100 protein-coding genes, 4 pseudogenes and 2 riboswitches (2 of these 106 only partly in view) are annotated in these 114736 nt (G+C 66.1%); of the genes and pseudogenes, 42 read left to right on the top strand and 62 right to left on the bottom strand.

From position 1 onward, the window contains the following. Nucleotides 1-531, top strand: the final stretch of a protein-coding gene (locus FLL57_RS01560) for a PLP-dependent aminotransferase family protein (RefSeq protein WP_234713398.1). Its footprint begins 807 nt before the window's first position; 531 of the gene's 1338 nt are visible here — the last part of the coding sequence; its start codon lies off the left edge, out of view; it ends in the stop codon at nt 529-531. A 25-nt stretch (nt 532-556) separates the two neighbouring features. Here FLL57_RS01560 and FLL57_RS01555 read toward each other — a convergent pair whose 3' ends face one another. Then, entirely contained in the window at nt 557-1129 is a 573-nt protein-coding gene (locus FLL57_RS01555; protein WP_047309532.1) for a hypothetical protein, read from the bottom strand. A gap of 114 nt (nt 1130-1243) precedes the next feature. After that, the gene (gene acuI / locus FLL57_RS01550; RefSeq protein ID WP_047309533.1) at nt 1244-2230 is read right to left on the bottom strand and encodes an acrylyl-CoA reductase (NADPH); all 987 of its coding nucleotides are present in this window, start codon (nt 2228-2230) and stop codon (nt 1244-1246) included. A 353-nt stretch (nt 2231-2583) separates the two neighbouring features. Here acuI and nadA point away from each other — a divergent pair, with 353 nt between their 5' ends. The 3 genes from nadA (at nt 2584) to nadC (ending at nt 6297) form a co-directional block, all read left to right on the top strand. Further along, nucleotides 2584-3696, top strand: coding sequence for a quinolinate synthase NadA (nadA, locus tag FLL57_RS01545; RefSeq protein WP_047309534.1), 1113 nt, complete (start codon nt 2584-2586; stop codon nt 3694-3696). A gap of 93 nt (nt 3697-3789) precedes the next feature. Beyond that, the gene (locus tag FLL57_RS01540) at nt 3790-5406 is read left to right on the top strand and encodes an L-aspartate oxidase (protein ID WP_047309535.1); all 1617 of its coding nucleotides are present in this window, start codon (nt 3790-3792) and stop codon (nt 5404-5406) included. A gap of 15 nt (nt 5407-5421) precedes the next feature. Then, complete coding sequence (gene nadC / locus FLL57_RS01535; RefSeq protein ID WP_142881949.1) at nt 5422-6297, top strand: carboxylating nicotinate-nucleotide diphosphorylase; 876 nt, start codon at nt 5422-5424, stop codon at nt 6295-6297. Between the two features lie 186 nt (nt 6298-6483). Here nadC and FLL57_RS01530 read toward each other — a convergent pair whose 3' ends face one another. Together FLL57_RS01530 and ppdK are read right to left on the bottom strand one after the other, a co-directional pair. Next, entirely contained in the window at nt 6484-7929 is a 1446-nt protein-coding gene (locus FLL57_RS01530; RefSeq protein ID WP_142881948.1) for a cell wall hydrolase, read from the bottom strand. Between the two features lie 319 nt (nt 7930-8248). Further along, nucleotides 8249-11050, bottom strand: coding sequence for a pyruvate, phosphate dikinase (gene ppdK / locus FLL57_RS01525; RefSeq protein WP_234713382.1), 2802 nt, complete (start codon nt 11048-11050; stop codon nt 8249-8251). On the opposite strand from ppdK, the gene FLL57_RS23465 reads away from it, so the two are divergent. Continuing rightward, entirely contained in the window at nt 11031-11357 is a 327-nt protein-coding gene (locus FLL57_RS23465) for a hypothetical protein (protein ID WP_235677190.1), read from the top strand. The genes ppdK and FLL57_RS23465 overlap by 20 nt on opposite strands. A gap of 45 nt (nt 11358-11402) precedes the next feature. On the opposite strand, the gene FLL57_RS01520 is transcribed toward FLL57_RS23465, so the two are convergent. Next, on the bottom strand, nt 11403-11558 hold the full coding sequence (locus FLL57_RS01520; protein WP_013500996.1) for a DUF3096 domain-containing protein: 156 nt from the start codon (nt 11556-11558) through the stop codon (nt 11403-11405). 525 nt (nt 11559-12083) lie between these two features. On the opposite strand from FLL57_RS01520, the gene FLL57_RS01515 reads away from it, so the two are divergent. Then, the gene (locus tag FLL57_RS01515; protein ID WP_142881947.1) at nt 12084-13361 is read left to right on the top strand and encodes an MgtC/SapB family protein; all 1278 of its coding nucleotides are present in this window, start codon (nt 12084-12086) and stop codon (nt 13359-13361) included. Nucleotides 13362-13374: 13 nt separating this feature from the next. On the opposite strand, the gene FLL57_RS01510 is transcribed toward FLL57_RS01515, so the two are convergent. The 8 genes from FLL57_RS01510 to FLL57_RS01475 all read right to left on the bottom strand — a co-directional run bounded on the left by FLL57_RS01510 (nt 13375) and on the right by FLL57_RS01475 (nt 21551). Beyond that, nucleotides 13375-14475, bottom strand: coding sequence for a hypothetical protein (locus FLL57_RS01510; protein ID WP_047309321.1), 1101 nt, complete (start codon nt 14473-14475; stop codon nt 13375-13377). A 341-nt stretch (nt 14476-14816) separates the two neighbouring features. After that, the gene (gene glyS / locus FLL57_RS01505) at nt 14817-17258 is read right to left on the bottom strand and encodes a glycine--tRNA ligase subunit beta (protein WP_047309320.1); all 2442 of its coding nucleotides are present in this window, start codon (nt 17256-17258) and stop codon (nt 14817-14819) included. Between the two features lie 125 nt (nt 17259-17383). After that, entirely contained in the window at nt 17384-17812 is a 429-nt protein-coding gene (locus tag FLL57_RS01500) for an endonuclease domain-containing protein (protein ID WP_142881946.1), read from the bottom strand. A gap of 108 nt (nt 17813-17920) precedes the next feature. Next, nucleotides 17921-18883: a glycine--tRNA ligase subunit alpha gene (locus FLL57_RS01495; RefSeq protein WP_142881945.1), complete on the bottom strand. Its 963-nt coding sequence runs from the start codon at nt 18881-18883 to the stop codon at nt 17921-17923. A gap of 196 nt (nt 18884-19079) precedes the next feature. Continuing rightward, nucleotides 19080-19268: a DUF4234 domain-containing protein gene (locus FLL57_RS01490; RefSeq protein WP_013500990.1), complete on the bottom strand. Its 189-nt coding sequence runs from the start codon at nt 19266-19268 to the stop codon at nt 19080-19082. A gap of 117 nt (nt 19269-19385) precedes the next feature. Continuing rightward, nucleotides 19386-20288: a S49 family peptidase gene (locus tag FLL57_RS01485; RefSeq protein ID WP_142881944.1), complete on the bottom strand. Its 903-nt coding sequence runs from the start codon at nt 20286-20288 to the stop codon at nt 19386-19388. Between the two features lie 263 nt (nt 20289-20551). Continuing rightward, complete coding sequence (locus FLL57_RS01480; protein ID WP_013500987.1) at nt 20552-21331, bottom strand: tRNA1(Val) (adenine(37)-N6)-methyltransferase; 780 nt, start codon at nt 21329-21331, stop codon at nt 20552-20554. Continuing rightward, nucleotides 21324-21551 carry a DUF2007 domain-containing protein gene (locus FLL57_RS01475; protein WP_013500986.1) on the bottom strand — a complete coding sequence of 76 codons (228 nt, stop codon included), beginning with the start codon at nt 21549-21551 and terminating at the stop codon, nt 21324-21326. The genes FLL57_RS01480 and FLL57_RS01475 overlap by 8 nt, the downstream gene beginning before the upstream one ends. Nucleotides 21552-21758: 207 nt before the next feature. Between FLL57_RS01475 and FLL57_RS01470 the strand changes: the two genes are divergently transcribed. Further along, on the top strand, nt 21759-22769 hold the full coding sequence (locus tag FLL57_RS01470) for a polyprenyl synthetase family protein (RefSeq protein ID WP_047307221.1): 1011 nt from the start codon (nt 21759-21761) through the stop codon (nt 22767-22769). A gap of 140 nt (nt 22770-22909) precedes the next feature. Here FLL57_RS01470 and FLL57_RS01465 read toward each other — a convergent pair whose 3' ends face one another. The 3 genes from FLL57_RS01465 to FLL57_RS01455 all read right to left on the bottom strand — a co-directional run bounded on the left by FLL57_RS01465 (nt 22910) and on the right by FLL57_RS01455 (nt 27658). Beyond that, nucleotides 22910-23809, bottom strand: a complete 900-nt coding sequence (locus FLL57_RS01465; RefSeq protein WP_142881943.1) for a 4-(cytidine 5'-diphospho)-2-C-methyl-D-erythritol kinase — start codon at nt 23807-23809, stop codon at nt 22910-22912. A 116-nt stretch (nt 23810-23925) separates the two neighbouring features. Then, on the bottom strand, nt 23926-25707 hold the full coding sequence (locus tag FLL57_RS01460; protein WP_142881942.1) for a tetratricopeptide repeat protein: 1782 nt from the start codon (nt 25705-25707) through the stop codon (nt 23926-23928). 292 nt (nt 25708-25999) lie between these two features. Then, nucleotides 26000-27658: an electron transfer flavoprotein-ubiquinone oxidoreductase gene (locus FLL57_RS01455; protein WP_047309707.1), complete on the bottom strand. Its 1659-nt coding sequence runs from the start codon at nt 27656-27658 to the stop codon at nt 26000-26002. A 202-nt stretch (nt 27659-27860) separates the two neighbouring features. On the opposite strand from FLL57_RS01455, the gene FLL57_RS01450 reads away from it, so the two are divergent. From FLL57_RS01450 to FLL57_RS01445, 3 genes and pseudogenes are all read left to right on the top strand, one after another. Further along, nucleotides 27861-28688, top strand: coding sequence for a uracil-DNA glycosylase (locus FLL57_RS01450; RefSeq protein ID WP_013500981.1), 828 nt, complete (start codon nt 27861-27863; stop codon nt 28686-28688). 455 nt (nt 28689-29143) lie between these two features. Continuing rightward, nucleotides 29144-29713 (top strand): annotated as a pseudogene (locus FLL57_RS23660) (TonB-dependent receptor plug domain-containing protein); the annotation flags it as partial. Between the two features lie 157 nt (nt 29714-29870). After that, on the top strand, nt 29871-31388 hold the full coding sequence (locus FLL57_RS01445; protein WP_235677189.1) for a TonB-dependent receptor: 1518 nt from the start codon (nt 29871-29873) through the stop codon (nt 31386-31388). Nucleotides 31389-31425: 37 nt separating this feature from the next. Here the strand turns inward: FLL57_RS01445 and FLL57_RS01440 are convergent, their stop codons facing one another. The 3 genes from FLL57_RS01440 to FLL57_RS01430 form a co-directional block, all read right to left on the bottom strand. Then, a complete protein-coding gene (locus FLL57_RS01440) occupies nt 31426-32934 on the bottom strand; it encodes a glycosyltransferase family 39 protein (RefSeq protein ID WP_142881941.1) in 1509 nt (502 codons plus the stop codon). Between the two features lie 70 nt (nt 32935-33004). Next, a complete protein-coding gene (locus tag FLL57_RS01435) occupies nt 33005-33889 on the bottom strand; it encodes a ribonuclease HII (RefSeq protein ID WP_142881940.1) in 885 nt (294 codons plus the stop codon). Nucleotides 33890-33983: 94 nt separating this feature from the next. Further along, the gene (locus FLL57_RS01430; protein ID WP_142881939.1) at nt 33984-35144 is read right to left on the bottom strand and encodes a PA0069 family radical SAM protein; all 1161 of its coding nucleotides are present in this window, start codon (nt 35142-35144) and stop codon (nt 33984-33986) included. A gap of 181 nt (nt 35145-35325) precedes the next feature. Here FLL57_RS01430 and FLL57_RS01425 point away from each other — a divergent pair, with 181 nt between their 5' ends. From FLL57_RS01425 to FLL57_RS01410, 5 genes are all read left to right on the top strand, one after another. Continuing rightward, a complete protein-coding gene (locus FLL57_RS01425; protein ID WP_142881938.1) occupies nt 35326-35892 on the top strand; it encodes a glycosyltransferase in 567 nt (188 codons plus the stop codon). Nucleotides 35893-36056: 164 nt separating this feature from the next. Continuing rightward, entirely contained in the window at nt 36057-36998 is a 942-nt protein-coding gene (locus FLL57_RS01420) for a bifunctional helix-turn-helix transcriptional regulator/GNAT family N-acetyltransferase (protein WP_013500975.1), read from the top strand. Beyond that, on the top strand, nt 36998-37150 hold the full coding sequence (locus FLL57_RS23230; protein WP_185966175.1) for a hypothetical protein: 153 nt from the start codon (nt 36998-37000) through the stop codon (nt 37148-37150). The genes FLL57_RS01420 and FLL57_RS23230 overlap by 1 nt, the downstream gene beginning before the upstream one ends. Before the next feature lie 112 nt (nt 37151-37262). After that, nucleotides 37263-38039, top strand: coding sequence for an SAM-dependent methyltransferase (locus FLL57_RS01415; RefSeq protein ID WP_013500973.1), 777 nt, complete (start codon nt 37263-37265; stop codon nt 38037-38039). 53 nt (nt 38040-38092) lie between these two features. Continuing rightward, nucleotides 38093-39442 (top strand): APC family permease, encoded by a 1350-nt coding sequence (locus FLL57_RS01410; protein ID WP_142881937.1) that lies wholly within the window; start codon nt 38093-38095, stop codon nt 39440-39442. Between the two features lie 49 nt (nt 39443-39491). Here the strand turns inward: FLL57_RS01410 and FLL57_RS01405 are convergent, their stop codons facing one another. The 4 genes from FLL57_RS01405 to ypfJ all read right to left on the bottom strand — a co-directional run bounded on the left by FLL57_RS01405 (nt 39492) and on the right by ypfJ (nt 42778). Beyond that, on the bottom strand, nt 39492-40244 hold the full coding sequence (locus FLL57_RS01405) for a CoA-transferase (RefSeq protein WP_142881936.1): 753 nt from the start codon (nt 40242-40244) through the stop codon (nt 39492-39494). Continuing rightward, the gene (locus FLL57_RS01400; protein ID WP_013500970.1) at nt 40241-41059 is read right to left on the bottom strand and encodes a CoA transferase subunit A; all 819 of its coding nucleotides are present in this window, start codon (nt 41057-41059) and stop codon (nt 40241-40243) included. Before FLL57_RS01400 ends, FLL57_RS01405 begins: the two co-directional genes overlap by 4 nt. 112 nt (nt 41060-41171) lie before the next feature. Continuing rightward, the gene (gene moaB / locus FLL57_RS01395; RefSeq protein ID WP_047309718.1) at nt 41172-41720 is read right to left on the bottom strand and encodes a molybdenum cofactor biosynthesis protein B; all 549 of its coding nucleotides are present in this window, start codon (nt 41718-41720) and stop codon (nt 41172-41174) included. Nucleotides 41721-41857: 137 nt separating this feature from the next. After that, entirely contained in the window at nt 41858-42778 is a 921-nt protein-coding gene (gene ypfJ / locus FLL57_RS01390; protein WP_142881935.1) for a KPN_02809 family neutral zinc metallopeptidase, read from the bottom strand. Between the two features lie 373 nt (nt 42779-43151). Here ypfJ and FLL57_RS01385 point away from each other — a divergent pair, with 373 nt between their 5' ends. Further along, nucleotides 43152-44282, top strand: coding sequence for a site-specific DNA-methyltransferase (locus FLL57_RS01385; RefSeq protein ID WP_013500967.1), 1131 nt, complete (start codon nt 43152-43154; stop codon nt 44280-44282). A 101-nt stretch (nt 44283-44383) separates the two neighbouring features. Here the strand turns inward: FLL57_RS01385 and FLL57_RS01380 are convergent, their stop codons facing one another. The 7 genes from FLL57_RS01380 to FLL57_RS01350 all read right to left on the bottom strand — a co-directional run bounded on the left by FLL57_RS01380 (nt 44384) and on the right by FLL57_RS01350 (nt 51749). After that, on the bottom strand, nt 44384-44746 hold the full coding sequence (locus FLL57_RS01380; protein ID WP_013500966.1) for a cytochrome b5 domain-containing protein: 363 nt from the start codon (nt 44744-44746) through the stop codon (nt 44384-44386). Beyond that, nucleotides 44743-46008, bottom strand: a complete 1266-nt coding sequence (locus FLL57_RS01375; protein ID WP_142881934.1) for a ferric reductase-like transmembrane domain-containing protein — start codon at nt 46006-46008, stop codon at nt 44743-44745. The genes FLL57_RS01380 and FLL57_RS01375 overlap by 4 nt, the downstream gene beginning before the upstream one ends. Nucleotides 46009-46012: 4 nt before the next feature. Then, nucleotides 46013-46324 carry a hypothetical protein gene (locus FLL57_RS01370; RefSeq protein WP_142881933.1) on the bottom strand — a complete coding sequence of 104 codons (312 nt, stop codon included), beginning with the start codon at nt 46322-46324 and terminating at the stop codon, nt 46013-46015. Between the two features lie 155 nt (nt 46325-46479). Then, on the bottom strand, nt 46480-47133 hold the full coding sequence (locus FLL57_RS01365) for a DsbA family protein (RefSeq protein WP_142881932.1): 654 nt from the start codon (nt 47131-47133) through the stop codon (nt 46480-46482). A gap of 74 nt (nt 47134-47207) precedes the next feature. Then, nucleotides 47208-50432 (bottom strand): efflux RND transporter permease subunit, encoded by a 3225-nt coding sequence (locus FLL57_RS01360; protein WP_142881931.1) that lies wholly within the window; start codon nt 50430-50432, stop codon nt 47208-47210. Further along, nucleotides 50429-51427: an efflux RND transporter periplasmic adaptor subunit gene (locus FLL57_RS01355; RefSeq protein WP_142881930.1), complete on the bottom strand. Its 999-nt coding sequence runs from the start codon at nt 51425-51427 to the stop codon at nt 50429-50431. The genes FLL57_RS01360 and FLL57_RS01355 overlap by 4 nt, the downstream gene beginning before the upstream one ends. 1 nt (nt 51428) lies before the next feature. Further along, on the bottom strand, nt 51429-51749 hold the full coding sequence (locus FLL57_RS01350; RefSeq protein ID WP_013500960.1) for an ArsR/SmtB family transcription factor: 321 nt from the start codon (nt 51747-51749) through the stop codon (nt 51429-51431). A gap of 113 nt (nt 51750-51862) precedes the next feature. Here FLL57_RS01350 and FLL57_RS01345 point away from each other — a divergent pair, with 113 nt between their 5' ends. Further along, nucleotides 51863-52066: a YgaP family membrane protein gene (locus FLL57_RS01345; protein WP_142881929.1), complete on the top strand. Its 204-nt coding sequence runs from the start codon at nt 51863-51865 to the stop codon at nt 52064-52066. 216 nt (nt 52067-52282) lie between these two features. Here FLL57_RS01345 and FLL57_RS01340 read toward each other — a convergent pair whose 3' ends face one another. The 3 genes and pseudogenes from FLL57_RS01340 to FLL57_RS01330 form a co-directional block, all read right to left on the bottom strand. After that, the gene (locus tag FLL57_RS01340; protein WP_013500958.1) at nt 52283-52675 is read right to left on the bottom strand and encodes a NifB/NifX family molybdenum-iron cluster-binding protein; all 393 of its coding nucleotides are present in this window, start codon (nt 52673-52675) and stop codon (nt 52283-52285) included. Between the two features lie 174 nt (nt 52676-52849). Continuing rightward, nucleotides 52850-53383 carry a ubiquinol-cytochrome c reductase iron-sulfur subunit gene (gene petA / locus FLL57_RS01335; RefSeq protein ID WP_013500957.1) on the bottom strand — a complete coding sequence of 178 codons (534 nt, stop codon included), beginning with the start codon at nt 53381-53383 and terminating at the stop codon, nt 52850-52852. Nucleotides 53384-53475: 92 nt separating this feature from the next. Continuing rightward, a pseudogene (locus tag FLL57_RS01330) lies at nt 53476-54060 on the bottom strand (PadR family transcriptional regulator); the annotation flags it as partial. 299 nt (nt 54061-54359) lie between these two features. Between FLL57_RS01330 and FLL57_RS01325 the strand changes: the two are divergent. Together FLL57_RS01325 and ccoG are read left to right on the top strand one after the other, a co-directional pair. Further along, nucleotides 54360-54560 carry a hypothetical protein gene (locus FLL57_RS01325; RefSeq protein WP_013500955.1) on the top strand — a complete coding sequence of 67 codons (201 nt, stop codon included), beginning with the start codon at nt 54360-54362 and terminating at the stop codon, nt 54558-54560. A gap of 118 nt (nt 54561-54678) precedes the next feature. After that, a complete protein-coding gene (gene ccoG / locus FLL57_RS01320) occupies nt 54679-56121 on the top strand; it encodes a cytochrome c oxidase accessory protein CcoG (protein WP_142881928.1) in 1443 nt (480 codons plus the stop codon). Nucleotides 56122-56141: 20 nt separating this feature from the next. On the opposite strand, the gene FLL57_RS01315 is transcribed toward ccoG, so the two are convergent. Beyond that, on the bottom strand, nt 56142-56906 hold the full coding sequence (locus tag FLL57_RS01315) for a sulfite exporter TauE/SafE family protein (protein ID WP_013500953.1): 765 nt from the start codon (nt 56904-56906) through the stop codon (nt 56142-56144). Nucleotides 56907-57146: 240 nt separating this feature from the next. Between FLL57_RS01315 and FLL57_RS01310 the strand changes: the two genes are divergently transcribed. Continuing rightward, nucleotides 57147-57440 (top strand): hypothetical protein, encoded by a 294-nt coding sequence (locus tag FLL57_RS01310; RefSeq protein WP_142881927.1) that lies wholly within the window; start codon nt 57147-57149, stop codon nt 57438-57440. A gap of 3 nt (nt 57441-57443) precedes the next feature. Here FLL57_RS01310 and FLL57_RS01305 read toward each other — a convergent pair whose 3' ends face one another. The 5 genes from FLL57_RS01305 to FLL57_RS01285 all read right to left on the bottom strand — a co-directional run bounded on the left by FLL57_RS01305 (nt 57444) and on the right by FLL57_RS01285 (nt 61173). After that, complete coding sequence (locus tag FLL57_RS01305; RefSeq protein ID WP_142881926.1) at nt 57444-58631, bottom strand: cytochrome P450; 1188 nt, start codon at nt 58629-58631, stop codon at nt 57444-57446. Between the two features lie 215 nt (nt 58632-58846). Next, the gene (locus tag FLL57_RS01300; RefSeq protein WP_142881925.1) at nt 58847-59704 is read right to left on the bottom strand and encodes a class III extradiol dioxygenase family protein; all 858 of its coding nucleotides are present in this window, start codon (nt 59702-59704) and stop codon (nt 58847-58849) included. Nucleotides 59705-59716: 12 nt separating this feature from the next. Further along, nucleotides 59717-60091 (bottom strand): protocatechuate 4,5-dioxygenase subunit alpha, encoded by a 375-nt coding sequence (locus FLL57_RS01295; protein WP_013500949.1) that lies wholly within the window; start codon nt 60089-60091, stop codon nt 59717-59719. Between the two features lie 137 nt (nt 60092-60228). Beyond that, nucleotides 60229-60888, bottom strand: a complete 660-nt coding sequence (locus FLL57_RS01290) for an NUDIX hydrolase (RefSeq protein ID WP_142884143.1) — start codon at nt 60886-60888, stop codon at nt 60229-60231. A gap of 78 nt (nt 60889-60966) precedes the next feature. Then, a complete protein-coding gene (locus FLL57_RS01285; protein ID WP_013500947.1) occupies nt 60967-61173 on the bottom strand; it encodes a hypothetical protein in 207 nt (68 codons plus the stop codon). 244 nt (nt 61174-61417) lie between these two features. Between FLL57_RS01285 and FLL57_RS01280 the strand changes: the two genes are divergently transcribed. Beyond that, nucleotides 61418-63052 (top strand): class I adenylate-forming enzyme family protein, encoded by a 1635-nt coding sequence (locus FLL57_RS01280; protein ID WP_142881924.1) that lies wholly within the window; start codon nt 61418-61420, stop codon nt 63050-63052. A gap of 253 nt (nt 63053-63305) precedes the next feature. On the opposite strand, the gene modD is transcribed toward FLL57_RS01280, so the two are convergent. Then, the gene (modD, locus tag FLL57_RS01275) at nt 63306-64148 is read right to left on the bottom strand and encodes a ModD protein (RefSeq protein ID WP_013500944.1); all 843 of its coding nucleotides are present in this window, start codon (nt 64146-64148) and stop codon (nt 63306-63308) included. Between the two features lie 246 nt (nt 64149-64394). On the opposite strand from modD, the gene FLL57_RS01270 reads away from it, so the two are divergent. After that, nucleotides 64395-64985, top strand: coding sequence for a DUF2478 domain-containing protein (locus FLL57_RS01270; RefSeq protein WP_142881923.1), 591 nt, complete (start codon nt 64395-64397; stop codon nt 64983-64985). Between the two features lie 11 nt (nt 64986-64996). Beyond that, complete coding sequence (locus FLL57_RS01265) at nt 64997-65392, top strand: ArsC/Spx/MgsR family protein (protein ID WP_013500942.1); 396 nt, start codon at nt 64997-64999, stop codon at nt 65390-65392. Between the two features lie 7 nt (nt 65393-65399). Here the strand turns inward: FLL57_RS01265 and FLL57_RS01260 are convergent, their stop codons facing one another. Continuing rightward, nucleotides 65400-66014: an SAM-dependent methyltransferase gene (locus tag FLL57_RS01260; RefSeq protein ID WP_142881922.1), complete on the bottom strand. Its 615-nt coding sequence runs from the start codon at nt 66012-66014 to the stop codon at nt 65400-65402. Between the two features lie 194 nt (nt 66015-66208). Between FLL57_RS01260 and FLL57_RS01255 the strand changes: the two genes are divergently transcribed. Further along, nucleotides 66209-67336, top strand: coding sequence for an NAD(P)/FAD-dependent oxidoreductase (locus FLL57_RS01255; protein WP_142881921.1), 1128 nt, complete (start codon nt 66209-66211; stop codon nt 67334-67336). Nucleotides 67337-67389: 53 nt separating this feature from the next. After that, the gene (locus FLL57_RS01250) at nt 67390-67764 is read left to right on the top strand and encodes a rhodanese-like domain-containing protein (protein WP_013500939.1); all 375 of its coding nucleotides are present in this window, start codon (nt 67390-67392) and stop codon (nt 67762-67764) included. Nucleotides 67765-67777: 13 nt separating this feature from the next. Here FLL57_RS01250 and FLL57_RS01245 read toward each other — a convergent pair whose 3' ends face one another. Continuing rightward, nucleotides 67778-68206 carry an ArsR/SmtB family transcription factor gene (locus tag FLL57_RS01245; protein ID WP_013500938.1) on the bottom strand — a complete coding sequence of 143 codons (429 nt, stop codon included), beginning with the start codon at nt 68204-68206 and terminating at the stop codon, nt 67778-67780. A gap of 230 nt (nt 68207-68436) precedes the next feature. Between FLL57_RS01245 and FLL57_RS01240 the strand changes: the two genes are divergently transcribed. Further along, entirely contained in the window at nt 68437-69306 is an 870-nt protein-coding gene (locus FLL57_RS01240; RefSeq protein ID WP_013500937.1) for an alpha/beta fold hydrolase, read from the top strand. A gap of 119 nt (nt 69307-69425) precedes the next feature. Here FLL57_RS01240 and FLL57_RS01235 read toward each other — a convergent pair whose 3' ends face one another. The 7 genes from FLL57_RS01235 to FLL57_RS01205 all read right to left on the bottom strand — a co-directional run bounded on the left by FLL57_RS01235 (nt 69426) and on the right by FLL57_RS01205 (nt 77126). Beyond that, nucleotides 69426-70127 carry an ABC transporter ATP-binding protein gene (locus FLL57_RS01235; protein ID WP_013500936.1) on the bottom strand — a complete coding sequence of 234 codons (702 nt, stop codon included), beginning with the start codon at nt 70125-70127 and terminating at the stop codon, nt 69426-69428. Then, on the bottom strand, nt 70120-70854 hold the full coding sequence (locus FLL57_RS01230) for an ABC transporter ATP-binding protein (RefSeq protein WP_013500935.1): 735 nt from the start codon (nt 70852-70854) through the stop codon (nt 70120-70122). Before FLL57_RS01230 ends, FLL57_RS01235 begins: the two co-directional genes overlap by 8 nt. After that, nucleotides 70841-71896 (bottom strand): branched-chain amino acid ABC transporter permease, encoded by a 1056-nt coding sequence (locus tag FLL57_RS01225; RefSeq protein WP_041807089.1) that lies wholly within the window; start codon nt 71894-71896, stop codon nt 70841-70843. Before FLL57_RS01225 ends, FLL57_RS01230 begins: the two co-directional genes overlap by 14 nt. Before the next feature lie 253 nt (nt 71897-72149). Further along, nucleotides 72150-73373, bottom strand: coding sequence for a substrate-binding protein (locus FLL57_RS01220; protein ID WP_013500933.1), 1224 nt, complete (start codon nt 73371-73373; stop codon nt 72150-72152). Nucleotides 73374-73377: 4 nt separating this feature from the next. Continuing rightward, complete coding sequence (locus FLL57_RS01215) at nt 73378-74235, bottom strand: branched-chain amino acid ABC transporter permease (protein WP_047308458.1); 858 nt, start codon at nt 74233-74235, stop codon at nt 73378-73380. 35 nt (nt 74236-74270) lie between these two features. Beyond that, complete coding sequence (locus tag FLL57_RS01210; RefSeq protein WP_142881920.1) at nt 74271-75785, bottom strand: amidase; 1515 nt, start codon at nt 75783-75785, stop codon at nt 74271-74273. Between the two features lie 156 nt (nt 75786-75941). Next, a complete protein-coding gene (locus tag FLL57_RS01205; RefSeq protein ID WP_142881919.1) occupies nt 75942-77126 on the bottom strand; it encodes a substrate-binding domain-containing protein in 1185 nt (394 codons plus the stop codon). 158 nt (nt 77127-77284) lie between these two features. On the opposite strand from FLL57_RS01205, the gene FLL57_RS01200 reads away from it, so the two are divergent. Further along, the gene (locus tag FLL57_RS01200) at nt 77285-77728 is read left to right on the top strand and encodes a MarR family winged helix-turn-helix transcriptional regulator (protein WP_013500929.1); all 444 of its coding nucleotides are present in this window, start codon (nt 77285-77287) and stop codon (nt 77726-77728) included. Between the two features lie 164 nt (nt 77729-77892). Further along, nucleotides 77893-79038 (top strand): acyl-CoA dehydrogenase family protein, encoded by a 1146-nt coding sequence (locus tag FLL57_RS01195; RefSeq protein ID WP_142881918.1) that lies wholly within the window; start codon nt 77893-77895, stop codon nt 79036-79038. 65 nt (nt 79039-79103) lie between these two features. On the opposite strand, the gene FLL57_RS01190 is transcribed toward FLL57_RS01195, so the two are convergent. Both FLL57_RS01190 and FLL57_RS01185 read right to left on the bottom strand, forming a co-directional pair. After that, complete coding sequence (locus tag FLL57_RS01190; protein ID WP_013500927.1) at nt 79104-79439, bottom strand: cysteine-rich small domain-containing protein; 336 nt, start codon at nt 79437-79439, stop codon at nt 79104-79106. 191 nt (nt 79440-79630) lie between these two features. After that, nucleotides 79631-79830: riboswitch (cobalamin riboswitch) on the bottom strand. Nucleotides 79831-79883: 53 nt separating this feature from the next. Then, the gene (locus tag FLL57_RS01185; RefSeq protein ID WP_047308464.1) at nt 79884-80453 is read right to left on the bottom strand and encodes a histidine phosphatase family protein; all 570 of its coding nucleotides are present in this window, start codon (nt 80451-80453) and stop codon (nt 79884-79886) included. Nucleotides 80454-80628: 175 nt separating this feature from the next. Between FLL57_RS01185 and FLL57_RS01180 the strand changes: the two genes are divergently transcribed. Further along, entirely contained in the window at nt 80629-81360 is a 732-nt protein-coding gene (locus FLL57_RS01180; protein ID WP_013500925.1) for a Crp/Fnr family transcriptional regulator, read from the top strand. Between the two features lie 69 nt (nt 81361-81429). Here the strand turns inward: FLL57_RS01180 and FLL57_RS01175 are convergent, their stop codons facing one another. Continuing rightward, on the bottom strand, nt 81430-82173 hold the full coding sequence (locus tag FLL57_RS01175) for a Crp/Fnr family transcriptional regulator (RefSeq protein WP_142881917.1): 744 nt from the start codon (nt 82171-82173) through the stop codon (nt 81430-81432). Between the two features lie 263 nt (nt 82174-82436). Between FLL57_RS01175 and FLL57_RS01170 the strand changes: the two genes are divergently transcribed. Continuing rightward, entirely contained in the window at nt 82437-84974 is a 2538-nt protein-coding gene (locus FLL57_RS01170; protein WP_142881916.1) for an HWE histidine kinase domain-containing protein, read from the top strand. A gap of 14 nt (nt 84975-84988) precedes the next feature. Here the strand turns inward: FLL57_RS01170 and FLL57_RS01165 are convergent, their stop codons facing one another. The 7 genes from FLL57_RS01165 to FLL57_RS01135 form a co-directional block, all read right to left on the bottom strand. Beyond that, nucleotides 84989-85702: an ABC transporter ATP-binding protein gene (locus FLL57_RS01165; RefSeq protein ID WP_142881915.1), complete on the bottom strand. Its 714-nt coding sequence runs from the start codon at nt 85700-85702 to the stop codon at nt 84989-84991. After that, nucleotides 85683-86447, bottom strand: coding sequence for an ABC transporter ATP-binding protein (locus FLL57_RS01160; RefSeq protein ID WP_142881914.1), 765 nt, complete (start codon nt 86445-86447; stop codon nt 85683-85685). Before FLL57_RS01160 ends, FLL57_RS01165 begins: the two co-directional genes overlap by 20 nt. Then, nucleotides 86444-87442 carry a branched-chain amino acid ABC transporter permease gene (locus FLL57_RS01155; protein WP_142881913.1) on the bottom strand — a complete coding sequence of 333 codons (999 nt, stop codon included), beginning with the start codon at nt 87440-87442 and terminating at the stop codon, nt 86444-86446. Before FLL57_RS01155 ends, FLL57_RS01160 begins: the two co-directional genes overlap by 4 nt. A gap of 1 nt (nt 87443) precedes the next feature. Then, on the bottom strand, nt 87444-88310 hold the full coding sequence (locus FLL57_RS01150) for a branched-chain amino acid ABC transporter permease (protein ID WP_013500919.1): 867 nt from the start codon (nt 88308-88310) through the stop codon (nt 87444-87446). 379 nt (nt 88311-88689) lie between these two features. Then, on the bottom strand, nt 88690-89865 hold the full coding sequence (locus tag FLL57_RS01145) for an ABC transporter substrate-binding protein (protein ID WP_013500918.1): 1176 nt from the start codon (nt 89863-89865) through the stop codon (nt 88690-88692). 48 nt (nt 89866-89913) lie between these two features. Further along, nucleotides 89914-91374 (bottom strand): glutamine synthetase family protein, encoded by a 1461-nt coding sequence (locus FLL57_RS01140; protein ID WP_142881912.1) that lies wholly within the window; start codon nt 91372-91374, stop codon nt 89914-89916. After that, on the bottom strand, nt 91371-92729 hold the full coding sequence (locus FLL57_RS01135) for an aromatic ring-hydroxylating dioxygenase subunit alpha (RefSeq protein ID WP_142881911.1): 1359 nt from the start codon (nt 92727-92729) through the stop codon (nt 91371-91373). Before FLL57_RS01135 ends, FLL57_RS01140 begins: the two co-directional genes overlap by 4 nt. A 361-nt stretch (nt 92730-93090) precedes the next feature. On the opposite strand from FLL57_RS01135, the gene FLL57_RS01130 reads away from it, so the two are divergent. After that, nucleotides 93091-93885, top strand: coding sequence for an IclR family transcriptional regulator (locus tag FLL57_RS01130; protein WP_142881910.1), 795 nt, complete (start codon nt 93091-93093; stop codon nt 93883-93885). Nucleotides 93886-93909: 24 nt separating this feature from the next. Here the strand turns inward: FLL57_RS01130 and FLL57_RS01125 are convergent, their stop codons facing one another. After that, the gene (locus FLL57_RS01125) at nt 93910-96297 is read right to left on the bottom strand and encodes a hybrid sensor histidine kinase/response regulator (protein WP_142881909.1); all 2388 of its coding nucleotides are present in this window, start codon (nt 96295-96297) and stop codon (nt 93910-93912) included. A gap of 221 nt (nt 96298-96518) precedes the next feature. Continuing rightward, a riboswitch (guanidine-I (ykkC/yxkD leader) is annotated at nt 96519-96623 on the top strand. A 75-nt stretch (nt 96624-96698) separates the two neighbouring features. Here FLL57_RS01125 and FLL57_RS01120 point away from each other — a divergent pair. From FLL57_RS01120 to uca, 6 genes are read left to right on the top strand one after another with little or no spacing between them, the layout of a single operon-like run. Continuing rightward, nucleotides 96699-97769 carry a putative urea ABC transporter substrate-binding protein gene (locus FLL57_RS01120; RefSeq protein ID WP_047307424.1) on the top strand — a complete coding sequence of 357 codons (1071 nt, stop codon included), beginning with the start codon at nt 96699-96701 and terminating at the stop codon, nt 97767-97769. Nucleotides 97770-97804: 35 nt separating this feature from the next. Beyond that, nucleotides 97805-98623, top strand: coding sequence for an ABC transporter permease (locus FLL57_RS01115; protein WP_013500912.1), 819 nt, complete (start codon nt 97805-97807; stop codon nt 98621-98623). Next, a complete protein-coding gene (locus FLL57_RS01110) occupies nt 98620-99411 on the top strand; it encodes an ABC transporter ATP-binding protein (protein WP_013500911.1) in 792 nt (263 codons plus the stop codon). The genes FLL57_RS01115 and FLL57_RS01110 overlap by 4 nt, the downstream gene beginning before the upstream one ends. Before the next feature lie 38 nt (nt 99412-99449). Then, complete coding sequence (locus tag FLL57_RS01105; RefSeq protein ID WP_142881908.1) at nt 99450-100289, top strand: urea amidolyase associated protein UAAP1; 840 nt, start codon at nt 99450-99452, stop codon at nt 100287-100289. 2 nt (nt 100290-100291) lie between these two features. After that, nucleotides 100292-100927 (top strand): urea amidolyase associated protein UAAP2, encoded by a 636-nt coding sequence (locus FLL57_RS01100; RefSeq protein WP_047307426.1) that lies wholly within the window; start codon nt 100292-100294, stop codon nt 100925-100927. Between the two features lie 2 nt (nt 100928-100929). Beyond that, nucleotides 100930-104478 (top strand): urea carboxylase, encoded by a 3549-nt coding sequence (gene uca / locus FLL57_RS01095; RefSeq protein WP_142881907.1) that lies wholly within the window; start codon nt 100930-100932, stop codon nt 104476-104478. 347 nt (nt 104479-104825) lie between these two features. On the opposite strand, the gene FLL57_RS01090 is transcribed toward uca, so the two are convergent. After that, complete coding sequence (locus tag FLL57_RS01090) at nt 104826-105404, bottom strand: helix-turn-helix domain-containing protein (protein ID WP_047307447.1); 579 nt, start codon at nt 105402-105404, stop codon at nt 104826-104828. Between the two features lie 263 nt (nt 105405-105667). Here FLL57_RS01090 and FLL57_RS01085 point away from each other — a divergent pair. The 5 genes and pseudogenes from FLL57_RS01085 to FLL57_RS01065 all read left to right on the top strand — a co-directional run bounded on the left by FLL57_RS01085 (nt 105668) and on the right by FLL57_RS01065 (nt 113762). Further along, nucleotides 105668-106299: pseudogene (locus FLL57_RS01085) on the top strand (response regulator transcription factor). Between the two features lie 87 nt (nt 106300-106386). Continuing rightward, entirely contained in the window at nt 106387-106773 is a 387-nt protein-coding gene (locus FLL57_RS01080; protein ID WP_047307448.1) for a response regulator transcription factor, read from the top strand. A 34-nt stretch (nt 106774-106807) separates the two neighbouring features. Further along, the gene (locus FLL57_RS01075) at nt 106808-111901 is read left to right on the top strand and encodes a trifunctional serine/threonine-protein kinase/ATP-binding protein/sensor histidine kinase (protein ID WP_142881906.1); all 5094 of its coding nucleotides are present in this window, start codon (nt 106808-106810) and stop codon (nt 111899-111901) included. A 66-nt stretch (nt 111902-111967) separates the two neighbouring features. Then, entirely contained in the window at nt 111968-112726 is a 759-nt protein-coding gene (locus FLL57_RS01070) for an alpha/beta fold hydrolase (RefSeq protein WP_235677188.1), read from the top strand. A 193-nt stretch (nt 112727-112919) separates the two neighbouring features. Next, nucleotides 112920-113762 carry an alpha/beta fold hydrolase gene (locus FLL57_RS01065; RefSeq protein ID WP_047307430.1) on the top strand — a complete coding sequence of 281 codons (843 nt, stop codon included), beginning with the start codon at nt 112920-112922 and terminating at the stop codon, nt 113760-113762. Between the two features lie 72 nt (nt 113763-113834). On the opposite strand, the pseudogene FLL57_RS01060 reads toward FLL57_RS01065, so the two are convergent. Then, nucleotides 113835-114736: pseudogene (locus FLL57_RS01060) on the bottom strand (alginate export family protein); its annotated part runs 128 nt beyond the window's last position; the annotation flags it as partial.

Here is a 114736-nt window from a genome sequence, read left to right as displayed (position 1 = left end):
ACGCCGCCACTGGCGATGCTGCTGCCGCACCGCTGCACACTGGTCACGAGCTTCTCGAAGTCGGTCGCCGCCGGCCTGCGCTTCGGATTAGTTGCAGGGGCCGGCCCGGTTGCGCGTGCCGTTGCGGCCGAGCCGCAGACGACACTGTGGCCATTGGCGCCCTTGATGGCGGAGATCGCCTGCCGATGGATGGAAGACGGGACCGCCCTGCGCCGCGCCAAATGGCAGCGCGACGAGGTGGGTGTTCGTCACCGGCTCGCTCGCCGTGTACTGCCCAATGGTCGGGTCGGCAATCCGCCGCCGTCGCCGCACGCGTGGCTCGCCGTGCCGCCGGAGATGGCAGACCCGGTGGCCGCATGCCGAGCGGTCGGGATTGATGTCGTCTCGGCGGCGACCTTCGCAGTCACCCGCGCGGCGCCGCGTCGAATCCGGATCAGCCTGACGGCAGCGAAGACGCGCGCCGAACTCGGCCGCGCGTTGGACCGGCTCGCAGCCATCGGAATTTCATGGCCAACGGATTTTGAAACGTGATGCGGACGGCGTGCCGCAATTCAGCTCAGTCCGTGGAGCGGCGCAGCTCGGGCGCGGCCTCGACCTTGGGCGGATCGAGCCGGGCCGACTCGACGCGCGGTGTCGGTACGCTGGCGGTGACTTCGGCGCGCTGCTGGGTGCCGGGCGGGTGCAACGACCGCGGCCGGCTTTGCGAACTCTGCGAGTGCGAGATCGCGCGCGCGAGCTGGATCCGGCCCTGATGGCGGAAGTCGCAATACGCAAAGCCCATCCCCGACACCGAACCGCGGAAGCTGCGCTCGCTGGTCTTGGTCAGGTTGAAGCAGGGCTCGAACGGGATGCCCTTGATCGACGCGCAGATCGACTCGCCGCGAACCTGGAGCGTATTGCCCGGCAGGCGCATGAAGCGGTTGGGTCCGGACCCCGAAAACTGCACCGCACCGGCGGCGCCGCCATCGTCGAACACGCGGCCGGCGCCGCGGGTTCCATCGAAGCAGGTAAAGGCGAACACCTTGTTGGCGACGAATTTGCGCGCCTCGTCCGCGTTCATCGAACCGGCCATCGCCGGAAGGACCGTCGCGCCTGAGATCACAGCGCCGACAACGAAACGCGCAAACATGCCTGTACTCCTACTGGGAGCGGGTTAAACTCGCTTAACCCGTTCCTTACCATACAAACTGCGGCGAGAATGGCGCAGCTTGGTTGGTAAAGTCTGAACGAACTAACCGATCCCCTACGTAATTTTCACCACGATCCGGCCGCGGACTTGGCCAGCCAGCACCTTGGCGCCGGCCTCGATGACTTGGTCGAGGCTGATTTCCTGCGTGATTTCCGCGAGTTTCGCCGGTTCGAGGTCGGTTGCGAGCCGTTCCCAGGCGCGCTTGCGGTCCGGCAGCGGGCACATCACCGAGTCGATGCCGTAAAGACACACTCCGCGCAAAATGAATGGGGCGACCGAGCTGGGCAGATCCATGCCGGCAGCGAGGCCGCAGGCTGCAATCGCGCCGCGGTACTTGGTCATCGACAGCAGATTGGCCAGCGTGGTCGAGCCGACGCTGTCGATGCCGCCGGCCCAGCGCTCCTTCGCCAGCGGCTTGGCCGGACCGGACAATTCGTTGCGGTCGATGATTTCGGCGGCGCCGAGCTGGCGCAGATAGGCCTCTTCGGACGCCCGGCCGGTCGAGGCGATGACCTGATAGCCGAGCTTGGAGAGCAGCGCGATCGCCACCGAGCCGACGCCGCCCGCCGCGCCGGTGACGACCACCGGGCCATCCTTCGGCGTCAGGCCGTGCTTCTCCAGCGCCAGCACGCTCAGCATCGCGGTGTAGCCGGCGGTGCCGATCGCCATCGCGTCACGCGCGCTCAGGTTTTCCGGCAGGCGTACCAGCCAGTCGCCCTTGACGCGGGCTTTCTCCGCATAGGCGCCGAGATGGGTCTCACCCATGCCCCAGCCGTTGCACACCACCTTGTCGCCGGGCTTCCAGTCCGGATGCGAGGACTCGGTCACGGTGCCGGCGAAATCGATGCCGGCGATCATCGGAAAGCGGCGAACCACCGGCGCCTTGCCGGTGAGCGCGAGGCCGTCCTTGTAGTTGAGCGTCGACCATTCCACCGACACGGTGACGTCGCCGTCCATCAGCTCGGCCTCGTCGAACTGCGTCAGCGCCGAAACTGTGCCTTTGTCCGCCTTGTCGATGCGGATCGCCTTGAACGTCGCCATGTCGCGCCCCCCTTGATTTGTGCTTGTCGGTGCCGACGTGAGTTAGAGAAAGGAGCAGCCGGCTGTAAAGCTCAGGTTGCGCCGCAGCGATGCAATTGCGTGACTCTGGTGTGACGATTTAGCCCTTTCGACCTCTAGCGGAACCCAGGGCCGCGTGTTATATTAGATTTGCTCTTATTGAGGATAAGTCGCTTCCTCATAGGTCCTTGAATGTCGGGCGATGGGACGCCCCGAAGGCTCAAGGAAGCGGTCAAACGCAGCGGTTGTAAATTGCCGGCCCATTGTGGCCGGATTTCTCAAACCCAGTATATGCTCAAACTGAGTATATATGGCATGGGTACAAGGAGGCGTCGATGCCGCTTGCTGAACTCTACGGTCCGGAGAATTTCGGCCTGCCGCCGCATGCGCGTCAAGCTTCGCTTCCGCGCGCCCCGCTGAGCGCGACCGAGCGAGCGAGCGCGCTGCCGATGCCGTCGCTGGAATGGACGCCCGAGGTCGAGGCGGCCACCGCTCACCTCTACGAGAAGGTGCAGAACGTCATTCCGCCGGTCGAGTGGCCGTTCATGGCGCCCTACATCAAGGCGATCAACGAGCTGAAGCGCGAACGCGACGCCGTGATCCTGGCGCACAACTATCAGACGCCGGAAATCTTCCACTGCGTCTCCGACATCGTCGGCGATTCGCTGCAGCTCGCGATCGAGGCCACCAAGGTCAGGGCCTCGACCATCGTGCAGTGCGGCGTTCACTTTATGGCGGAAACCTCGAAGATCCTGAATCCGCAGAAGCGCGTGCTGATCCCTGATTCACGCGCCGGCTGTTCGCTGGCCTCTTCCATCACCGGCGCGGATGTCCGTCTGCTGCGTGAGAAATTCCCCGGCGTTCCGGTCGTGGCTTACGTCAACACGTCGGCAGACGTGAAAGCGGAAGTGGATATTTGCTGCACCTCTTCGAACGCCGTGCGGGTAGTCGAGAGCCTCGGCGTCGACCGCGTGATCATGGTGCCGGATCAATATCTGGCGAAGTACGTCGCGTCGCAGACCAAGGTGAAGATCATCGCCTGGAAGGGCGCCTGCGAAGTGCACGAGCGCTTCACCGGCGACGAGCTGCGCGTCTATCGCGAGGCCGATCCGAGCGTGAAGATCATCGCGCATCCGGAATGCCCGCCGGACGTCCTGGCGGAGGCCGACTTCACCGGCTCGACCGCGCACATGATCGACTGGGTCAAGACCAGGCACCCAAAGCGCGTGGTGATGATCACCGAATGCTCGATGGCCGACAACGTCCAGGCCGAGCTGCGCGACGTCGAGATGGTGCGGCCGTGCAATCTGTGCCCGCACATGAAGCGGATCACGCTGGCGAAGATCCTCGACAGCCTCGTGTACCTGCGCGAAGAAGTCACGGTCGATCCCGCCATCGTCGCGCCGGCCCGGCGCTCGGTGGAGCGGATGATCAACCTGAACAACTGAGCCTGAAGGCTCACGACGGATGGCGGCGTCCGTGCCGCCATCGCTGTGCATCGAAGGCGTTCGCGGACAGTCGCGTGAGAGTTGGATCGCCGCATGAACAGCACGCCCGAGTTCGCACATCTTGGCGTCCATGGTGACGTCGTCATCGTCGGCGGCGGTCTCGCCGGGCTGTTCTGCGCGCTGAAGCTGGCGCCGCGTCCGGTGACGGTGATCAGCGCCGCGCCGCTCGGCGAAGGCGCCTCCACCGCCTGGGCGCAGGGCGGCATTGCGGCCGCGGTCGGCGAAGGCGACAGCGCCGAATCGCACGCAGCCGACACCATCGCGGTCGGCGCCGGCCTGGTCGACGAGGCGGTGGCGCATCGCCTCGCCGGCGAAGCGGCGGCACGCATCCACGATCTGCTCAGCTACGGTGTGCCGTTCGACCGCGACCTCGAAGGACGGCTGGCGGTCGCGCGCGAGGCGGCGCATTCGGCGCGGCGCATCGTCCACGTCCGCGGCGACATGGCGGGCCAGGCGATTATCAGCGCGCTGACCGATGCCGTCCGCAAGACGCCGTCGATCAAGGTGATCGAAGGCTGGTTCGCCGACGGGCTGCTGATGCACGACGATGCGGTCGCCGGATTGCGGCTGCGCAAGGTCGGCCACGCCGCCGGAGCGCCGATGCACATTGCGACGCGCGCCGTGGTGCTCGCCACCGGCGGCATCGGCCATCTCTATGCAGTCACCACCAATCCGGTCGAGGCCCGCGGTGTCGGTCTGGCGATCGCAGCCCGTGCCGGCGCGCGGATCGCCGATCCGGAATTCGTCCAGTTTCATCCGACCGCCATCATGGTCGGCCGCGACCCGGCGCCGCTCGCCACCGAGGCGCTGCGCGGCGAAGGCGCGATCCTGGTCAACGGACAGGGCGACCGCTTCATGCTGGCGGCGCATCCGCTCGCCGAGCTGGCGCCGCGCGATATCGTCGCCCGCGGCGTGTTCGCCGAAGTCGCCTCCGGACGCGGCGCCTATCTCGACGCCACCAAGGCGCTCGGCAAACACTTCGCCGAACATTTTCCGACCGTGTACGAGAGCTGCATCTCCGCCGGTATCGATCCGGCATCGCGGCCGATCCCGATCGCGCCGGCGGCCCACTACCATATGGGCGGCATCGCGGTGGACATGCACGGCCGCAGCTCGCTGCACGGGCTGTGGGCGGCGGGCGAAGTATCCTGCACCGGCGCGCATGGCGCCAACCGGCTCGCCTCCAATTCGCTGCTCGAAGCCGTCGTCTACGCGGCGCGGATCGCCGAAGACATCGCCGGCACCGAACTCACCGCCACCAAGTCGCGGCTCGACGTGCCGGAGGGGCGCAGCACGCCGATCGATCCGGCGCAGGAGCTACGGCTGCGGCAGGCGATGGCCGGCAAGGTCGGCGTGATCCGCGACCGCGAGGGATTGACCGAGGCGGTGCGGATTTTCGCGGCGCTGGAGGCCGAAACTTCATCGACCACCCTCGCCAATATGGCCACGGCGGCGCTGCTGGTCGCTACCGCAGCATTGGCTCGCACCGAGAGCCGCGGCGCGCATTATCGCGCCGACTATCCGGCCGAGAACCCGGCGCAGGCCAGGCGCACCACGACTTCGCTGGCGCAGGCCCGCGAGCGCGCCGCCGCGCTGGGCGCCGGCGTCGCGCACGACAGCCGCACGCCGGCACAATCCGCCCTCGCCTGATCAGGATCGTTCTTCATGTCGCCGACTGCCTTGCTGCATCCCGATGCATTCCTGTCGCCATTGGCGATCACCGACGCGGTGCGCCGCGCGCTCGACGAGGATCTCGGCCGCGCCGGTGACGTCACCTCGGTCGCGACGATCCCGGAAGCGACAAAGGCCCACGCCATCCTGGTGGCGCGCCAGGGCGGCGTGATCGCCGGCTTGCCGCTCGCGGTCGAGACCTTCCGCCAGCTCTCGGCGGATGTCGCGATCACCGCGCATGTGCGCGACGGCGACACGGTCGCGGCGGGCATTCAGGTGCTGACGATCTCTGGGCCGGCGCGCGCCGTGCTGACCGGTGAACGCACCGCGCTGAACTTCGTCGGACGGCTGTCGGGCATCGCGACGCTGACGGCGGACTACGTCCGGCACACCGCCGGCAGCAAGATGCGGATCTGCTGCACCCGCAAGACCACGCCCGGCCTGCGCGCGCTGGAGAAATACGCGGTGCGCTGCGGCGGCGGCTTCAACCACCGCTTCGGCCTCGACGACGCCATCCTGATCAAGGACAACCATATCGCGGTCGCCGGCGGCATCCGCCCGGTGCTGGAAGCGGCGCGATCCAAGATCGGTCATCTGGTCAAGATCGAGATCGAGGTCGACACCCTCGATCAGCTCCGCGAGGTGCTGGATACCGGCCTCGCCGACGTCGTGCTGCTCGACAATATGGATCTCGACACGCTGAAGCAGGCGGTGGCAATGAGTGCCGGCCGCGTCGTGCTCGAAGCCTCCGGCGGCGTCACCCGCGAGTCGATCAGCCGCATCGCCGCCACCGGCGTCGACTACGCCTCCTCCGGAGCACTGACTCACTCCGCCCCGAACTTCGACGTCGCGCTGGATATCGACGCGTAGGCAGACGGTTAGCCGAGACGCTTTCGGCTAAAGCCAGACAGCGACTATCTGAAGGCGCTGCGCCCAAAGCGCCGCCTTCCAACCGCGAGATTCCGGGTTCGCGCTACGCGCGCCCCGGAATGACTGCTTGGGACATGTGGAAGATACCACCGACCGCGGGGTCGATGCCCGTACTCTACGACGCGCTTAGTTGCCCTTCGCCTGAATCTCCGCCGAGCTCCTGGCGGCTTCGGCGAGTTGGGCGGTGATCGAGGCGGTTTCGGCGGCGGTGCCCCAGCTCGGAGCGTCGCGGCCGTCGCCCCAGGCGCGCGGGCGATAGAAGGTATGCACGCCGGTCTTGTACATCTTCTTCATCTCGTGGACCCAGGACGGCCGCACCCAATAGGCGTGGTAATGAGTCGACTTGCCGACCTCGGGCAGCCACAGCTTGCCGTCGAGCATCGCCCGGGCGATCTTGCGGGCGCGGTCCCACATCTCCGGTTCACGCACAACGTCGGCGACGTTGTCGCAGGCGAAGGTGAACTGGCATGCGTAGCGGCGGTGCTTGTTCTGATAGACGACACCGCAGACGTTGGTCGGATAGAAACCGGAGAACGCGCGGTTGAGCACCACCTGCGCCACCGCGATCTGGCCGCGCACCTTTTCGCCGCGGGATTCGAAATACACCGCCTCCGCCAGGCACTTCTCGTGTCTGGCACGCTGCTTCGAATCGATGGCCAGACCGAGCCGTTCGGCCGGCGTCTTGACGTGATGGTCGGCGTTGACCTGGCCCTTGCCGGCGATGGTCTCGCCCGAGGCGGACGGATCGAGCGCAGCGGTCGATGGCAGCGGCGATTTCATCTCGGGGTCGGCGGCGTTCGGCGACACGATGATCGGCTCCTCGCCGGGCTGCCACCGCTCCAGCGTCTCCTCCATGCCGCCGAGCGATCCGGTGCCGAAGAACAGGCTGGCGGTCTTGAACGCGAACGGATCGCGCGGCGCCGCGGTATCGGCGCCGGGCGCCGGGTGCTGCTCGTCCGGCGACAGCGAACCGTCGTATTGCGACAACGGCTCAGATTGCAGCGCTTCGGCGAGTTCAGGATCGAGCGCCGGCGAGGCGTCGGTCGCCGTGAGCGCCGCGGCGGCGTCGGCAGGCGCAGGATCGGCGGAGACCGGCCCGGAGATCTCGGCGCCGGCGCGGTCCGGGGTCTGCGACGCGGCATCGTCGGGCGCGGGTGCGACTTCGAGGGTCTGGGCTTGCTCGGGCCGCGCGAGCGCCAGGCGATCGCCTTTCAGCGTGCGGTCGACCTTCGGATAGTCCGAAGCCTGGAAGCGCGGCGGCGCCTGGAGCAGCGGATTGCGGCTCGGCGCGAGGCCGCCGCTGCGGCCTTCGATGCTGACCAGGCGCGCGGCGCCGAGCTGCGGCATCCAGGTTCCCATCGGGCGGCCGAACGAGAACGTCGCGACCTGCACCGAGCCCAGCGAGGACGCGAACATCCGCTTCTGCCAACGCTCGGTGGCGCCGGTCTGCCGCACCAGCAGCGAGGCGATATCCTGGTGTCCGATTTCGTTGGGCAGCGCCGCGAAGACACAAACCCCGAGGCCGAAGGACGCAATCCGCGCGCCCTTCGACCGGTTACGCATGACTGACATCGATACGCTCACGCAACGCTTACTGGCGACCAAGTCCGAGGGTTTCGGACAAGTTGATCGTTTGCGTTGTTATCCGATTAAAGTTGCCCGTGCGTTAATGGCCGATGCACGCGCGCAACACGCAACGCCGAGCTGTTAGTTCACGGAACCGGCTGCGAATGTGGTGAATCAGCGCTTCACGGCGGTGGTTAAGAATGCGTTGCGGGACGTCGTTAACAGGACGCTGCGCACAAGCCGCGCCGCTGGTTACCAGCGCAAAATACAAATGGCCGGGACGAGGCCCGGCCATTCGAAATCCGATCAGTCTTGCGAGGCGCGATTACGCCTGGCTGGCGATCGCCTTGCCGAGCGCGGCCTGCGCGGCGGCGAGCCGCGCGATCGGCACGCGGTACGGCGAGCACGACACGTAGTTGAGGCCGACTTCGTGGCAGAACGCCACCGAGGCCGGATCGCCGCCGTGTTCGCCGCAGATGCCGACCTTGAGATCGCGGCGGGTCTTGCGGCCGCGCTCGACGCCGATCCGGACCAATTCGCCGACGCCGTCGCGGTCGACCGAGACGAACGGATCGACCGAAAAGATGCCCTTCTCGATATAGGTGCCGAGGAAGCTGGCGGCGTCGTCGCGGCTGATGCCGAAGGTCGTCTGGGTCAGATCGTTGGTGCCGAACGAGAAGAATTCGGCGCCCTCGGCGATGTCGCCGGCCATCAGGCAGGCGCGCGGCAGTTCGATCATGGTGCCGACCTGATACTTCAGGCTGCTGCCGGTCTCGCGGTTCACCGCATGCGCGGTGGCGTCGATCCGGGCCTTGACCAGTTCGAACTCGGCGCGGGTCGCGATCAGCGGCACCATCACTTCGAGACCGACCTGTTCGCCGGTACGCTTCTCGGCCTCGACAGCGGCCTCGAAGATGGCGCGGGCCTGCATCTCGGCGATCTCCGGATAGGCGATCGCCAGACGGCAGCCGCGGAAGCCGAGCATCGGGTTGAACTCGGCCAGCTCGCGGGCGCGATCGGCCAGCCGGCGCGGATCGGCGTTCATCGCCCGCGCCACTTCCTCGATCTCGGCGTGGCTGTGCGGCAGGAACTCGTGCAGCGGCGGGTCGAGCAGCCGCACCGTCACCGGCAGGCCCTTCATGATCTCGAACAGCTCGACGAAGTCGGCGCGCTGCATCGGCAAAAGCTTGGCGAGCGCGGCGCGGCGCGACTGCTCGTCTTCGGCCAGGATCATCTCGCGCACGGTGCGGATGCGGGTCTCTTCGAAGAACATGTGCTCGGTGCGGCACAGGCCGATGCCTTCGGCGCCGAACTTGATGGCGGTGCGGGCGTCGACCGGGGTGTCGGCGTTGACGCGGACCTTGAGCTTGCGGACCTCGTCGGCCCAGCCCATCAGCGTGTTGAAATCGCCCGACAGCTCCGGCTCGATCATCGGCATCTTGCCGGCCAGCACCTGGCCGGTGCCGCCGTCGATCGTGATGATGTCGCCGGCCTTGAAGGTGCGGTTGCCGATCATCATCGTGCCGCGGCCGTAATCGACGCGGATCGCGCCGCAGCCCGACACGCAGGGCTTGCCCATGCCGCGCGCCACCACGGCAGCGTGCGAGGTCATGCCGCCGCGGGTGGTGAGGATGCCTTCCGAGGCGTGCATGCCGTGAATGTCTTCGGGGCTGGTCTCGATCCGGACCAGGATCACCTTGCGGCCGTCGGCATGCAGCTTGGCGGCCTCGTCCGACGAGAACACGATCTCGCCGGAGGCGGCGCCGGGCGACGCCGGCAGGCCGGTGGCGATGACGTCACGCTTGGCGTTGGGGTCGATGGTCGGGTGCAGAAGCTGGTCGAGCGAGCCCGGCTCGATCCGGGTGACCGCGTCCTGGCGGTTGATCAGCCCCTCGTTGGCGAGCTCGACCGCGATCCGCAGCGCCGCCTTGGCGGTGCGCTTGCCGCCGCGGGTCTGCAGCATCCACAGCTTGCCCTGCTCGATCGTGAATTCCATGTCCTGCATGTCGCGGTAGTGCTTTTCCAGCAGGGTGTAGATCCGCGTCAGCTCGTTGAAGGCGTCGGGCATCGCCATTTCCATCGACGGCTTGTCGGAACCAGATTCGATGCGGGCGTATTCGGTGATGTCCTGCGGGGTGCGGATGCCGGCGACGACGTCCTCGCCTTGCGCGTTGATCAGGAACTCGCCGTACAGCCGGCTTTCGCCGGTCGACGGGTTGCGGGTGAAGGCCACGCCGGTCGCCGAGGTCTCACCCATGTTGCCGAACACCATCGCCTGGACGTTGACGGCGGTGCCCCAGGATTCCGGAATGTCGTGCAGGCGGCGATAAGTCACCGCGCGGGCGTTCATCCACGACGAGAACACCGCGCCGATCGCGCCCCAGAGCTGGTCGTTCGGATCCTGCGGGAAGTCCGCGCCGGTCTCGCGCGCCACCGCGTCCTTGTACTGGCCGACCAGATCGACCCAGTCGTCGGCATCGAGATCGGTGTCGAGCGTGAAGCCCTTGGCGTCCTTGTAGGCGTCGAGGATTTCCTCGAAGTGATGATGCTCGAAGCCGAGCACCACGTCGGAATACATCGTGATGAAGCGGCGATAGCTGTCGTAGGCGAAGCGACGATCACCGGATTTCGCCGCCACGGCCTCGACGGTCTCGTCGTTGAGGCCGAGATTGAGCACGGTGTCCATCATGCCCGGCATCGAGGCGCGGGCGCCGGAGCGCACCGAGACCAGCAGCGGGTTCTGAGGATCGCCGAACTTCTTGCCGGTGAGCTTGCCGACATACTCCAGCGCGCGTTCGACCTGCGACTGCAGTTCCTTCGGGTAGGTCTTGCCGTTGGCGTAGAAGTAGGTGCAGACCGAGGTCGGAATGGTGAAGCCGGGCGGCACCGGCAGGCCGAGATTGGCCATCTCGGCGAGGTTGGCGCCCTTGCCGCCGAGCAGGTCGCGCATGTTGGCGCGGCCTTCGGCCTTGCCGTCGCCGAAGGTGTAGACCCACTTGCCGGCCTTCGGCGCAGCGACGGCTTTCGCGGCCGGCTTCTTGGCGGGCTTGGCCGCGGGCTTCGAGGCAGGTTTGCTGACCGGCTTGGCCGACGCCTTGGTCACTGTCTTGGCGGCGGGCTTCGTCACCGTTTTGGCCTTGGCGGCAGATTTCGCCGGAGCCTTCGCCGCGGACTTTGCCGGAGCCTTCGCCGGAGCCTTGGCAACGGACTTGGCGGCCGATTTGCCAGCAGGCTTCGAGGCCGGCTTGCTAACAGCCTTCTTGGCCGCCTTCGGCGGGCTCTTGGCCACCGCTTTCCGGGCACTCGACGCTGCGGCGCCCTTTCCGCGCGCAGCACCAGAAGACTTGGATTTCGGGGCGGTCTTCTTCTTCGAAGCGGCTTTGGCCATGGCTTTCAACGGTCCGCGAGAGAGGAACAGAAAACGGGCGCTTTAGACCACGTTTTGGCGGTCGCAAGCAAGGCGGCGGAACCCGTGACGACTAAAGATGCAGGAAGCGCAGCGCGCCGAGACCGATCAGTCCGACACAGATCAGGTAGATCGCAACGATGAAATTGAGCAGCCGCGGCATCACCAGAATCAGGATACCGGCGATCAGCGCAACGATGGCTGGAATGTGGGCAGTGGTGATGGTCATGGCAGACGGTCTCCGGCTGAGGGAAATCGGGATCGAATCGCAGAGGGATTGGTAGCGGACAAGGACGGCGAACGATACCGGCGACCGATGACGCCGATCCCCCTGCGTGGGTTCCGGGAGGTGACCATTCCGGGGCGCTGCGACATTGTCGTCCCGGAACATCAGCGGCGGCCGGGCATTGCCCTACCAGACCGACGAGGCCCATGCGCTGGCGACTTTCTCGGCGGATATCGGAGGATCGTTCGAGTGGACGTCGCAGTCGCTTGAACGTGGGTCCGGACGCGACCGACGCGACCGGATCGGAGAGCCCCGTCCCGTCCCCCGCCGGGCGGGGCTCTTCTTCGTCGGCCAGGCCATCTCGCTCGGTCACTTCCCTCCACTTGTGACAGAACACGGCAGCGTACGGTTCTGATTCTATCGGTGCCGGAAATGCTCTAAAGTTCCGTCCTCCGGCCGGTTCGCGCGCCGGTGCGGCGTCTCACCCGCCGAAATCATCCGCACAGCAAACGGCCCTGGCCGATCCCGATGATCGCAACGCCCTCCCTTCACAGCCTGGCGCTGCTGCTGCTGCTGAGTTTCTTTCTCGGCTTTGCGTTCGAGGATTTCTTCGAACAGCGCAAATCGGCGCGTCCTGGCGGCGTCCGAACTTTTCCACTGCTGTCTGTCGGCGGCGGCGTGCTGTACTGGCTGGATCCGACCCGTCTGGTCGCTTTCACCGGCGGCCTCGTGGTGCTCGGTATCTGGCTGTCGATCTTCTACACTGTGCATTTGCGCGAACGCGACGATCAGGGCGAACGCAACGCCGGGCTGGTGGTGCTGCTGCTCAACATCCACGCTTACCTGCTCGGCGCGGTCACACTGGCGCTGCCGCATTGGGTCGCGGTCGGCATGACGGTGACCGCGGTGATGCTGCTGACAGGGCGCGACTGGCTGCACCGGCTGGTGCACAAGGTCGACACCCGCGAAATCACCACCGCGGCGCAATTCCTGATCCTCAGCGGCGTCGTGCTGCCGCTGCTGCCGGCCGAGCCGGTCACTTCGCTGACCAGCATCACGCCCCGGCAGGTGTGGCTGGCGCTGACGCTGGTGTCGGCGCTGTCCTATGCCAGTTATCTGGCACAGCGCTATTGGCGGCGCGCCGCGCAGGGGCTGTGGATGGCTGGCCTCGGCGGGCTGTATTCCTCGACCGCCACCACCGTGGTGCTGGCGCGGCAGGCCGCCGTCAGCGAGGCGTTCCGCCGTCAGGCGGTGGCCGGCATCACGCTGGCCACCGGCATCATGTATCTGCGTATCCTGGTGGTGATCGCGGTGTTCAACATCGCGCTGGCGCGCGAACTGGCGGCGCCGATGCTGGGGCTCGCAGCAATCGCCCTGTCGATCGCAGCGCTGCAATATATGATCATCAAGGCGCCCAGCGGCGAAGCCACCCAACCATCGGAGCGCGGCAACCCGCTCGAACTGGGCGCCGCCGCGGTATTCGCAGGATTGTTCGTCGCGATCTCGCTGGCCTCGACCTGGGTCAAGACCGAATTCGGCACCCAGGGCATCTATTGGCTGGCGGCGATCGTCGGGTTCTCCGACATCGACCCGTTCGTGCTCAACCTGGCGCAGGGCGGCACCGCCGGGATCGGCGAACATGCGGTGGCAATCGCGGTGCTGATCGCGGCATCGTCCAACAATGTCTTGAAGGCGGCCTATGCGATCGCGTTCGGCGGTCGCCGCACCTGGCAGAGCGCGGTCGTCCTGGTGGCGCTGGCGATCGGCGGCGCGGCGCTGGCGGCGTGGCTGGCACAGGTCGCGTGAGCGGCGGCGAGCGTCAGCCGCGCTTCAGCATCGACAGCAGCGATGTCGTCGCCTTGTAGCTCTGCACCGCGTTGTCGCGGAACGCCGGGGTCCAGTTGGTCGCGGTGCGCTCCTCGGCGCTCATCCCCGAATAGGCGTTGAGCAGGCCGAGGCTGAAATCCGCCGGGTTGCCGGAGGTCTGGCTCTGCTTCAGCGCCGTCAGGATGCTGGCGCGGTTGCGGCCGTGGAGCTCGCGCTTGGCGGCGAACACCTCTTCCTGCGAGAACAGATCGTCCTTGTTGAGCGAGATCGCCGACAGCGCGCGATTGTCGAGCACCGACAGATCCGCCTGCTGGCCGGTCTTGCGCGCCGGATCGTATACCAGCAGCTTGCCGGCGGCGGTCGCCTGCTTGGCCTGATCGTCGAGCGTGGCGCGGGCCTGCTTGGCGACGCTGCCGAAATCCTGGGTCGTGGTGGCGCTGCCGGACGGATAGCGCGCCAGATAGGCGGCGACCGGATCGTTGCTGATGCCGGCCGGGATCTTCGACGGATCGCTCTGCGTCGCCGCCAGCCCCTTGGTGATCGCGGCGCGCTCGGCCTGCCAGATCGCGGTCGCCTTCTCTTCGCTCGAGGCGCCGTCGAGATAGCTGGCGGCCGCCTTGTACACGGTGCTGTAGTCGCCGATCAGCTTTGCGGTCTGCGTCGCCGGCGACAGCGCGGCGTTGAACTGCGCGATCCGGTTGGTCGCCGCCAGCGTCTGCTCGGCCTCGGTGAATCGGCCGCCGGCATTGGAGGCGATCGCGAACAGCGCCCGGCGGTCGAGCCCCGACAGGTCGACCGTCGGCTTGCCGCTTGCGTCGTAGGGCGCGGAGACGTTCGCCGCCTTGTAGAGCTTGTCGATCGCAGCGCGGCTGTCGCTGATCACCGCGGAGTAATCCTTGGCCGACCCGCCGGCGAGCTGCGCCCGCGCCGCCGCCGACAGCGTGAGCTGGGTCGCCGCATTGTTGGCGCTAGGCAGCACATCGTCGCTGGTTGCGTTCAGAATGCCCGCCAGCGAGGTCTGCGCGCCCGCGGTCCGCGCATAGGCGGCGCCGTATTGCGCGTAATTGTTCAGGCCGTTGGTGATGCTGGTCATGGCATGGCGCCCCGCTGCCGAGGAGGACGGTTAAGGAACCGTTACCGCGAGCCAACCTGTCAGGACATGGTTAACGACCGGTTAATTGTTTCGCGATGTTGCTGATCGGTGCAGCTTTTGAGGGGGACGGAGCCTCAAGGACACGGCCTCCCCTCCGTCATTCCGGGGCGCTCCGCTTCGCCAAGAGCACCGTCATTCCGGGATGCGTGCGACAGCACGCAGACCCGGAATCTCGCAGCTATCGCAGAGGGTGACGCAGCGATGCGCTTGGCAGGTACCGTGCACGACCACATCGCGATTCCGGGCTCGCCGCTACGCGGCGCCCCGGAATGACGGTGCGGTTAGTCCTGGATCTTCGAAAAATCCGCCACCGCCCGAGTCGCGGCGCGGATTTCGTTCAGGAGCTTCAGGCGGTTTTCGCGGACGGCCTTGTCGTCGGCGTTGACCGTCACCTTATCGAAGAACGCATCGACCGCCGGACGCAGGCCCGCCATCGCGGTCATCGCCGCGGCGAAGTCTTCCTTGGCGACGGCCGCGCCGGCCTCGGCTTTGGCGCGGTCGATCGCGGCGGCCAGCGCCTTCTCCTCGTCCTGTGCATACAGCGACGCATCCGGCGCGCCGTCGAAGGCGCGGCCGTCCTTCTTCTCCTCGATGCGCAGAATGTTGGCGGCGCGTTTGGTACCGGCCAGCAGGTTCTTGCCGTCGTCGGTGGCGAGAAACGCCGCCAGCGCCTCGACGCGGCGGACGATCATCAGGATGTCGTCCTGGCCTTCGAGCGCAAAGACTGCATCGACGAGGTCGTGGCGGGCGCCCTGATCGCGGAGTTGGACTTTGAGGCGATCGGCGAAGAAGGAGAGGAGATCAAGGACAACCGGACCAACCCGGCCGTCGAACTCTTTCCATTCCCGAACCAACTCTTCTTTATACGTCTTCTGATAGTCAGCGGAATATTTCGCTTGATCCTCGATAACTGGACTCGTGCCAGTCTGCATAATATCGGAAATGACTGTTAAATGGATCATTCCGCCAATGAAATCTTTCAGATCGGCACGTTTGCCGCTTATGTTTGCATCAGCTAACCGGTCGAGTGCTGCTTCGAAGATGCCGGCACCAAGCAAATTAGCGAACAAGCTGCCTCTGAATTTCATGAGGCGCTTGGCAATTTCTCGATTGTCTTCATTCTCCTCGATGAAGCGTGAGATCTCATACGCCTCACGAAGCGATACCGAAGAACGCAGTGTATTCGCGATGCCCTTCGCCAACAGCGCTTTCATGTTGATACGAGCAAAATTCACCAGAATTAGCCTAATCACCCCCAACGCCGCCCGCCGCAGCGCATACGGGTCCTTGCTGCCCGTCGGCTTCTCGTCGATCGCCCAGAACCCGACCAGCGTGTCGAGCTTGTCGGCCAGCGCCACCGCGATGCTGACCGGATCGGTCGGCACGCGATCGGCCGGGCCCTGCGGCTTGTAGTGCTCCTCGCAGGCCGCGGCGACCGACGCGTCTTCGCCCTGGGCGAGCGCGTAGTACTTGCCCATCAGGCCCTGCAGCTCGGGGAATTCGCCGACGACTTCCGTGAGTAGATCAGCCTTACACAGCCTTGCCGCGCGCTTGGTCTTTTCGACATCGGCACCGACCAGCGGCGCGATCTCGGCGGCGAGGCGTTCGATGCGTTCGATGCGCTCGGCCTGGGTGCCGAGCTTTTCGTGGAACACGATCTGGTCGAACTTCGGCAGCCGGTCTTCCAGCTTGGTCTTCAGATCGGTCTCGTAGAAGAACTTCGCGTCCGAGAGCCGCGCGCGGATCACGCGCTCGTTGCCGGCGGTGATCGCGGCGCCGCCGTCGCTGGCTTCGATGTTCGCCGTCAGGATGAACTTGTTGGCGAGTTTGCCGGTCGCGGGATCGGCGACCACGAAGCACTTCTGGTTGGCGCGGATGGTGGCGCGGATCACTTCGTCCGGGATCGACAGGAAGTCCTTGTCGAACGAGCCCATCAACGGCACCGGCCACTCGACCAGGCCGGAGACTTCGTCGAGCAGCCCCTGATCCTCGACCAGTTCGTAGTTCTGCGCCTGCGCCAGCGTTTTCGCATCCGCCAGGATGATGTCCTTGCGGCGGGCGGAATCGAGCACGACCTTGGCGGCGAACAGCTTGGCTTCGTAGTCCTCGAAGCGTCGCACCTCGAACGCGTCGGGCGCCATGAAGCGATGACCGCGCGTGGTCTGCCCGGCCTCGATGCCGTCGACGTTGAAATGCACCACGTCGGGCTCTTCGGTGTCGATCCCGAAGGTGGCGACGATCGAATGCAGCGGCCGCACCCATTGCAGCGCACCGGGTTTGCGAGAGCGTTCGCCCCAGCGCATCGACTTCGGCCACGGGAAGGTGCGGACGATGACGGGCAGGATTTCGGCAATCACCTCGATCGCCGGCCGGCCCGGCTTCTCGATCAGCGCGACGTAGAAATCGCCCTTCTTCGGATCGCGCTGGATCTTGGCCTCGTCCAGCGAGGCGAGCCCGGTGGCCTTCAGAAAGCCCTGCACCGCGGCATCCGGCGCGCCGACCTTCGGGCCCTTGCGCTCGTCCTTCAGATCCGGCTGCCGCGCCGGAATGCCATGCACCGTCAGCGTCAGCCGCCGCGGCGTCGCAAACGCCTTGGCGCCCTCATAGACGAGCCCTTCGGCGACGAGCTTGTCGGTGACCAGCCGCTTCAGATCATCAGCAGCCTTCCCCTGCATCCGCGCCGGGATTTCTTCGGAGAACAGTTCGAGGAGGAGATCGGGCATTTAGATTTGATTCCGTGCGCGCGGCACCCCCACCCCCGACCCCTCCCCGCAAGGGGGAGGGGAGACGGCGCAGTGCCTGGGAAAACGACTGACTTCGCCATCGCGAAGCCTACAAAGAGAATTCATCAGTTCGCCTCCCGACGACGCCCGCGCGGCTTACGAGGCTTGCGTGGTCGTGGCTCCCCTCCCCCTTGCGGGGAGGGGTCGGGGGTGGGGGGCAACGCGGACTGAATCTCGGCGAGAACACCATCCAGATTGCCGAGGACGTCGTTATTCCAGAAGCGTAGCACGCGATAACCGAGCGCTTCGATGTGCCGCGTGCGCGCCGCATCGGCATCGCGCTGCTCGTCGTGCTGGCCGCCGTCGAGTTCGATCACGAGCTTGGCACCGCGGCTGGCGAAGTCGACGATGAAAGGACCAATCGCCGCCTGCCGGCGGAAGTGCGAGTTCGCCAGCACGAGGTCGTGCCGCAAGCGCTGCCACAGCAAGCGCTCGGCGTCCGTCGGATTCTGGCGCATCATCTGCGCGAAGTACCGCTGGCGATCGTCGATCATCGCTGGCGATCCAAACATTGACGTCTGCATCCGTGGACCCTCACCCCCGCCCCCTCCCCGCAAGGGGGAGGGGAGCAGAGGCGTCCTCGTTATCGTGTACCCCGCTCGCTACGCGAGCGACCCTCCCCCTCCAGGGGAGGGTGAAGAACCACCCGCTTCGGTATGCACCCAGGCTTCGCCGCAGGCTTTCGCCAGTTCGCGGACGCGGAGGATGTAGCTTTGGCGTTCGGTGACGGAGATCACGCCGCGGGCGTCGAGCAGGTTGAAGACGTGGCTGGCCTTGATGCACTGGTCGTAGGCCGGCAGCGCCATGGCGTGGGCTTCGCGTTTGTCGCTCACCCAGCCGGCATCGAGATATTTCTTGCAGGCGGCCTCGGCCATCTTGAACTGCTCGAACAGCATCTCGGTGTCGGCGACCTCGAAATTGTGCTTCGAGTATTCCTTCTCGGCCTGCAGGAACACGTCGCCGTAGGTCACCTTGTCGGCGCCGTCGCGGCCGTTGAAGTTGAGGTCGTAGACCCGGTCGATACCCTGGACGTACATCGCCAGCCGTTCGAGTCCATAAGTCAGTTCGCCGGCGACCGGCGCGCATTCGACGCCGGCGACCTGCTGGAAGTAGGTGAACTGGCTGACTTCCATGCCGTCGCACCAGCACTCCCAGCCCAGCCCCCAGGCGCCCAGCGTCGGGCTCTCCCAATCGTCCTCGACGAAGCGGATGTCGTGCAAGCCCGAGTCGACGCCGATCGCGGCCAGCGATTGCAGATACAGATCCTGGATGTTCGGCGGCGAGGGTTTGAGGATCACCTGGAACTGATAGTAGTGCTGCAGCCGGTTCGGGTTCTCGCCGTAGCGGCCATCCTTGGGCCGGCGCGACGGTTGCACGTAAGCGGCGTTCCAGTGCTTCGGACCGAGCGCCCGCAGCGTGGTGGCCGGGTGGAAGGTGCCGGCGCCGACTTCCATGTCGTAGGGCTGCAGGATGACGCAGCCGTGGTCGGCCCAGAAGCGCTGCAGCGTCAGGATCAGGCCCTGGAACGAGCGTTCCGGGCGCATGTGCGGAGGCGTCGGGTCCATGATCGGCTTTGGATTCGCAAGGGTTTTCGGAAAAGCGGCCGGACCGTATCGGCCGCGCCCCGGCAAATCAAGGCGACGAACAAGCCAAATCGCCGGTTAACGCGTCCTTAACCCAGGCTGCCGCCTCCGCGGCGCAGCGCTGCAATTCACCAGCTCATCCGTCAGCAGCCGTCGCGGGCCGGCGACAGCCGAGACCTCAACCGGGCCGATAGGCGCCGGTGACCGGATCGGGCCGCAGCGTCGGCAGCGTGGCACGATCGACATCGGCCAACACCGTCGCGCGGGCAACCTCGAGCTCCTGATTGACGCGTCCGGCCGTGCGGAAGGCCCACCGCACCATGGCGATGCCGACCAGGCTTCCAGCCAATACGAGCAGCGGCGGCATCGTCCAACCTCTCCTTGAGTCGCGTCACGCCCCTGTTGCATCTTCGCTCAGTGGGCGTTCACTCGCAACTCACGCTGACGGGACCAAATGGCGCGGCGCCGCCGCCGAAGCCATCTCTCAAAAGCCGTATTTGGCCCAGATCGCCCGGGTTTCCAGCGCCGAGATCATTGATTCGGGGAGCGCCGCGACGCCGTCGAGCGCAGCTTCGGCGCCACCGGATTTGCGCGTCAGGTTGGCGAGCAGGCCGGTCGGCGGCGAGATCAGCGGGGTGCGGACCTTGTCGCCGAATTTCTCGCGCAGCACTGCACGCAGGTCGCCGATCGAATCGGCGAGGCCGAGCGACACCGAGGTGGCGCCGGCCCAGTACTCGCCGGTGAACAATTGCGACTCCTCGCCTTTCAGCCGGGCGCCGCGGCTTTCCTTGACCAGCGCGATGAACAGCGCGTGGATCTCCTGCTGCAGCACCTTCAGCCGGGCGACCTCCTGCGGGTCTTCGGGCAGGAACGGATCGAGCTGCGCCTTGCGCTCGCCGGCGGTGTAGAGCCGGCGCTCGACGCCGATCTTCCTGATCAGCTCCTGAAACCCGAAGCCGCCGCCGACCACGCCGATCGAGCCGAGGATCGACGACGGATCGCAATAGATCTCGTCGGCCGCACAGGCGATCATGTAGCCGCCGGACGCGGCGACGTCCTCGACGAAGGCGTAGACCGGCAGCTTCTTCTCGGCGGCGAGCGCGCGGATGCGCAAATAGATCAGCCGCGACTGCACCGGCGAGCCGCCCGGCGAATTGATCGCCAGCGCCACCGCCTTGGCGTTGCGGGTGGAGAATGCGCGGTCGAGCAGCTTGGCGACACCGGCGAGCGTCAGCCCTGGACGCAGCGGCGTCACCGCGCCGATCGTGCCCGATAGCCGGACCACCGGTACGACCGGAATATCCCGGCGGAATCGCTCTGGAATCCAGTTACCGAGACCGGCGAGCCAGCCCTGCTCGCTGCGACCGCTGACCGCAGTCCCGCTCATCGCTTCATCCTATTGTCGACCATCGCGGATATCACCATCTGGTAGATGTGGAACATGTTTTGCAACGCAGGCTTCATATAGGGACGAGGCTGCAACGACGCAGCGGAGGGACCGATGAAAATTTACCTGCTGGTGTTGTTGATCGGGGCGATCTTGACGGCGGTTCACCTCACCAGTGCGCCGGCCGAACATCATAAAGAGCCGCAACCGCAGTAAGTCTTTCGAGGTGCATCTGCAGCGCAGCTTTTGCCGGGCGAGGTCGCTCAGCGTTGCGCCAGCGGCAAAATCTGCTCACCCGCCATCACCGCCCGCACCAACGGGATCGGCTCCCCCGAGGTGTCGCTGAGCATCAGACTCGGCAGCATCACCAGCGGCGCCCGGCCACCTTTGATCGCGCGCACCAGGATGCGGATCGCCGGCTTGCCGGCATTTCCGTGCACCGCCTGAAGCGCCACGCTACCGAAGCCTCGGCCGAGCGCGGCCAGCACATCGGCCAGTCCATCCGCCCGCCAGATCAGCGTCAGGGCGCCGCCCGATTTGAGCAGCCGCCGCGCCGCATGCACCCACGCCTCCAGCGTCGCCCCGGTTGCCAGATGCGCCGCCTGACGCAACGGGTCGGGCGAGCCGCGATGCCGTGCAGCATCATGAAACGGCGGGTTCATCAGCACCGTGTCGGCGGTGTCGGGCCCGAGTCCGGCCGCCGCAAACGTCTCGGCGGGGCCGGTCACGTCGAGACAGACGACTTCGGCCGCAAGCCCATTGAGGCGGGCGTTGTCTCGGGCGATCGCCACAAGGGTGGAGTCGATCTCAACCAGGACCGGAGCGATTCCGTCGACCCGGCGCGCCAGCGCCAGTCCGGCGGTACCGACCCCGGCGCCGAATTCGACCACCCGGTCGCCTGCCCTCGCCCGGGTCGAAGCCGCCAGCAGAATCGCGTCGTGACCGGCGCGATGGCCGGCGGCAGGTTGCCGCAGCCGCAGCCGGCCGCCGAGAAAGCCGTCTTCGGTGACGCTCCGGTCCGCCGCGCCGACCGTTTCAGCCATCGGACCGCAGCTCATGGGCCAGTCCCGCGTCGGTCAACAGCCTTCGCGCGGCGGGCAGATCGTCGTCGGGCACCAGTAAACGGCGCGGAATCACGCCCAAGGAGCCTTCCAGAATGCTCATGTTCTGGTCCAGCACCAGATGGTCGATACCGGCGCCGTCGAGCAGCGCCCCCACCGCCGAAAGCAGTACCGCGTCGTTGGTCCTCAACAGTTCTCGCAACCTTGCCTCTCCTGTCGTCCCTGCATTATAGCTCGCGCCGACCGTCGCGGGGGATCGATCGCCTCGTTGCAGGGTCGTTCCCGTGCTATAGAGGGAACCGCAATGAGGCGCGGATGGTCGAGCCGGCCGGCGCCTCGATGACTGGACCAAGGCGCGGATGGCGGAAGCAGCTTCGCCGAATCCGTCCCCGGAATTTGGAGACCCAGCGTGGCCGTTATCGTACCCTTCGAGGGCCCCTCGACCGCCTCGATCGACCAACTGGTCGAACTCGTTGCGGCGGACATGGAGCGCGTCAACGCCACCATCCTGTCGCGCACCGGCTCCGACGTCACCATGATTCCGGAAGTCGCCAATCATCTGATCTCGTCCGGCGGCAAGCGGCTGCGGCCGATGCTCACCTTGGCGATGGCGAACCTCACCGGCTACACCGGGGACGGCCACATCAAGCTCGCCGCCGCGGTCGAATTCATGCACACCGCGACGCTGCTGCACGACGACGTCGTCGACGAGAGCGAGATGCGCCGCGGCAAGAAGTCGGCGCGGATGCTGTGGGGCAACGAGGCCAGCGTGCTGGTCGGCGATTTCCTGCTCGGCCAGGCGTTCCGGATGATGGTCGAGGTCGGCTCGCTTCGCGCGCTCGACATCCTGTCGTCGGCCTCCGCCACCATCGCCGAGGGCGAGGTGATGCAGCTCGCCGCCGCCAAGAACACCGCCACGACCGAAGACGAATATCTGGCGGTGATCCGCGGCAAGACCGCCGAGCTGTTCGCCGCCGCCTGCGAGGTCGGCCCGGCGATCGCCAACCGGCCCAAGCCCGAACAATCCGCCTGCCGCTCGTTCGGTATGAACATCGGCATCGCCTTCCAGCTCATCGACGACGTGCTCGACTACGGCGGCAAAGCCGCCAAGCTCGGCAAGAACGTCGGCGACGATTTCCGCGAGGGCAAGATCACCCTGCCGGTGGTGCTGGCGTTCCGCCGTGGCAACGATTCCGAGCGCGAGTTCTGGATCAAGTCGCTGGAGCGCGGCGAAATTTCCGACGCCGACCTCGATCAGGCGATCAAGCTGATGACCAAGCATCGCGCGCTCGAAGACACCATCCAGCGCGCCCATCATTACGGCGCGATGGCGGTCGACGCGCTGGCGCTGTTCCCGTCCTCGCCGATGAAGACGGCGCTGGAGCAGGTGGTGGCATTCTGCCTGGCGCGCTCGCACTGAGCGAGCTCTGCTGCTTCCAGCAATAAGCACCGTCATTCCGGACGCCGCGCAGCGGCGATCCGGAATCCCGAGATGTTCTGAACTGCGAGATCCGGGTTCGCGCTGCGCGCGCCCCGGGATGACCGCCGCTGAAGCGGCCGTCAGCTCAGGCTGCCGGCATGCACCCACCAGCCGGGCTGGGCGGTGCGGAGCATAGCGGCGGCGGCGCGGGCCGATGCATCATCGGCATACAGCGCAAAGCAGGTCGCGCCCGAGCCCGACATCCGCGCGAGCTGCACGCCGGCGGTCGCCCGCAGCGCGGCCAGCACGGTGCCGACCACAGGCTCGACCTTGAGGGCCGGCGGTTCGAGATCGTTGGTTCCGGCCTCGAGTGTCGCAATCCAATCGGCGAGCGGTGCTCCGGCATCGGGCCACGCTGGTGCCGCGAGCACGTCGGTGGCACCGACCGTCAGCGAGCCCGGCTTCAGGCCGAGCGCAGCAAACACGTCCTTGGTGGCCACCGGCACCCGCGGGTTGACCATCACGGCCGGCAGCCGCGGCAGCGGCAGCGGCGAGAGCTTTTCACCGACTCCGGCCATCATGCAGGGCCGCGACGGCAGGCAGACAGGCACGTCGGCCCCGGTCAGCCGCGCCGCCTCGACCAGACGCGGATCGTCGGCCGCCAGATCGTTGGCGCGGGCGAGCAGCCGCAGCGCCGCGGCAGCATCGGCCGAGCCGCCGCCGATGCCGGCCGCGACCGGCAGGTGCTTGTCGAGGATGAAGGCTCCGGTGGTGAGGTTCGGCACCCGTTCGGAGAGCAGCCGCGCCGCCTTTAGAACCAGATTGTCGGCGCTGTCGCCGCAATCCTGTGCGCCGGGTCCGGTCGTGGCGAGGCTCAGTGCCGCGCCGGGCTGCAGTTCCAGACGATCGGCGCAATCGGCGAACGCCACGACGCTTTCGAGCTCGTGATAGCCGTCGATACGACGGCCCACCACGCGCAGAGTCAGGTTCACCTTGGCGCGGGCTTCGTCGCGCAGCGTCGTCGCAGAGCCGTCAGTCACGGAAACAGTCTCCTGGGAGCGCCCGTTCTGATCGAAACCGGACCGAAGCTCCAGCCCCCTTTTAGGCGCGTTCTCGGTCCCGGCGCAAAGGCCGGCGACACCAGCCGCGGCCGCGCTCAGCCGCCCTTGCCGTCTTCTTTCTTCTTGTCCGCGGACGCCGCCGACGCCTTGTCCTCTTCGGGCAGACCGTTGGCGAGCTTGGCCTCGATCTTCGGCAGTTCTTCCGGATCGGGCTTCAGATCCCGAGCATGGGCCCATTGAAACTTGGCTTCCAGAGTGCGGCCGACCCGCCAATAGGCATCGCCGAGGTGATCGTTGATAGTCGGATCCTCCGGCTTCAGCTCGATCGCCCGCTCCAGCGTCTTCACCGCGTTCTCGTAGTCGCCGATGCGGTAATATGCCCAGCCGAGCGAATCGACGATGTAGCCGTCGTCGGGGCGCTGATCGACCGCACGCCGGATCATGCCCATCGCATCATCGAGATTGATGCCCTGGTCGACCCAGGAATAGCCGAGATAGTTCAGCACATGCGGCTGGTCGGGCTGCATCTGCAGAGCCTTCTTCAGGTCGAGCTCGGCCTTGGCCCACTGCTTGGAGCGTTCTTCGCAGATGCCGCGGAAGTAGTAATACACCCAGGCGTTCTTTTCCGAGCCGGTGAGCGCGTCGATGCCCTTGGAATAGGTGCCGGCGCAGTCGGCGAACTTCTTGCGGCCGCGCTCGATATTGCCGAGCGCCATGATGGCCTCGAGATCCTTGCCGTCCTCGGCGATCACCGCGTGAAGGATCTTGATCGCCTCCTCGCTGCGATCGGAAGCGTCGAGGTCGGTGGCGAGCTGGATCTGGGCGTTGCGCTTCAGCGGCGACGACGCCGGCACGCGCTCGTAGACCTTGATCGCCATCTGCGGCTTCTTCACCGACTCGTAGAGATCACCGAGCGCCAGCAGGGCGAGCGCATGATTGGGCTCGAGGTAGAGCGCGAGCTGCAGATACACCAGCGCCAGGTCCTCGCCGCCACGTCGGGTCAGCGACGCGCCGATGCCGTAAAGCGCTTCGGCAGCGCCGGCCTGCGGGCTGTCGACCAGCGGCGGCAGCTTCTTGCCGGCCTTGACCTCGCGGATGCCGTCCTCGATCAGCGGATGACGCGGCAGCTTCTTGTCGAACGCCTGATAGACCGCGAGCGCCTCGGCCTCGCTCTTGTTGCGCGACAGCCAGCGCGCATAGGACTCGACCACGCGCAGCGCGGAATCGTCGAGCTTGTAGGCGCGCTCCAGCCGCTCGCCGGCGTCCTTCTGGCGGTTGGCCAGTTCCAGCATCATGCCGGAATGCAGATCCTTGAAGATCGGATACCACTCCGGACCGGCCAGCTTGTCGATGCTGCCGACCGCGCCCTTGACGTCGCCGGCGCCGTACATCGACCAGCTCGCGATCAGAGTGGCGATCAGATCGGTGATCGGGCCGCGCACCGACTGGTTCACGTTGCGCACAGCGGCGGCGTATTTTTTGGTCTTCAAATCGCGAATACCGACCACCAGCCGGGCGACCCGGTTGGATTTGTCGATCTTCAGCACGCGCTCGGCGAGCTTCACCGCCTCCTCGATGTCGCCCTCGGCGAGCGAGGAGATGAAGGCGCGATCGAGCAATTCGTTGTTCTTCGGATCAGAGCGCAGCGCGGAGCGATAGAAGGCGGCTGCGGCGGCCGCGTCACGCTCGATGCTGGCGTGGCGCGCCGCCAGATAGCTGCCTGCGGTGGTCATCGACCGCAGATCCTGGCTGGTGGGAAACTGCGCCGCGTTGTCGGCCGGATGGTCCGGGGTCTGCGCCAACGCCTGTTCCGCGATCGGCATCGCCACCAGCGCGAGGGCGACGATCATCGATCGACGGCTTCGAAGGGAAAGCATCAAGGTTGCTAGCTCCAGGAAAAGGCTCGATTGGCCCGGCCGACGAGCCGGCAGCATCGCATCGACAATGCCGCTTTTGGCGCTCAACCGCAAGGATAGGACCGACGACGCACAATGCCGCGGCCACAGACGGAGCACCGACGTGCGGACCGGACGATTGAGACGGTGGCAACATGGCAGGATCGTGGCCGCAGGCCGGAGCATCACTGCGCTCCGGCTCACGGATACGTGGTCAGGAACGCGAGATCATGAACGCGAGGTCAGATGCGTTGGCCCCGGTCAGGACGCCCGGTCACATGCCCTGATAATTCGGGCCGCCACCACCCTCCGGAGGAACCCAGGTGATGTTGCCGTTCGGGTCCTTGATGTCGCAGGTCTTGCAGTGCACGCAGTTCTGCGCGTTGATCACGAAGCGCGGGCCGGTCGGCTCTTCGACCCATTCGTACACCGCGGCCGGGCAGTAGCGCCCGGACGGGCCCGCATAGACGTCGTGCTCCGACGTCTTCTGCAACTGCATGTCGGCGACCTTGAGGTGAACCGGCTGGTCCTCCTCATGATTGGTGTTCGACAGAAACACCGAAGACAGCCGATCGAAGGTCAGCTTGCCGTCCGGCTTCGGACTCTTGTGCGGCTCGTGCGATTTCGCCGGATCGAGCGTCGAACGATCCGGCTTGCCGTGCGACAGCGTGCCGAATACCGAGAAGCCCAGCGTCGAGCACCACATCTCGAAGCCGGCCAGCACGACGCCGACCGCGGTGCCGAACTTCGACCACAGCGGCTTGACGTTGCGAACGCGGAACAGGTCCTTACCGACCACGGAGTCGCGCCAGGCGTTTTCGTAGGCCGCCACCTCGTCGTTGGCACGGCCTTCGGCCAGCGCCGCGGCGACGTGTTCGGCGGCCAGCATGCCGGAGCCGATCGCGTTGTGCACGCCCTTGATGCGCGGCACGTTGACGAAGCCCGCCGCGCAGCCGATCAGCGCGCCACCCGGGAAGGTCAGCCGCGGCACCGACTGATAGCCGCCCTCGGTGATGGCGCGCGCGCCGTAGGAGATGCGCTTGCCGCCCTCGAAGATCGGCGCCACCGACGGATGGGTCTTGAACTTCTGGAACTGCTCGAACGGCGAAAGGTAGGGATCGTCGTAGTTGAGATGCACAACGAAACCGACCGCCACCAGATTGTCGCCGTAATGATACAGGAACGAGCCGCCGCCGACGTTGTTGGTGAGCGGCCAGCCGAACGAATGCGCGATCCGCCCCTTGCGATGCTTGGACGGCTCGATCTGCCAAATCTCCTTCAGCCCGATGCCGAATTTCGGCGGATCGGAGTCCTTGTCGAGCTTGTAGTTGGCGATCAGTTGCTTGGACAGGCTACCGCGGGCGCCTTCGGCGAACAGCGTGTACTTGCCGAGCAGTTCCATGCCGCGGGTATAGGAATCCTTCGGCTGGCCGTCGCGGCCGATGCCCATGTCGCCGGTTGCGATGCCGCGCACTTCACCATTGTCGCCGTACAGCACTTCGGTGGCGGCGAAGCCGGGATAGATCTCGACGCCGAGCTCCTCGGCCTTCGGCCCGAGCCAGCGGCACAGATCGCCGAGCGAGCCGATGAAATTCTTGTGGTTGTCGAGCATCGGCGGCACCATGATATTCGGCACCTTGAGCGCTTTCGACGCTGTCATGACGTAGAAATGGTCGTCTTCGACGTGGGTCTTCAGCGGGCAGCTCTCGTCCTCGCGCCAGCTCGGCATCAGGCGGTCGAGCGCCGACACGTCGATCACCGCGCCCGACAAAATATGAGCTCCGACCTCGGAGCCCTTTTCCACGACCACCACCGACAACTCGGGGTTGATCTGCTTCAGTCTGATCGCGGCGGACAGTCCCGAGGGGCCCGCACCCACGATCACGACGTCGAATTCCATCGATTCGCGGGGCGGCAGCGTTTCGTCACTCATCGTTTTTTCTCGCAGGACTCTCGGGAACGTTTCCAGGGGTGTTCTTTCGCATTTTTAGAAGAAGAACAACCACCCAAATGTACCGGCCGGCTCATCTTTCCAGCGTTGCGGCAGCAGTTGCGAAAATTGATTTCGCATTGCGGAATGAAACAAACGAGCAGGCTGCTGTTCTGTGGCGCGCATCCGCTGTAAACCACCACGCATGATCCCCGATCCCGTGCCGAGCCTGCGTCAATTGCTCGCGTTCTACCTGGACGCAGGGGTGGATTGCGCTTTGGCCGATGCCCCGGTTAACCGGATGCTCGACGAGGCGCCCGCACCGGCAGGGCACGAAGCCACCGAGCCGAGCCGAGCCGTCAAGCCCGCCTTACAGGCGCAGCCAGCCCCTCCTCCGCCGCGGGCCACACAACCGGCGACGCCGGACGCCGCGATCGTCTCGGCGCGCGAAGCCGCCGCCACCGCGCCGACGCTGGAAGCGCTTCGCGACTTGATGCAGCAGTTCGACGGCTGCGCGCTCCGCGGGACTGCCAAGCAACTGGTGTTCGCCGACGGCAATCCGCAAGCGAAGCTGATGCTGGTCGGCGAAGCACCCGGCCGCGACGAGGACATCGAAGGGCTGCCGTTCGTCGGCCGCTCCGGCAAACTGCTCGACCTGATGCTGGCGGCGATCGGACTCGACCGCAGCAAGGTCTACATCGCCAACGTGATCCCGTGGCGGCCGCCGGGCAACCGGACGCCGACCCCGCAGGAAACTCAGATCTGCCTGCCGTTCATCAAGCGGCAAATCGAACTGGTGAACCCCGATCTCCTGGTCACGCTCGGCAACCCGTCGACCCAGGCGCTGCTCGGCACCCGCGACGGCATCATGCGGACTCGCGGTCGCTGGTTCGACTACGACACCGGCACGCGCACGATCCGCGCACTGCCGACGTTGCATCCAGCCTATCTGCTGCGCCAACCGACCTACAAGCGGCTCGCCTGGCAGGACCTGCGAGCGATCGCGACCGCACTCTCCGCAGCCTCCGCCTGAGCCGGCCCTGCCGGCGCTTTTCCTGCTCTCGGGCTTCTGCACAGCGCGACATCGGATGTCAGCACAGCATCACTCGGCGTCGCGAGATGCAGAACGCAGCGTTGCATCCAGAGCGCGACTACGTAGAAGCCATCTATTCTGCTCCTCGTCCGATTGACCTTCGGCGAGCGATCCCCCACCAAGATACCGGGGGTAAAATTATAGCAACAATCTCGCGACGAGCACGATACCCCTCGACCAAATCCGAGCCGAGGAGAGTTTTTGCCGATTCGACCTGACGCGTAGTTGCTTTTCGATCGAGATTTCAGCGCTCGCCGCTGACATCCGCTTGTGGCGGACAGACACGGACAAGCCGTGGCGGCGGCGCGGATGCAAGCGAAATAGGTGCGGCAACGTCTGCATCTATCAGACCACTCTCCAACCAAAGCGGCGTGTTCGCCGTATCAGGATTTGCGATGTCCCGTTGTCGAGCTCTCGGCAGCGCTAGCTTTGTCGTGCTCAGCGCATGGCTGGCAGCGTGCCCCACCTCTAGCCACGCCCAGACTGCTCTGCCGTCAGTTACGGTCGATGCGCCGCGCACGGTCCGCAGCAAGCCGGCTGTTGCACCTCGCCGGAGCGTCGCCCGCGCCGCAGCTCGCGCCAGGACGGCCACCGCGACACCGCAGCCTTCTGCCGAGCGGGCGGTGAGCCGCTCGGCGACGTCGGACCGGCCGGCGCCCTTCGCCGGAGGCCAGGTCGCACGCGGCAGCCGGCTGGGAATGCTCGGCAACACCGACACCTTCCGATCACCATTCGCGACGGCGAGCTACACCAACGAGGCGATCCGCAATCAGCAGGCAGCGACCGTCGCCGACGCGATGTTGCTGGATCCCTCGGTTCGGGTCACCAGTCCGGTCGGCGGCATGGTGGATTCGTTTTACATCCGCGGCCTTCCGATCGCCGAGGGAACGGCCGGCGAAGTCGCGTTCGACGGCGTCTACGGCATCGCGCCGAATTTCCGGATCTTCAACGACTATGTCGACCGGATCGAGGTGTTCAAGGGCCCCGCGGCGATGCTATCCGGCGTCTCGCCGAACGGCGGCGTCGGCGGCGTGATCAACGTCGTGCCGAAACGGGCCGAAGCCGATCTCAGCCGGATCGGCGTCGGCTATGCGTCCAAGGGCTTTGCCTACACCAATCTCGATGTCGCGCGGCGGTTCGGCGACCAGCGCGAATTCGGCCTGCGCTTCACCGGCAAGCTCGGCGGCGGCCGCGATCGATCATCAGAACGACCGGCTGCAGGTCGGGTCGCTGGCTTTCGACTATCAGGGCGAGCGCTATCGGACCTGGATCTACGCGCTGACGCAGAACGAGCACATCACCGCGCCAGTGCGTCCGTTCTTCACAACCAGCGGCGTCGCGGTGCCGCCCGCGCCGGTCGGCAGCAACAACCTGACGCAGACCTGGGAATGGTCGCGGATTCGGGAATCCTCGGCGCTGTGGAAGAGCGAGTTCGACCTCACCGATTCGGTGACGGTGTTCGGAAACATCGGCGGCTCCAAGACCAATGCCGAACGGTTCTTCGGCCTGCCGACCATCCTCAACAGCCGCGGCGACACCTCGACGACGTCGCAGTATTACAATCTCGACGTCAATCGCTTCACCTTCGACGGCGGGGTGCGGGCGAAATTCGACACCGGCTTCGTCCATCACGCAGTCACCGTGCAGGGCTCGCACTATCAGGACGAGCAGTATCGCACGTTCCCGCCGGGACAGTCGTATCTGTCGAACTTTTATACCCCTCTGGTGCAGCCGGAGCAGACCTATACGGTGCCGGCGTTCAAGCCGCGGCTGTCCGACACCCGCCTCAACGGCTATGCGATCGCCGACACGATGTCGGTGCTCGACGAGCGCGTGATGCTGACGCTCGGCGTTCGCCGCCAGCAGGTGATTGCGCACAACTACTCCACCACGACCGGAGCGCTGACGACTTCCTACGACCAGTCCGCCACCACGCCGATGGCCGGTCTGGTGATCCGCCCGATCGAGCACCTGTCGGTCTATGCCAACTACATCGAAGGGCTCAGCCGCGGCGATGTCGCACCGGTCAGTGCGTCCAACTCAGGCGAGGTTCTCGCGCCGTACCGGACCAGGCAATACGAAGCCGGCGTCAAGCTCGATCTCGGCCGCATCGGCACGACCTTCGCGCTATTCCAGATCACCAAGCCCAATGGCGAGCTGAACGCCGGGGTGTACTCGGCCGGTGGCGAGCAGCGCGTGCGCGGCGCCGAATTCACCGTGTTCGGCGAGATCGCGCCGCACCTGCGCGCGGTCGGCGGCGTGACGCTGTTCGACGCCGAAGTGACCAGAACCGCGACTGCCGCCAATCTCGGCAAGACGCCGATCGGCGTGCCGACCACACAGGTCAATCTTACCGGCGAATGGGATCTGCCAGGACTGCGAGCGATGACTTTGGTCGGAACCGTGGTCTACACCGGCCGGCAATATGTCAACAACAGCAACACGCAAGTCTTGCCGGATTGGACCCGCGTCGATCTCGGCGTGCGCTACGTCACCATGATCGAGGGCCGCAAGACGACGCTGCGCGGAACCGTGCAGAACGTCGCCGGTACCAATTACTGGGCCGGCGTGGCCTCGTTCGGCACCATGGCGCTCGGCGCGCCGCGGACCTACCTGGTGTCGCTGGACGTCGAGCTGTAAGGCGGCGGAAGGCCGGAGCCGCCGGGCGGAGGCCCGGCTACGGCGCTTTCGACCGCACGATCGCCCAGCCGATCCTGAGCAGCGGCTGGCGACCCGAGATCATTCGTTCGAACGCGCGCGGCAGTTCCGGCACGATCCCGGGGAATCGCTTGGCGATATCGTCCGGCGGCCTGCCCGCGGTGTCGGCAGCGCGCCACACGACGATCCCGCCGTTGCGCTCGAAGTCAGCGAACGTGATCCACGGCGAGCGGGACGGGGCGGCATCGAGCAACAGATGCGGTCGTGACGGCGCGAGCGCGATCAGACCGGCGAGTTGCGGATCGCCAGCGACTGCCGGTAGCGGTTTGCCGGTGCGACGCTCGAAACTGTCGGCAAAGAACCGTGCGATCTCGCTCGCCGGCAGGGCGGTCGGCACCTCGGTGCGACTGAGCCATGGCTGCACCAGAGCGGTGAAGACCACCGCGGCCGCCGGCGCCAGAATCAGCGCCACCCAGGCAGAACGTAAGAGTCGTTGCCGGTGAAGATACAGCACATCGCCGGCCAACGTCGTCACGACCAGCCCGCTGAGCAGCAACACCACGCCGGCACCGCCCACGACATGGCCGAGACCGAACACCGCAGCCGCGATACTGGCAGCGATCGGCGGCGCCAACGCGAACACGTAGACAAAATACCGCGCCAGGGGATCGACCGGCGTGCGCGTTATCATCGGCGCGTCGTGATGCTTGGGGGCGAACCGGCCGATATTGAGCACTGCCAGCAAGGCGATGCCGGCCAGCGAAACGATGAGGCCGCCGAACAGCTTAAGGCCGATCAGCGCGCGATCGCCCAGGTCAGCCGTCGTCGGCAGCGGCGGCAACGCGAACTGATTGGCGCGAAGCAGCCAGATCCCGTAGGGCAACGCCAGCACTGCGATCACCAGGGCTGCAAACACCGTATCGAGCGACATCAGAGCACGGCGGCAGCGCTCGTTGGCCAGCGCGAATGCGAGCGGCATCACGAGCAGCGCCGGCGCCGCCACGGTGGTCAGCAGCAGCAGGCCGGTTTCGATCGACAACGCAAACCACGCCGCACGGCGGTGCTGTCCGAACACCTGCCAGCCGTGCCATAGCACCAGCGCCCACAGCGGCCGGGCCAGGATCAGCGGGCCGAACTCCACCCCGGAGCTTGCGAAGGCGGTGACGGTGGAGGTCAACAGCACCGCGATGACCGCATACTGCGCTCCGACCACACAGCGCGCGAGCTGGAACAGCGCATAGAAGGTGACGATGAAGCAGAGTTGCGCCAGCACATAAACGCCGACGATGTGACCCCCGGCGGCCCGATAGGCGAGGTCGGCGAGCCAGAACGCAAGCGGGGGACCGAGATCCGTGCCGACCTGATATTCACGGCCGTAAGCCAGCACGATGGCGACGTCAGCCGGCGGGCTGGCGTAGAACAGCGTCGGCACCAGCACCCACAGCAACGACTGAGCGCCCACCACCAGCCAGAACAGCAGCAGCGGCCGAGCGCGGATCAGTTCGACGATCAGGGAGGCGAAGCGCATGTGAGGCCAGCGAAACTCGGTCCGACCGTGATAGAGCCCGGCGGCCGCACAAGCAACCGCGCGACCGCGCTCACACCGCGGCTTCGACGGCGGAAGCGGGGCCGAACAGATCTTCGATCGGCGGCAGAGCCTCGCCTTCGATCTTCCGCCAGGCCGCCGCTACAGGGGCGAAGGCGCGGCGGTGATGCACCGTCGGACCGAGCCGGGCCAGCGCATCGAGGTGATCGGGCACGCCATAGCCCTTGTGCTGCTCGAAGCCATAACCGGGGCACTGCTCGGCGAGTCGGCACATCAGTCGGTCGCGCGACACCTTGGCGATGATCGAGGCTGCGGCGATCGAGGCGATCAGGCCGTCGCCACCGATCACCGCTTCACAGTCGCATCTCGTGGCCAACCGGTCCCGACCGTCGACGAACACCTGCTTGGGCAATTCCGGCAGTGCGTGCACGGCGCGGGTCAACGCCCACAGCGAGGCGCGCAGGATGTTGTCGCGATTGATCCGCTCGGGCGACGCATAGACCACCGCCACCTGCGCGGTGGCGCAGATTTCCTCGAACAGCGCCTCGCGCTTTTCAGCCGACAGCCGCTTGGAATCGTCGAGCCCCTTGGGAACGCGCTTGGGGTCGAGCACCACGGCGGCCGCCACCACCGGACCGGCCAACGGCCCGCGCCCGGCCTCGTCGCAGCCGGCGACCGGCCAGATACCGCGCTTGATCAGCGCCCGCTCGCGCCGGAAGCTCGGCGGCGCGACAGCGATCACGCCCTTCAGTCCCTTGGCGGATGCGGGTTTGACGGCCACGGCCTTTTCACCAATCTTGGAGACGGCGGCCTTGGAAGTCGAGGCTTTCGCGCTCGCCGCGTTCCCGCCTGTCGGCTTGACGGCCTTGGCCTTGCCGCCCGATCGGCTCGCGGGCTTCGCCGGAACCTTGATCGGCTGTTTGGTATCCCGAATCATGCCCCGATGCTGCGGGCGAGGCTCAGCCGGCGCAACCGTAAATTCCGGATCGTGCCCGCTATTCGCACCCCGCGGGAACTGCGGCCCTGCTCCCTCAGAACAAACTGAGCTGCTGCCCGGCTCTTTCCGGCCTCTCGAAATGATCGGTCGTCAGCTTGGATCGGCGCTTGTTCAGCCCGAGCCTGGCACAGGCGGTCTCGAACCTCCGCCCGATCATCCAGGCGATCGGGCCGGTGCCCTTCATCCGGGTGCCCCATTGCGAGTCGTAGTCGCGGCCGCCACGCATGTCGCGGATCAGGGTGAAGACGTGACGATAGCGGTCCGGATAGTTCGCCATCAGCCATTCGCGGAACAGGTCGCGCACCTCCAGCGGCAGCCGCAGCAGCACGTAGCTCGCTTCCTTGACTCCGGCATGAGCGGCGGCGTCGAGGATGCGTTCGATCTCCATGTCGTTGAGTGCGGGGATCACCGGCGCCACCATCACGGTGGTCGGGATGCCGGCGTCAGCGAGCAGCTTCAGGGCTTCAAGCCGTTTGGCCGGCGTCGAGGCGCGCGGCTCCATGCTGCGCGCCAGCTTCGGATCGAGCGAGGTGACCGACAGCGCCACCTTGGCGAGCTGACGCTTGGCCATCCGCGCCAGGATGTCGATATCACGCACCACCAGCGCCGACTTGGTGACGATGCCGACCGGGTGCCCGGTCTTCTCCAGCACCTCGAGGATGCCGCGCATGATCTTCTGGTCCCGCTCGATCGGCTGGTAAGGGTCGGTGTTGGTGCCGATCGCGATCGTCTTCGGCTCGTAGTCGGCCGTCGCCAGTTCCTTCTCGAGCAGCGCCGGCGCGTCCGGCTTGGCGAACAGCCGCGACTCGAAATCCAGCCCCGGCGACAGGCCGAGATAGGCGTGGGTCGGCCGCGCGAAGCAGTACACGCAGCCATGCTCGCAGCCACGATACGGGTTGATCGAGCGATCGAACCCGATATCCGGCGAATCGTTGCGGGTGATGACCTTGCGAGCGGTATCCAGAGCGACCGTGGTCTTGAACGGCGGCAGATCCTCAAGGCTCTCCCAACCGTCGTCGAAGGCGGTTCGCGCCTCGGCCTCGTAGCGGCCGCTGGCGTTGGACTGCGCACCGCGACCGCGGCGCCGCTGCTGATCGACCGCCCCCTCGATGGCGGGGAAAGGGGAAGGCGCGCCCACCGGCTCGGAGGGCACCGTGACCGGCGGGCGCTTGAGGGCATTGGATGCTCTGCTCATGCGTCCAAGATAGCGAGTCGTCAGAACAAATCAAGAACAAATACCCGATACCCACCACCGGCTTGAAGTGTCGCGCACGACGTTGCCCCGATGATGGGCATTGTGCGATTCACGGCTGATTTTGCGGCAGTGAGGTGCTAAGCGTGGCGCGCATTTGTCGTCGTAGGGTCACCCGCCGGACATGTTGAGCGTGATCATTTCCACCGAAGGCGTCGAGCGGACCGCCGTCGCCACGTTGGCGTCGCTGGTGCCGGGCGCTGCTGCCGGCGTCGTCAGCGACGTCACCCTGGTCGATCGTGGCGGCAGCGACACCATCGTGCGCGTCGCCGATGTGGCCGGCTGCAATTATCTCGCTTTCGAAGGCAATCGCGCCGAAGCGCTCGCCGCCGGCGCAAGGAACGCGCGTTCGCCCTGGCTGATGTTCCTGCATGCCGGCGCGGTGCTCGATCCCGGCTGGATCGAAGAGACGACACAGTTCATCGAGGGCGTGATGGCCAGCGGCCATCCGCGCGCCGGCATCTTCCGCTATGCGCGGTCGCCCTATGCGCCGAGCGGCTGGCGCGAAAGCCTGACAGCACTGTTGCAGAGCCTCACCGGCTCCGGCGCAGACCAGGGGCTGGTGATCGCGCGCGATCATTACGACCGCCTCGGCGGCCACGTCGTCCGCGGCGCAGAAGCGATGCTGCCGCGCGACCTCGGCCGATCGTCCCGCACCCTGCTGCGCAGCCGCGTCATCCTCGCCGCCTGACCTCTGTTCGCTACCGCTGCCGTGCCGCCGCCGCGCCATAATAGTTGCTATAGGCAAATAATTTATTGACGAGAGCAACTGTTTTGGCTGTGATGGGCTCCCGAGCGCCCTGGCAAGGTCCGCCGAGGATCGTTCGCAGGGCTTCCGAGCGGAGATGAAGACCAATGGAGAAGGGTATCGTGCAGCCGCCCCCGAACCAGGGCGACGACGTTGCGCTGGTGCGGGCATTCAACCGGTTCTACACCGCGCGTCTGGGCGTACTCGAGCAACGGCTGATGGACAGCCCGTTTTCGCTGACGGAAGCGCGGATTCTGTACGAGCTGGCGCATCGCGAAGCGCCGACCGCCAAACAGATCGGCACCGAATTGAAGCTCGACCCCGGCTATCTGAGCCGGATCATTCAGGGCTTTGCCGACGACGGCCTGTTGAAGCGATCCCCCTCGCCGGCCGACCGGCGGCAGCACCTGCTGACGTTGACCGCCAAGGGCCGCGCCGCTTACGCCAAGCTCGAACGCAGCTCGCAGAACGAAGTCACCGCGATGCTGGCGGATTTGCCGCCCGCCGGGCGGACACGGCTGACCGCAGCGATGTCGACGATCCTGGGATTGCTCGAAACCGGCACCGCACCGCCGCCGATCCTGCGCAGTCCGCGCCCCGGTGATATCGGCTGGGTGGTGCAGAGCCACGGCGCGTTCTACGCGGCCGAATACGGCTTCGACGCCTCGTTCGAAGCCCTGGTGGCGGAGATCGCCGGACAGTTCCTGGCGTCGCACGATCCTGGACGCGAACGCTGCTGGATCGCCGAATATGACGGTGCCCAGGCCGGCTCGCTGTTTCTGGTGCGGGACAGCGACGATGTCGCCAAGCTGCGCCTGCTGCTGGTGACACCGCAGGCGCGCGGCCATCGGCTCGGACGCAAGCTGATCGACGAGGCGGTCGGCTTCGCGCGGCACTGCGGCTATCGCAAGGTCACGCTGTGGACGCAGAGCATCCTGACCGCGGCGCGCGGCATCTATCAGGACGCGGGCTTCCAGCGCGTCGGAGCGGAGCCGCATCGCAGCTTCGGCCAGGACCTGATCGGCGAGACCTGGGAGCTGAGCCTGTAATGTCGCCGCGGCGTTCCGCACCGCCGCGCGTCACCGCCGAGCTGATCGCCTTCCACACCAATCGAGGGAAGGCGCTGCGACGCGCCGCGGTCGCAGCCGCCTTGCGCGCGTTGCTGCGCTGGCTGCATTACGCGGTCGTCCGGCGACGCTGAAGCGCGCGGCCTCCGTCGCATCGCGGCGAGACAAACAGTCGCGCCGCCGCGTTGGATCGCGTCGCGCGGGTTGGTGTTTGCGTCGCGGGCTGACGAGCAGGAGACCGTCCTCATGCGACACGCACTGATCCGCTGCCTTGCCGCTTCCGTGATCACTTTCGGCGTCATCGCCGCCCCCGCAGCCGCCCGATCTCCCGATGTGCATTACGTGCCGACGCCGAACAATGTTGTGAATCGGATGCTGGAGCTGGTGAAGCCGAAGCCCGGCGACTACCTGATCGACCTCGGCTCCGGCGACGGCCGGATCCCGATTACCGCCGCAAAGCGCTACGGCATCAACGGTCACGGCGTCGACATCGATCCGGTGCGGATCTCCGAAGCACAGGCCAAGGCAGAGCAGGCCGGCATGACCGGCAAGGTTCAGTTCATCCGGGCCGACCTGTTCGAAACAGAAATCGGCAAAGCAGACATCGTCACGCTGTATCTGCTGGAGACGCTGAACGCCAAGCTGCGGCCCCGCCTGCTCAACGAATTGCGGCCCGGCACCCGGGTTGTGTCGCACGCTTTCAGCATGGGCGACTGGAAGCCGGAACACCACGAGCAGGTCGAAGGTCGTGACGTGTACTTCTGGATCGTGCCGGCGCGGGTGCAGGGCGAGTGGCGACTGCAGAACGGCTCCGAGGCCGAGGTGAGGCTGACACTGACCCAGAACTATCAGGAGGTCGCAGGATCCGCGACGGTCGACGGCCGTCAGACCCGGATCGAGCAGATCAAGCTCAAAGGCGCGGATCTGAGCTTCCGGCTCGGCGGACGTGACTATCAGGGCAAGGTCGAAGGCGACAACATTGTGCCGTCCGGCAAGGGCGACTGGCGTGCGGCGCGGATTTGATCCGTCCGCAGCATCCCGCGCGTGCCCTTGGCGACTGAGCGAGGAGCTTTGTCATGACCGGCCCGACCCGCCCGACCGCCGCACCACGGCCGAGCCTGTCCCTGCTCGACGGCATCGCTATGGTAGTCGGGGTGGTTGTCGGCATCGGCATCTTCAAGACACCCTCGCTGGTCGCCGCCAATGTCGGCAGCGAGGCGATGTTCATCGGACTGTGGCTGCTGGGCGGTCTGATCACGCTCGCCGGCGCCCTGGTCTATGCTGAACTGGCGATGCGGCATCCAAGCGCCGGGGGTGAATACACATTTCTCGACCGCGGCCTCGGCCGCAACGTCGCGCTACTGTTCGCGTGGGCACGGATCTCCGTGGTTCAGACCGGCGCAATCGCTGCGGTGGCTTTCGTGTTCGCCGACTACGCCCAGGCGGTGCTGCCGCTCGGACCGTATGGGATCGCGATCTACGCCGCCGCGGTGCTGGTAGCCACCACCGCGGTCAACTTGCGCGGTACCGTCTATGGCAAGATCGCGCAGAACCTGCTCAGCGGGCTGACGCTGGCGGTGATTGTGCTGATCGTGATCGCAGCGGCGGTCATGGTACCCGTGCAACTGCCGCCCGCCGCGCCGCCGGCCATGAGCAGCGATGGCCTCGGCGCAGCAGGGCTGGCGATGGTGTTCGTGCTGCTGACTTACGGCGGCTGGAACGAAGCCGCCTACATCTCGGCGGACCTGCATGACGGTCGCCGCAACATGCTGCGGCTGCTGTTGCTCGGAACCCTCGCGATCACCTCAATCTACCTGTTGACCAATCTCGCTTATCTGAGCGTGCTCGGACTCGACGCGATCCGAGCATCCGATGCGGTCGCGGCCGACGTGATGCGACTGGCGGCCGGCGACACCGGCGCTCTGTTGCTCAGCATCGCGGTGTGCATCGCCGCGCTGTCGACGCTCAATGCATCGATCTTCACCGGCGCCAGGGTGTATTTTGCGATCGGCGCTGATCTGCCGGCGCTGCGCAAGCTCGGCGCCTGGGACCACGACGGCAATCATCCACGCCGCGCCATCCTGATCCAGAGCGCGGTCGCACTGTTGCTGGTCGCGTTCGGCGCGATGCAGCGCGACGGATTTCAGGCCATTGTGGAATACACCGCCCCGGCATTCTGGCTGTTCATGCTGCTGATCGGCGTGTCGTATTTCGTGCTGCGGCGGCGCGATCCGCAGCGGCCTCTGCTGACTTGGCCGCTATACCCCGCAGTCCCGGGATTGTTCTGCGCCGCCAGTGCCTACCTGCTCTACGCCAGCCTGATGCACACCGGGCTCGGGGCGCTGGTCGGGATCGGCGTGCTCCTCGCCGGCGTACCGCTGATCGCGCTCGCCCAGCGCAACGGCGCGATGGTCCCGGCGGAATAGCGCTGCGGACCATCGCCGTGTTGATCGGCGTGTTGCAGGTGGGAGCCGCCTACGCGGCCCGATCCGCCACCAGCGTTTCGGCGAACTGCGGATAGCACTCTGCAAGCTCGTCGGTCACGCGGCCGCGCAGCAGTGCCAGCGTCTCCGCGTCGGGCTCCGGCGTGACCGGCACCTGCGTGGGCGCGTCGTAATCGAACCCGGTGGCTGCGCGGATATCCTCCGCCGAGCTGCCCCGGTGCGCGCTGCGCAAGAAGAACCGTTTGCGCGCCTTGTCGAAGTCGAACAGCGCCAGTCCGGTCAGCAGCGCGTGCGGTCCCCCCTTGCGGTAGATCCGCTCGCTGACGCCCGGCGCGCTGACGAAATCGACCTTGTCGACCAGAACCCGCGGCGAATGCTCCTCGCGAAACAGGATCACCCGCGGCACCAGATAGTACATGAATGCCGAGCCGAACGAGCCCGGCCAGCGCACGCTGCTCGCCGGATAATCGCCGGTGCCGACCAGATTGATGTTGGCCTGCCCGTCGATCTGGCCGCCGCCGAGAAAGAACGCGTCGATCCGGCCCTGCGCGGTCGCATCGAACAGCTCGAACGAGCCGTTGGTGAAGAAGTTGTGCTGCCGCGAGCCGAGCACGATCACCCGCACCGGATCGCGGCCGCGGCGCTCGTTGCGGGCGCGCAGCAGCATGGCGCCGGCGGCGGGGATCGGCGACGAGGCGCCGACCGCGACGGTGCGGACGCCGTCGAGCAGATCGGCGATGGTTGCGATCAGGATTTCGCGGGAGGTCGCGGGCGCCGTGCTCATGCCACCGCCTCGAACTTCTGAGCGAAGCCCTTCATGTAGGCCGCAAAGCCGTCCGCCGAACGCGCCATCTTGGCGTAGCGCGCGACTTCGGCCGTGTCGGTGGTGTATTCGCCGGCGAGCCCGAGCGGCCATGCGCCGTTCCGGGCTTCGGCGACAGCGCCGACATACAGCGCCGGCAACACGCCGGCAGCACTGCGCTCGTCGGCCAGCAGCGAAGTGTCGATGATACGCTCGACCGTGACCAAGGTGGTCTTCGCCGCATAGGCCATCGCAGCCAGCTCGGCCTGCCGGCCGATCCGTACGTTGCCGAAGCGATCGGCTTCCGGCGCGTGGAAGATCGCGACGTCCGGGCGAATCGCCGGCACCACCACGATCGGATCGTCGGGCGTGAACGGATTATCGATCACTTTCCAATCGCTGCGCATCTTCAGCACGTCGCTGCCGATGATGCCCCGGATCGGCATGAACGGCACGCCCTTCTGCCCGGCGACGAGACCGGCGAGAATCGCCGGGCAGGTCGCGTCTTTCATCGCGAACGCGCTGCGGCGAATGCCGTCGGCAAACCGCGGCGCGCCGCCGGCTTCGCCGAGCGTGATCGCACTGGTTTCCACGGTGCCGACCAGGCCCTCACCGATCAGCATATCGGCCTGGATGCCGCTGATCGGCACACAGACGAGGTGCAGGTTGCGCGGACGATTGGCGATGATCGCGGCGGTCGCGGCCATCGCGACGCCGCCATTGTCGGACGGCAGCGCGACCGTCATGCCGTCGCGGATTTGCGCGGCGAGCGCCTCGATCGATACGATCTGTCCCAAAGCATTCTCCCATCGTCGCTGCGCGATTGTTGCGCGTTGTGATTGGCGTCGATGGTTCCGTGGTGCGGCGCTGCTGTCAAGGTGCAGGCGCGCAGACGGTCATGAGCAAGGGTCAGCTCGTGCCGCGGCGCAAGTGCTCGTCGAGACGCGGCATGATCTCGACGAAATTGCAGGGCCGCGTGCGATAGTCGAGCTGCGCGGCGAGGATGCCGTCCCAGCCATCACGGCAGGCGCCGGGCGAGCCCGGCAGGCAGAAGATGTAGGTGGCGCCCGCGACGCCGGCAGTGGCGCGCGACTGGATCGTCGAGGTGCCGATCTTGGCCCAGCTCAGCATGTGAAAGGCGATCGAAAACCCGTCCATCCGCTTTTCGAACAGCGGCTCGATCGCTTCCGGCGTGACGTCGCGGCCGGTGAAGCCGGTGCCGCCGGTGGAGATGATCACGTCGACGCCATCGTCGGCGATCCAGCGCCGGACGATGGCGCGGATCTTCTCGACATCGTCGGTGACGATCTCACGCGCCGCCAGCCTGTGCCCGGCCCCGTTCAGCCGCTCGACCAGCGTCGCCCCCGACTTATCATCGTCGAGCGACCGCGTGTCCGACACGGTGAGCACCGCGATGTTGAGCGGGATGAATTGCTTTGGTTGCTCTTTGCTCGCCATGACCGCCCTATCGAATCGATACCTGCGTCATGGCCGGGCTGGTCCCGGCCATCTACGTCTTGATCACATCGCGAGACGTGGATTCCCGGCGCAAGGCCGGGCATGACGAATTCGGATAGTCATCGTGCGCCCGAGCCTTACAGCCGCTCCGCCGCGAAGGTGTTGCAGGCCTGGATCGTACCTTGCTGATACCCGGTCATGAACCAGCGTTTGCGCTGCTCGGCGGAGCCGTGGGTGAAGGAGTCCGGCACGACCTCCCGGCCGGCGCGGCGCTGCAGGGTGTCGTCGCCGATCGCAGCCGCCGTGGTCAGAGCCGCGTCGATGTCACCGTCTTCCAGGAAGTTCGGCCGCTTCTTCTTTTCGCGATTGACCCAGACGCCCGACAGGCAGTCGGCCTGCAACTCGACCTGCACCTGCAGGGCGTTGGACCGCGGTCCTTGACCGTACTGCCTCTGCTTCTGATTGACCTTGTCGAGGATGCCGAGCTCGTTCTGGACGTGATGACCGACCTCGTGGGCGATGATGTAGGCCGCAGTGAACTGGCAGGCCGAGCCGGAGCAGCCGCGGAAGCGGGTTTCGACCTGTTTGAAGAACGAGGTGTCGATATAGATCTGCCGGTCGGGCGGACAATAGAACGGCCCCATCGCCGCCTGCGCCATGCCGCAGCGCCCGCCGTTGGTGCGGCCGCGGAACAGCACGATCTTCGGCCCCACATACTTCTGGCCGCTCGCCTTGAAGATTTCGGTCCAGCGGTCGTCGATCTCGCCGAGCACGCCGGAAATCATGCTGCCCATTTCGTCGGTCGGCGCGCCCTGCTTGCCGGCGCGGCTGTCGGTCTGGTGCTGCTGCGTCGACTGTGACAACATCTCGGCGCCGCCGATCAGCAGCCGCGGGTCGATGCCGAGCGCCCAGCCGACGATTCCGAGCACCACGATGGTGCCAATGCCAAGCCCGCCGCCGCCCATTGGAAAACCGAATCCGCCGCCGCCCCCACCGCCACCGTCCTGGTCCCGGCGGTCATCGATATTGTCGCTGCGACGGAAATCATCGAAACGCATCAGCCTGTCCTCGGTTTGGCCGCACCGGCGATTCGGGGCCGGTCCTCGTCTGTAGCCGATCGGGAAAAATCGGCGACAATTAGCATTAACCCGCTCGGTAAATATTGCCTAGTGCATAGCCCTGACGCCGCCGAGGCGCTCATCACCCCATCCGCGCGGCGCCGGACTTGCGTCAACGCCACTGAGGCGATCGTGGCGAGATCCCTCCGTTCGATATGCCGGCAGAGAGAACTGTTCCTCGGATCGTTCGTTCCGTGGTCACCAAATTGCAATCCAATTAAGTCGATTTTTACTTTGCCGCGCCAATGTATCGCCAGTCGGTTGTTTAGTCCCGCGTCTCCGACGGCGTCACATGAGTCAGGTTAGTTGAGTCATGGTTGTGTCGCGTAGCGGGGCGTCTGCAAGGGCGCCCCGCACTCAATTTGAATACGAGCCCGAGAGCCAGATCATCGTCGGCGACTGCATCGCCGAGATGGAGAAGCTCCCGGCAAAGTCGGTCGATCTGGTGTTCGCCGATCCGCCGTACAATCTGCAGCTCAAAGGTGCGCTGAAGCGTCCCGACGAATCGGAAGTCGACGCCGTCGACGACGATTGGGACAAATTCGCGTCGTTCGCCGCCTACGACAATTTCACCCGCGCTTGGCTGCTCGCCGCGCGCCGGATCATGAAGCCGTCGGCGACGCTGTGGGTGATCGGCTCCTACCACAACATCTTCCGCGTCGGCGCGATCATGCAGGACCTCGGGTTCTGGCTGCTCAACGATATCGTCTGGCGCAAGTCCAATCCGATGCCCAATTTCCGTGGCCGTCGTTTCACCAATGCGCACGAGACCATGATCTGGGCGGCGCGCGACGAGAACGCCAAAGGCTACACCTTCAACTACGATGCGCTGAAGGCCGCCAACGAGGACGTTCAGGCCCGCTCGGACTGGCTGATTCCGCTGTGCACCGGCGAAGAGCGGCTGAAGGGCAAGGACGGCAAGAAGGTGCACCCGACGCAGAAGCCCGAACAGCTTCTGGCGCGCGTGCTGCTGAGTTCGTCGCGGCCCGGCGATCTGGTGGTCGATCCGTTCAACGGCACCGGCACGACGGGGGCCGTCGCCAAGCGTTTGCGCCGCAACTACATCGGCTTCGAACGCGACCGGACCTACGCCGAGGCGGCACGGGCGCGAATCGACGCGATCGAACCGCTGCCCGACGATACTCTGAAGCCGTTCCTCACCGCACGCGATGCGCCACGGGTGGCGTTCTCCGAACTGATCGAGCGTGGCATGATTTCGCCCGGCGCGCGCCTCGTCGATTCGAAGAAGCGGCACGGCGCGCTGGTGCGCGCCGACGGAGCGATCATGCTCGGCGACAAGGTCGGATCGATTCACCGGATCGGCGCCATGGCGCAGGGGTCCGAAGCCTGCAACGGCTGGACGTTCTGGCACGTGGAGACCAGCAAGGGGCTCCGGCTGATCGACGAGCTTCGCACCGAGATCCGCAACACGATGATCGCGTGACGAATCAGAGCCGAGGTTCTGATCGAATCAGACCCGAAGCTCTGTTTTGTCTCGAGGCGCGCTCTTGACGCGAACCGCTATCAACTTCGCTGGAAATCGCTTCAGCTTCCGCCGATGAACCGTCCGATTCGGTACTTCCGCAGCAGCGCGTCTGCTTCGGGCGAGTGCTTACGGCCCTTGGTCTTGGTGTCGTAAGCCTCGGTCGCTTCCTTGCCGCACCACGGCTCGATGATGCTCGGCCGCGACGGATGATCCGGCAGATAAGCTGCCAGGTCGTACACGCCGCCGCGAATCGCCATCCAGCAATCGTCGGGGGTGGCGTGCCGGGCAAGTTCGGCGCCCCCGATCTCGCGCTCGGCCGCGACCGCCGCTTGATCGGCCGGCGCCATCAGATTGCCGATCCAGAGCCCGGCGACCGCAATCCAGAACACGGCGGTCGAAACGTAGAACAGCTTGCGCATCATCTGAACTCGAAATTCTCGTAGTGAACATGCCGGGCGGCGACGCCGCGCGCGGCGAGCACCGATTTCAGTGCGGCGACCAGACCGGGCGGTCCGCACAGATAGCATTCGATTCCTGACAATCGGCTGGCGTCGGGGAGCAGCTTATCGAGGTCGGGCAGATCGTCGCCGGTGGCGGCGCAGTGCAGCGTCAGATTCGGCTCCGCGCTTGCGGCCGCTCGCAATTCCGGCAGGAACGCGGCGTCGGCCTCGGTCCGGTACAGATACAGCAACCGGGTCGGCTGCAACAGCGGACCTGCATTCAACACCGCCATGAACGGGGTGACGCCGATACCGCCCGCGATCCAGAGCTGCGGTCCCGCATCGCGCGGTTCGATCAGGCCGCCGAAGCCACCGATCACCCGTGCCGCCACCCCGGCTTCGATCGCCAGCATCTTGCTGGTACAATCACCGAGCGCCTTGATGGCAAGATGCAGTTCATTCCCGGCGCGAATCGCGCTGACAGTGAACGGATGAAACTCACCGCAGCCGCGGTAGCGACGGCCGTCTCCGAACTCGACCAGCACGAACTGCCCCGGAAACACGATCGCCGGTTCGCCGAGCGGCCGCAGCGCAATCTCGACCGAGCGTTCGGCAAGGGGGCGCGCCGATGTCACAAGATACGGCCGTGCCCCGAGCCCGAGATCGCCGCGGATCAGGCGCCAACCAAGGATCGCCCCGGCGACCGCGAGGATCGGCACAACCGGTTCGTCAATGCCGAGCAGGATCAGATGCACCAACCCGATCAGCACGCCGAGGCCGAGCAACGCATGCAGCCAGCGCCAGGTGCCGTAGCGGATATGCCGGACGAAGGTGGTGGCGAGCCCCACCATCAACAGAAGCAGCCCGAGCCAGCCGGACCACACCTGCCAGCTCTCGGTCGACGGCGACAGCGTCTGCCAGGCGACCTTCGGCGACGACGACCAGTTGTTGGCGGCAAGCGCCAGCGGATGCAGCAACAGCAGCACGTAGGCGGCGACGCCGGTCACGTGGTGCCAGCGATACATCCGCTCCAGCCCGCCGAGCCAGGCGGCGAGCCGCGGCTCGCGCAGCATCAGCAGCAGGCTGACCAGCAGCAATCCACAGCCGAGCCAGCCGGTGACGATTCCGGCGACGCGGAGCGGCGCGAGGCCTTCGGGAAAGGCCCAGACCGCGAACCCAACAGGCACCGCCAAGGTCAGCAGCGGAATCGACCAGCGCCGCGATGCTGAACCGGCGGTCGACACGGGCTCAATCCGCCCGAGATTTGAGATGATCACAGAAGTCGCGACCGCCTCCTGGTAAGTCGAGACCACGCTCGCGCGCCCGTTGCACCATCAGAGCGTGGTGGCCGGCACGATAAGCCTCGCAGGCGGCGTAGTCGGTAAACCCGCGGACCCGGGCCTGATGCGCGATCCGCTCCTGCGGCGACATCAGCATCCAGCCACGGGTGTTGCCTTCGTCGGCACGCCACGGCGCGGCACCCGCTGGGGCTGCGCTCAGCACTAATCCGGACAGACTGATCATCACGGCGGCATGGGCCGCCGAGCGGATGCAGAGCATGATCGTCATCCCGCTGCGCTGCGATGCCGCAGCTTAGCGCGACCGCGACGGTTGTGAAGATGATTCACGTCAAGCAGAGGGGGAGATTGGCGGGCGCCCTCCCTCCCTCCGTCATTGCGCTCGCAATGACGAGGACAGGTCAGTGTGCGAAGCTGTTACTTCTTGTCGGTCTTCTTCGCCGCCTCGCGGGCGTCCTTGATCGCCTGCTTGAACAGCGCGACGTCCAGCACGCCGGGAACCCGGAAGCGACCGATGATGAACGACGGAGTTCCCTGGAATCCGAACGCCTTGGCCTGGGCGTCGTTGCGCTTCAGGATCGCCTCGATCGCGGCGCGGTTGGCGTCGAGATCCCGGGTCGCGCGACCGACATCAACGCCGCCGCCCTCGAGCGATGCCTTCAGCGTCGCGTCGGTGAGCTTGGATGGCGCGCCGATCAGTGCCTGGTGCGCCTCCAGAAACTTGCCCTGGTACTTGGCGGCGAGCACCATCTTCGCGGCATCCACCGAGACGCCGCCGAAGATCGGCCAGTCCTTCAGCACCAGCCTGATCCGGCCGTCGTCATTGACGACCTGCATCAGGTCCGGAGCCACTTTCTTGCAGTACGAGCAGCGATAATCCGACCATTCGACGATGGTGATGTCGCCGTTGGGATTGCCGGCGACGGGAATTTCCGCATCGTACAGCACCGCGTTGGTCGACAGCACGTCCTCGGAGTCGGGAACGGCCGGCGCGCCCCAGGCTGCGGCCGCAGCCAGGCCGGGGGCGAGCGCCAGCGTCGCCGTCAGGGCCGACCGTCGCGTGATCATCATCGGTTCCAATCCTCAGGTCCGACCCCGGATCCAAGGGTCGGCTCACTTGTGCCTCGGATCGGACCGCGGCGCCATCACTTTGCCGTGGCCGGTGGCGGGCTCGGCGATTTGTCACGCAGAACGATGTAGATCGCCGGAATCACCAGCACCGTCAGCAGCGTCGACGACGCGAGGCCGAACAGCAGCGAGATCGCCAGCCCCTGGAAGATCGGGTCGAGCAGGATCGTCGCCGCACCGATCATCGCCGCCAGCGCGGTCAGCAGGATCGGCTTGAACCGCACCGCGCCGGCTTCGAGCACGACCTCGCGCAACGTCTTGCCGGCGCCGCCGGAATGGCGGATGAAATCGACCAGCAGGATCGAGTTTCGCACGATGATGCCGGCGAGCGCGATAAAGCCGATCATCGATGTGGCGGTGAACGGCGCGCCGAACAGCCAGTGACCGATCAGGATTCCGATCAGCGTCAGCGGGATCGGCGTCAGGATCACCAGCGGCAGCTTGAAGCTCTTGAACTGCGCCACCACTAGCACGTAGATGCCGAGGATCGCAGCGCCGAACGCCGCGCCCATGTCGCGGAACGTCACCCAGGTGATCTCCCACTCGCCGTCCCACAACAGCGTCGGTCTGGATTCGTCCGACGGCTGGCCGTGCAGGCTGATCGCCGGCTTCGGCAGCTTGCCCCAGTCGTGGGAGTCGATCAGCTTGGCGACGTCGAGCATGCCGTACAGCGGCGCCTCGAACTTGCCGGCGAGCTCGGCCATCACCATGTCGGCGAACCGGCCGTCGCGACGGAAGATCATCGGCGAGCCGACTTCCTTGCTGGCGTTCACCAGTTGGCCGAGTTCGACCACCGTCTTGGCGCCGGGCAGCGAATTCGCCGGGACAGGCGTCGAGGCCAGCGCCTCGTTCCATTCGAGGTCGCGCTTCGGCAGCCCGACCGTGATGGCGATCGGATTGCGGCCCTCGCCGCGATGCGAGTAGCCGATCGAGGTGCCGCCGAACAGCGCCTGGATGGTGTCGTAGACGTCCTTCTGCTCGACGCCGAAGAACTCCAGCCGGTCCTGATCGATCGACAGCCGCAGCCGGGGCCGCGGCTCGCCGATCGAATTGTCGACGTCGACGATGAAAGGCACCTGCTTGAAGATCTTCTCGACCTCGGCGGTCACCGCGCGGCGGGTGGCGGCGTCGGGGCCGTAGATCTCCGCCAGCAGCGTCGACAGCACCGGCGGACCGGGCGGCACCTCGACCACCTTGAGGCTGGCGCCTTCCGGCAGCTTCAACGCGGTCAGCCGTTCGCGCAGGTCGAGCGCAATGGCGTGGCTGGCGCGGCTGCGCTCGCCGCGCTCTTTCAGGTTCACCTGCAACTCGCCGAGTTCGGGCCGTTCGCGCAAGTAATAATGCCGCACCAGGCCGTTGAAATTGAACGGTGCCGGCGTGCCGGCGAAGGTCTGCACCGAGGTGATCTCGGGCAGGCCGCGAGCGATGTCGGCGGCGGCGAACAGCGTGCGCTCGGTATCCTCCAGCGTCGCGCCCTCGGGCAGATCGAGGATCACCGCGATCTCGCTCTTGTTGTCGAACGGCAGCAGCTTGACCGTGACCGACTTGGTGTAGAACAGCGTCATCGACAGCAGCGTCGCGATACCCACCCCGAGCAGGAAGATCCACGACGCGCGCTTGCTGGCGACGATCGGCGTGGCGAGCCGGCGATACAGCCGGCCGAGCCGGCCTTCGTCGTGGTCGCCGTGCGAAGCCACCGCGGCGCCCTGCTTCGGCGCCAGCTTCAGCATCAGCCACGGCGCCACCATCATGGCGACGAAGAACGAGAACAGCATCGCGGCCGAGGCGTTGGCGGGGATCGGCGCCATATACGGCCCCATCAGCCCCGACACGAACAGCATCGGCAGCAGCGCGGCGACCACGGTCAGGGTCGCGATCACGGTCGGATTGCCGACCTCGGCCACCGCCTCGATGGTGGCCTGCAGCCGCGGCCGTCCGTCCTTCATCCCCCAGTGCCGGGCGATGTTCTCGACCACCACGATGGCATCGTCGACCAGGATGCCGATCGAGAAGATCAGTGCGAACAGGCTGACGCGGTTGATGGTGTAGCCCATCAGGTTGGCGGCAAACAGCGTCAGCAGAATCGTCGTCGGGATCACCACAGCGGTGACGATCGCCTCGCGCCAGCCGATCGCGATCGCGATCAGCACCACGATCGAGATCGTGGCGAGGCCGAGATGGAACAGCAGCTCGTTGGCCTTCTCGTTGGCGGTCTCGCCGTAGTCGCGGGTGATGGTGACGGCGACGTCCTTGGGGATCAGCGAGCCTTGCAGCGTCGCCAGCCGCGCCTTGATGTCGTGCGACACTACCACGGCGTTGGCGCCGGCGCGCTTGGCGAGCGCCAGCGTCACCGCCGGCACGCGGTCCCATTTGCCGCTCGCGTCGCGGGCGTCGTTCCACACCCGGTGCTCGGCCATGTTCGGCCCGATGATCACCGAGGCGACGTCCTTGACGTAGACCGGACGATTGTCGCGGGTCGAGATCAGCAACAGCCCGATGTCGGGAATCCCCATCAGGGTCTGGCCTGCGGAGACGCTGCGCATCGTGCCGGCATCACGCACATTGCCGGCGAGGAACGAGCGGTTGGCGTCCTTCACCTTGGCGACGAGTTGCTGCAGCGTGACGCCGTACAGCGACAGCTTTTCCGGATCGGGCTCGACCCGGATCTGCTGCGCGCCGCCGCCGGAGATGTAGGTCAGGCCGATGCTGTCGACCTTCATCAGCTCGGAGCGCAGCTTGTCGGCGACTTCGTACAGATCCTTGTCGGTCCAGCGTGCCGCGGCTTCCGGCTTCGGCGACAGCGTCAGCACAGTGACGGCGACGTCGTTGATGCCGCGGCCGACGATCAGCGGCTCGGGAATGCCGACCGGAATGCTGCCGATATTGGCGCGGATCTTCTCGTGCACACGCAGGATCGCGTCTTCGGCCTTGGTACCGACCAGGAACCGCGTGGTGACCATCACGCGGTCGTCTTCGGTCTGGCTGTAGACGTGCTCGACGCCGTCGATGCCCTTGACGATCGCTTCCAGCGGCTTGGTCACCAGCTCGACGGCATCCGGCGCGCGCAGGCCGTCGGCGTTGATGCGGATGTCGACCATCGGCACGCTGATCTGCGGCTCCTCCTCGCGCGGGATCGCGGCGAGCGCGATCAGCCCGGCGATCAGCGACGCCAGCAGGAACAGCGGAGTCAGCGGCGACCGGATGGTGGCCTTGGTCAGATGGCCCGAAATTCCCAGATTCACGGCTGCACCAGTCTGTCGCCATTGCGCAGACCCGAGAGAATCTCGAGCCCGTCGGGCATTGCTTGGGTCGGGTGTTCGCGGCCGCGCTGCACCGGCACCGCCACAGTCTTGCCGGGCTCGCCGACATGGACGTAATCGATGCCGAACTCGGTGGAGACGAACCTGGCCGGGATCACGAACGCGTCGCGCTCGCCCCCGGAGATCCACACCCGCAGCCGATCGCCGACGAAATATTGCGGCAGCCCCTCGACGCTGGCGTCCGCCACCACACGCCCGTCCTCGATCTGCGGATACACCAGCTCGACCGTCCCGAACTTGGCGACGTGATCACCGAACTCGCTGCCGTCGACGCGGATCTTGTCGCCGGCCTTGAGGAAACGGGCGTGCCGCTCCGGCACCCGCAGCCGCAACTTGTAGTGCTGCTGCGCCACGGTGACGATCGGATCGCCCTGCAGCACCACCGAGCCGACGGTGATCATCTTCTTGAGGACGCGGCCGTCGTCGGGGGCCAGCACCTGGCCTTCCTTGAACTGCTGCTGCACCACCGACCGCTCCGCGGTCTTGGCGCGCAGATTGTTCTCGGCGACGTTGAGCGCGGTGCGGGCTTCGTCGAGCTTGGTGCGCGGCAGCGTGCCGCGCTCGACCAGACCGCTGGTGCGGTCGTAGTCGATCTGCGCCTGGCTCGCCTGGGCCTGCAGCGCCTGGATCTGGGCGTCGAGCGAATTCATCTGCAGCGTCAGCTTGTCGTCGCCGATCGTCGCGATTTCCTGGCCGGCCTTGACGCTGTCGCCCTCACGGACCTTCAGCGCCACCACGGTGCCGCCGATCCGGCTCCGCGCCGGCACCACGCTGATGCTCTCGACGGTCGCGAACACCGCCTTCTCGTCGGAGATCGTGGTCCCCGCCACCGTCAGTGTGTCGGCCGCATTCGCCACCCCGACGCCCCACAGCATCGCGGCGATCACACAGCCCGTCGTCCATCCGCCCATTCGCATGTCATGCCCTTGCAGGTTTGCGACCCGTCTTCTCCAGCGGCTGACCGGGACAGTACACCCGATACAGCGTCGTCAGGAGTTCACGCGCCGGTTCGCTGGCGATCGAATAGAAGATCGACTGGGCGTCGCGCCGCGCCGACACCAGCCCGTCTTTGCGTAGCAGCGCGAGATGCTGCGACACCGTCGAATCGCGCAGGCCGATCACCTCGGCGAGCTCGCCGACCGAGCGCTCGCCACCGATCAACTGGCAGATGATCAGCAGCCGGTGCCGGTTCGACAGCGCCTTGAGAAGCTCGCTCGCCTCGTCGGCGGCGGCCATCATGGGATCGACCTTTATTTTCATAGTTGCGTATATACGATTATTCGAATATATCGTCAATACGAATTCCGAAACGGGCCGTACGGCGGTCCGGGCAATGGAGAAAGGGGCAGTTCATGAATCTCGATCAGACCGTACTCGCGTTCGCCGGCACAGTCGTGCTCGTCAGCCTGACTCTCGGCTGGCTGGTCAGCCCGTATTGGCTGCTGCTGACGGCGTTCGCCGGCGTCAACATGATCCAGGCGTCGTTCACCGGATTCTGCCCGGCGGCGATCGTGTTCAAGAAGCTCGGCCGACCGGCCGGCAACGCGTTTTCGTAAGCGCGCGGCGCATCAAGCGCGTCATTGCCGGGCGCAGTCCCGGCAATCCATCATCAAGAAAATCGCTCCGTCACTGCGAGCGAAGTGCAGCAATCCAGCAGCGCCGAACACGGGGCCTGGATTGCCTGGACGCGGAGCCTGTGCCCGGACGGCGCGAAGCGCCGATCCGGCTGCTCCTCGCGATGACCAATCGAGAGGCGACCGCCTGAGTCTGTCTCAGGCAGCCCGGCCGCAATTGCAGTTGCAGCCGCCTTCTTCTTCCTCGTCGTCGTGATCGTGCGGCGCGGCCGGCGCCAGCGATCCGGCGAGGTAGTTCTGGATCGCGGTGACCGGATCGGTCTCCGAGGTGGTGATGGCGACGACGCCGCGCGCCGCCATCCGGCTGAGGAACCCGGGGCCGGCGCTGCCGGCGATCACCACGCTGACCTTGTCGAGCGGATGCGCGCCGTCTTCCTTGAATTCATGGATCGACATCTCCTTCGGCAGGTCGAGCCGGTCGACCTCCTGCGGCGGGCGGCACGGCGCCGCATCGAACACCAGAAAACGGCGGCTTTTGCCGGCGTGGCCGGTCACGGTGCGGAAGTTCTGGCTGGCGACTGCGATCAACATGGCTATCTCTCGTGCAGCGATGGGACAAAAGATCGACGCGGCGGCCGCGCGTCATGGCGCGGCCACGCGGGTCGGATTGCGTGGCGTAGCTGGTGGGAGGCCGAACCTTGAGCGCCGCGCCGGAGCGCGGCGCCCGAAGGGCAGAACAGCAACCGAAGCAGGCGCGAGGCCCGCTCAGGTCTCGCCGATCACGATCTTGGCGTCGCCGTCGAATTTGTACGGCACCAGCGCGAGGTTGAGCGGCGCCGGCCCGAGCCTGATGCGACCGGAAGAGTCGTATTGCGAGCCGTGGCACTGACAGAACCAGCCGTCATAGTTGCCCTGGTGCTCGGTCGGGATGCAGCCGAGGTGGGTGCAGATCGCCGATACCACCAGCCACTGCTCCTTGCCCGGCTTGACGCGTTCCGAATCCGGCTGCGGATCCCGCATGCTCCGCCAATCCGCCGTCTGCGCCGACTCGATTTCCTTCGGCGTGCGGTGATTGATGAAGATCGGCTGGCCGCGCCAGAACACCTTGATCACTTGCCCTTCGGCGACCGGAGCGAGATCGACTTCCAGCGGGAAGCCGGCCGCAACCGTGCCTGCATCGGGATTGAGTTGCGAGATGAACGGCCACACCAGGGCGGCGGTGCCGACCGTGGCCAGAGCACCTGTGGCCAAGTACAACACGTCACGTCGGTTCGGTTGTTCAGACGTCATTGCGGTCATTTTCGTCTCCTGAAGAGTGACGCGGTGCCGGATTGCTGGTTGGGCACCTGGTCGAATGCGTCGTCCAATTGGCGAGAGTCACCCCTCGCCTGCGTTTTGCGAAGCTCGCCGGCGGCGCGAGCGAGAATCGCAACAAGCTCTGCTTCGTTGTCCGGGTCTTTTGCGATCTGGCGGATCGCGACCTCGCGGAGGTTGTCGAGCGCAGCGCGCAGCAGCGGCGGCAGATCGCCGGCCTCCGGAGCGCCCTCGCCGTTCTGTTGCCGCATCATCTCGCCGAAGCTGGCGAGGCGATCGAACACCGCCTCGGCGAGCGCGCGATTGGCGGCGAGATGATCGCGCCCCTCGTCGGTGGCGACATAGAGTTTCTTGGCGCCTTCAGGCTGAGCAACGACGTGGCCGGTCTCTTCGAGATAGGTCAGGGTCGGATACACCACGCCCGGACTGGGCGCGTACCAGCCGGCGGTTTTCTCCTCGATCACCTTGATGATGTCGTAGCCGTGGCGCGGCTGCTCGGCGATCAGCGCCAGCGCGATCAGCTTGAGGTCGCCTTGCGCCAGCATCCGTCCGGCGCGCGTCATCTCCCCGCCGATGCCGCGCCCGCCCATACCGCGGCGCCCCCAGCGGCAGCCCGGCATTCCGAACCCGCATCGTCGCGGGCCATTGTCGACGCCGTCCATGACGACCTCCTGAAAGATATATCTTACGTAGTGACGACCCCGCCCCAAGTAAAGATATATCTTTGGCGCCGAGATCAGTTTTGACGTGCTGATCGAAGAACGGTGTCTAGCTACTTATCCCATTCAAGACCCGGTGGTTTTCCGATACTGACCGTTGATCCAAATCAAACTTAGAACCAGCCCAAAATATATCGTCCGCTCACATTCAAATGTTCCCCCGACATTTGAGGCCCGGATGGCGCGCCCTGCGCCCGGCTCGGGCGGAGGCCGAAAAGGCCCGGCAAGGACAGGAGAAGATCATGATCAAGGTTGCGGTTGTGCTGTGGATCATCGGCGGGGCGACCCTCGCCGGTATGATGATGGTCGCGGTGCTGGTGGTGCCGAGCCTGGCCGAACAGGCAATGCGCTGGATTCCGATCGCGGTCGGCTGCGGCTTCGTCATCGCCATGCCGATCTCGTTCCTGGTCGCCCGCAAGATCGCAAGCCCCTCGGTCCGCTGAACGATTCGGGCCGGGACGCTGGCGCGAGCGTCTCGATCCCGCCTGGCAGATCCCGCATGATTTCGCCCGGAGACGGCCTCCCCCTCTCCGGGGACGAAGCTCCAGCGAAAGCCCTCCCATGACAGATACCAATATCGAAGGGCCGCTCTATGCGGCCCGCAAGAAGGTCTATCCGCAGGCTGTTCATGGCCGATTCCGCCGGATCAAATGGGCGCTGCTGGCTATCACGCTGTCGATCTACTACTTCACGCCGTTCCTGCGCTGGAATCGCGGCCCCGGCCTGCCTGATCAGGCGGTGCTGATCGATCTGCCCGCCCGGCGGTTCTATTTCTTCTTCATCGAGCTGTGGCCGCAGGAAGTCTACTACTTCACCGGCCTGCTGATCATCGCCGCACTGGTGCTGTTCCTGATGAACGCGCTCGCCGGCCGGGTGTGGTGCGGCTATCTGTGTCCGCAGACGGTGTGGACCGATCTGTTCTACGCGGTCGAGCGGCTGGTCGAAGGCGACCGCCGCGACCGGATCGCCAAGGACAGGCACGGCCTGACCATGCGCAGGGTCGGCGAGATCGCGCTCAAGCACTTCATCTGGCTGATGATCGCATGGTGGACCGGCGGCGCCTGGGTGCTGTACTTCGCCGACGCGCCGACGCTGGTGAAGGAGCTGGTCACCTTCCAGGCGCCGATGGTCGCCTATGTCTGGATCGGCATCCTCACCTTCACCACCTACACGCTGGCCGGCTTCATGCGCGAGCAGGTGTGCATCTACATGTGCCCGTGGCCGCGCATCCAGGCGGCGCTGACCGACGAATGGGCGCTCAACGTCACCTATCGCTACGATCGCGGCGAGCCGCGGATGTCTGTGAAGAAGGCCGAGGTCATCCGTGCCCACGGCGAAATCGCCGGCGACTGCATCGATTGCCACCAATGCGTCAATGTCTGCCCGACCGGAGTCGACATCCGCCAGGGCCTGCAGCTCGGCTGCGTGCAATGCGGCCTGTGCATCGACGCCTGCAACACGGTGATGAAGCAGGTCGGCCGGCCGCCGGACCTGATCGCTTACGACACCGACCTCAACATCCAGCGCCGTCTCGACGGAAAGTCCTCGGTGTATCGGCCGGTCCGCGCCCGCACCCTGATGTATTCCGGGCTGATCGTTCTGGTCGCCGCCGTGATGGTCTATGCGCTGGCGATCCGCGGCTCACTCGATCTCAATGTGCTGCACGAACGCAATCCGCTGTTCGTGACGCTGTCCGACGGCAGCGTGCGGAACGACTACACCGTGCGGCTGCTCAACAAGCGCCCGACCGCGCGCGTGTTGCAGGTGTCGGTGAGCGGCGTGCCGGGCGCGCGGCTGCAGGCGGTCGGCCTCGATCCCGACGCCAAGGATCGCCTCGACGTCGAAGTGGGGCAGGACCAAACCCGCGAATTGCGCGTATCGGTACTGGTGCCGAGCAACGAGGTGCCGAGCAAATCGATCAACATCACGTTCGAGGTCAAAGACCCTCAGACCGGCGAGACGGCGACCTCGGTCGACCACTTCGTCCCGCCGACATCGAACTGATCGCTGCTGCGCGGGGCGGATCACACCGTCCCGCGCAGCAGATTCGAAAGGCCCTGGTAGAGCAGCGCCACCGACACCACGAACAGCAACGTATAGGCGATCCGGTAGAACAGGTCGGTCGGCGTCCGTTTCACCAGCCAGATCCCGGCCATATTGGCGGCGGCTGCGAGCGGCAGCAGCGCCAGCGAGGTGCCGAGATTGGCCGGGGTGAACTGCCCCAGCAGGAAATACGGACCGATCTTCAGCGCATTGACGATCGCAAAGAAGATCGTGGTGGTGCCGACCAGCACCAGCTTCGGCAGGAGCTGCGGCAGCATGTAGACCTGATACGGCGGGCCGCCGCCTTGCGTCATGAACGAGGTGAAGCCGGACACCGTGCCCCAGAACACGCCGGCCGCATCCGACAGCTTCACCGCCGACGCCCTTGGCCGCAGCCAGACGTTGAGCACGAACGCCAGCCCGACGCCTCCGACGATCAGCCGCACCGCATCGTCCGACACGATCGAGGCGGTCCACCAGGCGATCCCCATTCCGAGCACCGCGCCGGGCAACATCACCTTCAAACTGCGCGCGTCCCAATGGCGCCGATAGACGTAGAGCGAAATCAGATCCTGGGTGATCAGCACCGGCAGCAACAATCCGGCCGCCTCGAGCGGCGGCAGATACAGCGCCAGCAGCGGGGTCGCCGCGATGCCGACGCCGGAGAAGCCTCCTTTCGCGAGTCCGAGCAGGAACACGGCGGGGATTGCGACGGCGTAGAACCAGGGATCGAGGATGATCGACAAGTGGGCACTCTCGGGTGGCCGACGCGCCGCGCGAAGCGCGGAGCAGTCCCGCTGTATAGGTCAAAGCTCGCCCGTGCCACCCCGGTCTGTCGGCGCGCGAGCTGCGCGCAGCAGAGAAGGTCCGGCGCGGCCGGGGAAACTCTCAGTTCCTCCCGCACGGCGAGAAATCGGCTGCACGGCGCCGTTTGGAACGGCGCCACGGACGCCGCGTTGGCGCCTCAGCAAGCGAGGATCACCGCCATGCGTGGAAAGAAGTCGGCAACTCGGGCAGTCCAGGCCACGATCAAGAGACTGACCGCGCAGACCCGCACAGTATCGCGTTTGGCGGCAATCGCCAGCCACGCCATGATGGGCGCCGCGATCGGGCTTGGCTTTGCCTTCGTGGCGATGTGGTCGCCGAACTTCGGCGTCACCCCGGCGCTGCTCAGCCTCCCCGAACACAGGGTATTCGATTTTGCCCTGACATCGGCTTTCGGCTTCGCGATCGTCGCAGCGCTCACCGGCCTCGCATTGGGCGAGGCCGACGAAAGCTGAGCATCAGGCCGCGGACCGCGCCGTCGCCGACTCGACCGCGAAGTCGAGCCGCAACGGGCTGCGGAAGGTCGACGACGGCATCCAGTTGAGGTGCTGCTCGGTGCGCGTGTAGTCCGGCACCACCTTGTGGAATTCGTCGAACGCGATCCTGATCGCCATCCGGGCGATTGCCGATCCGAGGCAGGCGTGCACGCCGCCGCCGAAGCCGAGATGGCCTTTCGGCTTGCGCTTGAGATCGTAAACATCGGCATTGGGGAATTGCCGCTCGTCGCGGTTGGCCGAGCCGTAAGCCAGGCAGACGAAGTCACCGGCCTTCATGGTGACACCGTGCAGCGTCAGGTCGCTTTGCAGGCAGCGTTTGAACCGCTGCGCAGAAGTGTTGAAGCGGAGCGACTCCTCGACCGCGTCCGGCAGCAGCGCCGGATCGGCGACCACGGCACGGCGGACGTCGCCGAAATCGGCGAGGTTCAGCGCCAGCATGCTCATGAATCCGCCGAGCGACTCGATGCCGGCCATGATCAGTGTCGTGGTGGTGAGCAACACCTCGCGTTCGTCGAGCCGGTCGCCGTCGATCTCGGCCATGCTGAAATGCGAGATCAGATCGTTCTTCGGCTCGGCGCGGCGCTGCGCGATCACGCTCGATGCGTAGTCCTGCATCCAGGCGTAGGCGGCCAGATGCTCCGGCCCCTTGGCGCGGCTCACCGGATCGCTCTGCACCATCAGCACCGCCTTGTCGCGCACGGTCTGCTCGTCGCCGATCGGCAAGCCGAGCGCCGCGAACAGCACCCGCACGGTGAATTTGGACGAAAAGTCGCTGATGAAGTCGAATTGCTCGCGGCCGCGCAGTGCTTCAGCGGCGTCACGCGCGATCTCGCGCATCGGATCGGCAAGGGCTTCGAGATTGCGCTTCATGAAGGCGTGCTGCACCAGGCCACGCAGCCGATCGTGGCGCGGCGGATCGGTGGTGCCGAGCGTCGCGCCGGCGCGGTTCGGCAGCTCGGTCATCAGGTTGCCCTTCGCCGAGGAAAACACCTGCCAGTTGGTGCCGGCGCCGGCGACGTCGATATAGCGGGACAGAATCCACATCTGCGCCGCATCGCTCCAGAACACCGGATGTTCGTCGCGCAGCGTCTTGTAGAGCGGGAACGGGTCGGCATCGACGACGGGCGAATACGGATCGAAGCTGAACATCGGGCGAATCCTCGGGAGTTGCGGTGATGTTTTGTTTGTTGCGACGGCGCCATCAAGAGTAGCAGCCTCATCCTGAGGAGCCCCGGCGCAGCCGGGGCGTCTCGAAGGATGCGCCACGGGTACGGGGCGAGACCGCGACTCGCGACCTCATGGTTCGAGACGGCGCTTCGCGCCTCCTCACCATGAGGAACTTGGACACTTCACCATCGTCATCGTCACGCCGCCCGCGCCAGCTTCGGCCGGTTCTCGATCAGCATGATTCCCGACGCGGTGTTGGATATCGGCAGGTGATAATTGCGGTGCAGCTCGTGGACGTCGCCGAGAAGGGCGCCGCGCATCGCGACCCAGTTCATCACCTCGACGCCCTGGCTACCGGCGAGCTCGACCAGCTCGTGCGGGTCGATGCCGAGCAGGCTCTCGATATCCCCGGTCATCGCATCCATGCAGCGGCGATCGAACGCGGTGTTGATGAAGCCGGCGCGCTGGCCTTCGAGCTGATGCGACAGCCCGCCGGTGCCGATCACCACCACTTTCAGGTCTTCCGGATAGCTCTCGATCGCGCGGCCGATCGACTGGCCGAGCTTGAAGCAGCGCCGCAGCGACGGCAGCGGATGCTGCACGGTGTTGACCACCACCGGCACGGTCGGAATGTCGTGGGCGCGGTCACGCAGGAACAGCTCCATCGGCAGGCTGTAGGCGTGGTCGACCAGCATCTCCTGGCAGGTGACGGGGTCGAATTCGGATTCCACCAGCGTCTCGATGATGTGCCACGACAATTTGGTGTCGCCCTTGAACGGCGCCATCACCGGGATGCCCCAGCCTTCGTCGTCGTTGCGATACTCCGGCGCAGCGCCGATCGCGAAGGTCGGCATCTTGTCGAGGAAGAAGTTGAGTCCGTGGTCGTTGTAGATCACCACTGCGGCGTCGGGCTTGGCGGCCTCCAGCCAGCGGCACGGCGCGTCGAAGCCGTCGAAGAACGGCGCCCAATAAGGATCCTTCTGCAGGCCCTTGGCCATCGCCCCGCCGATCGCGGGGACGTGCGAAGCGGCCAAGCCTCCGATGATCGTCGCCATGTTGATGCCCCCTCAGTTGTCCCGCGCCGCCAGCAGCTTTGCCTTGAACTGCTCGACCGTCATGCCGGTCTGCAGCGCGCCGATATCCTGCATGTTGAGGCCGAGGATGCCGGCGAATTTGGCGAGGTAGTAGGCGTTGCCGCCCTCGTCGAGCAGCTTGAGCAGATCGCGCTTGAGCAGCGCATCGGTCTGCGCCGCGGTGAGGCCGTAGCGCGCGCAATAAGCGGCCTCGTCGCGCACGAAAGCGGCGCGGTTGGCGGCGTCGTTGAAGGAGAAGCACATCTTGTTGAGGGCGTAGCCCTTCTGTGCGGCTTCAGGCCCGAAGATCGGCGTCCCGAAGATCTCGCGCTTGGCGCGCCCGGCGCCAGCCGCCACTGCCTGACTCATGGCATCCCCTGATGACGTTTCCTGTATGCAGCCTTGCGGCCAAATTTCGCGAACGATAGGCGGCGGCAGGAGGGCTCGATTGACTTGAATCAAATGTCAGGACAATCCCGACAACGAACGACCCAGACAAACGACGATCAGAGGCGCGATACACTCCGCAGCCATCGACGCAACCGTTGCAGCATCGACGGCGTCGGCTCGGGGTCGATGGCATCGGAAGGCTGCTCGAACGCCAAAGACGGCGCTTCGGCGAGGTCGGTGACGACCTCGTGCTCGGTCGGCAGCGGGCTGGTCGGGCAGCGCGGCGGAGGCACCGCTGCAGGCGTGGCCGGAGCCGCGCCTGGGAGCAGGCCCGCAGCTTCCAGAGCCAGCGGCCCGACCTGCGTCAGGAACGCCTGTTCGTAGCTGCGCGACAGCCGCAGGATCGCCTCGTCGAGTCCGAGCCAATCGACCGCACGAATGTCCTTCATCAGCGGCAGCGTCTGCTCCGCCTCCGCTTCCATCCGCCAGAAATGCACCACCTTGGAGCGGCCGCCGGAATCATAAACCAGGGTGCCGATGAACTCGTGCACCGCGACGACATGGCCGGTCTCTTCGAGCACTTCGCGCTCTGCGGCCTGACGCGCCGTCTCGCCGTGATCGAGCTTGCCCTTTGGCAGCACCCAGTCGTTGCGCTTGCGCATCCGGACGACCGCGAACAGCGGGTCTTTGCCGCGCCGCAACACGATTCCGCCTGCTGCCAGCACCGGAGTCCGCAATCTATCGCCTCTCGTCGTCGGGAAATCGACCTCCACCATATAGGGATCGCGCAGCCGCCAAGCGAGGCACGACAACGTGCGGCCGCTTCAGAACTCCATAGGTTTCCGGCGGACCGGCTACGGCGCGGGCGGCGGAGTGACCACCGGATAGCTGCGGTCCGGAGTCAGGACGCAGCGGTACACCCGCCTGCTACGGGTCTGCCATGCTTCGACGATTCGGCCGCAATTGGTGCAATGCAGATTACCCGGCTCACCGTCGAGCGTTTCGGATTCGGCACAGCGATACAGCGCGCCGCACTCACATTCCACGTCGGACAGTCTCATCGCTTCATCCCTGATATTCGCCAGCGGCGGTTTCCGCCGTCGTAATTTGCTATCGTAGGTCGCAATGCTGACGTCGTTGTGTCAGCGCGTCACTGACGCCGGACAATTCCGCCTGATGGACGGGGTCGAGCACCGGCTGGCAGTCCGCTGCCCGGTCGGGATAGAATTACCGCGGCGCTGTCAACAGCCGCCGGACGATCGCGGAAGCAACCGCGGCGTTCCAACGACCGACGAGGAAATCCCCATGACGTTCTGGCCCGAGGCCGGCATCGGCGGCGCGCTGCGCCGCGAAACTCACTACGACGGCCGCTCGATGCTGTGCTTCTCCGAGCGCCCCGTCCATCTGGCGGCGATGTTCGACGATCTGGTCGCTCGGTTCGGCGACCGTCCGGCGATCGTCGACGACCGCGCGCTGAGCTATCGCCAACTTGATCTGCTGGTTCGCAGCATTGCGGCCGCGCTGACGGAACTGGGCATCGGCAAAGGCGACCGGGTCGCGCTGTTCCTCGGCAATTGCTGGGAGTTCCTGGCGGTGACGCTCGCCTGCAATCGGCTCGGCGTCCTGGTGGTGCCGATCGGAATCCGGCAGCGCCGCGCCGAGCTGGAATTCCTGCTCAACAACAGCGGCGCCAAAATGGTGGTGTTCGAGGCCGAGCTGGCGGGCGAGATCCCGTTCGCCGCCGATGTGCCGCAGCTCGCGCATCGTTTCGTCGCGCACGGCGCAGCCGATGGCGCGCGGCGATTCGAGGATCTGCTCGCCGCCGATCCGGCGGCCGCACCGCTCGCCGAGATGCACGAGGACGACACCGCGGTGATCCTCTACACCTCGGGCACCACCGGCAAGCCCAAGGGCGCCGAGCTGACGCATCTCAGCATCCTGCATTCGTCCTACGCGTTCGCCCGCGCCCACGAGCTGACCGAACACGATCGCGGCCTGGTCGCGGTGCCGCTGTCGCATGTGACCGGCCTCGTCGGCGTATCCTACGCGACGATCGCGGCCGGCGGCTGCGTGGTGCTGATGCGGCAGGCGTTCAAGACTGCGGACTTCCTCGCGCTGGCGAGCCGCGAGCGGATCACCTGGTCGATCCTGGTGCCGGCGATCTACACGCTCGCCGTGATGCACCCCGACTTCGCGCATTACGACCTGTCGGCGTGGCGGATCGGCTGCTTCGGCGGCGCACCGATGCCGGTGCCGACCATCGAGATGCTGAGCAAGCGGCTGCCGAACCTGCAGCTCCGCAACGCCTATGGGGCGACCGAAACCACCTCGCCGACCACGATCATGCCGCAGGCCTGTTGGCGCGATCACATGGACAGCGTCGGCCAGGTGATTCCTTACGCCCATGTCCGCGTGCTCGACGCCGACGACAACGAAGTCGCACCCGGCGAGCCGGGCGAACTCCTGATCGCCGGTCCGATGGTGGTGCCGCGCTATTGGCAGCGGCCCGACGCCAACGCCAGGGAGTTCGTCAACGGCTACTGGCGCAGCGGCGACATCGGTTCGATCGACCACGACGGCTTCGTCCGCGTGTTCGACCGCAAGAAGGACATGATCAACCGCGGCGGCTTCAAGATCTTCTCGGCCGAGGTCGAGAACGTGATCTGCGGCATCGACGGCGTGCTGGAAACTGCGATCATCGGCACGCCCGACCCGGTGCTCGGCGAACGCGTCAACGCCATCGTGGTGACGAGTGAGGGCGTCAACCTGAACGAGCGCGACGTCGCCGCCTGGTGTGCGGCGCGGATGTCGGACTACAAGGTGCCGGAGAGCATCATCATCCGCACCGATCCGCTCCCGCGCAACGCCAACGGCAAGATCCAGAAGACGGTGCTCCGCGAGACGATCGCGGATCGGGCGGCGAGTTACGCGAGGTCGTAGTTCACGAAGCGAAAGAGCTAGGCGTCGCGTAAATAGGAACCGTCATGCGCGGAGTTAGCGCACCCTCGCCCCAGCGGCAGCGCAACCTCTCCCGCTTGCGGGAGAGGTCGACGCGCGAAGCGCGGCGGGTGAGGGCACTCCTCTCCGCGAGTGGCAAACTCACTGCCCGGGAGGCCCTCACCCCAGCCCTCTCCCGCAAGCGGGAGAGGGAGCGCACTTCGCTTGTGGAACAGCGCGACCCTGCAGCTAATTATTACTTCGCCGGCGTGATCCGCACCTGCACGTCGCGCGGCTTGGCAGTGTAGGGCGCCGATGTCACCAGCACCTGCGCGCCGGCCTCGGCATAGGCCGCGGCGTTGCCGGCGTTGACGCCGCCGGCGACCGCGACAACCGGACGCGACGGCCGCGGGGCGAGCTGCTGCACCAATGCTGCGACGTCGGCGGGCGCGAATTTCTCGAGCTGCAGCACGTCGAACCCGGCCTCGGTCGCGGCGAGCGCCGCCTCGATCGACGACACTTCGGTGATCAGCTTCTTTTCGGGGAGCGTGGCGCGGAGACGAGCCACCGTCGCCGCCAGCGGCTCGTCGAGAAAGCCGCGATGCTCGCCGAACACCAGCACGGTTTCGGACAGGCCGAGCCGATGCATGGTGGCGCCGCCGGCCTTCACGGCGGCGACAGCGAACCGTTTGGTGCCGGGCGTGTTCTTGCGGGTGCAGGCGACCGCAATGCTCGGCGAGACCGCGCGCGCCGCCTCGACGATATCGCGCGCCGTGGTGGCGACGCCAGACCAGATCTCGATCAGCGTCTGCGCCACCTTCCAGCTTCGCAGCAGGCCCGAGGCGCTGCCGCGGGCGGTCAGGATCGGCGCGCCCGCCGCCAGCCGGCTGCCCGACGAGGCGGCCAGTTCGACCTCGCAGCCGCACAGCCGGATGATCGCGGCGGCGTCTTCGGCGAGCGCCAGCACCATCGGGTCGCGGGCGGCGAATTGCATCACGCCGGGCGCAGCGCCGATGCCCAGCGCCTCGGTGGTCAGATCGCCGCAAGGCACGTCGTCGTCGAGCAGGCGCTCCAGTTCGGCAGTGGTGGCGGCGGTCATACAGCAGGTCTCCGATATGGTCGTTCGGCGCATTTGACGCGCGGGATTTCCGGCGCAACATCTCCGCTTCGGACCGTTATGTCCATGACTATACAACGCTGTCGGGTTTGCGACCAACGCCCCCAGCCGCTGCGGCGGAGCGAAACGATCGACAAATCAACCACATAGCAATCAACAACGCCGGCCGGGCAACCGGCACGGCGCTTGCTCACCTAACGACGAGCACACCGACTGGAGGGTGCAGGGATGACGGACGGCAGCGCAGAGGCTCCGCGGATCGCCGCGATCATCTATCGCGGCGAGGACGACGTCGACACGCTGCTGGCCGAGTTTGCCTTGGCGCGGCTTGCAGCAGGCGACCGGCTCGGCGGCATCGTCCAGCGGAACATCAAGGACGCCGCCGGCAAGAAGATCGACATGCAGCTCATCGACCTGATGACCGGCGAGGCGATCGGGATTTCGCAGACGCTCGGCAGCGGCGCAGGATCGTGCAAGCTCGACGCCGGCGGCCTCGCCGAGTCCGCCCAAGCCGTCACGCGGGCGGTCGCGAGCGGCACCGCGCTGGTGGTGATCAACAAATTCTCCAAGCAGGAAGCGACCGGCAAGGGCCTGCGCAACGAATTCGCCGAGGCGATCGTCGCCGGGCGACCGCTGCTCACAGCCGTGCCGGAGAAATGCGCCGACGCGTGGCGCGCGTTCATCGGCGACGAGGGCGCGGTGCTGCCGTGCAGCCGCGCGGCGATCGAGAGCTGGTGGGCCGAGATCGCGCCGCGGCTGACGGCGTCCCCGGGTTGCGGAGCGAGCGGCGGCGGGCGCGAACACAAGACGATCTGTTGAGGGAGTGTACAGTGGCGAGCATCGTGTTCTACGAAAAACCCGGCTGCGTCGGCAACGCAAGGCAGAAGGCGCTGCTCACCGCATCGGGCCACGAACTCGAGGTTCGCAACCTGCTGGCCGAGCCGTGGACGCGCGACACGCTGCGGCCGTTCTTCGGCGACAAGCCGCTGGCCGAATGGTTCAACCAGTCGTCGCCGAAGGTGAAAGCCGGCGCGATCGACTTCGCCGCGCTCAGCGAGGATGCAGCGCTGGCGCTGATGATCGACGATCCGCTGCTGATCCGCCGTCCGCTGATGCAATCGGGCGACCGCCGCGAGGTCGGCTTCGATCAGGCCGTCGTTCACGCCTGGCTCGGGCTCCAGACCGGCGGACCACGCGTGTTCGACGGTTGCGCGATGGACGATTGAACGCCGATTACTTCGGCTTCCAGCCGATCAGATCGATCAGCGCCGATAGTCCGGCGTGACCGGCGCCCTCGACGATTTCGCTGTCGTGCTCGCGAATGCTGAGGTTGTCGAAATCGCCGAACGCCTGCTCCAGCAGCTCGCGGGTGTAGAGGTTTTCCGCGCGGCTCGGCCCGCCGGTTTTGTAGACCAGTTGCTTCGGGCGGTAGCCCTCGATCAGCAGCAGACCACCGGGCTTCAGCGCATCACGGATGTTCTGAAACATCGCCGGGCGCTGCTCCGGCTCGACGAACTGGAAGAAGATGCCGGCAATCACATCGACGTCGCGCGGCCATTGCCAGGTCAGCAGATCGGCGCACTGCGTTTCGATGGTCACCCCGCGCGTGGCCGCCAATCGCTGCGCTTTGGACTGCGCGTTCGGCGAGAAATCCACCGACAGCACCGACAAACCGCACTCGGCGAGAAACACGCCATTGCGGCCTTCGCCATCGGCGATCGCCAGCGCCCGCCCCTGCTTCGGCAGCAATTCGCGGCACGACGCCAGAAACGCATTCGGGGCGGTCCCGAACACGTAGTCGTCACCGGCAAAGCGGCTCTCCCACATATTGAAGTGTTCGGATGCCATGATGGCCGGTTCTCCTTTTGACGTCCCGGGACGCGGCGCCAGCTTGGCGGCAGCCGGGGCGCCCCGCAATGCCCGATCGCTTGATGCCCGATCGGCAACGCCGCGGCGGTGACATCGTCACAGACTGCCGGCGGCTGCCATGCGACGGATCGTTCGGCGGGGGCATACGACGCGCCCAACGAGGATTCGCCAGGATGCGCAACATCACCATCATCGGTTCGGGGTTCGCCGGCCTCACCGCCGCCCGCGAGTTGCGAAAGCGCAAGGTCGACGCCGAGATCACGATGATCTCGCCGCGGCGTGAATTGCACTTCCTGCCGAGTTCGATCTGGATTCCCGCCGGCATTCGTCAGGGCGAGCGGCTGAAAGTGCCCCTCGACCACTTCCTGAACAAGCACCGGATCGACTTCGTCGAAGCCTCGGTCACCGGGCTGAAGGACGGCGGCCGGATCGCCGTCACCGACAGGGGCGAGCTCCGCAACGATCATCTGATCATCGCCACCGGCGGCCGCTTCATCCGCAAACTGCCGGGTATCGAACACGCGCTGACCCCGTGCGAGGGAATCAAGGTCGGCGAAGAGATCGGACGCCGGCTCGATGCGCTCAAGGGCGGCACCATCGCGGTCGGCTTCGCCACCAATCCGAACGAACCTGGCGCCATGCGCGGCGGGCCGATGTTCGAATTCCTGTTCATCATCGATACGCTGCTGCGTCAGCGAGGCAAGCGCCCGGGCTTCGAGATTGTGTTCTTCAGCCCGGCACCGCGCCCCGGCGCACGGCTCGGCGAGCGCGCGGTCGATGGGTTGCTGCGGGAGATGAAGAGCCGCGGCATCGCCACCCGGCTCGGCCGCAAGATCCTGCGGTTCGAAGAGCGTAAAGTCGTGCTCGAAGACGGCGAGATCGACGCCGATCTGATCCTGTTCATGCCGGGACTAACCGGCCCGGCATGGCTGGAGAACACCGAGCTGCCGCTCTCGGCCGGCGGCATGATCAAGGCCGACGAACTGTGCCGGGTCGAGGCGCTGCCCAACGTCTGGGTCGCCGGCGATGCCGGTTCGTTCCCCGGTCCGGACTGGATGCCGAAGCAGGCGCATCAGGCCGATCTGCAGGCGATCGCATTGGCGGCCAATATCGCCGCGATCGAAGCGGGACAGCAGCCGAGCAGCCGTTTCAAGCCGGAACTGGTGTGCATCGTCGACACGCTGGATTCCGGTATGCTGGTGTTTCGCAACGAGCGCTTCAACTTCGTCGGACCGAAGATGAAGCTGTTTCACTGGCTGAAGCGGCTGTTCGAACGTCACTACCTGACCACGTTCCGCTGACATCCGGGTCACGGAGCCGGTGGGCCGATTCGCCGAACGGAGCGGACTGCAACATGAGCGTGAAGACGATTTCGCCGATCGAGGCCCACCGCATGATGACGCACGACGGCGCGGTGCTGGTCGACGTCCGCGAGCGGCATGAGATCGAGCGCGAACACATCGCCGGTGCGATCGAGTTGCCGCTGACGGGTCTCAGGCACGGCGACCTGAGCGCGGCGCGGGGTCGCAAGGCGATCTTCTTCTGCCATTCCGGCGGACGGACGCGCATGTATGGCGGCCAGATCGAAGCCAAGGCGAACGGCGTGTGCGAGCCTTACGTGCTCGGCGGCGGCATTCTGGCGTGGCGCAAGGCCGGTTTTCCGACGGTTCAGGGCCCGAAACCACCGAGCCTGTTCCAGCGGTTGTTCGGCGGCAATCCGGCGGACTGACGGAAAGCGCGCTTCAAGCCCCGACGGTCTGGCGCTGACGGCGAGGCGACGCCGCGGCTTTCGCCCGCGAATTTGCCGCGGGTCTGTCCTTGCCGCGATCCTTGCGGCAGAAGGTGGCGTGCAGCGCCAGGATCAGGCTGCGGACCTCGTCGCTGGCGAGCGAATAAAACACCTGCTGACCTTCGCGTCGCGCCTGCACCAGCTTCTCACTGCGCAGCCGTGCGAGCTGCTGCGACACCGTCGGCTGTCGTTCGTCGAGCAGTTCGGTCAGTTCCGATACCGACTTTTCGCCCTCGGCGAGCTGGCACAGCATGATCAGCCGCGACACATTCGACAGCGTCTTCAGGAACTCGGCCGCAACCACGGCGTTTTCGCGCAGCTCGCGGGTGTCGACAAGTTTCACCGCCGGAGAGGTCTTTCGGACGCCGCTGGCCGCAGCCATCAAGGGATCTCCGCTCAATTCATGATGGACGCTGAAGACGCGCAAGAGATTTGCGACGTCGAAAGCGCTCGCGACAGTCGCGATATTCACAAGGCCCATGCATACCCATGTTGCAACAGATTGTCAGCCCGCCCAGGGTGGCACCGGTGGGGCGTTGCGGCCCAGCAGGGGGCATTGAAGCGGTCACCGGCTCGGGCTATTGCAGCCGTGGAAACGCTCGCAAAACAACAATGCAACAACCACAAAGCTGCTTCTTTCAATCCCACGGCCTGCGCCTGCACTATTGGGACTGGGGCAACGCCGCCGCGCGGCCACTGCTGCTGATTCATGGCGGCAAGGACCACGGCCGTAGCTGGGATCATCTCGCCCGCGCGTTGCAGCCGCACTTTCACGTGATCGCCCCGGACCTGCGTGGCCATGGCGATTCGGATTGGGCGCGCGGCGGCAGCTACGCGCTGCCGGAATACGTCTATGACCTGACGCGCCTGCCGCCGCTCGCCGACGCTCCGCCTGCGACCGTGATCGGTCACTCGATGGGCGGCATGATCGCGATGCTGTATGCGGGAACATTCCCGGAGCGGGTCGAACGGCTCGTCGTGCTCGACGGCGTCACGGTCCGCCCCGACGCCAAAATGGCGCCGGCGCACGAGCGGATGACCAAATGGCTCGGGCAGCTCGACCGACTGGAAGACCGCGAGCCGCGCCGCTACCCGACGATCGACGATGCCGCGGCGCAGATGCGCGCCCATAACAAGCGGCTGACGTCGGAGCTGTCGCTGCACCTCGCCACTCATGGTGTACGCCGCAACGACGACGGCAGCTATTCGTGGAAGTTCGATCCGTATCAGCGGGTGACGGCGCCGCACCGGCTGGCGCAGTCCGAATACGCCGAGCTGTGGGCACGGATCGCCTGCCCGACGCTGCTGCTGTTCGCAGGCGAGAGCTTTCTCCAGCCGGCCGAAGCCGCCGCAGCTTCGCGTCATTTCAAGGACGTCCGCTCCGAGACCGTCAGTGATGCCGGCCATTGGCTGCAGCACGACCGGCCGGACGAGGTGCTGCGGCTGATTGCGGAATTCGTCGAGCTGCCATCCGGGTCTTGAACTACGAGCATCTCATCCTCGTCATTGCGAGGAGGCGAGGCCGACGAAGCATCCAGCTCAGTGCACAATGTCTGGATTGCTTCGCTGCGCTCGCAATGACCGAGAGGATCTTAGCGCTGCTACGGCGCCAGATATTGCAGCAGCCGCGGGTCGTTGCGGACCTCGTCGGCGGTGCCGGTGAGGGCGACGCGGCCGCGGTCGAGCACGAAGGCGCGATCGGCGACGCGCAGCGCCAGATCGAGGTGCTGCTCGACGATGATCACGGCGATATCTTTCGCCAGCACGATCAGCCGGTCGGTGATCTCCTCGATCACGCCGATCCAGACGCCTTCGGTTGGCTCGTCGAGCAGCAGCACGCTCGGCTCCGACAGCAGCGCGCGGCCGATCGCCAGCATCTTGCGCTCGCCGCCGGACAGCGTTCCGGCGATCTGGTCGAGCCGCTGACCGAGCTTGGGAAACATCTCCAGCACGCGGTCGACGGCACGGCTGTCCTTGTTGGTCAGCGCCCCCACCGCGAGATTGTCGCGGATCGTCAGCCGCGCGAACACCGGATGGTCCTGCGGCACGTAGCCGAAGCCGGCGCGGACGCGCTGCTCGGTGGGCAGCTTGGTGACGTCGCGCGAATCCAGCGAGACGCTGCCGCGCTTGGCCGGCAGTTCACCCATGATCGCTTTCATCAGCGTGGTCTTGCCGGCGCCGTTGCGGCCGAGAATGGCGACGCCGCCGCGCCACGGCGCCGACAGCGACACGCCGAACAGCACCTGGCTGCGGCCATAGCCCGCGTCGAGGTCGCGAATGTCGAGATAATGATCCTCAAGCACGGCGGAGATAGACCTCCTGGACTTTCGGGCTCGCCTGGATCTGCTCGACCGTTCCGGTGTCGAGCACCGCGCCCTGATCGAGCACGGTGAGGCGATCGCAGATGTCGCGGATGAAGTCGAGATCGTGCTCGACGATCACCAGCGAGCAGCGCGACTTGATCGGCGCCAGCAGTTCGCCGGTGACGCGGCGTTCTTCCAGGCTCATACCGCCGGTCGGCTCGTCGAGCAGCAGCAGCTTCGGCTCCGGCGCCAGCGCCATCGCGATCTCCAGCCATTGCTGCTGGCCGTGCGACAGCGCAGACGCATGCTCGCCGGCGCGGTCGACCAGCCGAAATTGCTCCAGCATCGCCATCACCTTGTCGTGCAACAGGCCGCGGGTGCGCGAGAACATCAGCTTGGAGAGCGTGGTCTGGCCCTGCAGCGCCAGCAGCACGTTGTCGTACAGCGTCAGCGCCGGCAGCACCGAGGTGATCTGAAACTTCAGGCTCATGCCGGCGCGGGCGCGCTCGGCCGGCGACGCCGCGGTGATATCGGCGCCGTCGAACCCGACGCGGCCCTCGGTCGGCACTTCGGCGCCGGCGATGCATTTCATCATCGTGCTCTTGCCGGAGCCGTTCGGCCCGATCAGGCCGTGAAACTCGTTCGGCTGCACCGTCAGCTCGGCGCCGTTGAGCGCGGTGAGCTTGCCGAACACCTTCCTCATGCCGCGCGCTTCAAGCAGAGCCATGGCCGCCCTCCTTGTGGCGCGGCTTCGGCGGCCGGCCGAAGCTGCCGATCCGCTCGCTGTGGCTGACGATCAGGCTGATCAGCCCGGCGGGGCGGAACAGGATCACCAGCAGCATCAGCGCGCCGAGAATGATCGGCCAGATGTCCTGGTAGGAATTCGACAGCCAGAACGACACGATCTCGATCACCACCGTGCCGATCACCGCGCCGATCAGCGTGCCCGAGCCGCCGAACAAGACATAGAGCACCACCTGGGTCGACATCACCACGCCGAGCATGTTGGGCCAGACGAAGCCCTCGTGGAACGCGTAGAGGCTGCCGGCGAGCCCGGCGATCGCGCCGCCGAGCGAGAAGATGATCGCCTTCAGATGCTGCACCTTGTAGCCGAAGAAGGAGATGCGCTGCTCGTTCTCGCGCAGGCCGGCGAGCGCCAGCCCGAACTGCGACCGCACCAGATAGCGGCAGACCGCGTAGACCGCGATCAGGATCGCCAGCGCCAGATAATAGAACACCGCGCCCTCGCCGAGGTCGTAGCTGCCGATCGTCATCTGCGGGATCGAGGGAATGCCGTTCTGGCCGCCGAGATAGTACCAGCCGCGCGCCAGCCGATCGAACGCATAGGATGCGGTCAGCGTGCCGAGCGACACGAAGATGACGCTCGACGGATTGCGCCCAAGCAGCAGAAAGCCGCCGATCAACAGCGCCAACGCGAATCCGATCAGCACGCCAGCCGGCACCACCAGCAGCATCGACGAAATCCCGAGATCACGCCCGAGCAGCGCCACCCCGTAGCCGGCGCCGCCGAAGAACACCGCCTGGCCGAAGCTCATGATCCCGGCATAGCCCCACACCAGATCGAACGACAGCGCGAACAGGCACAGGATCAATACCCGCGTCATGAACACGGTGAGATAGTCCTGCAGCACCAGCGGCAGCAGCAGGAACAGCGCCAGCATCGCGATCTCGATGATCGGCAGCACCGCGCGGCGCCGCCTGGCGCGGGGCGACGCGGCCTCCGAAAGTGTCGAAGAAACGTCTGTCATCGACGCGCCCGACTGCCAGCAAACCCGACGGTCGCGTTCGAACGCAGCGCGGCCGCGAAGCCTCCCTCTCCCCGCCTGCGGGGAGAGGGCCGGGGTGAGGGGGCGCCGCCGCGAGTCGCAGACGCTCGGTGATGCGGAGACGCCCCCTCACCCGACCGACTTCGCTTCGCGACGCCGGTCGACCTCTCCCCGCACGCGGGGAGAGGTGAGGTCCGCCCGCGAACGCGAGCTAAGTCGTTCAAAAGCGACCGCATCAGCATTCCTTCGGGTCCACCAGGCCTTTGCTACGCTCGACGATCTCGTAGCTGCCGTTCTTGGCGACCGCGGTGTACATGTTCATCTTGCAGTGGCGCTTGCCCGGCACCATTTCAGCCGGCCCGCCGGGGCCTTCGGCGATCTTGGCGTGATCGAGCGCCGCGGCGACGCCGTCGCGATCGATCTTGCCGGCTTCCTTCACCGCGGCTTCCCACAGCTTCAGGCCGCGATAGGTGCCGGTGGCGGCGCTGCCGGCGGCGAACAGGAACGTTCCGGGGAATTCCTTGTCGTAGGCAGCCTGGATCTTGGCGCTCACCGGATCGTCTTTGGCGACAGCCTTGAAGTAGTCGAGACAGCTCGCCAACCCCTCGATCTCCGCCGGCTGATTGATGCCGAGCGTGTTCTCATCGTAGTACACGCAGGACAGCCGGCCGCCGTTCTTGAGGAATCCGGCCTCGTAGAGCTGCTTGAAGAACGGGCCGACGCCGGGCGGGATCACGGTGTTGAACACCACGTCGACCTTGTTGGAGATGATGCGGTTGACGGTCGAGGAGAAGTCGATCTGGTCGAGCGGATAGTACTCTTCCAGCACCACCTCGCCGCCATTGGCCTCGATCACCTTGCGGGCGTAGACGTTGAGCGTGTGCGGCCACACGTAGTTGGCGCTCGGCAGCGCGAACTTCTTGCCGCCGTTCTTGATCAGCCACGGAATGAACTCGTCGCACTGCTGCGCCGGGGTCGGGCCGGTGCAGAACAGATACGGCGTGCACTCCTTGCCTTCATAGAGCTGCGGATAGATGTACAGCGTCTTGCCGCGGGCGACGATGACGTCCTTGATGGCGTTGCGCATCGACGAGGTGACGCCGCCGAGCACGACATCGACCTTGTCGCGCTGGATCAGCTTGCGGACGTTGCCGACCGCGACCGCTTCGTTCGACGCGGTGTCCTCGATGTGCAGTTCGAGCGGCCGCCCGAGCAGGCCGCCGGCGTCGTTGATCTGCTTCACCACCATCTTGGCGACGTTGGCGTCGGCGTTGCCGGCGTAGCCGATCGGGCCGGTGAGGTCGGTGGCGATGCCGACCTTGATAGGACCGGCGGCGGCATTGGCCCAGTCCGTCGGGATCACCCAGCTTCCGACTCCGGTGGCGATCGCCGTGCTGGCGAAAGCGAAATTGGACAGGAACCGGCGGCGGTTGATCTCGAAGTTGGAGTCGCTGGACATCAGGCTAGATCCCTTTTCCCGAAACGAGGCCCTGCGGCCGGAATTTGATGAAGATGATCGCGAGCACGAAGACGAGGACGTCGGCGATCACCGGCTGGATCACCCAGGGAAGCGCCGCCGACAGCGTGCCGATGATGCCCGCACCGGCAACCGGACCGGCGAACGAACCGACGCCGCCGACCATCACGGCGATGAATCCCTGGATCAGGAAGCGCAGGCCGAGATCGGCGAACAATGAGAACACCGGCACGATCAGCGCACCGGCGAGGCCGGCGAGCGCCGCACCGAACGCGAAGGTGGCGCCGTAGATCGCGTTGGTGGAGATGCCGGAGGCGCGCGCCAGCGCCGGGTTCTCCAGCGACGCCCTCACTCTCAATCCGAACGAGGTGCGCGACAGCAGGAGATAGCTACCGATCATCACCAGCGCGGTCACCACGATGATCACCAGCCGCCAGGTCGACAGATGCATCGCACCAATCGTGATCGAGCCGCCGACCGGCTCCGGCACCGAGATGTAGAGGCCGCCGATCAGGCCGCGGACGATCTCGCGGATGATCAGGCCGAGCGCATAGGTGCCGAGCATCGCCACGATCGGGGCGGCGTAGAACCGCCGCACGATCAGCCGTTCGAGCACCAGACCGAACGCGCCGACCACGAACGGCGCCGCCACCATGCCGGTCCACACCGGCAGACCGGCGGTGTGGGCCAGATAGGTGACGTAGGCGCCGAGCAGGACGAACTCGCCCTGCGCGAAGTTGAAGATGCCCATCATGCTGGCAATGATCCCGAGCCCCAGCACCACCAGCACGACGATGGAACCGAAGCTCAGGATTTCGAACAGGGCGGCGAACAGGTTTTCCATTCGGACCTTACCGGCTGACGGACATTGCGCCTGGGCTACATCTTCTTCCAGTCGCCCGACTGCTCGAAGGCGTGAGCCGCGCGGTAGATCGTCGGTTCGTCGAAATGCTTGCCGACCAGCATCAACCCGACCGGCAGGCCGTCGACCATGCCGCACGGGATCGACATCGCCGGATGATGAGTGATGTCGAACGGCGCGGTGTTGCTGATCATCTCGAAGGCACGCCCGATCACCTCTTCGCGCGGTGCGTTCGGCGCCGGCAGCGGCGTCGCCTTCATCGGGGTGGTCGGCATCAGCAGCAGATCGAAATTCGCCAGCGCATGGTCGTAGGCGGCGGCGATGCGGCGCGAGATGTTCACCGCCTTGCCGTAATAGCGCGGCCCGAACGTGTTGTTGATGTAGGTGCCGAGCAGCAGCATCATCTTGGTGGTTTCGGACAGCGAGTCCGCCTGGCCGCGCCAGCCGCGATGCGCCTTCATCAACGTGGTCGAGTACAGGTCCGGACGGCTGAGACCGTAGCCGTCGCCGACCATCATGGTCTGGGTCATGCCTTCGGTGCCGATCGGCATCCACACCGCGCCGGCCAGATTATGCTCCGGGATCGAGATCTCCTCGACCGTAGCGCCGAGGCTGGCGAGCCGTTTGGCGGCCTCGCGAACGCTCTCGTTGACCGCTGGCTCGGCGCCGGGCTGCTCGAAGCCCTCGCGCACGATGCCGATCTTCATGCCCTTGATGCCCTGGCCGAGCGCCTTGGTGTACTCGTGCACGATCGGCGCCCGGATCCGCGGATCGTAACCGTCGTCGCCGGCGATGACTTCCAGCAGCAGCGCGTTGTCTTCGACGTTCGCGGTCATCGGCCCGGTGTGATCGACATAGATCTCGATCGGCATGATGCCGGTGTATGGCACCAAGCCCCAGGTCGGCTTCATGCCGTAGGTGCCGCTGAACGACGACGGCATCCGGATCGAGCCGCCCTGGTCGCCGCCCATCGCCATATCGGCTTCGCCGAGTGCGACCACCACGGCGCTGCCCGACGACGAGCCGCCGGCCGAGTAGCCCATCTTGTGCGGATTGTGCACCGGACCGTTGGAGCCGGTGTGGCTGCCGCCGGACATGCAGAAATGCTCGCAATGGGTTTTGCCGAGAATCTCACCGCCGGCATCGAGAATGCGGGTGACGACAGTGGCGTCGAAATCCGGCACGTAGCCTTCGAGGGTCGACGAGCCGTTCATCATCGGCACGCCAGCCAGCATGATGTTGTCCTTCAGCGCGACGGTTTTGCCCTTGAGCTTGCCCGACGTCGCGCCCTTCACACTCGACTTGCGATACCAGGCGTTGCGCGGATTCTCCTCCGCGCCGGGGGTGTAGCCCGGCGTGCGCGGATACTTCACCAGCGGCACTTCGTCCGGCAGCGCCGCAACCACGTTGTAGGCGTCGATCGACGGCTGCATCAGCCCACGGAACGAGACGATGTCCTCGTCGGTGAGCGACAGGCCGCACTGATCGGCGACTTCGAGAAGCTGCGTGGGGGTGGGAAGCGAAACGGCCAAGATCATTCTCCTGCGCGTGGGCGGATCGGCGATGCGGCCCTGGGAAGGCCGGAGCGGCGCGCGGGAGCGGCGCCGCGTCATCGGGATAATACATACGGAAATATTTTCCGTTTCAAGTATTATTTTGCAGTGGTGCCGGTCGCAGGCCCGCGCGACTTAGAACGTGCGGAGCAGCTTGAAATCCAGACCGTCGGCTTCGGCCAGATGCATCGTCATCCGCGCGCGCCCGTCGCGGATCGTCACCTCGCCGCGCCCGCCCTGATACACCACGTTGCGCGCAGCCTGCAGCAGCGGACGGGCCGCCAGCGTCTGCGCCTTGTCGGCGATCGTGGCGAGAAACCGCAGGCCTTCGTAGTTCGACTGCCCGACCGAGCCGATCGGCGGCGCGGTCGGGCCGAACATCCGGCGATAGGAATCGCGAAACGCATCGTTGGCGGCGCAGTCGTAGCAGCCGAAATAGCCCGACGCGCAGAACAGGTTCTCGGTGTTGTCGGCGCCGATGCCGAGCAGCACGGTCTCGTCCATCGCGCCGGCGAGCCGGAGGATGTGGCGCGACAGGCCGGCTTCGGCGAACGAGCGATTGAACGTCACGCTGTCGTTGCCGATCAGCGAGATCAGCACCGCATCGGGTTTCGCGGCGCGGATGCGGTCGAGATGCCGCTCGTGATCATCCTCGCCGAGCGGCACGAACTCCTCGCCGACCACCTGGCCGCCGGCGTCCTTGATGTATGTCTTCACCGCGCGGTGCGACAGCCAGGGCCAGACGTAGTCGCTGCCGATCAGATACCAGCGCTGCGCCTTCTTCTCCCGCGCCAGCCAGTCGATCGCCGGGCGGCTCTGCCAGCGCGGCGTCTCGCCGATCGCCATCACCCCGGGGGTGCGTTCACCGCCTTCATAGACCGGCGTGTAGATGTACGGCACCCGGCCGCGGATGGCGTTGCGCAGCGCGACCCGCACCGCGCTGATGTGCGAGCCCATCACGATGTCGACGTCGTCGTAATCTACCGCCTGCGCCACCCGGCGGGCGACGTCCTCGATCGGACCGCCGGCGTCGCTGAACACCAGTTCGATCTCGCGGCCGAGGATGCCGCCGCGCTTGTTGATCTCCGCGGCCGCCAGCAGCGCCGCATTGGTCGAGGCCGGGCCCCACAGTCCGGGCGAGCCCTGGAAGGTGACGAAGTTCGCGACGCGGAGCTTGTTGCGGGCACGGCGCGAGGCCGCGCCGCCGCCGTCTCCCGGCCCTTCCACCCAATGCGCGTCGGGAAGTACGCCGCGCTCCAGCAAGCCGAGCGGCGGCCCTCCATAGAAGCCACGATGTCCGAGATCGACAGCCGAAAGCACGCCCTCTCCTGCCTGGTGCGGGTGATCCCGCCGAAGTCCCCTCCCCGGGCCCGACGATCAATGCTATTCGAAAATATTGAATCTTCAAGGATTGCTGTGCATATAGATGCAGCAAACTGCGCATCCGATTCGCTCAAACGGAACGATAAAGTCTCATCGTGGCCAAATCGCCCACCCGCAATCCGCCGATCACCGAACACCTCGCCTATCTGCTGGCGCAGGCCAATCGTGAGATCAACCGCCAGCTCGAAGCGCGGCTGCGCGGCGAAGGCGTGCCGGTGGAGCAGTGGCGCATCCTCAAGGTGCTGTCCGACGGCAAGGGCCATTCGATGGGCGAACTCGCTGAGGCGGTGCTGCTCAATCATCCGACCCTGACCAAGATGATCGACCGGATGGTGTCGGATTCGCTGGTGTACCGCGTCCAGGATCCGGAGGACCGCCGCAAGGTGCTGATGCACATCTCCGATCGCGGCAAGGCGCTGACCCAGCGGCTCAATGCACTTGCGCTGAGCCAGGAGGCGCATATCGCCGAAAACTACGGCGACAAGGCCACTGCGGAACTGAAGCGTCTGCTGGAAAGCCTGATCGACAGCGCGACCTGAGCGCTCCTCCCGCATCGCGCGTGCTGCGGCTGCGAACAGCGTAGCCGCCTGCAGCGACACGCCGCAAGATACGGCGGTCGCAACGTCTATCCTGCACCGCCGAACTGGCCTAGATCAGCGGGCGATGCGCCGTGCCAAGCGGCCGCCCATTCGAGTGAGGAAACATGCAATACCGATCGCCCTGGATGACCGAAGAGCTGGACACGTTCCGCGACCAGTTTCGCAAATTCCTCGCCAAGGACCTCGCACCCCATGGCGACAAGTGGCGCAAGCAGAAGATGGTCGATCGTTCGGCCTGGCTGAAGCTCGGCGAGATGGGGGCGCTGTTGCCCAGCGTTCCGGAAGAGTACGGCGGGCTCGGCGCCAGCTTCGCCTATGATGCCGCGGTCTATGAGGACATGGAGAAGATCGTTCCGGACGCGCTGTCCGGCGTCACCGTGTCGAGCGGCATCGTGGCGCACTACATCCTCAACTACGGCTCGGAAGAGCAGAAGCGGCGTTGGCTGCCCGGCATGGCGCGCGGCGAGCTGATCGGCGCGATCGCGATGACCGAACCCGGCACCGGCTCCGACCTGCAGAGCGTGCGCACCACCGCCAAGCTCGACGGCGACGACTACGTCATCAACGGCCAGAAGACCTTCATCACCAACGGTCAGAACTGCGACCTGATCATCGTGGTCGCCCGCACCGGCGGCGCCGGCGCCAAGGGGCTGTCGCTGATCGTGCTGGAGACCAAGGACAACCCCGGTTTCAAGCGCGGTCGCAACCTCGACAAGATCGGCCTGCACGCCTCCGACACCTCCGAGCTGTTCTTCGAAAATGCCCGGACGCCGAAAGAGAACCTGCTCGGCGGCGAAGAAGGTAAGGGCTTCGTGCAACTGATGCAGCAACTGCCGCAGGAGCGGCTGATCATCGCGATCGGCGCGGTGGCGGCGATGGAGCGCGCGGTGGCGCTGACGTCGGAGTACACCAAGGACCGCAAGGCGTTCGGTCAGCCGGTCATCGAATTCCAGAACACCGCCTTCACGCTCGCCGAACGCAAGACCGAGGCGTTCATCGCACGGGTGTTCGTCGACTTCTGTCTGGTGCAGCTCATCGCCGGCAATCTCGACGCCGTCACCGCCTCGATGGCGAAATGGTGGACGACGCAGAAGCAGGTCGAGACCGTCGACGAATGCCTGCAACTGCACGGCGGCTACGGCTACATGCAGGAATATCCGATCGGCCGGATGTTCATCGATTCGCGGATCCAGAAGATCTACGGCGGCACCAACGAGGTGATGAAGCTGCTGATCGCCCGCTCGCTGTAACGCGGCTTGCCAGCGCCACCGATGCTGCTCCGCTCACGGAGTAACGGAGGCGCTGGCGGCGGCGTTTATTCGCCGCTGTCCGAGACCTCGCGCTTGAGCCGGCGAGCATCCTGCGGCTGGCCGTCCCAAGGCACCGGCCGCTCCAGCCAGCGCTGGATGAAATTCCACGACCGGCGATAACCGTTGTGCGGCAGGGTGCAGTCCGAACAATCCTTGCGCGTCAGCCCGTTGCGATCGACGAACGTCTTGTACGGCCCGGGGCACTGATACGCGCTGAGCGGGCAGTAGCAGAACAGGCAGTTGAACTCCCGTTCGACGCCGGGATGACACGGCAGGAACGGGCAGGCCTCGTTGGTGAAGCCCTTGAAGGCCTCGTTGGTGGTGGTGTCTTTCGGCTCCATGACCGCTTCCTCGCGCCGCAGCAGGGGACCGCCTGCTCGGTCGCGGCGGCGCTGGGCTGGTCTGATCGGACGGGTGGTGAGCGCAACGCGGCCCAAGGCGTCGAGTGACGCTGCTATCGCCGCTGCGCGCGGCCTGCCTGCTAGGAGAAACCGGTCATGACTGCTCCGCTCTCGACCCGCCGTCGATCGGTTAGATGCTTCCGTCTTCGGCCGGTCTCCTGGCTCACGGATGTCGCCTGGATCGCCTTCCCGACGCCGATGACGTCAGTGGCCGCTTGATCCGGACAGATCCGCTTACAGTTGCGGGGGCAGCTACGGATTTGGTGATGGACACCGCACCGTATTCCCAGTTTCACCTCGCAGGCGAGGCACCGAAGACGTCGAAACCAGAGCACGCGAGGAAAGCGCGCGCAAGCAAAAAGGCTCCGGCCGCGAAGGCCCTGCCTAGCCGGCCAGGCGATTGACGTAGTCGATCCGCCAGCCGGAGCCCAGCCGGTCGATCCGCGTCAGCGACAGCGGATCGATCACGAAACTCAGCGCAGCGTCCGGCGAGCTATCCAGCGCAATCGCCAACACGGCCCGGATCGTGCCGGAATGGACCACCAGGACGGTGTCACCAGACAACCGTTCAAGCCCCTGCCGAACCCGCGTGATCTGATCCACGAAGCTCTCGCCCCCCGGCGGAGCCAGCCGAGCGGCATCCTGCCAGAACGCGTCATAGGCAGAGCCGAGTTCACGCGACAGATCGTCGTGGCGGCGCCCGGTCCATGTGCCGAAATCCTGCTCGCGAAAGTCCGGATCGAGCTGGGCCTCGATGCCGAGCGCCGCTGCGGTGTCGCGCGTGCGCCGGCTCGGACTGGCGACCGCGGCGGCGTCGCGCGGCAGCCTTTCGCGCAGCGCGCCGAGTGCCGCGGTGTCGCGGAGGTCGACCGGTGCGTCCGGAGCGTGGATCACGCCCTTGGGCCCGTCCACCGGCGCATGCCGCACCAGCCAGAGCCGGCAGAGATCGCTCATCGGATCCTCCTCGCAAAACACGTCGGCCGGACAGAGCACGCCGGACGCGCGGCGCGCAAGCGGGGACCGACACGTGACGGCCGGCACCAAGATTGCAACCTCTTCCGCCTCGCGGAGTTGAAGCCCCCAAGTTCGAACACACCCTATCAGATGATCTAAATCGGAAAGGCGAGCCATGAAGGATGTCCATCGCGTCCTCATCGACAAACTACGCGAGCACTCCCGTCTGTCGGCCGACGATGTGAATGCAATTCGCAACCTGACCTTCGCCTTGCGAGAGCTGGACAGCGGCGAGGATCTGATTCGGCAAGGCGAAACGCCAAAAGGCGCGGCACTGGTCGTCGACGGGATCGTCGGACGGTATCATTTGCAGCGAAACGGCCGCCGACAGTTCTTATCCTTCCACATGGTCGGTGACCTGCCGGATTCGCAAGGCATCTTCCTCGAGCGGATGGATCATTCGATCTGCGCGATCGGACATGCGGCGATGGCGATCATTCCGCACCGGGAGATCCTGCGGATGTTCGAAACCCGCCCCGGCCTCGGCTTCGCGATCTGGCGCGAGACCCTGGTGGACGCCGCGATTTTTCGAGAAGCGATCACCAACAACAGCGCGCGAACGATGCGAGCCCGGATGGCCCATCTGTTTTGCGAGCTGTTCTATCGCGCCGAAGCCTCGAAGCTGACCGATGGAAACTCGATGCGGTTTCCGATCAGCCTCGCCCACCTCGGCGACACGCTGGGCATGGCGATCGCGACCGTGAACCGGACGATCGCGACATTGCGTGCATCCAAGACGATGGACTTCCGTCACGGCGTTCTGACCATCCGCAACTGGCAGGGGCTGGCGAAGATCGGCGAATTCGATCCCGGATATCTGCATCTGAGGCGGGCGCCGCCGCGCTGAACACCGGGCCCACGACCTCCGGGTGCACGACCACCAGGTGCACGACCACCGGCGCCAGCGTGGGCTCACTCAGGCGACGGCGGCGTCGTCCGGCTCGGGATAGACGCCACGCAGCACGACGTCGAAATGCTCTTTCACCGCCTCGTTGCAGCGACAGGCGCGCAGCCGCAGCTTGTCGGGATCGTCGACGATCAGCGCGCCGCGGCGGGTGGTGAGGATGCCCTCCTGCCGAAATGCCTGCAACACGCGGCTGGTGTAGCTGCGCCCGACACCGAGCATCGCCGCGAGCTGGTCGTGGGTGAGCGGCACCAGGTTTTCTCCGGTCCGGTCCATCGCGGCCGCGATCCATTTCGCGGTGCGCTGCTCGATCGAGTGAATCGCGTTGCACGCGGTCGATTGGAACATCTGAGCCATCAGGCAGTCGGCGTAGCGTGCGAACATGTTCTTGAAGCTCGGCGAGCGATCCTTGGCGGATTGGATGTTGACGATCGGGACGCGAACGAAAGGACCGTCGAATTTCACCACGATCAGGCAATAGGCCGGCAGAAAGCCCAGGCTGACGATGCCGCCGACGGCTCCTTCACGCCCCACCAGCACCGTTTCGACGTTGCGGCCGTCGCCATCGGTGACTTCATAAGAGACCAAGCTCGGGCCGCACGGGAAATAGGCGCTGCCGACATGATCGCCCGGCCGATACAGCAATTCTCCCGCAGCCTTGGTCTCGCACCTCACATGCGGCCGGATCAGCTCGTAGTCCTGGGCGCTCAGAGCTCGCAATAAATTGTTGTTCGGTCTTCCCGAAGACGACGGCATCGGCTGTTCCTGTGTCCACTAGTGAACGGAACAATCAATGCGCCATCGCTAAGTTGGTTCCGGCGCCAAGCGAGGCAAGCGTGGATGCGCTGTCTCCCGCCTCGGCCGGCGGACGGCTGGTTCCTCGGCTTACCGCACAGGCTCTTTCGATTTGGCACTCGGGGTTTCATCATCATCGACGGTCTCGTCCTTTCGCCGCTCGTCCTCGGCTGAGCGGACCGCGACACGCCGCCGCAGATCGGCTACCCGAGGCGGACGCCGCCATGTCGAATGACGTTGACCTTACGTCCTGCGATCGCGAGCCGATTCACATCCCCGGGCGAATCCAGCCACACGGCTGCCTGCTGGCCTGCGACGCGCAGGCGATCCGGATCACCCGGACCTCGGAAAACGCCGGTACGTTGTTGGGCCGCGAAACGCCGCGGGTCGGAGAGCGGCTTGCCGATTACTTCGGTGAAACGGACGCCCACACGCTGCGCAACGCGCTGGCGCAGGCGACGGACCCGAAACGCCCCGCGCTGATCTTCGGCTGGCGCGACCGGACGACGGGGCGGACGTTCGACGTCTCATTGCACCAGCACGACGGCACCTCGATCATCGAATTCGAACCCGCGGCCGCCGATCAGGCCGACAACCCGCTGCGGCTGACGCGGCAGATCATCGCGCGTACCAAGGAGCTGAAGTCGCTCGACGAGATGGCGGCGCGGGTGCCCCGCTATCTGCAGGCGATGCTCGGATATCATCGCGTGATGATGTATCGGTTCGCAGTCGACGGCTCCGGCAAGGTGATCGGCGAAGCCAGGCGACGCGACCTCGAGAGCTTTCTCGGCCAGCACTTCCCGGCCTCCGATATCCCCCAGCAGGCCCGGCTGCTGTATCTGAAGAATGCCATCCGGGTGATCTCGGACTCGAGCGGCGCGAGCAGCCGGATCGTTCCGGAGCTCGACGCCTCCGGTGCGGCGCTCGACCTGTCGTTTGCGCACCTGCGAAGCGTGTCACCCGTTCATCTCGAATATCTGCGCAACATGGGCGTCAGTGCCTCGATGTCGCTCTCGATCATCATCGACGGCGCGCTGTGGGGGCTGATCGCCTGCCATCACTACGAACCGCGTATCGTGCCGATGGCGCAGCGTGTCGCCGCCGAAATGTTCGCCGACTTCTTCTCGCTGCATTTCACCGCAGTCCACCACCAGCGCCGGTTCCAGGCCTCACTGCGTACCCGCCGGACACTCGACGAGCTGACCAGCCAGATGTCTTTCGACGCATCGGTCGACGATTTTCTGCGCGACAACCTGAGACGCATCGCCGACCTGATCCCGAGCGACGGCGTCGGCCTGTGGATGAACGGCGTCTGGGCCGCGCACGGCTCGACTCCGCCGGCGGAGGCGCTGCCTGCGATCATGCAGCTTCTCACCGGTCGTGCCGGCAGCGAGATCGTCGCGACGCACGCGCTCTCGGATCGCATCGTAGCAGCATCGGACTACGCCCAGGCCGCCGCCGGGATGCTGGCAATTCCGTTGTCTCAGACCGCCCGCGACTATCTGCTGTTCTTCCGCAAGGAACAGGTCCAGACGCTGGATTGGGCGGGCGACCCGAACAAGACCTACGATACCGGCCCGCTCGGCGACCGGCTCACCCCGCGCAGCAGCTTTGCGATCTGGAAGGAACAGGTCGAGGGCCAATCGATCCCGTGGAGCGGCGACGACCGCGACACCGCCGCGACGATCCAGGTCGGGTTGCGCGAGGTGCTGTTACGACAGAGCGAGATCCTCTCGGCAGAGCGCAAGAAGGCCGAGGTGCGGCAGCGGGTCTTGAACGAGGAATTGAATCACCGGGTCAAGAACATCCTGGCGCTGATCAAATCGCTGGTGAACCAGCCGGTCGACGACGGCCGGTCTCTGGAGGAATTCGCCGGCGCCTTGCGCGGGCGGATCATGGCGCTGTCTTTCGCGCACGATCAGGTGGTGCGGTCGGACGGCGGCGGTGCCCTGCTCGATCTGATCCACGCGGAATTGTCACCCTATCCGGCAGCGCAGATCGCGCTCGACGGTCCCGATGTCGGGCTCGATGCCCGAGCCTATTCGGTGCTGGCGCTGGTGCTGCACGAACTGGCGACCAACGCGGCGAAATACGGCGCGCTGTCGCGCTCCGCGGGACGCCTGAACGTCGCCTGGACCGTGCATGACGACGGGCGCTGCGAGATCGCGTGGACCGAAAGCCACGGCCCCGCGGTCCGGCCGCCGACCCGGCAAGGCTTCGGAACGGTGCTGCTCAGCCGCAGCATCCCGTTCGATCTCGGAGGAACGAGCGAAGTCGACTACGCGCCGGGCGGCGTCGTTGCCAGGCTGTGCATCCCCGCCAAATTCGTCACCGCGACGCTGCAACGGCCGTCGAGCCCACCCGTCGGCGGTCGGGCGACCGAGACCGGCGACCTGAACATCGCTGCAGCCTCGATCCTGCTGGTGGAGGATCAGTTGGTGATCGCGCTCGACGCCGAGGAAATGCTCGGCGCGATCGGGGCGAAGTCGGTGATCTCGGTGGCGTCTGCCGAGGAGGCACTGCTGACGATTGCTCAGGCGCCGCCGACGCTGGCAATCCTCGACGTCAATCTCGGCGCCGGCAGTTCGCTTCCGGTGGCCGACGAACTCGAACGCCTCGGCATCCCGTTTATCTTCGCCACCGGCTACGGCGACACCGCGATGATCCCGGGGCGTTTGCGCGACCTGCCGATCGTGCGCAAACCCTATTCGATCGAGTCGCTTCGGGCAGCGCTCGCGGTGGTCCTCAATGGCGGCGGCTGAATGACCCCAGCCAATCAGCCGATGCCGACACCGAGCAGCCGATCGGCCAATTCGCGATCGGCCCTGAACTCGGCCGCCCGGCCGCGCCAGACGATACGGCCGCGCTCGACAACCAGCACATCGTCGGCGAAATCCAGCGCTCGCTCGATCTGCTGCTCGACCAGCACCACCGTCATGTCGCCGCTTTGCGCCAGCTCGACGATCGTCGCCATCAACTGATCGCAGATCACCGGCGCAAGTCCTTCGAGCGGCTCGTCGAGCAGCAGGACACTCGGCTTGCCGAGCAGCGTGCGCGCCAGCGACAGCATCTGCTGCTCGCCGCCGGAGAGCTGCATGCCGCCATGATTGCGGCGCTCGGCGAGCCGCGGAAACATCGCATACACAGACTCGAGCTCGGCCCGCGGCCGGCCCTTGAGACCGGTGAACAGGTTCTCCTCGACGGTGAGCGAACGAAACACGTCGCGAGTCTGCGGTACATAACCGAGCCCGGCGGCGGCGCGGGCGAAGGTTTTCAGGCCGGTGACGTCCCGTTCGCCGATCCGCACCGTCCCACCCTTGTGGGTGGTCAGGCCCATCAACGTCGCCAGCAGCGTGGTCTTGCCGACGCCGTTGCGGCCGAGCACCGTCAGCCGGCCGCCGGCCGGAACGGCGAAGCTAACGTCGCTCAGGATGCTCACCGAGCCGTAGCCGGCGGCGAGTCGTTCGACCTCAAGACGCGCGGCGGGCATCGGCATAGCTTCCCAGATAGGCCGCACGGACGGCGTCGTTTTCTTTCACCTCGGCGGGCGTGCCTTCGAAGATCAGCGCGCCGTTCGCCAGCACCAGCACGCGCCGCGCAAACTTGAACACCAGATCCATGTCGTGCTCGATCATCAGGATCGCGATCTCCGGCGACATCCGGCCGATCGCTTCGAGAATGCGCGGCGACTCGTCGTGCGGCACGCCGGCCGCGGGCTCGTCCAGAACCAGCACCCGCGGCTTCATCGCAAGGCCGATGGCGAGATCGAGCAACCGCTGCTGACCGTAGGCCAGCTTGGTCACCGGCGTCGCCGCCAGATGGCCGATGCCGAGCAGGTTGAGCACGCCCTGCCATTCGTCGCGAACGTCGGCCTTGTTGATGACGGAAGAGAACATCCTTTTGGTCAGGCCGCGGCGCTGCATCACCGCCAGCGCGACATTTTCAGCCACCGTGAGGCTGGTGAACAGCCGCGTCACCTGGAAGGTACGCACCAGCCCGCCGCGGACGCGTTCCGGGATCGAAGCAGTGGTGATGTCCTCGCCAGCCAGCAGGATGCGACCGTCCGATGGCGCCAGGTCTCCGGAAAGCTGATTGACCAGCGTGGTCTTGCCGGCACCGTTCGGGCCGATCAGCGCGACACGGTCGCCGCTCGACAGCGTGAACGAGACGTCGTCGGTGACGCGAAGGCCGCCGAACGATTTCGACAGGCGCTGGACTTCGAGCAAGGCCGTCATCGCGCCGCCCTCGCCTGCCTGAAATCGCCGATCCGGCGCGTGACTTCGTTGACCAGGCCCTTGGGGAAGAACAGCACCACCACGATCAGCAGCACGCCGATCAGGATCATCCAGTGGAACGGGCTGGCGGCCGACACGTAATGGTGGAACAGCTCGAACAGGATCGCGCCGATCAGCGCGCCCCACAGATTGCCGGCGCCGCCGAGGATCAGCATGATCAGCGCTTCGGCCGAACGCTCGAAGCTGACGCTGTCGAGACCGACCACGCCGGTGTTGATCGCCGTCAGCGCGCCGCCGATACCGGCGACGACGCCGGCGACGCAGTACATCACCACCAGCCGCGGATACACCGAGACACCGATCATCCGCGTCCGCAGCGTATCGTCCTTGATGGCGCGGCACATCAGCGCGAAGGGCGAACGCGCGAACCGCAGCAGCAGCACCATGGTGATCAGCAGAACCACCACCGAGAACACGTAGCCGGTGCGGCCGAACATATCGAAATTGAAGATGCCGAACACCGGCCCCGGCGAAATGCCGGCGAGACCGTCGCTGCCGCCGGTGATCGACGACAGCTTGTTGGCGAGCGCCGCGACGAGCTGGCCGAACGCGATCGACAGCACCAGTTGCGGCAGGCCGCGGAAGCGCGTCACCAGCACGCCCGACATCAGCCCGGTCGCGGCGCCGGCGACGGCGCCGATCAGCAGCATCAGGATCGGGTCGGTGACCCCGGCAAGGCAGGCATTGCCGGCCGCGTAGGCGGCGACGCCGAACAGCGCCGCATGGCCGAGCGTGGCAACGCCACAGAAGCCGGTGACGAGATCGAGCGAGATCACCAGGAACGCGAGACCGATGACGCGGATCAGAAAGGCGAGATCGTCGGGAAACACGAACCAGCCGATTGCGCCGAGCGCGGCGATCACCGCCGCGGCGATCAGATCGTTGCGCAGACCGGCGGTCGCGGTCGGTGTGGCGGGCACAGACAAGGTCGCCATCTTAGTGCGCCTTTCCGAACAGGCCGTGGGGGAAGATATAGACGATGACGATCACCGCGACATAGAAGAAGAATTCGCCGAACTCCGGCGCCAGATATTTGCCCGTGGTGTCGGCGAGGCCGAGCAGCAGCGAGGCCGCCATCGCACCGGTGACCGAGCCGGCGCCGCCGACCGAAACCACGACCAGGAACGTCACCATGTAGCGCAACGCGTAGAACGGCTCGACCGGCAGCAGCTCGGCGCCGACCACGCCGCCGAACGCGGCAAGTCCGACAGCCAGCGCGAAGGTCGCCGAATACACGATCTGGGTGCGGATGCCGAGCGCTTCGGCCATATCGCCGTTGTCGACCGCGGCGCGGAGACGCACGCCGAACTCGGTCTTTTCGATCATCAGCCACAGCGCCACCGCGGTGACGACGCCGCAGCCGATCACGAACAGCCGATGTGCCGGGATCATGCGGAAGCCGAGATCGAACGGCCCGCGCAGCGCCTCCGGCAGCGGGATCGGCTTCGAGGTCGGGCCGAAGATATAGTTGGCGATTCCGACGATGAAGAAGGTGATGCCGATCGTCAGCAGGATCTGGGTCAGCTCGTCGGAGCGACGATAGATCCGGCGATACAGCAGGAATTCGAACGGCACCGAGATGATCACGGCGCCGATCACCGCGATCAGGATCGCGATCGGATAGGAGACGCCGAGCGACACCAGAGCGAACGAGGCGAGATAGCCGCCGATCATCGCGAAGGCGCCGTGGGCGAGGTTCACAACCCGCATCAGCCCCATCATGATCGACAGGCCGATCGAGATCGTGAACAGCACCATGCCGTAGGCCAGCGCGTCCGGCAGGATTCCGAGAATCGTCCGCATCAGGTTGCCGCTCGCGCGGACGCTGCCGATATCGATCGATTCAACACAGCCTTCACAACCCGACTCCCGACTCTCGCTTTGACGCCGCTGTCCTAGAGCGCTTCACCAAATGATTGAAGCGCTATCGCCGCTTCCACATTGCACTGAGTCCTCATCCTGAGGAGCCCGGCGATGCCGGGCGTCTCGAAGGATGGGGCAACGCATTGCTGGCGGCCCATGGTTCGAGACGGCGCTTCGCGCCTCCTCACCATGAGGTCGTGCTTGTGGCAGCCGTCCCGATAAGCCAACCCTGATCCTAGGCCCACCTGCCCCGTACTAGTCGACAACAGCCCTCCGCGCCAAGTCACGAACGCAGGCGCGGAGGGCCCAAAGTTTCGGCTTACTGCTTAACCAGTCCCCAGTCGGGCTGCGCCTTGAAGGTCTCGATCTCCTTGTTGATCAGCTTGCCGTCGGCCTTTTCGACCTCGCGGAGATAGACGTTCTGGGTGATGTGCCGGGTCTCCGGATCGATCGAGACCGGGCCGCGCGGGCTGGTCCACTGCATGTTCTTGACCGCCGCGATCGCCTTCTCCGGATCCTGCTTGCCGCCGGTCGCCTCGATCATCTTGTAAATCAGCCGGGCGCCGTCATAGGCGGCGACCGACGTCATGGTGATTTCGTCGAGCTTGGCGCCGCCCTTCTGAAGCTGGGCGAGGAACGCCTTGTTCTCCGGCGATTCATGCGACACCGCGTAGTGATAGGTCGACAGGATGCCGAGGCCGGGTTCGCCGATATTCGGCAGATCGGGCTCGGTGACGACGTCGCCGGTCGACATCAGCTTGACGCCGCCCGCCTTCAGGCCGTTGTCAATATAGGCCTTGACGAAGCCGAGCGTCGGCGGACCGGCCGGCAGGAAGGTGAAGATCATGTCGGCGCCGGAATCCTTGATGCGCTGCATGATCGGGCCGAAGTCGGTGGTCGACAGCGGCATGCGGATCGCCTCGACGACCTTGCCGCCCTCGCCTTCGAAGGTCTTCTTGAACGCGGTTTCGGCGTCGATGCCCGGGCCGTAGTCGCTGACCGCGATCGCGACCTTGGTGGCACCCTTCTGCTTGGCGACCTTGGCGGCCGGCACGGTGTTCTGGAACATCGTGAACGAGGTGCGGACGATGTACGGGCTCTTCTCGGTGATCGACGAGGTCGCGGCGTTCAGCACCACCATCGGCACCTTGGCTTCCTGCAGCAGCGGCGCGACCGCCATCGCGTTCGGCGTGAAATACAGGCCGGCGATATACTGCACCTTCTCCTTGACGATCAGCTCCTGCGCCAGCGCCTTGGACTGCGCCGGATTCGGCGAGACTTCGTCACGATAGACGAACTCGACGGTGTGGCCGCCGACCTTGTTGCCATGCTCGGCGACCCAGGCGTCGATACCCATCTTGTAGTTCTTGCCGAACAGCGCATACGGTCCGGACATGGTGCCGATCACGCCGACCTTGATGGTATCGGCCTGCGCGGCACCGACACTGAACGAAATCGCCGCGGCCGCGCACAGCCACCCAAACTTTTTCACCATCCGTCTCGCTCTCCTCTGCCTGATCCAGTTATTTGCGTTGGGTTATGCTCAGAACATTTCGAAATATTCGCGCTGTTCCCATTCCGTCACCTCGGCCTGGAAGCGCTCGATCTCTGCATTCTTGATGAAGGTATAATAGTCGACGAACTCGTCGCCCAGCGCGGTACGAAAGAATGGATCGTCGCGCAGCGCGAAGATCGCCTCGCGCAGCGATTTCGGCAGCAGGTCCGCCTTGGTTTCGTAAGGCGTATCCGCCGACGGGCCCGGATCGAGCCCGCGGTCGACGCCGTCGAGGCCGGACAGGATCTGCGACGCCATATAGAGATACGGATTGGCGGCCGGCTCGCCGACGCGGTTCTCGATCCGCGTCGCCTTGTCGCCCGGCCCGCCGAGCACCCGCAACATCACCCCACGATTGTCGCGGCCCCAGATCGCCCGATCCGGCGCCAGCGAATACGAGCGATAGCGCTTGTAGCCGTTGATGGTCGGCGTGGTGAACACCGTCGCGGCCCGCGCATGCGTCATTAGGCCGGCCAGATAGTGCCTGCCGAAATCCGATAGCACGTCCGAGTCCGACATGAAGGCGTTGCGGCCGCCGTCGCGCGCCACCAGCGACTGGTGCAGATGCCAGCCCGACGACACCACGTTGGGAATCCGCGGCCGGCACATGAAAGTGGCGTGATAACCGTGACGGCGGCAGATCTGCTTCACCGCGGCGCGGAACAGCACCATCAGGTCGGCCGGCAGCAAGCCGACCGTCGGCTGGAAGGTGAACTCGCACTGGCTCGGGCCGAACTCGACCTCGATCGAACGCAGCGGCAGGCCGAGCGCGACGATGTCGCGGCGGATCAGTTCGAGCACCGGCTCCATCTGATCGTAGCGCTGCTCGGTGAGATACTGATAGCCGTGCGACAGCAGGCTGACCTCCGGCGGCTCGCCGGGCTGGCCGGCATGCTCCGGCCGCATCTTGGAATCTTCGACTTTGAAGACGTGGAATTCGACCTCGAGCCCCGCCTTGTAGTCGTAGCCGCGGTCGGCGAGCTTCTGCAGCACCGAGCGATAGATCCCGCGGGTCGCGAACTGCACCGGGCGGCCGTCGGCGAAATACAGATCGCACAGCACCCAGCCGGTCGTCGGCGCCCACGGCAACACGCGGAACGTGGTCGGGTCGGGCAGCATGACGACGTCGGCGCCGCCCTGCATCTCCGACATACCGAAGCCGCCGCCGGCCTGAAACACCGGAAACACCGTCTTGTGCGAGGTGTCTTTGGCCAGCATCGTGGTGGTGATGGTGGCGCCATTGTCGAGGCAGTTCAGCGCCTCGGACGCCACCAGCGTCTTGCCGCGCAGGATGCCGTGCTGATCGGGAAACGAGAACCGGATGGTTTCGAGCCCCTGCTCTTCGGCGATGCGGCGGACGCGCGCCGCCGCATCGATCTGCTCTTCGGACCACAGCCCGTGCTTCGCTGCCAGGCTGTCGCCCATGGCGTATCGCTGATGCACGTTCATTCTGCGGCCGTCAGATGCGCAACCTTGGCGGCGATCTCGGACGGCACCGGCGCCGCCCAGGGCGCGCCGCGGCGACGCTTGACGTCGACCTCCATCCAATAGGTTTCCCAGCCGCGGCTCGGGCCGATGCCGTCCATCGTCGCCGGTCCCTGGATCGCGCGTGCGCCGGCTTCGTCGAGCGCCAGCAGCGGTTTGGCGCCGGAGGCCGCCTTCTCGATCTCCTGGCGCAGCAGCCGGCGATACTGGATGATCGCCTTGTCGGATTGGCCGAGATGCTCGCGGGTGCGGTCCTGGATCGCGCCCATCGACTCCACCGCCCACTGGTCGTGGACGTTGATGTCCAGCCCCATGCCGGTGTAGGTCGCGGTCGCCTGCTCGTGCGGATCGAAACCGTAATCGTTGGTCTTGTTCTTGCGCGACTTGTAGTCCGGCAGCTCGTAGAGTTCGAGGCGCTGATCGCGCATCTTCTGCTTGTCGACCGGCGCCGCGTAGCTGGTGAAGATCGCGTACCAGTAGCAGTGGGTGTCGTCGACCGGGACGTGCCACTGCGTGATCGTCATCTCGGTGCTCATCGGGATGACGAAGCCGTGCGGGAAGAGCTGATTGGTGACGCGGACGTGGGTGCGCTCGTCGTCGATCTCGCGCAACGCGATCAGCCGCAGGCCGTATTCGGTGTGTTCGACATTGATGATCGGCCGATCGTATTCGCGCAGCACCTTGGTCATCGGCAGATCGCTGCCGGCAGAGGCGCCGCGGAACTGCTTGCCGTAGGCCTGCGAGGTGTCCTCATCCTCGAAGAAGCGGTGCAGGAACGAGGCGTGCGCCGGATCGATACCGACCTCCAGCGCCTGCAGCCAGTTGCACTCCATCAGCCCCTTGAAGGCGAACACGTGGCTGTCGGGCGCCACGAAGCAATCGATCTCCGGAAACGCCGGCGGCTCTCCGGCGCCGAGATAGGCCCAGAGGATGCCTCCCTTGGCGACCACCGGGAACGCGCGTTGCTTGATGTTCTTGCACAGCGGCGAGCCGACCGGCTCGGCAGGGGTGTCGGTGCAATTGCCGTCGACGTCGAACAGCCAGCCGTGGAAGGCGCAGCGCAGCCCGCCGTTCTCCAGCCGCCCGAAGGCGAGATCGGCGCCGCGATGCGGGCAATCGCGATCGATCAGGCCGTAGCGCCCGTTCTCGTCCTTGAACAGCACGAGGTCTTCGCCGAGCAGCCGCACCGGCTTGATCGGCCGCTCACCTTCGAGCTCGTCGACGAGGGCAGCCGGCTGCCAGTACGCGCGCATCAGCTTGCCGCACGGCGTCCCCGGCCCGACCCGGGTGATCAGATCGTTCTGTTCCTGGCTCATCATGGCGTTGGCCTCCTTCGCGCAGCCTCGGGCGGCTGCCTTTTTGTGAGCGCAGAAGCGATCGCGGTCGGCGGGCGCAGCAGCTTGTGGGTGCCATAGCCGCTGACATTGATCCTGACCATCATTCGCTCTGCACAGCAAAACGTTCGATAGACGAACATTCGTTCGTTTAGAATGAAACTGCCTCTAAAGAGCAAGTCGCGCAAGAGCAAATTCTCCGCGATTGCTGCCTATGAGGATGGCACCCGCTCAAAGCATTAGCGAACTTGTGTTCGTATAACGAACAATCGTATAGCTCAGCGCCCATAGGTCGCGGAGACTCGCCATAGGGCTCGCCAGCAACCCCACACTGAAGTACCCACCGATGCCCAAGCTGAAACGCCCCGCCGCCGACGATGCGCCGACCGAGAGCGCCGAGTTCATCGAAAGCCTGTCGCGTGGACTGCGGGTGATCGAGGCCTTCGGCACCGAGAAGCGACCGATGACGCTGAGCGATGTCGCCAAGGCCTGCGATCTGCCGCGCGCGACCGCGCGACGTGTCCTGCTGACGTTGCAGAGCGCCGGCTACGTCAGCAGCGACGACCGGCTGTTCGCGCTGACGCCGCGCGTGCTCGGGCTGGCGTCTGCTTATCTGGCGTCGAACCAGATCAGCGCGGTGCTGCAGCCGCTGATGGATCGGGTGTCGGCCAGCGCCAAGGAAGTTTGCTCGCTGGCGATACTCGACGGCGATGACGCGGTGTTCGTGGCGCGCGCCAGCCCGGCGCGGGTGTTCTCGGCCGGCATCGATCTCGGCTACCGACTGCCGCTGTTCTGCACCTCGGTCGGCCGCGTGCTGCTCAGCCGGCTCGACAACAGCGAGCTAACGGCGACGATCAACGGCATGACGCTGACCAGGCAGACCGAAGAGACCATCACCGACAAGCAGACGGTGATCGCCACCATCATCGCCGATCGCACCAAGGGTTACTCGCTGGTCGACCGCGAAGCCGAGCCCGGCTTCCGCTCGGTCGCGGTGCCGATCCGCCGCTACGACGGCGCCATCGTCGCCGCCGCCAATATCGGCGCTCATGTCGACCGCATCACCACCGGCGAGATGATCGACCGCTTCCTGCCGCTGCTGCAGACGATGGCCGAAGAAGCCAGGCCGCTGATGATGTGAGTTCGCGGAGCGTAGCGAACTCACTCATCCAGTCGGCCGCGACCTGCGCTCGGAAATCGCCCGCCGCAGCACGCGCGAGATCGCCTCGACCGAATACGGTTTCTGCACCAGTTCGAAGCCCTGATGCGCATTCTCGGCGAGCACACTGCTGTAGCCGCTGGTCAACACCACCGGCAGGCCGGGATAGCGCTCGCGGACGATCGTCGCCAGCTCGACGCCGTTCTTGCCCGGCATGATCACGTCGGAAAACACCAGATCGAACGCGAACTCGTCTTCGGCCAGCGCCGCCAGCGCCTCGTCGGCGGACTTCGTCCATTTGATGGTGTAGCCGAGATCCTGCAGCAGCTCGGTGGAGAACTTGCCGACCTCGACGTTGTCCTCCACCACCAGGATGCGATGGCCGAGCCCGCCGGCCGGATCGGTGCGCGACAGCTTCGCCGCCGCGGTCTGTTCCGGCGCCGGCGCCTGCGGCAGATAGATCGTGAACGTCGAACCCTCGCCCAGCGTGCTGTGCACGCTGATCTCGCCGCCGGACTGTTTGGCAAAGCCGAATGCCTGACTGAGACCGAGCCCGGTGCCGCGCCCGACTTCCTTGGTGGTGAAGAAAGGCTCGAAGATCACGTCGAGATGAGCCGGCGCGATGCCGCTGCCGCTGTCGGTGACCGAGACCGCCACGAACGCACCCGGCCGTGCCGGCTGCGACCGCACCGGCGGGATCTCGTCGACGCGGCGCAGCGCGATCGACAGAAGGCCTTCGCCGTTCATCGCATCGCGGCCGTTGACCGCAAGATTGACCAGTGCGGTTTCGAACTGTCCGACATCGGCGATCGCGTAGTTCGGTCCCGGCTCGGTGTCGACGTCGATCTCGACCCGGCTGCCGACCAGCGGGCGGATCAGATTGGCAATGCTCTGGATCTGGGCCGCGACGTCGAACACCACCGGCGACAGCGGCTGCCGCCGCGCGAACGCCAGCAACTGCCCGGTCAGCTTCGAGGCGCGATCGGCGGTATCCGAGATCGCATCGACATAACGGCGGCGGCGCTCCTCGGGCAGATCGCGCCGGCGCAGGAAATCAACTGCGGAGCGGATGATGGTGAGCAGGTTGTTGAAGTCGTGCGCGACGCCGCCGGTGAGCTGACCGACCGCTTCCATCTTTTGCGCCTGCCGCAGCGCCTCCTCGTTGCGGCGGCGCTCGGTCGAATCGATGCCCTCGGCCAGCACCGCCATCACCTCGCCCTGCGCATCCACCACCGGCCGCAACGAGAAATCGATGTGGCGCGGGCCGGCCGGGAGTTGCAGTTCGAGATCACGCTTTGCGATCTCCCCCGCCCGAGCCGCCTGGAACGCGCGCTCGATCGCTTCCGGAGCTTCTGGCGTGGCCGCGAACCACGGCGTCCTCCAGAACAATGCGCCCAACACTTGCGACGGCTCGGCCGCAATCCCTGCCAGCGCGGTGCCGTTGACGTACAGCAGTCGGCCCTTGAGATCGAGCAGGCCCTGATACTGGTTGGTGGTTTCCAGGATGGTGCGGAGCTGCGACTCGCTGGAATGCAGTTGCGCGGTGCGCTGCGCGATCAGCCGCTCCAGTGTATCGTTGACGTTGCGCAGTTCGATTTCCGCCTGCTTGGCGGTGGTGATGTCGTGGGCAACACCGATGAATCCGATATGCCGCCCGGCCGGATCCCACCGCGGCTGGGACTCCGACCTGATCCAGCGCCATTCCCCGTCGGCACGGCGATAGCGGCCCTCGAGCACGAACGGCAGCAGCGAGGCTTCGCCGGCAATGCTGGCGCGGACAACTTCCGCAACATCGTCCGGGTGGATGATGCTGCGCCAGTCGAACACCAGTGCTTCGTCATAGGGTAGACCGATGAAGTCGCAATAAGCGCGGTTGGCGAAGCTGCGGGTGCGGTCGAGACGGGTGCCCCAGATCGGCACCGGCGCACTGTCGGCGATCAGCTTGAAGCGCTGCTCGCTCTCGCGCAGCATCTCACGTGCGACGGCACGATCGGTGATGTCGATATGCGCCCCGACCATCCGCACCGCACGCCCCGATGCGTCGCGCTCGATCCGCCCTTCCGCCGCGATCCAGCGCACTTCGCCGTCGTTCGGGCGGATGATGCGATACTCGGCCGAGTAGCGGTCCGAGGTTCCCTTGACGAGATCGAGAAACTGCCGTTCGGCGCGCTCGCGATCCTCGGGATGCAGCCGGCGGACCCAATCTTCATGCGTCTCGTTGACGGCTTCGGGCGGCAAACCGTGTATCGCAAGATATTCCGGGGATCGATGGTTGCGGAACCCCGCGGCCAGATCCACCACCACACCGCCGACCTTGGCGATACGCTGGACCTCCGCGAGCTCCCTTTCCCGGTCGATGAGCGCCTGCTCGGACGCCGACAGCTTGCTGGTCACCTTCGCCTCTGCTGCGCCTGATTGGTGGAGCCTAGCCCAAACGCCCGGTTGGCGTCGACGGCGATAGAGGGAGGAGATTTGAGCTCGGTCAACAACGGCATACGATCCTACCTGCGCCGCCAGTCGGCTCGCCAGTTTGAACAAACAACCGTCGCCGCCTGCACATTGTTTGTGCGGTGCGATGCTTCCAAACGCCGGTGAGTTGAGGCAACAATCTGCCCAGAGTTGGCGGCTAGGGTTCCGGTCTGTTTCAGACGCTGGTCCGAGAGCTGCCCCCCGGAGGGAGAAATCCTTCGGACGCACGGCGGGACAAAAGCCCGGGAGACCTCGTAAGCCGAGGAATTGGCAAACGATGGTCCATGTCAATTCCTCATCGTGACCAGATTCTGAGGAATGATCCGATGCGGAAAACACGTTTGCTGTCTTCTCTGATCCTCGCCGGTTCGATCGTCGCGCTGAGCGTCGCCGGAGCCTCCGCCGCCCCCAAGAAGGACTTCAAGGTCGCCTGGTCGATCTATGTCGGCTGGATGCCGTGGGGCTACGCCGCCGACACCGGCATCGTGAAGAAGTGGGCCGACAAATACGGCATTACCATCGAGGTGAAGCAGTTCAACGACTACGTCGAGTCGATCAACCAGTACACCGCCGGCTCTTTCGACGCGGTGACGATCACCAACATGGACGCACTGTCGATTCCCGCCGCCGGCGGCGTCGACACCACCGCGGTGATCGTCGGCGACTTCTCCAACGGCAACGACGCGGTGATCCTGAAGGACAAGAAGGATCTGGCTGCGATCAAGGGCCAGAAAGTCAATCTGGTCGAGTTCTCGGTGTCGCACTATCTGCTGGCGCGGGCTCTCGAATCCAACAAGCTGACCGAGAAGGACATCAAGGTCGTCAACACTTCCGACGCCGACCTCGCCGCCGCCTACAAGACCGCCGACGTCACCGCGGTGGTGACGTGGAATCCGATCGTCTCCGAAATCCTCTCTTCGCCCGACGCCCACAAGGTATTCGACTCCTCGCAGATCCCCGGCGAAATCATGGATCTGATGGTCGCCAACACCGCGGTGGTGAAGGACAATCCGAACTTCGCCAAGGCGCTGGTCGGGATCTGGTACGAGACCATGGCGAAGATGACGGCGGAAGGCGCCGAGGCCAAGGCCGCCAAGGAAGCGATGGCGAAGGCGTCGGGTACTGATCTGGCCGGCTTCGAAAGCCAGCTCGCCTCGACCAGGCTGTTCAGCAAGGCCGCGGACGCCGAAGCCTTCACCAAGAGCGCGGCGATCGGCAGCACCATGGACCGCGTCCGCAAGTTCCTGTTCGACAAGGACCTGCTCGGCAAGGGCGCGAAGTCGGCCGACGCCGTCGGCATCGAGCTCGCAGACAAGAGCGTGCTCGGCGACAAGTCCAACGTGAAGCTGCGGTTCGACCCGAGCTTCATGGACATGGCCGCGGCCGGCAAGCTGTAAGCGATCACCTCCACAAGCCAAGCCGGAGCACGACGATGCGATGGGTGAACATCAGGCCTGGACGGCAACTCGCCATCTACATGGCGGCGCTGCCGTTCGTGCTGGTGATCATTGCGTATCTGCTGGGCTCCGGCGCCAGGCTCGCTGAGAATCCGAACGACAAGCTGCTGCCGGCCCTGACCAGCATGGGCCAGGCAGTCAAGCAGATGGCGTTTCAGGTCGACGCCCGCACCGGCAGCTATCTGTTGTGGACGGACACGCTGGCGAGCCTGGAACGGCTCGGCGCTGCGTTGGCGATCTCGACCTCGCTGGCTCTCGTGTTCGGCATCGTGATCGGACTGCTGCCGGCCGCGAACGCGCTGCTCGGCTCGTTCGTGTCGGTGACGTCGATGGTGCCGCCGCTGGCGCTGCTGCCGATCCTGTTCATCGTGATGGGGCTCGGCGAAAACTCCAAGATCGCGCTGATCGTGATCGGCACGCTGCCGGCGATGATCCGGGACCTGGCGATGCGGGTGATGGAGCTGCCACGCGAGCAATTGATCAAGGCGCAGACGCTCGGCGCCTCGACCTGGCAGATCGCGCTCCGCGTGGTGCTGCCGCAGATCCTGCCGCGATTGATCGACTCGCTGCGGCTGCAGCTCGGCCCCGCCTGGCTGTTCCTGATCGCCGCCGAAGCGATCGCCTCCGACTCCGGGCTCGGCTATCGCATCTTCCTGGTGCGACGTTATTTGGCGATGGACGTGATCATTCCCTACGTGGTGTGGATCACGTTGCTCGCCTTCCTGATGGACCTGGCGTTGCGACTGATCCAGCGCAAGGCCTTCCCCTGGTTCGCCGCGGTGAGGGCGGAATGAGCGCGATCCGATTCGACAACGTCTGGAAGGAATACGGCGACCACATCGTGCTGGAGCGGATCACGCTCGACGTCGCGCCGCGCGCCTTCGTCGCCCTGGTCGGCCCCTCCGGCTGCGGCAAGACCACCTTCCTGCGCATGCTGCTCGGCGAGGAGACGCCGACCCGCGGCCGGATCCTGATCGACGGCCGGCCGATGCCGAGCGAACCCGACGCCGATCGCGGCGTGGTATTCCAGCGCTATTCGGTGTTTCCGCATCTCACCGTGCTCGACAACGTGCTGTTCGGCCGCGAGCTGCAACAGTCGCGGCTGCTCGGCCGGCTGTTCGGCCGGGCGCGGCGCGAGGCGACCGAGCAGGCGCTGGCGCTGCTCGACGAGGTCGGGCTGAAGGGCCACGAGCACAAATATCCCGCGTCGCTGTCCGGCGGCATGCAGCAGCGGCTGGCGCTGGCGCAGGCGATCATGCGCGGCCCCAAGATCCTGCTGCTCGACGAGCCGTTCGGCGCGCTCGACCCGGGCATCCGCGCCGACATCCACGTGCTGATGAAGCGGCTGTGGAACGAGACCGAGCTGACGGTGGTGATGGTCACGCACGATCTGTCCGAAGCGTTCAGCCTGGCGACCCGCGTGATCGCGTTCGAGCGCAATCGCAACCGTCCCGAGGAGCGCGAGCGCTACGGCGCCACGATCTCGCGCGATCTCGAAATCTTTCCGCGGCGCATCGCGCAGCCGCGCACCGACCATCCAATCCGCTCCGGCCGGGACGACCCGGCCGCACAGGGAGCATGAGCCGGGACGACCCGGCGTTTGTTCACCGTGAGGACAGCATGATCCTGACCGAGCAAGAGAAGGCCGAAGTCGAGGCCAACCGCCAGCGCTACGAACAGCACAAGGCACTGGGCCAGCAACAGGCACCGAAGGCCTTGCCGCCGCCGACGCCGCGCGACGGCGCGCCGATCGCAGCGGACGCGATCATCCATCGCGAGACCGTGCCGGGTGGCTGGTACTACGTGACCAAGCTCGGCCGCGGCGAAGCGCTGCGCCTCGTCAACACCAGCGGCACGTCCTGCGTCAGCATCCAGGCATGGAATGCGTTTGATCCGAGCGAGCGGCTGAACCATGCCGACACCATCAAGGTGCAGTGGGCGGCGTCCTTGCGCAAAGGCCGGGTGATCCTGTCCGACATGGGCCGTGCGCTGCTGTCGATCATCGAGGACACCAGCGGCGCGCACGACACCATGGTCGGCGGCTCCACCGCGGCGACCAATGCGGCGCGCTACGGCGCCGGCAGTTTCCGCAACACCCGCGACAATTTTGTGCTCGCCGCCGGCAAGCTCGGGCTCGATCGCCGCGACCTGCACCCGTCGATCGGATTCTTCGCTCCGGTCGCCGTCGACTCGCAGGGCCGGTTCGAATGGCACGGCGAGCGTCGCAACAAGGGCGACTTCGTCGATCTGCGCGCCGAGCTCGACCTGCTCGTCGCGGTGTCGAACTGTCCGCACCCGCTCGACCCATCCCCCAGCTACGCGCCGGGCGACATCGACATCATCCGCTATCAGGCGCCTCAGCCCGCCGCCGACGACCTTTGCCGCACCGTGTCGCTCGAAGCCAAACGCGCGTTCGAGAACAACGCCTTCTATCTCGCCGGCGTCGCAGGGAGGGCCTGAGCATGACCGCGATTCCCGCTTCCGCCCGCATCGTGCTCGACACCGAGATCCCGGCGCGCGTGCCGTGGTCGGCGATCATCCGCAAGGGCCAGACGCTGCGCATCGTCGACAGCCACGGCCAGCAGGCCGTCGACACCCTGTTCTACGCCGCAGATGATCATGGCGAACGCTACAGCGGCCAGGACACGCTGCGCGCCCAGGGCTCGGCCTACGTCACCACCGGCACGCGGATCATGTCCACCGAGGGCCGCACCATGCTGCGGATGGTGGCCGATAGCTGCGGCCTGCACGACACCTCGGCCGGCGCCTGCTCCTGCGAGAGCAACACCGTGCGGTTCGGGCACCAGACCAAATATCTGCATGCCTGCCGCGAGAACTTCGTGCTGGAGGCCGCCAAGCACGGTCTGTCGAAGCGCGACATCGTGCCGAACCTCAACTTCTTCATGAACGTGCCGCTCGACACGTCCGGCAATTTCACCGTGGTCGACGGCGTCTCCAAGCCCGGCGACTACGTCGAGATGGTCGCCGAGATGGACGTGCTGTGCCTGATCTCGAACTGTCCGCAGGTCAACAATCCCTGCAACGGCTTTTTCCCGACGCCGATCCAGGTGGTGATCTACGAGGCAGGCGAGGACTGATCATGTTCAGCAAAGTTCTGATTGCCAACCGCGGCGAAATCGCCGGGCGGATCGGCCGCACCTTGCGCCGGATGGGGATCGCATCGGTCGCGATCTATTCGGACGCTGACCGTTTCACCCGTCCGGTGCGCGAGGCCGACCAAGCGGTGCGCGTCGGCGGCGAGGCCGCCAGCGACAGCTATCTCAATGTCGACGCCGTGATCGAGGCCTGCCTCTCAACCGGCGCGCAGGCGGTGCATCCCGGCTACGGCTTTCTGTCGGAGAACCGCGGCTTCGCCGAGCGGCTGAAGCAGCACGGCATCGCCTTCATCGGTCCGCGCCCCGAACATCTCGAGGCGTTCGGCCTGAAGCACCGCGCCCGCGAACTGGCGCAGACGAGCAAAGTGCCGCTGCTGCCCGGCACCGGGCTGATCGACAGCATCGAGGAAGCTCTGGAAGCCTCGGCACGGATCGGCTTTCCGCTGATGCTGAAGAGCACCGCGGGCGGCGGCGGCATCGGCATGCAGCTCTGCCACGACGAGGCGACGCTGCGCGAACGCTTCGCCACGGTGCAGCGCACCGCCCGCGCCAGCTTCGGGGACGCGCGGGTATATCTGGAGCGGTTCGTCGCCGACGCCCGCCATATCGAAGTGCAGATCTTCGGCGACGGCCAGGGCAACGTGATCGCGCTCGGCGAGCGCGACTGCTCGCTGCAGCGGCGCAACCAGAAAGTCGTCGAGGAAACCCCGGCGCCCGGCATCTCGGACGAGATGCGGACGCGGCTGCATCAGGCCGCGGTCGCGCTCGGCCGGAGCGTGAACTACGAGTCCGCCGGCACCGTCGAATTCATCTACGACGTCGCCCGCGACGAATTCTACTTCCTCGAGGTCAACACCCGCCTGCAGGTCGAACATCCCGTCACCGAAGCGGTGTTCGGTGTCGATCTGGTCGAATGGATGGTGCGCCAGGCTGCCGGCGACAGCCCGATCGCGACCTACACGCCGCGCCCGCCGCAGGGCGCGGCGATCGAAGTGCGGCTGTATGCCGAAAATCCAGGCGCCGGCTTCCGGCCCTCGGCCGGCCGGCTGACCCAGGTGGCGTTTCCGGACGACGCGCGCGTCGACGGCTGGATCGAAACCGGCGACGAGGTAACGCCGTTCTATGACCCGATGCTGGCGAAGCTGATCGTCCACGCGGCCGACCGCGACGCCGCGATCGACAAGATGATAAGCGCGCTCGCCGCCACCACCGTCGCGGGCATCGAAACCAATCTCGATTACTTGCGCGCGATTGCGGCATCCGATCTGTTCCGCAGCGGCAAGGTCGCCACCAAGGTGCTGGCGGACTTCAGCTTCGCGGCGCGCACCATCGACGTGGTGGCGCCCGGCGCGCAGTCCGGATTGCAGGAGCTGCCGGGCCGGTTGCATCTGTGGCACGTCGGCGTGCCGCCGAGCGGACCGATGGACGAGCGTTCGTTCCGCCTCGCCAACCGCATCGTCGGCAATCCCGAAACCACCGCGGCGTTCGAACTCACCGTCAGCGGTCCGACGCTGCGCTTCAACGCCGACGCCGTGGTGGCGCTGTGCGGCGCTGGCATGATGGCAAAGCTCGACGGCACAGCGGTTGGTAACGACGCGCCGATCACGGTGCGTGCCGGGCAAATGCTGGCGATCGGCAAGATCGAGGGACCGGGCCAGCGTTGTTATCTCGCCATCCGCGGCGGCTTCGACGCGCCCGAAGTGTTCGGCTCCCGCGCGGTGTTCACGCTCGGCGCGTTCGGCGGCCATGCCACCGGCGCGCTGAAGGCCGGCGACGTGCTGCATTTCGGCTCGATCACGCCTGTCGCGGAGCCCCGTGCGCTCACCGACGACGAACGGCCAGCTCTGACACGAGAATGGCAAATCGGCGTGATCTACGGCCCGCACGGCGCGCCCGATTTCTTCCGAGACGACGACATTGCGACGCTGTTTTCCTCGGACTACGAAGTCCACTTCAACAGCGCCCGCACCGGCGTGCGGCTGATCGGACCGAAGCCGCAATGGGCGCGCACCGACGGCGGCGAAGCCGGGCTGCATCCCTCCAACATCCACGACAACGCCTATGCGATCGGCGCGATCGATTTCACCGGCGACATGCCGATCATCCTCGGCCCCGATGGCCCGAGCCTCGGCGGCTTCGTCTGCCCGGCCGTGGTGGCGCGCGACGAATTGTGGAAGGTCGGTCAGCTCAAGCCCGGCGATAAGCTCCGCTTCGTGCCGGTGACACGCGCCGATGATCCGGTCGCGGGGCCGACCGTGATCGCCGCGCCTGCCGAGCTCGGCTCGGCGATCGTCGGCCGCCGTGACGATGGCGAGATCCCGGTGGTGTATCGCCGCGCCGGCGACGACAACCTGCTGGTTGAATACGGCCCGATGGAGCTCGACATCGCGCTGCGGCTGCGGGTGCATGTGCTCGCCGAGGCGGTGGAGAAAGCCAAGCTCCCGGGCCTGATCGATCTCACGCCGGGAATCCGCTCGCTGCAGATCCACTACGACAGCACGGTGATGCCACGTCGCAAGCTGCTCGACGCGCTGGCGAGGATCGAGCGCGAACTGCCCTCGGTCGAAGCGATGGCGGTGCCGAGCCGCATCATTCATCTGCCGCTATCGTGGAACGATCCGCAGGCGGTGCTGGCGATGCGCAAGTATCAGGAGCTGGTACGGCCGGATGCGCCGTGGTGCCCGTCCAACATCGAGTTCATCCGCCGCATCAACGGCCTCGCCAGCGAGGACGACGTCAAGCGTATCGTGTTCGACGCCAACTACCTCGTGCTCGGCCTTGGCGACGTCTATCTCGGCGCACCGGTCGCCACGCCGGTCGATCCGCGGCACCGCCTGGTCACCACCAAATACAACCCGGCCCGCACCTGGACGCCCGAAAACGCCGTCGGCATCGGCGGTGCCTATATGTGTATTTACGGCATGGAAGGCCCCGGTGGTTATCAGCTATTCGGCCGCACTATCCAGGTCTGGAACACCTGGCGCAGCACCGAAATGTTCAAGCCCGGTCATCCCTGGCTGCTGCGGTTCTTCGACCAGATCCGGCTCTTCCCGGTGACGCCGGAACAACTGCTCGACGCCCGCGCCGCCTTCCCCCACGGGGCCTATCCGCTCAAGATCGAAGAGACGACGTTCTCCTACGCCGACTACAAGGCGTTCCTGGCGCGCGAAGCCGATGGCATCACGGCGTTCAAGACCCGCCAGCAGACCGCGTTCGAAGCCGAACGCCAACGCTGGCGCGACGCCAAGCTCGACGAGGTGGTGGAGGACGACACCGCGGCCGCGCTCGGCTCCGGCGGCGACGTGCCGGACGGCTGCGTCGGCCAGTTCACCGAGGCGCCCGGCAACGTCTGGAAGCTCACGGTCGAGCCGGGCGAGCATGTCGAGATCGGCCAGACCCTCGCAGTGATCGAGTCGATGAAGATGGAGATTGCGATTCCGGCGACCGCGCGCGGCATCGTCAGGGCGCTCAACGCCAAGCCGGGGCAGACGCTGCGCGCCGGCGATCTGATCTGCGCGCTGGAGGAAATGTGAGGGGAAAGCCGCCATGAACGGCGGCGGGGCCACATCGGGCGTGCGCCGGCCAGACAAAGTTCCTTGAAATCAGCGGCTTGGCCTGGCTGGGGCGGGAGGGTACTCAGCCAGCAACCAGCCGGATCCAAATTATTGAAATAACTGCGTTTCTATTCGCGACACGCGGCTTGTGCAGCATCAAGGTGTAGCATGATTAACCCTGAGCAAACCTCGAGTGCCGCCGCTCGCCCTGTCGAAGTTCCAATGTCGGCCGCTGCGATGGCAGCATAGCCTACACCCTCGAGGCAATGTGAGTGCGGCATGTCCGGCTTCTGACCCGGAACGGACATAGCGCAAGAGCTGATGCACTAGCTCGAAGAAACCTGGTCTCGATGCCCTTGAAACTCGCGATCACGCAGCTGGCGGCGCCAAGCGTTCGGAGTTGCGCCGGTGAAGCGCCGAAATATCCGCGACAGGTGCGCCTGATCGCTCAGCCCGCACGCCAGCGCGATTTCCGACAGCGGCAGGTCGGTGCCCTGCATCAGCAACTTGGCGCGCTCAACCCGGCGCTCGAGCACGAAATTGCGCGGCGCGACGCCGACGCTGCCGCGGAAAGCCCGGGCGAAATGGCTGGCGCTGAGATCGACGAGCTGGGCCAGGTCTTTGATCCGCAAGCTGCGATCGATGTTGTGGTCGATATGCGCCACCACCCGCTTCAGCTGCCAGCGCGCCAGGCCCGGGCCGTCCGGCGTCGGCGGCGGCGCCTCGTCGAGCAAGTCGTGCCGCGCCTGCACTTCGCGCAGCAGCGCCGCGGCGCGCTCGATGCAGGAGCGCGCCGCGGCCGGATCGCGTTGCACCGTCTCCGCCGCCTTCTGCAGGATCTCCGCCAGGTGCACGAACGCCCTCGCCGTGCTCGGCCGATCCCCGCTGCTGGTGAGGCGCTGCATCGACCCGAAACTCCTCATCCCCGGACGGCGCGCGAGCGCGGTCCACTGCCATCGCCGGACAGCAGACGACGGCGGGCCGCCGTCCGATAGTCGGACTATCGTGCCGCCGCGGCCTGCAATGGTTTCGCCGATAGCAAACCAAGGTTTATCGTCGGCGCCGCGGTCCGCGCCCGATCCGGCCGTGCCGACGCGGCGACGATTGGCATCCGCCGGGGGCTGACATAGAGTACGGCGATGACGATGCGTACGTCTTCCCAGCCAGCATGACCGCCACATCCAGACCATTGATCGTCGTGGTCGATGACGACGCCGGCATCAGGGACGCGCTGGCCGGCCTGTTCAAATCCATCGGCAACCGAGTGGTCTCGTTCGAATCGGCGCAGCATCTGCTCGCGGCCGGGGTTCCGGACGAGGCCAACTGCCTGATTCTCGACGTCCGCCTGCCCGGCACCAGCGGCCTCGACCTGCAGACCATGCTGACCAAGCTCGATGTCCGGATTCCGGTGATTTTCATGACCGGCTACGGCGACGTACCGATGACCGTGCGCGGCATGAAGGCCGGCGCCGTCGACTTTCTCACCAAGCCGTTCCGCGACCAGGAAATGCTCGACGCGGTGTCGGCTGCCGTGTCGCTGGACCGGCGGCGTCGCGAGAGCGACAGCCGCCGCGACGACATCCTGAGCGCTACGCGGCGCTGACGCCCCGCGAGAAGCAGGTTTTCGACATGGTGTCCGCCGGCTCGCTGAACAAGAATGTCGCCGCCGATCTCGGCCTGAGCGAAATCACCGTCAAGATTCATCGCGGCCGGGTGATGAAGAAGATGGGCGCCCGCTCATTCGCCGATCTGGTGCGGATGGCCGAGGTGATCGCTCCGCAATCCCGCGAGGCGACGTAAACCATCGTATGACTTATAAGCCCGGGGTCGCTGCCGCAGAGTTGGTCGACGTCGGATCGCGCTGCATCACCCTTGAGGATGGCCGAAATGACCATCGGCAAGATCATAACGGTGATCGACGACGACGAAAACGTTCGGGTCGCCATCGAAGGACTGGTTCGCTCGCTCGGCTATGCGGCGCGCGGCTTCGCCTCGGCGCGGCAGTTTCTGGATTCCGGCATCGACGGCGCGACCGCCTGCCTGATCACCGACATCCAGATGGCCGGGCTGAACGGCCTCGACCTCTACGCCGGGCTGATCGCCGCGGGCGGCGCGCCGCCGGTGATCTTCATCACCGCTTTTCCCGACGAACGGATCGAGGCACGGGCCCGGGCGCTGGGCGCGCTCGGCTTTCTCAGCAAGCCGTTCGAGGCGCAGGCGCTGGTGCATTGCATCCAGAAGGCTGTAGCGCCGCGCGCCGGCGGGCCGGGCTGATGCAGCGATCGCCGACCACGACCGGAGCGGCGCCGTGACGGACATCAGCGCCGCACTGGAACTGGTGACGCGCTGCGGCGACTTCGGCGTCTACCGGGTGCAGGAAGATCGGTCGCCGCCGCGGCTGCTGCTGATCGCCGAGGCCGACGAGCCGTGCCCGCTGGAGCGCGCCAAGCGCGAACTCGCCCTCACCCGCGACCTCGATCCGGCGATCGTGGTACGGCCGCGCGCGTTGGTGTCGGCGCAGGGTCGGCCGGCGTTGCTGATCGACGATCACGGTGCGCGGCCGCTGTCGGAATCGCTGGCGGAGCCGCTCGCCGTGCCGAAGCTGTTGCGCCGGGCGATCGGAATGGCGCACGCGCTAGGCCACATTCACGAGCGCGGGCTGGTGCATCGCCATCTCCGCCCCGACACCGTCTGGGTCGACGATTCCGACCGGGTGTGGCTGACCGGGCTCGGCGGCGCTTCGCGCTCGCGCCGGGAGCGCCGAGAACTCGCCTTGCACGAGGCCCCGTCCGGTTCGCCGATCTACCTCTCCCCGGAGCAGACCGGCCGCGTCAACCGCTCGGTGGACAGCCGCAGCGATCTCTACGTGCTCGGCATCATCTTGTACCAGATGCTGTCCGGCGGCAGCCTGCCGTTCCACGCCTCAAGCCCGGCGCAATGGATTCACCAGCACATCGCTCGCCGGCCGCATCCGCTGCCGACCGCCGGCGCCGCCACCGCGGCGATCGAGCGGCTGGTGTTCCGGCTGCTCGAGAAGTCCGCCGACGACCGCTACCAGAGCGCCGCCGGCGTCGAGCGCGATCTGCGCGCCTGCCTGGCGGCGTGGGAGGTGCACGGCCACACCGCGGGCGTACGTCTGACCGCTCACGATGCCGCCGGCGTCGTGCGCATGCCGGAAAAACTGTACGGCCGCGACACCGAGATCAACGCCATCCTGTCGGCGTATCACCGCGCCGCGTCGACCGGCGCCACCGAATGGGCGCTGATCTCCGGCTATTCCGGAGCCGGGAAATCCTCCGCCGTTAACGAGCTGCGCAAGAGCCTCACCCCAACCAACGGCTGGTTCATCGCCGGCAAGTTCGACCAGTACAAGCGCGACACCCCGTTCGCGACGCTGGCGCAGGCGTTCCACTCGCTGGTGCGGCAGATCCTCGGCCAGGACGCCGCCGCGTTCGAAGGCTGGCGCAGCACGCTGCAGGCGGCGGTCGGCGAGCACGGCGAGCTGATGGTCAATCTGGTGCCGGATCTGGCGCTGGTGATCGGCGATCAGCCGCCGCTGCGCAGCATGTCGGCGCAGGAGAGCCGCGCCGCGTTCCAGGCCGTGCTCGGACGCTTCATCGCGGCGATCGCCCGGCCTGAGCATCCGCTGGTGCTGTTTCTCGACGACCTGCAATGGCTCGACCGGGCGACGGCCGACTTCCTGGTCCGGCTCGCGGACGACATCGACACCAGCCATCTGCTGGTGATCGGCGCCTATCGCGACAACGAGATCGACGATGGCCATCCGCTCGGCCTGACGTTGCAGAGCATCCGCCAGCGGGTGCCACACATCGAGGAGATCCGGCTCGCTCCGCTCGGCCAGGCCCACATCCGGGCGTTGGTCGCCGACGTGCTGCGGTGCGAGTCCGATCAGGTCGCGCCGCTGGCAGCGCTGATCCACCGCAAGACCGGCGGCAATCCGTTCTTCGCGATCCAGTTCTTCTCGTCGCTGATCAACGAGCAACTGGTCAGCTTCGACGTGCTGAACGAGCGCTGGAGCTGGAACGTCGAGCTGATCGAAGGCAAGGGCTTCACCGACAACGTCGTCGATCTGATGAGCCGCCGGCTCGACCGGCTACCGCCGCGCACCCGGGCAATCCTGCGGATCTTCCCCTGCCTCGGCATGGCCGCGGACGCCGCCTTGCTCGGCCGGCTGTGCGACATCGCCACAGAGGCGGTTCATGACGGGCTGCAGGAGCTGGTCGCCGCCGAACTGGTGCTGCGCACCGACGAGGACTATCGCTTCGTTCACGACCGCGTCCGCGAAGTCGCCTACCGGCTGATCGACCCGGTCGAGTTGCCGGCGATCCATCTGGAGATCGCCCGCCACCTCGCCACGAGCATCCCGACCCGGCCCGACGCGCTGTTCCAGATCGTCGACCACTACAATCTCGGCGCCGCGCTGATCGACTCCGACGCCGAGCGGCTGGCGGTCGCCCGGCTCAATCGCGAGGCCGGTCGCGCCGCGATGAAGGCGATCGCCTACGGCTCGGCGCAGGCCTATCTGACCACCGCGCTGGCGCTGCTCGGCGACTCCGCCCTCGAATGCGAACCTGACCTCGCCTTCGACGTCGAGTACCTGATCGCCGAATGCGAGTTTCTCACCGGCGCGATGGCCGAGGCCGAGGCGCGGCTGCAACGTCTAGCGCCGCTGGCGCCGACGCCGCACGCCCGGTCGTTCGTGGTGGCGCTGCAGGTCACGCTGTACACCGCGATCGATCGGAGCGACCGCGCGATCGAAACCTGCCTCGCCTATTTGCGCGACTTCGGCATTATCTGGCCGCAGCATCCGGACCGCGACCAGGCCAAAGCCGAGTATCGCCTGCTGATGGAACGGCTCGGCGGCCGCAGCATCGAGTCGTTGATCGATCTGCCGGCGATCACCGACCAGTCCCGCGCCGCCCCCATGGCGGTGATGAGCGCGGCGCTGGCGCCGGCGTTCTTTACCGACCTCAACCTGGTCTGCGTGCTGCTGTGTCGGATGGCCAACATCAGCGTCCAGCAGGGCAATTGCGACGCCTCGGCGCTCGCCTACGCCTATCTCGGCATGGTGGTCGGCCCGTGCTTCGACGACTACGACGCGGCGTTCCGGTTCGGCGATCTAGGCCTCAAGCTGGTCGAGACCCGCGGCCTCGGCCACTACAAGGCCCGCGTCCACCTGACCTACGGCGCCCACGTGCTGCCCTGGGCACGGCCGCTGCACGAGGCCCAACCGTATCTGCGCCGCGCCTTCGAGGAAGCGGTCGAGACCGGCGATCTCACCTATGCCGGCTTCTCGTCCTGCACGCTGATCACCAACCGGCTTTCGGCTGGCGATCCGCTGGACGACGTCGAGATCGAAGCGGTCGCGCGGCTGGCGCTGATGCGGCGCGCCAAGTTCGGCCTGATCGTCCACATCATCACCACGCAGCTGCAGTTCCTCCGGTCGCTGCGTGGCGACACGACCGCGCTGGGCTCGCTGAACGGACCCGACTTCGACGAAGCGGCGTTCGAACGCGAGCTCGCCGCCAATCGCAGCCTCGACATCGCCGCCTGCTGGTTCTGGATCCGCAAGATGCAGGCGAGCTACTTCGCCGGCGACCAGGCGGCCGCCTTCGCGGCGCTGCTGCGGGCCGAACCGCTGCTCTGGACCACCGTCGGCCACCACGAATATTCGATCTTCCACTTCTACGTCGGCGTGATCTGCGCCGCGCTCGCCGACTCGCCCAACCCGCCGGAGACCCGCGCCGCGCTGGAGCGGCGTCTCGCCGGTGCACACCTGCAGATGTCCGGCTGGGAAGTCCACAATCCCGGCAATTACAAGGGCGCGACGGCGCTGCTCGCGGCCGAGATCGCGCGGTTACAGGACCGGCCGTTCGAGGCGATGAAGCTCTATCAGCAGGCGGTGTCGTCGTCGCGCCGGGTCCGGGTGTCGCAGGTCGAAGCCATCGCGCACGAGCTCGCCGCGGAGTTCTGTCGCCGCCAGGGATTCGACACCGCGTATCAGGCCCACCTGATGAAGGCGCGCGACTGCTATCAGCAATGGGGCGCCGCCGCCAAGGTCGAGCAGCTCGACCGCAATCACCCCGACGTCGCCGTCAACTTCCCGGCGGCCGCGCAGGTGCCGCTCGGCCTCGCCGAAAGCTTCGATCTCGCCGCGGTGGTGAAGACATCGGAAGCAGTCTCCAACGAGCTCGGCGTTCCGCGACTGATGGAAACCCTGATGTCGCTGGTGCTGGAACACGCCGGTGCCGAGCGCGGGCTGTTGATCCTGCCGCAGCAGGCCGAGCTGACGATCCGCGCCGAGGCCCGGACCGGCGGCGGCGGCATCCAGGTCACGCTCCGCGACGACCTTGCCACCGCGGACGACCTGCCGACCACGCTGGTCAATCTGGCGGCGCGCACCGGCGAAGCGATCACGATCGACGACGCCGGCTCCAGCCCGTTCGCCGACGATCCCTACATCGCCAGGACGGCATCGCGGTCGCTGTTGTGCCTGCCGCTGATGAAGCGCAACAAGCTGATCGCCGTCATTTTCCTCGAGAACGATCTCGCCGCCGGCGTGTTCACGCCGTTGAAGCTATCGGTGCTGAAATTACTCTCGTCGCAGGCGGCGATCTCGCTGAAGAACGCCTTCCTGGAAGAGAAGGACGCGCTGGTCGAGGCGCTGCAGAAGTCGCAGTCCGAGCTGATGCGGATGTCGCGGCTGACCGCGATCGGCGAATTGGTGATCTCGATCGCGCACGAGATTAACCAGCCGCTGACCGCGATCATCACCAATGCCGACGTCTGCCTGCGCTGGCTCGGCAACGCGCAGCCGTCCATCGCTGAGGCCCGGAGCGCCGCCCGCCGGGTGATCGAGAACGGCCGCCGCGCCGCCGACGTGGTGCAGACCATCCGCGGGCTCGCGGTCAAGGCTGCCCCGATGATGTCCGCGGTCGACGTCAACGCGGTGATCCGCGAGATCCTGTCGATCCTGCAGGTCGAGTTGCGACAGAACGCCATCCACCTGGAGACGCAACTCACCGAGTCCGACGCCACCGTGGCCGGAAACCGCGTGCAGTTGCAGCAGGTGCTGCTCAACCTCTGCATGAACGCCATCGAGTCGATGGCGGCGATCGAGGGCCGTCGCACCCTGACCGTCGCCAGCACGACCAACGATGCAGACGGCGTGGTGGTCACGGTCGCCGACAACGGCCTCGGCTTCGACGAAGACCGCATCGACCAGTTGTTCGAGGCGCTGGTCACCACCAAGCCGCAGGGCATGGGAATGGGCCTGTCGATCAGCCGGTCGATCGTCGAGGCACACGGCGGTCGGTTGTGGGCGATCCCAGTGAAACCGCACGGCGCTCGTTTCCAGTTCGCGCTGCCAAGGCCGACCTGAAATCCGTCGCCCCGGCATCGCGATCGTTCAAGCCGCCGCGCGAAGCGACAAGAGCCGGCGTATCCGGTGCAGTACAGCTGGCGTGAAACAGCGGATGCCCGGAAGGACGATGTCATGGCCACCTCACCCACAGCACTTCCCACGGTCGTGCTGGTGCACGGCGCGTGGGCCGACGGATCAAGCTGGCGCCTGGTGGTGCCGCTGCTGCTCGACAAGGGCATCTCGGTCGTCGCCGTACAGAACCCTACGACGTCCCTCGCCGCCGACGTCGAAGCGACGCGCCTCGTGCTCGATTCGATCGACGGCCCGGTGGTGCTGGTCGGCCACAGCTGGGGCGGCGCGGTGATCACCCAGGCCGGCAACGATCCGAAGGTCAAGGCGCTGGTGTTCGTCGCCGCGCTGCCGCCGAAGGCCGGCGAGTCGGTCGGCGACTTGGTCGGCTCCCACCCCTCTCCTCCCGGCCTCAGCCAGATCATCGATGATGGCCGCGGGATGTTGAAGCTCAGTCCGGAGGGCTGGGTCCGCGACGTCGCGCAGGACATTCCGGAACAGGACGCGCGCGTGCTCGCCGCGGTGCAGCCGCCGCTTCCCGCCTCCACCTTCGGCGACCGGATCACCGAAGCGGCGTGGACGACGCGGCCCAACTGGTTCATCGTCTCGGCCGCGGATCGCGTCGTCAGCATCGAGCTGCAGCGCGAGCTGGCGACGCGCCTGAACGCGCGAACGACCGAACTAGACAGCAGCCATCTGTCGATCCTGTCGCAGCCCCGCGCCGTCGCCGACGTGATCGTCGGGGCGGTCGACGCGGTCGCGGCGGCCGGCTGAGCGCCCGCATCGGAGTTCCGCCATGACGCACCATGAACAGCACGACACCGAGACCACACCGCCGACGCGCCGGTCCGATCTTCAAATCTCGCGCCGGGACCTGATGGTCGGCGCCGCCAGCCTCGCCGTTCTGCCCGGCAGCGCGATGTCGCAACCGATCCACCCAACCCGTACTTCACCAGGAGGCCACCCGATGAGCAGCAGTTTCGCCAAGACCAAGGACGGCGTCGACATCTACTACAAGGACTGGGGCCCGAAATCGGCGCAGCCGATCATGTTCCATCACGGCTGGCCGCTGTCGGCCGACGATTGGGACGCGCAGATGCTGTTCTTCCTCGCCAACGGCTATCGCGTCGTGGCGCACGACCGCCGCGGCCATGGCCGCTCGTCGCAGGTCGATTTCGGCCACGACATGGATCACTACGCGGCCGACGCTTTCGCGGTGGTGGAGCATCTCGACCTCAAGAACGCCGTGCATATCGGCCACTCGACCGGCGGCGGCGAGGTAGCGCGCTACGTCGCCAAGTTCGGCGAGCCGAACGGCCGCGTCGCCAAGGCGGTGCTGGTCAGCGCCGTGCCGCCGCTGATGCTCAAGACCGAGAAGAACCCGGGCGGTCTGCCGATCGAAGTGTTCGACGGCTTCCGTCAGGCGCTGGCCGGCAACCGCGCGCAGTTCTTCCTCGATGTCCCGGCCGGCCCGTTCTACGGCTTCAACCGTCCCGACGCGAAGGCGATGCCGGGCGTCGTCAACAACTGGTGGCGCCAGGGCATGATGGGCAGCGCCAAGGCCCACTATGACGGCATCAAGGCGTTCTCCGAGACCGACCAGACCGACGATCTGAAGACCATCACCGTCCCGACCCTGGTGCTGCACGGCGAAGACGACCAGATCGTGCCGATCGAGGACTCCGCGAAGCTGTCGGTCAAGCTGCTGAAGAACGGCAAGCTGAAAACCTATCCGGGCTATCCGCACGGCATGCTCACCACCCATGCCGACGTGCTGAACGCCGACCTGCTGGCGTTCGTAAAGGAATAAAACTCCGCGATAACCACACCGCGGCCCGGCCCGACCCATCGTCGCGCCGGGTCGTTGCGTGTTGCCTGACGTCTACCACCCGTATTGTAACCGGACGCCGAGATAGTCGCTGCTGCGGCCACCGGCGGTGCGGATGGTGTCGCCGACTTCGAAATGCACCGCTTCGATCGCGCCGGTGAGATGCGCATCGAAGGCGTAGTCGAGGCGGAGCTGGCCGTAGGTGCCGGTCCAGGCGCTGCCGGCCCCTGCTGTGCCGGCCACCCGGCACACTCGGCTGCACGTAAATCGCATCCGCCGTCGTGGCGCGCCATTGCAGGCCGACCGCGGCCATCAGCTTCAGCCGGCTCGCCGGCGAGATGGTGATCGACGGCTTGAGGTGGACGAGGTTCGCATAGCCGGAGAAGCCCGCCAGCGTGAAGTAATAGCCGTTCGGGAACAGCGGATTGAAGGTGCCGAGCACGCCGTCTTGCGGCCGGTCGTCGCCGGATGCAGCATCGAACTGCAATCCGAGCCGAGGCTGCCAGGCGGCCGGCAGCGTGTAGCCGGCGCGGGCTCCCACCGCCCAGGCCCGCGCCGCCGAGGCGCCTACCTGCCCGGTCTGCCCCATCGCTTCGAGGTCCCAATCGAGCGGGCCCTGCTTGCCGGCAAAACGGATGTCGAAAATATGCCGGCGCTCATAGCCGGTGGCATCGAGATAACGCGCGCCGGCGCGCTCATACAGCGAATAGTACGCCGACAGCTCGTTATCGCCGAGCACCTTGCGTTCGATGCGGAGCGTGCTGAAACGGAACTGATCCGACGAGCGATCGTCGAACGGCCGATCGTCGAAATACTGCACCGGCCGGCTGACGAAGCCGATGAACCGCCAGGTGCCGGTCTCCCAATCGGCCCACACCGCATCGAACGATTGCCGCACGTTGGGGCCGTCGCGCGACGACACGAAGCGCTGCAGGTCGAACGCGAAGTCCTGCCGG

Origin of the sequence: Rhodopseudomonas palustris (assembly GCF_007005445.1) — a bacterium.
GTDB classification, from domain to species: domain Bacteria; phylum Pseudomonadota; class Alphaproteobacteria; order Rhizobiales; family Xanthobacteraceae; genus Rhodopseudomonas; species Rhodopseudomonas palustris_G.
This window is presented reverse-complemented; position numbering and strand designations above follow the sequence as displayed.

Excerpts from the sequence above, each read along its gene's own strand:
- FLL57_RS01555 (WP_047309532.1), bottom strand. The coding sequence starts at position 1,129 with ATGTTTGCGCGTTTCGTTGTCGGCGCTGTGATCTCAGGCGCGACGGTC.
- acuI (WP_047309533.1), bottom strand. The coding sequence starts at position 2,230 with ATGGCGACGTTCAAGGCGATCCGCATCGACAAGGCGGACAAAGGCACA.
- nadA (WP_047309534.1), top strand. The coding sequence starts at position 2,584 with ATGCCGCTTGCTGAACTCTACGGTCCGGAGAATTTCGGCCTGCCGCCG.
- FLL57_RS01540 (WP_047309535.1), top strand. The coding sequence starts at position 3,790 with ATGAACAGCACGCCCGAGTTCGCACATCTTGGCGTCCATGGTGACGTC.
- nadC (WP_142881949.1), top strand. The coding sequence starts at position 5,422 with ATGTCGCCGACTGCCTTGCTGCATCCCGATGCATTCCTGTCGCCATTG.
- FLL57_RS01530 (WP_142881948.1), bottom strand. The coding sequence starts at position 7,929 with ATGTCAGTCATGCGTAACCGGTCGAAGGGCGCGCGGATTGCGTCCTTC.
- FLL57_RS01520 (WP_013500996.1), bottom strand. The coding sequence starts at position 11,558 with ATGACCATCACCACTGCCCACATTCCAGCCATCGTTGCGCTGATCGCC.
- FLL57_RS01515 (WP_142881947.1), top strand. The coding sequence starts at position 12,084 with ATGATCGCAACGCCCTCCCTTCACAGCCTGGCGCTGCTGCTGCTGCTG.
- FLL57_RS01510 (WP_047309321.1), bottom strand. The coding sequence starts at position 14,475 with ATGACCAGCATCACCAACGGCCTGAACAATTACGCGCAATACGGCGCC.
- glyS (WP_047309320.1), bottom strand. The coding sequence starts at position 17,258 with ATGCCCGATCTCCTCCTCGAACTGTTCTCCGAAGAAATCCCGGCGCGG.
- FLL57_RS01500 (WP_142881946.1), bottom strand. The coding sequence starts at position 17,812 with ATGATCGACGATCGCCAGCGGTACTTCGCGCAGATGATGCGCCAGAAT.
- FLL57_RS01495 (WP_142881945.1), bottom strand. The coding sequence starts at position 18,883 with ATGGACCCGACGCCTCCGCACATGCGCCCGGAACGCTCGTTCCAGGGC.
- FLL57_RS01490 (WP_013500990.1), bottom strand. The coding sequence starts at position 19,268 with ATGCCGCCGCTGCTCGTATTGGCTGGAAGCCTGGTCGGCATCGCCATG.
- FLL57_RS01485 (WP_142881944.1), bottom strand. The coding sequence starts at position 20,288 with ATGAGCGGGACTGCGGTCAGCGGTCGCAGCGAGCAGGGCTGGCTCGCC.
- FLL57_RS01480 (WP_013500987.1), bottom strand. The coding sequence starts at position 21,331 with ATGGCTGAAACGGTCGGCGCGGCGGACCGGAGCGTCACCGAAGACGGC.
- FLL57_RS01460 (WP_142881942.1), bottom strand. The coding sequence starts at position 25,707 with ATGCTTTCCCTTCGAAGCCGTCGATCGATGATCGTCGCCCTCGCGCTG.
- FLL57_RS01455 (WP_047309707.1), bottom strand. The coding sequence starts at position 27,658 with ATGAGTGACGAAACGCTGCCGCCCCGCGAATCGATGGAATTCGACGTC.
- FLL57_RS01450 (WP_013500981.1), top strand. The coding sequence starts at position 27,861 with ATGATCCCCGATCCCGTGCCGAGCCTGCGTCAATTGCTCGCGTTCTAC.
- FLL57_RS01445 (WP_235677189.1), top strand. The coding sequence starts at position 29,871 with ATGTCGCGCGGCGGTTCGGCGACCAGCGCGAATTCGGCCTGCGCTTCA.
- FLL57_RS01440 (WP_142881941.1), bottom strand. The coding sequence starts at position 32,934 with ATGCGCTTCGCCTCCCTGATCGTCGAACTGATCCGCGCTCGGCCGCTG.
- FLL57_RS01435 (WP_142881940.1), bottom strand. The coding sequence starts at position 33,889 with ATGATTCGGGATACCAAACAGCCGATCAAGGTTCCGGCGAAGCCCGCG.
- FLL57_RS01430 (WP_142881939.1), bottom strand. The coding sequence starts at position 35,144 with ATGAGCAGAGCATCCAATGCCCTCAAGCGCCCGCCGGTCACGGTGCCC.
- FLL57_RS01425 (WP_142881938.1), top strand. The coding sequence starts at position 35,326 with ATGTTGAGCGTGATCATTTCCACCGAAGGCGTCGAGCGGACCGCCGTC.
- FLL57_RS01420 (WP_013500975.1), top strand. The coding sequence starts at position 36,057 with ATGGAGAAGGGTATCGTGCAGCCGCCCCCGAACCAGGGCGACGACGTT.
- FLL57_RS23230 (WP_185966175.1), top strand. The coding sequence starts at position 36,998 with ATGTCGCCGCGGCGTTCCGCACCGCCGCGCGTCACCGCCGAGCTGATC.
- FLL57_RS01415 (WP_013500973.1), top strand. The coding sequence starts at position 37,263 with ATGCGACACGCACTGATCCGCTGCCTTGCCGCTTCCGTGATCACTTTC.
- FLL57_RS01410 (WP_142881937.1), top strand. The coding sequence starts at position 38,093 with ATGACCGGCCCGACCCGCCCGACCGCCGCACCACGGCCGAGCCTGTCC.
- FLL57_RS01405 (WP_142881936.1), bottom strand. The coding sequence starts at position 40,244 with ATGAGCACGGCGCCCGCGACCTCCCGCGAAATCCTGATCGCAACCATC.
- moaB (WP_047309718.1), bottom strand. The coding sequence starts at position 41,720 with ATGGCGAGCAAAGAGCAACCAAAGCAATTCATCCCGCTCAACATCGCG.
- ypfJ (WP_142881935.1), bottom strand. The coding sequence starts at position 42,778 with ATGCGTTTCGATGATTTCCGTCGCAGCGACAATATCGATGACCGCCGG.
- FLL57_RS01385 (WP_013500967.1), top strand. The coding sequence starts at position 43,152 with ATGGTTGTGTCGCGTAGCGGGGCGTCTGCAAGGGCGCCCCGCACTCAA.
- FLL57_RS01380 (WP_013500966.1), bottom strand. The coding sequence starts at position 44,746 with ATGATGCGCAAGCTGTTCTACGTTTCGACCGCCGTGTTCTGGATTGCG.
- FLL57_RS01370 (WP_142881933.1), bottom strand. The coding sequence starts at position 46,324 with ATGCTCTGCATCCGCTCGGCGGCCCATGCCGCCGTGATGATCAGTCTG.
- FLL57_RS01365 (WP_142881932.1), bottom strand. The coding sequence starts at position 47,133 with ATGATGATCACGCGACGGTCGGCCCTGACGGCGACGCTGGCGCTCGCC.
- FLL57_RS01355 (WP_142881930.1), bottom strand. The coding sequence starts at position 51,427 with ATGCGAATGGGCGGATGGACGACGGGCTGTGTGATCGCCGCGATGCTG.
- FLL57_RS01350 (WP_013500960.1), bottom strand. The coding sequence starts at position 51,749 with ATGATGGCCGCCGCCGACGAGGCGAGCGAGCTTCTCAAGGCGCTGTCG.
- FLL57_RS01345 (WP_142881929.1), top strand. The coding sequence starts at position 51,863 with ATGAATCTCGATCAGACCGTACTCGCGTTCGCCGGCACAGTCGTGCTC.
- FLL57_RS01340 (WP_013500958.1), bottom strand. The coding sequence starts at position 52,675 with ATGTTGATCGCAGTCGCCAGCCAGAACTTCCGCACCGTGACCGGCCAC.
- petA (WP_013500957.1), bottom strand. The coding sequence starts at position 53,383 with ATGACCGCAATGACGTCTGAACAACCGAACCGACGTGACGTGTTGTAC.
- FLL57_RS01325 (WP_013500955.1), top strand. The coding sequence starts at position 54,360 with ATGATCAAGGTTGCGGTTGTGCTGTGGATCATCGGCGGGGCGACCCTC.
- ccoG (WP_142881928.1), top strand. The coding sequence starts at position 54,679 with ATGACAGATACCAATATCGAAGGGCCGCTCTATGCGGCCCGCAAGAAG.
- FLL57_RS01310 (WP_142881927.1), top strand. The coding sequence starts at position 57,147 with ATGCGTGGAAAGAAGTCGGCAACTCGGGCAGTCCAGGCCACGATCAAG.
- FLL57_RS01305 (WP_142881926.1), bottom strand. The coding sequence starts at position 58,631 with ATGTTCAGCTTCGATCCGTATTCGCCCGTCGTCGATGCCGACCCGTTC.
- FLL57_RS01300 (WP_142881925.1), bottom strand. The coding sequence starts at position 59,704 with ATGGCGACGATCATCGGAGGCTTGGCCGCTTCGCACGTCCCCGCGATC.
- FLL57_RS01295 (WP_013500949.1), bottom strand. The coding sequence starts at position 60,091 with ATGAGTCAGGCAGTGGCGGCTGGCGCCGGGCGCGCCAAGCGCGAGATC.
- FLL57_RS01290 (WP_142884143.1), bottom strand. The coding sequence starts at position 60,888 with ATGGTGGAGGTCGATTTCCCGACGACGAGAGGCGATAGATTGCGGACT.
- FLL57_RS01285 (WP_013500947.1), bottom strand. The coding sequence starts at position 61,173 with ATGAGACTGTCCGACGTGGAATGTGAGTGCGGCGCGCTGTATCGCTGT.
- FLL57_RS01280 (WP_142881924.1), top strand. The coding sequence starts at position 61,418 with ATGACGTTCTGGCCCGAGGCCGGCATCGGCGGCGCGCTGCGCCGCGAA.
- modD (WP_013500944.1), bottom strand. The coding sequence starts at position 64,148 with ATGACCGCCGCCACCACTGCCGAACTGGAGCGCCTGCTCGACGACGAC.
- FLL57_RS01270 (WP_142881923.1), top strand. The coding sequence starts at position 64,395 with ATGACGGACGGCAGCGCAGAGGCTCCGCGGATCGCCGCGATCATCTAT.
- FLL57_RS01260 (WP_142881922.1), bottom strand. The coding sequence starts at position 66,014 with ATGGCATCCGAACACTTCAATATGTGGGAGAGCCGCTTTGCCGGTGAC.
- FLL57_RS01255 (WP_142881921.1), top strand. The coding sequence starts at position 66,209 with ATGCGCAACATCACCATCATCGGTTCGGGGTTCGCCGGCCTCACCGCC.
- FLL57_RS01250 (WP_013500939.1), top strand. The coding sequence starts at position 67,390 with ATGAGCGTGAAGACGATTTCGCCGATCGAGGCCCACCGCATGATGACG.
- FLL57_RS01245 (WP_013500938.1), bottom strand. The coding sequence starts at position 68,206 with ATGGCTGCGGCCAGCGGCGTCCGAAAGACCTCTCCGGCGGTGAAACTT.
- FLL57_RS01240 (WP_013500937.1), top strand. The coding sequence starts at position 68,437 with ATGCAACAACCACAAAGCTGCTTCTTTCAATCCCACGGCCTGCGCCTG.
- FLL57_RS01230 (WP_013500935.1), bottom strand. The coding sequence starts at position 70,854 with ATGGCTCTGCTTGAAGCGCGCGGCATGAGGAAGGTGTTCGGCAAGCTC.
- FLL57_RS01225 (WP_041807089.1), bottom strand. The coding sequence starts at position 71,896 with ATGACAGACGTTTCTTCGACACTTTCGGAGGCCGCGTCGCCCCGCGCC.
- FLL57_RS01220 (WP_013500933.1), bottom strand. The coding sequence starts at position 73,373 with ATGTCCAGCGACTCCAACTTCGAGATCAACCGCCGCCGGTTCCTGTCC.
- FLL57_RS01215 (WP_047308458.1), bottom strand. The coding sequence starts at position 74,235 with ATGGAAAACCTGTTCGCCGCCCTGTTCGAAATCCTGAGCTTCGGTTCC.
- FLL57_RS01195 (WP_142881918.1), top strand. The coding sequence starts at position 77,893 with ATGCAATACCGATCGCCCTGGATGACCGAAGAGCTGGACACGTTCCGC.
- FLL57_RS01190 (WP_013500927.1), bottom strand. The coding sequence starts at position 79,439 with ATGGAGCCGAAAGACACCACCACCAACGAGGCCTTCAAGGGCTTCACC.
- FLL57_RS01185 (WP_047308464.1), bottom strand. The coding sequence starts at position 80,453 with ATGAGCGATCTCTGCCGGCTCTGGCTGGTGCGGCATGCGCCGGTGGAC.
- FLL57_RS01180 (WP_013500925.1), top strand. The coding sequence starts at position 80,629 with ATGAAGGATGTCCATCGCGTCCTCATCGACAAACTACGCGAGCACTCC.
- FLL57_RS01175 (WP_142881917.1), bottom strand. The coding sequence starts at position 82,173 with ATGCCGTCGTCTTCGGGAAGACCGAACAACAATTTATTGCGAGCTCTG.
- FLL57_RS01170 (WP_142881916.1), top strand. The coding sequence starts at position 82,437 with ATGTCGAATGACGTTGACCTTACGTCCTGCGATCGCGAGCCGATTCAC.
- FLL57_RS01165 (WP_142881915.1), bottom strand. The coding sequence starts at position 85,702 with ATGCCCGCCGCGCGTCTTGAGGTCGAACGACTCGCCGCCGGCTACGGC.
- FLL57_RS01160 (WP_142881914.1), bottom strand. The coding sequence starts at position 86,447 with ATGACGGCCTTGCTCGAAGTCCAGCGCCTGTCGAAATCGTTCGGCGGC.
- FLL57_RS01155 (WP_142881913.1), bottom strand. The coding sequence starts at position 87,442 with ATGGCGACCTTGTCTGTGCCCGCCACACCGACCGCGACCGCCGGTCTG.
- FLL57_RS01150 (WP_013500919.1), bottom strand. The coding sequence starts at position 88,310 with ATGCGGACGATTCTCGGAATCCTGCCGGACGCGCTGGCCTACGGCATG.
- FLL57_RS01145 (WP_013500918.1), bottom strand. The coding sequence starts at position 89,865 with ATGGTGAAAAAGTTTGGGTGGCTGTGCGCGGCCGCGGCGATTTCGTTC.
- FLL57_RS01140 (WP_142881912.1), bottom strand. The coding sequence starts at position 91,374 with ATGAACGTGCATCAGCGATACGCCATGGGCGACAGCCTGGCAGCGAAG.
- FLL57_RS01135 (WP_142881911.1), bottom strand. The coding sequence starts at position 92,729 with ATGATGAGCCAGGAACAGAACGATCTGATCACCCGGGTCGGGCCGGGG.
- FLL57_RS01130 (WP_142881910.1), top strand. The coding sequence starts at position 93,091 with ATGCCCAAGCTGAAACGCCCCGCCGCCGACGATGCGCCGACCGAGAGC.
- FLL57_RS01120 (WP_047307424.1), top strand. The coding sequence starts at position 96,699 with ATGCGGAAAACACGTTTGCTGTCTTCTCTGATCCTCGCCGGTTCGATC.
- FLL57_RS01115 (WP_013500912.1), top strand. The coding sequence starts at position 97,805 with ATGCGATGGGTGAACATCAGGCCTGGACGGCAACTCGCCATCTACATG.
- FLL57_RS01110 (WP_013500911.1), top strand. The coding sequence starts at position 98,620 with ATGAGCGCGATCCGATTCGACAACGTCTGGAAGGAATACGGCGACCAC.
- FLL57_RS01105 (WP_142881908.1), top strand. The coding sequence starts at position 99,450 with ATGATCCTGACCGAGCAAGAGAAGGCCGAAGTCGAGGCCAACCGCCAG.
- FLL57_RS01100 (WP_047307426.1), top strand. The coding sequence starts at position 100,292 with ATGACCGCGATTCCCGCTTCCGCCCGCATCGTGCTCGACACCGAGATC.
- uca (WP_142881907.1), top strand. The coding sequence starts at position 100,930 with ATGTTCAGCAAAGTTCTGATTGCCAACCGCGGCGAAATCGCCGGGCGG.
- FLL57_RS01090 (WP_047307447.1), bottom strand. The coding sequence starts at position 105,404 with ATGCAGCGCCTCACCAGCAGCGGGGATCGGCCGAGCACGGCGAGGGCG.
- FLL57_RS01080 (WP_047307448.1), top strand. The coding sequence starts at position 106,387 with ATGACCATCGGCAAGATCATAACGGTGATCGACGACGACGAAAACGTT.
- FLL57_RS01065 (WP_047307430.1), top strand. The coding sequence starts at position 112,920 with ATGAGCAGCAGTTTCGCCAAGACCAAGGACGGCGTCGACATCTACTAC.